Source organism: Burkholderia lata (assembly GCF_902499335.1).
GTDB lineage: Bacteria > Pseudomonadota > Gammaproteobacteria > Burkholderiales > Burkholderiaceae > Burkholderia > Burkholderia lata_B.
On record NZ_CABVQK010000002.1, the window covers coordinates 56999 to 170798 of the forward strand.

104 protein-coding genes and 3 tRNA genes (2 of these 107 cut by a window edge) are annotated in these 113800 nt (G+C 66.6%); 60 read left to right on the top strand and 47 right to left on the bottom strand.

The features are described 5' to 3' along the window. A protein-coding gene (gene rnhB / locus BCO18175_RS04495; protein ID WP_174979660.1) for a ribonuclease HII crosses the window boundary here: on the top strand, positions 1–549 show its 3' portion. The gene continues 96 nt to the left of window position 1, outside the view; the window shows 549 of its 645 coding nt (coding positions 97–645); its start codon lies beyond the left edge, outside the window; the stop codon is at positions 547–549. Continuing rightward, the gene (locus BCO18175_RS04500) at positions 546–1328 is read left to right on the top strand and encodes a TrmH family RNA methyltransferase (protein WP_174979661.1); all 783 of its coding nucleotides are present in this window, start codon (positions 546–548) and stop codon (positions 1326–1328) included. The genes rnhB and BCO18175_RS04500 overlap by 4 nt, the downstream gene beginning before the upstream one ends. A gap of 97 nt (positions 1329–1425) precedes the next feature. Here the strand turns inward: BCO18175_RS04500 and ppsR are convergent, their stop codons facing one another. Then, a complete protein-coding gene (gene ppsR / locus BCO18175_RS04505; protein ID WP_031399356.1) occupies positions 1426–2241 on the bottom strand; it encodes a posphoenolpyruvate synthetase regulatory kinase/phosphorylase PpsR in 816 nt (271 codons plus the stop codon). A gap of 376 nt (positions 2242–2617) precedes the next feature. Between ppsR and ppsA the strand changes: the two genes are divergently transcribed. The 3 genes from ppsA to BCO18175_RS04520 all read left to right on the top strand — a co-directional run bounded on the left by ppsA (position 2618) and on the right by BCO18175_RS04520 (position 6674). After that, the gene (gene ppsA, locus BCO18175_RS04510) at positions 2618–5017 is read left to right on the top strand and encodes a phosphoenolpyruvate synthase (protein ID WP_174979662.1); all 2400 of its coding nucleotides are present in this window, start codon (positions 2618–2620) and stop codon (positions 5015–5017) included. A gap of 253 nt (positions 5018–5270) precedes the next feature. Next, positions 5271–5705 (top strand): NfeD family protein, encoded by a 435-nt coding sequence (locus tag BCO18175_RS04515; RefSeq protein WP_174979664.1) that lies wholly within the window; start codon positions 5271–5273, stop codon positions 5703–5705. Between the two features lie 33 nt (positions 5706–5738). Beyond that, positions 5739–6674, top strand: a complete 936-nt coding sequence (locus BCO18175_RS04520; protein WP_174979665.1) for an SPFH domain-containing protein — start codon at positions 5739–5741, stop codon at positions 6672–6674. A 250-nt stretch (positions 6675–6924) separates the two neighbouring features. Here the strand turns inward: BCO18175_RS04520 and smpB are convergent, their stop codons facing one another. Continuing rightward, positions 6925–7371: an SsrA-binding protein SmpB gene (gene smpB, locus BCO18175_RS04525; protein WP_011352441.1), complete on the bottom strand. Its 447-nt coding sequence runs from the start codon at positions 7369–7371 to the stop codon at positions 6925–6927. Between the two features lie 98 nt (positions 7372–7469). On the opposite strand from smpB, the gene BCO18175_RS04530 reads away from it, so the two are divergent. After that, positions 7470–7907, top strand: a complete 438-nt coding sequence (locus BCO18175_RS04530; protein WP_085039369.1) for a type II toxin-antitoxin system RatA family toxin — start codon at positions 7470–7472, stop codon at positions 7905–7907. Between the two features lie 4 nt (positions 7908–7911). Further along, positions 7912–8235 carry an RnfH family protein gene (locus BCO18175_RS04535; RefSeq protein WP_039342764.1) on the top strand — a complete coding sequence of 108 codons (324 nt, stop codon included), beginning with the start codon at positions 7912–7914 and terminating at the stop codon, positions 8233–8235. A 54-nt stretch (positions 8236–8289) separates the two neighbouring features. Here the strand turns inward: BCO18175_RS04535 and BCO18175_RS04540 are convergent, their stop codons facing one another. The 3 genes from BCO18175_RS04540 to BCO18175_RS04550 form a co-directional block, all read right to left on the bottom strand. After that, positions 8290–9273 (bottom strand): DMT family transporter, encoded by a 984-nt coding sequence (locus tag BCO18175_RS04540; RefSeq protein WP_174979667.1) that lies wholly within the window; start codon positions 9271–9273, stop codon positions 8290–8292. 121 nt (positions 9274–9394) lie between these two features. Further along, complete coding sequence (locus tag BCO18175_RS04545) at positions 9395–10075, bottom strand: Vgb family protein (RefSeq protein WP_174967512.1); 681 nt, start codon at positions 10073–10075, stop codon at positions 9395–9397. 31 nt (positions 10076–10106) lie between these two features. After that, the gene (locus BCO18175_RS04550) at positions 10107–11327 is read right to left on the bottom strand and encodes a helix-turn-helix domain-containing protein (RefSeq protein ID WP_174979668.1); all 1221 of its coding nucleotides are present in this window, start codon (positions 11325–11327) and stop codon (positions 10107–10109) included. A gap of 114 nt (positions 11328–11441) precedes the next feature. Between BCO18175_RS04550 and BCO18175_RS04555 the strand changes: the two genes are divergently transcribed. From BCO18175_RS04555 to BCO18175_RS04580, 6 genes are all read left to right on the top strand, one after another. After that, positions 11442–12206 carry a DUF899 domain-containing protein gene (locus tag BCO18175_RS04555; protein WP_174979670.1) on the top strand — a complete coding sequence of 255 codons (765 nt, stop codon included), beginning with the start codon at positions 11442–11444 and terminating at the stop codon, positions 12204–12206. A 28-nt stretch (positions 12207–12234) separates the two neighbouring features. Continuing rightward, entirely contained in the window at positions 12235–13041 is an 807-nt protein-coding gene (locus BCO18175_RS04560; RefSeq protein WP_174980102.1) for a DUF2182 domain-containing protein, read from the top strand. A 278-nt stretch (positions 13042–13319) separates the two neighbouring features. Then, the gene (gene guaB / locus BCO18175_RS04565; RefSeq protein WP_174919073.1) at positions 13320–14780 is read left to right on the top strand and encodes an IMP dehydrogenase; all 1461 of its coding nucleotides are present in this window, start codon (positions 13320–13322) and stop codon (positions 14778–14780) included. Positions 14781–14786: 6 nt separating this feature from the next. Then, on the top strand, positions 14787–15392 hold the full coding sequence (locus BCO18175_RS04570; RefSeq protein WP_174979671.1) for a hypothetical protein: 606 nt from the start codon (positions 14787–14789) through the stop codon (positions 15390–15392). Between the two features lie 116 nt (positions 15393–15508). Next, positions 15509–17128: a glutamine-hydrolyzing GMP synthase gene (guaA, locus tag BCO18175_RS04575; protein ID WP_174979673.1), complete on the top strand. Its 1620-nt coding sequence runs from the start codon at positions 15509–15511 to the stop codon at positions 17126–17128. Between the two features lie 422 nt (positions 17129–17550). Then, positions 17551–17841 (top strand): hypothetical protein, encoded by a 291-nt coding sequence (locus BCO18175_RS04580; protein ID WP_174967376.1) that lies wholly within the window; start codon positions 17551–17553, stop codon positions 17839–17841. Between the two features lie 182 nt (positions 17842–18023). Here BCO18175_RS04580 and BCO18175_RS04585 read toward each other — a convergent pair whose 3' ends face one another. Continuing rightward, a complete protein-coding gene (locus BCO18175_RS04585; RefSeq protein WP_174980103.1) occupies positions 18024–18641 on the bottom strand; it encodes a 3'-5' exonuclease in 618 nt (205 codons plus the stop codon). A 234-nt stretch (positions 18642–18875) separates the two neighbouring features. Continuing rightward, complete coding sequence (locus tag BCO18175_RS04590; protein ID WP_174979675.1) at positions 18876–19541, bottom strand: DJ-1/PfpI family protein; 666 nt, start codon at positions 19539–19541, stop codon at positions 18876–18878. A gap of 96 nt (positions 19542–19637) precedes the next feature. Between BCO18175_RS04590 and BCO18175_RS04595 the strand changes: the two genes are divergently transcribed. Further along, on the top strand, positions 19638–20192 hold the full coding sequence (locus BCO18175_RS04595; RefSeq protein ID WP_174979677.1) for a TetR/AcrR family transcriptional regulator: 555 nt from the start codon (positions 19638–19640) through the stop codon (positions 20190–20192). Positions 20193–20307: 115 nt separating this feature from the next. Here the strand turns inward: BCO18175_RS04595 and BCO18175_RS04600 are convergent, their stop codons facing one another. From BCO18175_RS04600 to BCO18175_RS04635, 8 genes are all read right to left on the bottom strand, one after another. Continuing rightward, positions 20308–20772 carry an acetyltransferase gene (locus tag BCO18175_RS04600; protein ID WP_174979678.1) on the bottom strand — a complete coding sequence of 155 codons (465 nt, stop codon included), beginning with the start codon at positions 20770–20772 and terminating at the stop codon, positions 20308–20310. Between the two features lie 138 nt (positions 20773–20910). After that, entirely contained in the window at positions 20911–21402 is a 492-nt protein-coding gene (locus tag BCO18175_RS04605) for an NUDIX hydrolase (protein ID WP_174967380.1), read from the bottom strand. Between the two features lie 50 nt (positions 21403–21452). Then, a complete protein-coding gene (locus BCO18175_RS04610) occupies positions 21453–22337 on the bottom strand; it encodes an NAD(P)-dependent oxidoreductase (protein WP_174979680.1) in 885 nt (294 codons plus the stop codon). 97 nt (positions 22338–22434) lie between these two features. After that, positions 22435–22722 (bottom strand): gamma-butyrobetaine hydroxylase-like domain-containing protein, encoded by a 288-nt coding sequence (locus BCO18175_RS04615; RefSeq protein ID WP_174979681.1) that lies wholly within the window; start codon positions 22720–22722, stop codon positions 22435–22437. Continuing rightward, a complete protein-coding gene (locus tag BCO18175_RS04620) occupies positions 22719–23714 on the bottom strand; it encodes a HEAT repeat domain-containing protein (RefSeq protein WP_174979683.1) in 996 nt (331 codons plus the stop codon). The genes BCO18175_RS04615 and BCO18175_RS04620 overlap by 4 nt, the downstream gene beginning before the upstream one ends. 31 nt (positions 23715–23745) lie before the next feature. Further along, positions 23746–23991 carry a 4Fe-4S dicluster domain-containing protein gene (locus tag BCO18175_RS04625; RefSeq protein WP_047900978.1) on the bottom strand — a complete coding sequence of 82 codons (246 nt, stop codon included), beginning with the start codon at positions 23989–23991 and terminating at the stop codon, positions 23746–23748. A 10-nt stretch (positions 23992–24001) separates the two neighbouring features. After that, a complete protein-coding gene (locus BCO18175_RS04630) occupies positions 24002–25741 on the bottom strand; it encodes a fumarate reductase/succinate dehydrogenase flavoprotein subunit (protein WP_174979685.1) in 1740 nt (579 codons plus the stop codon). After that, positions 25738–26508, bottom strand: a complete 771-nt coding sequence (locus BCO18175_RS04635; protein ID WP_174979686.1) for a GntR family transcriptional regulator — start codon at positions 26506–26508, stop codon at positions 25738–25740. Before BCO18175_RS04635 ends, BCO18175_RS04630 begins: the two co-directional genes overlap by 4 nt. Before the next feature lie 323 nt (positions 26509–26831). On the opposite strand from BCO18175_RS04635, the gene BCO18175_RS04640 reads away from it, so the two are divergent. From BCO18175_RS04640 to BCO18175_RS04690, 11 genes are all read left to right on the top strand, one after another. After that, a complete protein-coding gene (locus BCO18175_RS04640; RefSeq protein WP_174979688.1) occupies positions 26832–28052 on the top strand; it encodes an MFS transporter in 1221 nt (406 codons plus the stop codon). Positions 28053–28329: 277 nt separating this feature from the next. Continuing rightward, on the top strand, positions 28330–28731 hold the full coding sequence (locus BCO18175_RS04645; protein ID WP_006478536.1) for a DnaJ family domain-containing protein: 402 nt from the start codon (positions 28330–28332) through the stop codon (positions 28729–28731). Next, the gene (tadA, locus tag BCO18175_RS04650; RefSeq protein WP_174979689.1) at positions 28728–29336 is read left to right on the top strand and encodes a tRNA adenosine(34) deaminase TadA; all 609 of its coding nucleotides are present in this window, start codon (positions 28728–28730) and stop codon (positions 29334–29336) included. Before BCO18175_RS04645 ends, tadA begins: the two co-directional genes overlap by 4 nt. Before the next feature lie 118 nt (positions 29337–29454). After that, positions 29455–30393 carry a muramoyltetrapeptide carboxypeptidase gene (gene ldcA, locus BCO18175_RS04655; protein WP_011352415.1) on the top strand — a complete coding sequence of 313 codons (939 nt, stop codon included), beginning with the start codon at positions 29455–29457 and terminating at the stop codon, positions 30391–30393. 307 nt (positions 30394–30700) lie between these two features. Continuing rightward, on the top strand, positions 30701–31405 hold the full coding sequence (locus tag BCO18175_RS04660; protein ID WP_174967387.1) for a GntR family transcriptional regulator: 705 nt from the start codon (positions 30701–30703) through the stop codon (positions 31403–31405). Between the two features lie 150 nt (positions 31406–31555). Beyond that, entirely contained in the window at positions 31556–33040 is a 1485-nt protein-coding gene (locus BCO18175_RS04665; protein ID WP_174979691.1) for an NCS1 family nucleobase:cation symporter-1, read from the top strand. 10 nt (positions 33041–33050) lie between these two features. Then, positions 33051–33842: an aspartate/glutamate racemase family protein gene (locus BCO18175_RS04670; RefSeq protein WP_174979692.1), complete on the top strand. Its 792-nt coding sequence runs from the start codon at positions 33051–33053 to the stop codon at positions 33840–33842. Between the two features lie 148 nt (positions 33843–33990). After that, positions 33991–34944, top strand: a complete 954-nt coding sequence (gene puuE, locus BCO18175_RS04675) for an allantoinase PuuE (RefSeq protein WP_174914577.1) — start codon at positions 33991–33993, stop codon at positions 34942–34944. Then, positions 34941–35462 (top strand): 2-oxo-4-hydroxy-4-carboxy-5-ureidoimidazoline decarboxylase, encoded by a 522-nt coding sequence (gene uraD / locus BCO18175_RS04680; protein ID WP_011352410.1) that lies wholly within the window; start codon positions 34941–34943, stop codon positions 35460–35462. Before puuE ends, uraD begins: the two co-directional genes overlap by 4 nt. Positions 35463–35524: 62 nt before the next feature. Continuing rightward, on the top strand, positions 35525–36538 hold the full coding sequence (gene alc, locus BCO18175_RS04685; protein ID WP_174979693.1) for an allantoicase: 1014 nt from the start codon (positions 35525–35527) through the stop codon (positions 36536–36538). Then, positions 36535–37047 carry an ureidoglycolate lyase gene (locus BCO18175_RS04690; protein ID WP_174967392.1) on the top strand — a complete coding sequence of 171 codons (513 nt, stop codon included), beginning with the start codon at positions 36535–36537 and terminating at the stop codon, positions 37045–37047. Before alc ends, BCO18175_RS04690 begins: the two co-directional genes overlap by 4 nt. An 81-nt stretch (positions 37048–37128) precedes the next feature. Here BCO18175_RS04690 and BCO18175_RS04695 read toward each other — a convergent pair whose 3' ends face one another. Next, entirely contained in the window at positions 37129–38094 is a 966-nt protein-coding gene (locus tag BCO18175_RS04695) for a LysR family transcriptional regulator (protein WP_174979695.1), read from the bottom strand. Positions 38095–38246: 152 nt separating this feature from the next. Here BCO18175_RS04695 and BCO18175_RS04700 point away from each other — a divergent pair, with 152 nt between their 5' ends. After that, positions 38247–38651 carry a RidA family protein gene (locus tag BCO18175_RS04700; RefSeq protein ID WP_174979696.1) on the top strand — a complete coding sequence of 135 codons (405 nt, stop codon included), beginning with the start codon at positions 38247–38249 and terminating at the stop codon, positions 38649–38651. A 31-nt stretch (positions 38652–38682) separates the two neighbouring features. Here the strand turns inward: BCO18175_RS04700 and BCO18175_RS04705 are convergent, their stop codons facing one another. Next, positions 38683–39498: an aminotransferase class IV family protein gene (locus BCO18175_RS04705; protein WP_174979698.1), complete on the bottom strand. Its 816-nt coding sequence runs from the start codon at positions 39496–39498 to the stop codon at positions 38683–38685. Between the two features lie 134 nt (positions 39499–39632). On the opposite strand from BCO18175_RS04705, the gene BCO18175_RS04710 reads away from it, so the two are divergent. Then, positions 39633–40553 carry a LysR substrate-binding domain-containing protein gene (locus BCO18175_RS04710; RefSeq protein ID WP_174979700.1) on the top strand — a complete coding sequence of 307 codons (921 nt, stop codon included), beginning with the start codon at positions 39633–39635 and terminating at the stop codon, positions 40551–40553. Between the two features lie 72 nt (positions 40554–40625). After that, positions 40626–41036, top strand: coding sequence for an ACT domain-containing protein (locus BCO18175_RS04715; RefSeq protein ID WP_174979701.1), 411 nt, complete (start codon positions 40626–40628; stop codon positions 41034–41036). A 99-nt stretch (positions 41037–41135) separates the two neighbouring features. Here the strand turns inward: BCO18175_RS04715 and BCO18175_RS04720 are convergent, their stop codons facing one another. Then, the gene (locus BCO18175_RS04720) at positions 41136–42329 is read right to left on the bottom strand and encodes a urate hydroxylase PuuD (RefSeq protein WP_174967398.1); all 1194 of its coding nucleotides are present in this window, start codon (positions 42327–42329) and stop codon (positions 41136–41138) included. Positions 42330–42380: 51 nt separating this feature from the next. Then, positions 42381–42734, bottom strand: coding sequence for a hydroxyisourate hydrolase (gene uraH, locus BCO18175_RS04725; protein ID WP_011352401.1), 354 nt, complete (start codon positions 42732–42734; stop codon positions 42381–42383). A 511-nt stretch (positions 42735–43245) separates the two neighbouring features. On the opposite strand from uraH, the gene BCO18175_RS04730 reads away from it, so the two are divergent. Continuing rightward, positions 43246–44658 (top strand): 8-oxoguanine deaminase, encoded by a 1413-nt coding sequence (locus BCO18175_RS04730; protein ID WP_174979703.1) that lies wholly within the window; start codon positions 43246–43248, stop codon positions 44656–44658. Positions 44659–44747: 89 nt separating this feature from the next. On the opposite strand, the gene BCO18175_RS04735 is transcribed toward BCO18175_RS04730, so the two are convergent. Both BCO18175_RS04735 and BCO18175_RS04740 read right to left on the bottom strand, forming a co-directional pair. Continuing rightward, positions 44748–45677 (bottom strand): LysR substrate-binding domain-containing protein, encoded by a 930-nt coding sequence (locus BCO18175_RS04735; protein WP_006762467.1) that lies wholly within the window; start codon positions 45675–45677, stop codon positions 44748–44750. Positions 45678–45899: 222 nt separating this feature from the next. Then, positions 45900–46109, bottom strand: a complete 210-nt coding sequence (locus BCO18175_RS04740; RefSeq protein WP_021160372.1) for a dodecin — start codon at positions 46107–46109, stop codon at positions 45900–45902. A gap of 135 nt (positions 46110–46244) precedes the next feature. On the opposite strand from BCO18175_RS04740, the gene BCO18175_RS04745 reads away from it, so the two are divergent. Beyond that, positions 46245–47138 carry an NAD(P)-dependent oxidoreductase gene (locus BCO18175_RS04745; RefSeq protein WP_174979705.1) on the top strand — a complete coding sequence of 298 codons (894 nt, stop codon included), beginning with the start codon at positions 46245–46247 and terminating at the stop codon, positions 47136–47138. Between the two features lie 66 nt (positions 47139–47204). Here the strand turns inward: BCO18175_RS04745 and BCO18175_RS04750 are convergent, their stop codons facing one another. The 4 genes from BCO18175_RS04750 to BCO18175_RS04765 form a co-directional block, all read right to left on the bottom strand. Further along, positions 47205–47651, bottom strand: a complete 447-nt coding sequence (locus tag BCO18175_RS04750) for a hypothetical protein (RefSeq protein ID WP_027784713.1) — start codon at positions 47649–47651, stop codon at positions 47205–47207. Positions 47652–47984: 333 nt separating this feature from the next. Further along, positions 47985–48416 (bottom strand): large conductance mechanosensitive channel protein MscL, encoded by a 432-nt coding sequence (gene mscL / locus BCO18175_RS04755; protein WP_174914599.1) that lies wholly within the window; start codon positions 48414–48416, stop codon positions 47985–47987. A gap of 232 nt (positions 48417–48648) precedes the next feature. Continuing rightward, the gene (locus tag BCO18175_RS04760) at positions 48649–49815 is read right to left on the bottom strand and encodes a tetratricopeptide repeat protein (RefSeq protein ID WP_174979706.1); all 1167 of its coding nucleotides are present in this window, start codon (positions 49813–49815) and stop codon (positions 48649–48651) included. A 90-nt stretch (positions 49816–49905) separates the two neighbouring features. Beyond that, the gene (locus BCO18175_RS04765) at positions 49906–50586 is read right to left on the bottom strand and encodes a PspA/IM30 family protein (RefSeq protein WP_011352396.1); all 681 of its coding nucleotides are present in this window, start codon (positions 50584–50586) and stop codon (positions 49906–49908) included. Positions 50587–51029: 443 nt separating this feature from the next. Here BCO18175_RS04765 and BCO18175_RS04770 point away from each other — a divergent pair, with 443 nt between their 5' ends. Continuing rightward, complete coding sequence (locus BCO18175_RS04770) at positions 51030–53546, top strand: penicillin-binding protein 1A (protein WP_174979708.1); 2517 nt, start codon at positions 51030–51032, stop codon at positions 53544–53546. A gap of 84 nt (positions 53547–53630) precedes the next feature. Here the strand turns inward: BCO18175_RS04770 and BCO18175_RS04775 are convergent, their stop codons facing one another. From BCO18175_RS04775 to mfd, 4 genes are all read right to left on the bottom strand, one after another. Then, a complete protein-coding gene (locus BCO18175_RS04775) occupies positions 53631–54101 on the bottom strand; it encodes a DUF3574 domain-containing protein (RefSeq protein WP_254607969.1) in 471 nt (156 codons plus the stop codon). Between the two features lie 145 nt (positions 54102–54246). Beyond that, positions 54247–55266 carry a threonine/serine dehydratase gene (locus BCO18175_RS04780; RefSeq protein WP_174914608.1) on the bottom strand — a complete coding sequence of 340 codons (1020 nt, stop codon included), beginning with the start codon at positions 55264–55266 and terminating at the stop codon, positions 54247–54249. 60 nt (positions 55267–55326) lie between these two features. Further along, positions 55327–56547: an acetylornithine deacetylase gene (argE, locus tag BCO18175_RS04785; RefSeq protein ID WP_174979710.1), complete on the bottom strand. Its 1221-nt coding sequence runs from the start codon at positions 56545–56547 to the stop codon at positions 55327–55329. 105 nt (positions 56548–56652) lie between these two features. After that, positions 56653–60123, bottom strand: a complete 3471-nt coding sequence (mfd, locus tag BCO18175_RS04790) for a transcription-repair coupling factor (RefSeq protein WP_174979711.1) — start codon at positions 60121–60123, stop codon at positions 56653–56655. A 107-nt stretch (positions 60124–60230) separates the two neighbouring features. Here mfd and ispD point away from each other — a divergent pair, with 107 nt between their 5' ends. Then, a complete protein-coding gene (gene ispD / locus BCO18175_RS04795) occupies positions 60231–60941 on the top strand; it encodes a 2-C-methyl-D-erythritol 4-phosphate cytidylyltransferase (protein ID WP_011352390.1) in 711 nt (236 codons plus the stop codon). 28 nt (positions 60942–60969) lie between these two features. After that, positions 60970–61455 carry a 2-C-methyl-D-erythritol 2,4-cyclodiphosphate synthase gene (ispF, locus tag BCO18175_RS04800; RefSeq protein ID WP_021160386.1) on the top strand — a complete coding sequence of 162 codons (486 nt, stop codon included), beginning with the start codon at positions 60970–60972 and terminating at the stop codon, positions 61453–61455. A gap of 130 nt (positions 61456–61585) precedes the next feature. Here the strand turns inward: ispF and BCO18175_RS04805 are convergent, their stop codons facing one another. The 4 genes from BCO18175_RS04805 to ompR all read right to left on the bottom strand — a co-directional run bounded on the left by BCO18175_RS04805 (position 61586) and on the right by ompR (position 65064). Then, on the bottom strand, positions 61586–62113 hold the full coding sequence (locus BCO18175_RS04805) for a carboxymuconolactone decarboxylase family protein (RefSeq protein ID WP_011352388.1): 528 nt from the start codon (positions 62111–62113) through the stop codon (positions 61586–61588). Positions 62114–62189: 76 nt separating this feature from the next. Beyond that, positions 62190–62738: a peroxiredoxin gene (locus BCO18175_RS04810; RefSeq protein ID WP_174979713.1), complete on the bottom strand. Its 549-nt coding sequence runs from the start codon at positions 62736–62738 to the stop codon at positions 62190–62192. Between the two features lie 189 nt (positions 62739–62927). After that, entirely contained in the window at positions 62928–64289 is a 1362-nt protein-coding gene (locus tag BCO18175_RS04815; RefSeq protein ID WP_174979715.1) for an ATP-binding protein, read from the bottom strand. A 40-nt stretch (positions 64290–64329) separates the two neighbouring features. After that, a complete protein-coding gene (gene ompR, locus BCO18175_RS04820) occupies positions 64330–65064 on the bottom strand; it encodes an osmolarity response regulator transcription factor OmpR (protein WP_006478565.1) in 735 nt (244 codons plus the stop codon). A 258-nt stretch (positions 65065–65322) separates the two neighbouring features. Here ompR and BCO18175_RS04825 point away from each other — a divergent pair, with 258 nt between their 5' ends. The 3 genes from BCO18175_RS04825 (at position 65323) to BCO18175_RS04835 (ending at position 68517) form a co-directional block, all read left to right on the top strand. Continuing rightward, positions 65323–65598: a hypothetical protein gene (locus BCO18175_RS04825; RefSeq protein ID WP_174979716.1), complete on the top strand. Its 276-nt coding sequence runs from the start codon at positions 65323–65325 to the stop codon at positions 65596–65598. A 134-nt stretch (positions 65599–65732) separates the two neighbouring features. Further along, positions 65733–67235 carry a DUF1800 domain-containing protein gene (locus BCO18175_RS04830; protein WP_174979718.1) on the top strand — a complete coding sequence of 501 codons (1503 nt, stop codon included), beginning with the start codon at positions 65733–65735 and terminating at the stop codon, positions 67233–67235. 67 nt (positions 67236–67302) lie between these two features. Then, a complete protein-coding gene (locus BCO18175_RS04835; RefSeq protein WP_174979719.1) occupies positions 67303–68517 on the top strand; it encodes a DUF1501 domain-containing protein in 1215 nt (404 codons plus the stop codon). A gap of 10 nt (positions 68518–68527) precedes the next feature. On the opposite strand, the gene hpnD is transcribed toward BCO18175_RS04835, so the two are convergent. Then, a complete protein-coding gene (gene hpnD / locus BCO18175_RS04840) occupies positions 68528–69361 on the bottom strand; it encodes a presqualene diphosphate synthase HpnD (protein ID WP_174979721.1) in 834 nt (277 codons plus the stop codon). Positions 69362–69597: 236 nt separating this feature from the next. Between hpnD and BCO18175_RS04845 the strand changes: the two genes are divergently transcribed. After that, positions 69598–69684: transfer RNA gene (locus BCO18175_RS04845), tRNA-Leu, on the top strand. A gap of 129 nt (positions 69685–69813) precedes the next feature. On the opposite strand, the gene BCO18175_RS04850 is transcribed toward BCO18175_RS04845, so the two are convergent. From BCO18175_RS04850 to BCO18175_RS04860, 3 genes are all read right to left on the bottom strand, one after another. After that, the gene (locus BCO18175_RS04850; RefSeq protein WP_174979723.1) at positions 69814–70467 is read right to left on the bottom strand and encodes a dimethylsulfonioproprionate lyase family protein; all 654 of its coding nucleotides are present in this window, start codon (positions 70465–70467) and stop codon (positions 69814–69816) included. A 135-nt stretch (positions 70468–70602) separates the two neighbouring features. Next, complete coding sequence (locus BCO18175_RS04855; RefSeq protein ID WP_254607970.1) at positions 70603–71790, bottom strand: M24 family metallopeptidase; 1188 nt, start codon at positions 71788–71790, stop codon at positions 70603–70605. 147 nt (positions 71791–71937) lie between these two features. After that, entirely contained in the window at positions 71938–73068 is a 1131-nt protein-coding gene (locus tag BCO18175_RS04860; RefSeq protein ID WP_174979726.1) for a hybrid-cluster NAD(P)-dependent oxidoreductase, read from the bottom strand. 686 nt (positions 73069–73754) lie between these two features. Between BCO18175_RS04860 and BCO18175_RS04865 the strand changes: the two genes are divergently transcribed. The 12 genes from BCO18175_RS04865 (at position 73755) to BCO18175_RS04920 (ending at position 87930) form a co-directional block, all read left to right on the top strand. Next, complete coding sequence (locus BCO18175_RS04865) at positions 73755–75044, top strand: quaternary amine ABC transporter ATP-binding protein (protein WP_174979727.1); 1290 nt, start codon at positions 73755–73757, stop codon at positions 75042–75044. Then, the gene (locus BCO18175_RS04870) at positions 75041–75925 is read left to right on the top strand and encodes an ABC transporter permease (RefSeq protein WP_174979728.1); all 885 of its coding nucleotides are present in this window, start codon (positions 75041–75043) and stop codon (positions 75923–75925) included. Before BCO18175_RS04865 ends, BCO18175_RS04870 begins: the two co-directional genes overlap by 4 nt. Positions 75926–76078: 153 nt before the next feature. Continuing rightward, entirely contained in the window at positions 76079–76954 is an 876-nt protein-coding gene (locus BCO18175_RS04875) for a glycine betaine ABC transporter substrate-binding protein (protein WP_174967415.1), read from the top strand. Positions 76955–77123: 169 nt separating this feature from the next. Continuing rightward, entirely contained in the window at positions 77124–78419 is a 1296-nt protein-coding gene (gene glyA, locus BCO18175_RS04880; RefSeq protein WP_174979730.1) for a serine hydroxymethyltransferase, read from the top strand. A gap of 161 nt (positions 78420–78580) precedes the next feature. Further along, the gene (locus BCO18175_RS04885) at positions 78581–79468 is read left to right on the top strand and encodes a dihydrodipicolinate synthase family protein (protein WP_174979732.1); all 888 of its coding nucleotides are present in this window, start codon (positions 78581–78583) and stop codon (positions 79466–79468) included. 6 nt (positions 79469–79474) lie between these two features. Beyond that, complete coding sequence (locus tag BCO18175_RS04890; RefSeq protein WP_174979733.1) at positions 79475–80806, top strand: NAD(P)/FAD-dependent oxidoreductase; 1332 nt, start codon at positions 79475–79477, stop codon at positions 80804–80806. Positions 80807–80822: 16 nt separating this feature from the next. Then, a complete protein-coding gene (locus tag BCO18175_RS04895) occupies positions 80823–82316 on the top strand; it encodes an aldehyde dehydrogenase (RefSeq protein ID WP_174979735.1) in 1494 nt (497 codons plus the stop codon). A gap of 395 nt (positions 82317–82711) precedes the next feature. Next, a complete protein-coding gene (locus tag BCO18175_RS04900) occupies positions 82712–83713 on the top strand; it encodes a LysR substrate-binding domain-containing protein (RefSeq protein WP_174979737.1) in 1002 nt (333 codons plus the stop codon). A 184-nt stretch (positions 83714–83897) separates the two neighbouring features. Then, complete coding sequence (locus BCO18175_RS04905) at positions 83898–85043, top strand: porin (protein WP_174979739.1); 1146 nt, start codon at positions 83898–83900, stop codon at positions 85041–85043. Positions 85044–85174: 131 nt separating this feature from the next. Next, positions 85175–86104 carry a LysR substrate-binding domain-containing protein gene (locus BCO18175_RS04910; RefSeq protein WP_174979740.1) on the top strand — a complete coding sequence of 310 codons (930 nt, stop codon included), beginning with the start codon at positions 85175–85177 and terminating at the stop codon, positions 86102–86104. A gap of 178 nt (positions 86105–86282) precedes the next feature. After that, positions 86283–87539, top strand: coding sequence for an aromatic ring-hydroxylating oxygenase subunit alpha (locus tag BCO18175_RS04915; protein ID WP_174979742.1), 1257 nt, complete (start codon positions 86283–86285; stop codon positions 87537–87539). Positions 87540–87630: 91 nt separating this feature from the next. Then, positions 87631–87930 carry a hypothetical protein gene (locus BCO18175_RS04920; RefSeq protein WP_174979744.1) on the top strand — a complete coding sequence of 100 codons (300 nt, stop codon included), beginning with the start codon at positions 87631–87633 and terminating at the stop codon, positions 87928–87930. A 104-nt stretch (positions 87931–88034) separates the two neighbouring features. Here the strand turns inward: BCO18175_RS04920 and BCO18175_RS04925 are convergent, their stop codons facing one another. The 4 genes from BCO18175_RS04925 to BCO18175_RS04940 all read right to left on the bottom strand — a co-directional run bounded on the left by BCO18175_RS04925 (position 88035) and on the right by BCO18175_RS04940 (position 91783). Further along, the gene (locus tag BCO18175_RS04925) at positions 88035–88265 is read right to left on the bottom strand and encodes a hypothetical protein (protein ID WP_174914652.1); all 231 of its coding nucleotides are present in this window, start codon (positions 88263–88265) and stop codon (positions 88035–88037) included. 115 nt (positions 88266–88380) lie between these two features. Then, positions 88381–89490 carry a class II histone deacetylase gene (locus BCO18175_RS04930; RefSeq protein ID WP_174979745.1) on the bottom strand — a complete coding sequence of 370 codons (1110 nt, stop codon included), beginning with the start codon at positions 89488–89490 and terminating at the stop codon, positions 88381–88383. Between the two features lie 16 nt (positions 89491–89506). Then, positions 89507–90715: an MFS transporter gene (locus BCO18175_RS04935; RefSeq protein WP_174979747.1), complete on the bottom strand. Its 1209-nt coding sequence runs from the start codon at positions 90713–90715 to the stop codon at positions 89507–89509. Positions 90716–90736: 21 nt separating this feature from the next. Beyond that, entirely contained in the window at positions 90737–91783 is a 1047-nt protein-coding gene (locus BCO18175_RS04940; protein WP_174979748.1) for a porin, read from the bottom strand. A 302-nt stretch (positions 91784–92085) separates the two neighbouring features. Here BCO18175_RS04940 and BCO18175_RS04945 point away from each other — a divergent pair, with 302 nt between their 5' ends. Beyond that, positions 92086–93231, top strand: a complete 1146-nt coding sequence (locus tag BCO18175_RS04945) for a helix-turn-helix transcriptional regulator (protein WP_174979750.1) — start codon at positions 92086–92088, stop codon at positions 93229–93231. 99 nt (positions 93232–93330) lie between these two features. Further along, positions 93331–94329: a 2-dehydropantoate 2-reductase gene (locus BCO18175_RS04950; protein WP_174979752.1), complete on the top strand. Its 999-nt coding sequence runs from the start codon at positions 93331–93333 to the stop codon at positions 94327–94329. A 170-nt stretch (positions 94330–94499) separates the two neighbouring features. Here the strand turns inward: BCO18175_RS04950 and BCO18175_RS04955 are convergent, their stop codons facing one another. Further along, on the bottom strand, positions 94500–94949 hold the full coding sequence (locus tag BCO18175_RS04955) for a MarR family winged helix-turn-helix transcriptional regulator (RefSeq protein WP_039367176.1): 450 nt from the start codon (positions 94947–94949) through the stop codon (positions 94500–94502). A 62-nt stretch (positions 94950–95011) separates the two neighbouring features. After that, a complete protein-coding gene (locus BCO18175_RS04960; RefSeq protein WP_174979753.1) occupies positions 95012–96157 on the bottom strand; it encodes a glycerate kinase in 1146 nt (381 codons plus the stop codon). A 388-nt stretch (positions 96158–96545) separates the two neighbouring features. On the opposite strand from BCO18175_RS04960, the gene tig reads away from it, so the two are divergent. The 7 genes from tig to BCO18175_RS04995 all read left to right on the top strand — a co-directional run bounded on the left by tig (position 96546) and on the right by BCO18175_RS04995 (position 105387). Further along, on the top strand, positions 96546–97892 hold the full coding sequence (gene tig / locus BCO18175_RS04965) for a trigger factor (RefSeq protein WP_174979755.1): 1347 nt from the start codon (positions 96546–96548) through the stop codon (positions 97890–97892). A 140-nt stretch (positions 97893–98032) separates the two neighbouring features. After that, a complete protein-coding gene (gene clpP / locus BCO18175_RS04970) occupies positions 98033–98686 on the top strand; it encodes an ATP-dependent Clp endopeptidase proteolytic subunit ClpP (protein ID WP_010092137.1) in 654 nt (217 codons plus the stop codon). Positions 98687–98850: 164 nt separating this feature from the next. Continuing rightward, positions 98851–100122 (top strand): ATP-dependent Clp protease ATP-binding subunit ClpX, encoded by a 1272-nt coding sequence (gene clpX, locus BCO18175_RS04975; protein WP_006489345.1) that lies wholly within the window; start codon positions 98851–98853, stop codon positions 100120–100122. A gap of 197 nt (positions 100123–100319) precedes the next feature. Next, on the top strand, positions 100320–102743 hold the full coding sequence (lon, locus tag BCO18175_RS04980; protein ID WP_174979757.1) for an endopeptidase La: 2424 nt from the start codon (positions 100320–100322) through the stop codon (positions 102741–102743). Between the two features lie 204 nt (positions 102744–102947). Then, positions 102948–103023 (top strand) — tRNA-Val (locus BCO18175_RS04985). Positions 103024–103046: 23 nt separating this feature from the next. Then, positions 103047–103123, top strand: a tRNA-Asp gene (locus tag BCO18175_RS04990). A gap of 329 nt (positions 103124–103452) precedes the next feature. Then, positions 103453–105387, top strand: a complete 1935-nt coding sequence (locus BCO18175_RS04995; protein WP_174979758.1) for a SurA N-terminal domain-containing protein — start codon at positions 103453–103455, stop codon at positions 105385–105387. Positions 105388–105457: 70 nt separating this feature from the next. Here BCO18175_RS04995 and BCO18175_RS05000 read toward each other — a convergent pair whose 3' ends face one another. Continuing rightward, positions 105458–106132, bottom strand: coding sequence for an arylesterase (locus BCO18175_RS05000; protein WP_174967429.1), 675 nt, complete (start codon positions 106130–106132; stop codon positions 105458–105460). Here BCO18175_RS05000 and BCO18175_RS05005 point away from each other — a divergent pair. Beyond that, positions 106131–106844 carry an ABC transporter ATP-binding protein gene (locus BCO18175_RS05005; protein WP_174979760.1) on the top strand — a complete coding sequence of 238 codons (714 nt, stop codon included), beginning with the start codon at positions 106131–106133 and terminating at the stop codon, positions 106842–106844. The genes BCO18175_RS05000 and BCO18175_RS05005 overlap by 2 nt on opposite strands. Positions 106845–106912: 68 nt before the next feature. Here the strand turns inward: BCO18175_RS05005 and pgi are convergent, their stop codons facing one another. The 3 genes from pgi to BCO18175_RS05020 all read right to left on the bottom strand — a co-directional run bounded on the left by pgi (position 106913) and on the right by BCO18175_RS05020 (position 111544). Further along, positions 106913–108535, bottom strand: coding sequence for a glucose-6-phosphate isomerase (gene pgi, locus BCO18175_RS05010; protein WP_174979761.1), 1623 nt, complete (start codon positions 108533–108535; stop codon positions 106913–106915). A 111-nt stretch (positions 108536–108646) separates the two neighbouring features. Continuing rightward, positions 108647–110191 carry an NAD(P)H-hydrate dehydratase gene (locus BCO18175_RS05015; RefSeq protein WP_174979763.1) on the bottom strand — a complete coding sequence of 515 codons (1545 nt, stop codon included), beginning with the start codon at positions 110189–110191 and terminating at the stop codon, positions 108647–108649. A gap of 51 nt (positions 110192–110242) precedes the next feature. Further along, entirely contained in the window at positions 110243–111544 is a 1302-nt protein-coding gene (locus BCO18175_RS05020) for an FAD-dependent oxidoreductase (protein WP_174914680.1), read from the bottom strand. A gap of 331 nt (positions 111545–111875) precedes the next feature. On the opposite strand from BCO18175_RS05020, the gene purL reads away from it, so the two are divergent. After that, positions 111876–113800 carry the 5' end (the start) of a phosphoribosylformylglycinamidine synthase gene (gene purL, locus BCO18175_RS05025; RefSeq protein WP_174979765.1) on the top strand. It continues 2140 nt past the right edge of the window, so only the first 1925 of its 4065 coding nucleotides appear in the window; it begins with the start codon at positions 111876–111878; its stop codon lies beyond the right edge, outside the window.

Below are 113800 nucleotides of genomic sequence, written 5' to 3' on the forward strand. Positions count from 1 at the left end.
GAAGCGGGCCGCGGCCCGCTCGCCGGGCCGGTGGTGGCCGCCGCGGTGATCCTCGATCCGGCGCAGCCGATCGACGGGCTCGACGATTCGAAGGCGCTGTCCGCGAAGAAGCGCGACGCGCTGTACGAGCTGATCGTTGCGCGCTCGCTGTCGTATTGCGTCGCGTCGGCGAGCGTCGACGAGATCGACACGCTGAACATCCTGCACGCGACGATGCTCGCGATGAAGCGGGCCGTCGAGGGCCTGTCGGTTCTGCCGACGCTCGCGCAGATCGACGGCAACCGTTGCCCGACACTGACGGTGCGTGCCGAGGCGATCGTCAGCGGCGACGCGCTCGTGCCGAGCATCTCGGCCGCGTCGATCCTCGCGAAGGTCACGCGTGACCGCATGCTCGTCGATCTGCACGAACGCTTCCCCGTGTACGGTTTCAACGTGCATGCGGGCTACGGCACCGCGAAACACCTTGCCGCACTGCGCGAGCACGGCCCGTGCGAAGCGCATCGGCGCTCGTTCGCGCCGGTCCGTGCGGCACTCGACCTGATTCGATGAAGAGCATTACTTCCCGCGACAACCCGCTGTACAAGCGCCTGAAGGCGCTCGCGGGTTCGACGTCCCATCAGCGCCGCGGCGGCCAGGCGCTGCTCGAAGGATTCCATCTCGCAAGCGCGTACCTCGATACGGGCGCCACGCCCGAGCTGTGCGTCGCGACCGAAGGCGCACTCGGCCACGCCGAGGCCCAGGCGATCGTCGAGCGCATCGATGCGCAACGGATCGTCACGCTGCCCGACGCACTGTTCGGACAGTTGTCGAACGTCGTCAACGGCGTCGGCTTCCTGCTGCTCGTCGACCGGCCGGCGCAGCCGCTACCGGCGCGCGTGACGCATACGTCGGTCGTGCTCGACGGCGTGCAGGACGCCGGCAACGTCGGGTCGATCCTGCGCAGCGCGGCGGCCGCAGGCGTGCGCCATGTATTCTGTGCGCCGGGTACCGCGTACGCATGGTCGTCGAAGGTGCTGCGCTCGGGGATGGGGGCGCACTTCCTGCTGTCGATCCACGAGGACGTCGAAGCTGGCGCGCTCGCCGAACGCCTCGATGTGCCGGTTGCGCTGACCGATTCGCACGGTGCGCAGGCGGTCTACGACTGCGACCTGTCGGGGCCTGTTGCATGGGTGTTCGGCAACGAGGGTGCCGGTGTGTCGGCGTTCTGGCGCGACGCGGCCACGCATCGCGTGACGATCCCGCAGCCGGGCGGGATGGAGTCGCTGAACGTTGCGGCGGCGGCAGCGGTTTGCCTGTTCGAGCAGGTGCGTCAGCAGCGGCGTGCGTGATGCCACCCGCGTGCTTGCTCCGCACCATTGAAAAAGGCCGCGTTCGACGCGGCCTTTTTGTTTCCGGCGGCGGCCAGGCGGCCGCCAGCGCTCAGTCTCAATACGACTGCCGGTCGAGGCGGATTTCCTGCAGGATCGTCGTCGCGATTTCCTCGATCGACTTGTGCGTCGACGACAGCCACTTGATCCCCTCGCGGCGCATCATCGCTTCCGCCTCGTTGATCTCGTAGCGGCAGTTCTCGGGCGCCGCGTACTTGCTGCCCGGGCGGCGCTCGTTACGGATCTCCGACAGGCGCTGCGGGTCGATCGACAGCCCGAACAGCTTCTCGCGGTGCGCGGCGAGTGCCGACGGCAGCTTGCCGCGCTCGAAATCTTCCGGAATCAGCGGATAGTTGGCCGCCTTCACGCCGTACTGCATCGCGAGATACAGGCTCGTCGGCGTCTTGCCGCTGCGCGACACGCCGACGAGGATCACGTCGGCTTCCGACAGGTTGCGGTTCGACTGGCCGTCGTCGTGCGCGAGCGAGAAGTTGATCGCCTCGATCCGCGTCTTGTATTCCTCGGTGTCCGCGTTCTGGTGGCCGCGGCCCATCGCGTGGCTCGACTTGAGCTCCAGTTCCTGCTCGAGCGGTTCGACGAAGCGCTGGAACATGTCGAGCACGAGTGCGTTCGAGCGCTTGACGATGTCGTTGGATTCGCTGTCGACGAGCGTCGTGAACACGATCGCGCGGCGGCCGTCGTGCACGGCGGCCTCGTTGATCTTCTCGACGGTCGCATAGGCCTTGTCGAGCGAGTCGACGAACGGCACGCGCACGAGGCGGAATTTCTGGTCGAACTGGGAGAGGATCGAGTGCGCGAAGGTTTCGGCAGTGATCCCGGTGCCGTCGGAGACGATGAATACGGTAGGCAGCATGAATCTGGGCGTCGAACGTGAAGGGCGGTTGCGCGGGCGGCTGGAGGTTCGCCTCCAGACGCAGTGACAAGGTCGCGCCACATCCGGCAGCCGGCACGGTAGAATAGCGGCAACCTGTTGGATAAGCAATTGCGGGGGCAGGGCGCGAACGGCGCCCCGGGCTTTGCCGCTTGATTCCAAAATTCCCGGCAAGTTTGGCGATTTGTCTGAAAATATCGCCCTTCTGCCGGGATTTTTGCAAATCGGGTCGGAAGATTTGCCGCCGCTGCGATTGTTTATCTAACAGGTTGCGCAAGACGCGCCGCGCCTTTTTGCAAGCGCCCGCGTCCGAGCCCACTTGCGCAATCGAGTATTTTTTTCACACTTAGGGGCTTGTATGACTAACGCAGCAAACGTCGCAAAGGACCAGGCGTATGTAATTCCGTTCGAGCAGTTGCGGATGACCGATGTGGAGATCGTCGGCGGCAAGAATGCGTCGCTTGGCGAAATGATCAGCCAGCTTTCCGAAGCAGGCGTTCGCGTACCCACCGGTTTCGCCACGACCGCGCTCGCGTTCCGTGATTTCCTCACGCACAACGACCTTACCGACCGCATCGCCAAGCGTCTCGAGTCGCTCGACATCGACGACGTGAAGGCGCTCGCCGAAGCCGGCGCCGAGATCCGCAAGTGGATCGTCGATGCGCCGATGCAGGCACGTCTCGAGCAGGAAATCCGCGAACAGTTCGAGATCCTGAAGAGCAGCTCGCCGGGCGAGCTGTCGTTCGCCGTGCGTTCGTCCGCGACCGCGGAAGACCTGCCCGACGCATCGTTCGCCGGCCAGCAGGAGTCGTACCTGAACGTCGTCGGTATCGAAGACGTGCTCGATCGCATGAAGCACGTGTTCGCGTCGCTGTACAACGACCGCGCGATCTCGTACCGCGTGCACAAGGGCTTCACGCACGCGGAAGTCGCCCTGTCGGCCGGCGTGCAGCGCATGGTCCGCTCGGACGTCGGCGCCGCCGGCGTGATGTTCACGATCGACACCGAATCGGGTTTCAAGGACGCCGTGTTCATCACGTCGAGCTACGGCCTGGGCGAAACCGTCGTGCAGGGTGCGGTGAACCCGGACGAGTTCTACGTGTTCAAGACGACGCTCGCACAGGACAAGTACCCGATCATCCGCCGCTCGATCGGCTCGAAGCTGATCAAGATGGAATTCACGCAGCCGGGCGAGCCGGGCCGCGTGAAGACGGTCGACGTGCCGCACGAGCAGCGCAACCGCTACTCGATCACCGACGAAGACGTGATCGAGCTGGCGAAGTACGCGGTCATCATCGAGAAGCACTACCAGCGTCCGATGGACATCGAGTGGGGCCGGGACGGCCGCGACGGCAAGATCTTCATCCTGCAGGCACGCCCGGAAACCGTGAAGAGCCAGGCAACCGGCAAGGCCGAGCAGCGCTTCAAGCTGAAGGGCCAGTCGCAGGTGCTCGCGACGGGCCGTGCGATCGGCCAGAAGATCGGTGCGGGCCCCGTGCGCGTGATCCAGGATCCGTCGGAAATGGAACGCGTGCAGCCGGGCGACGTGCTGGTGGCCGACATGACCGACCCGAACTGGGAGCCGGTGATGAAGCGTGCAGCCGCGATCGTCACGAACCGTGGCGGCCGGACCTGCCACGCGGCGATCATCGCGCGTGAACTCGGCGTGCCGGCAGTCGTCGGTTGCGGCGATGCGACCGACATCCTGAAGGACGGCGCGCTCGTCACCGTGTCGTGCGCGGAAGGCGACGAAGGCAAGATCTACGACGGCCTGCTCGAGACGGAAGTCACGGAAGTGCAGCGCGGCGAACTGCCGGAAATCCCGGTCAAGATCATGATGAACGTCGGTAACCCGCAGCTCGCGTTCGACTTCTCGCAACTGCCGAACGGCGGTGTGGGTCTCGCGCGTCTCGAGTTCATCATCAACAACAACATCGGCGTTCACCCGAAGGCGATCCTCGAGTACCCGAACATCGACCAGGACCTGAAGAAGGCTGTCGAGAGCGTCGCGCGCGGTCACGCATCGCCGCGTCAGTTCTACGTCGACAAGCTGACGGAAGGTGTCGCGACGATCGCGGCGGCGTTCTATCCGAAGCCCGTCATCGTGCGCCTGTCCGACTTCAAGTCGAACGAGTACAAGAAGCTGATCGGCGGTTCGCGCTACGAGCCGGACGAGGAAAACCCGATGCTGGGCTTCCGCGGCGCGTCGCGTTACATCGCTGAAGACTTCGCGCAGGCGTTCGAGATGGAGTGCCGTGCACTGAAGCGCGTGCGTGACGAGATGGGCCTGACCAACGTCGAGATCATGGTGCCGTTCGTGCGTACCGTGAAGCAGGCGGAGCGTGTCGTCGGCCTGCTCGAGAAGTTCGGCCTGAAGCGCGGCGAAAACGGCCTGCGCCTCGTGATGATGTGCGAAGTCCCGACCAACGCGATCCTCGCCGAAGACTTCCTGCAATTCTTCGACGGTTTCTCGATCGGCTCGAACGACCTCACGCAGCTCACGCTCGGCCTCGACCGCGATTCGGGCATGGAACTGCTGGCTGTCGACTTCGACGAACGCGACCCGGCCGTCAAGTTCCTGCTCAAGCGCGCGATCGATACCTGCCGCCGGATGGGCAAGTACGTCGGCATCTGCGGCCAGGGCCCGTCCGATCACCCGGACTTCGCGCAATGGCTGACGGACGAAGGCATCGTGTCGATCTCGCTGAACCCCGACACGATCATCGAGACGTGGCAGGCGCTGGCCAACCGGAAGTAACGGTCGGTAACGCACCTTTGACGAGAGCGCGGTGGCATCGCGCTTTCGTTGAAGGCAAAATGCAAGGTTCGTGCTATAAACACCCCGGTACACACCGGGGTGTTTTTTTTCGTCGGTACTCGCCGGGCGGCCCCGCGCGTGTCGATCGCTCGCTCGGGGGCCGCGAATATATCGATCCGGAACAGCGCTTCAGCGCGTATTCTGGTTGCATGAGACACAGGTGAGCGCGGGGGACGTTTTTCTGGAGACCACAATGATGTCGGGGCATCTGTTCTGGTGGGGCGCGGTGGGCGTGCTGGTCGTGGCCGAGTTGCTGACGGGCACGTTCTACCTGCTGATGATCGCGCTCGGCTTTCTCGCGGGCGGGCTGCTGCAACTGGCCGGTTTCGCGCCGCACGTGCAGTTCGGCGCGGCGGCCGTGGTCGCGATCGTCGCGATGGTCGCGCTGCGCCGTTCGGGGCTCGGCCGCAAGCAGAAGCGCGATACGTCGACCAATCCCGACGTCAATCTCGATATCGGCTCGACCGTCACGGTCGACGCGTGGCGTGACGGCCGCGCGCGCGTGCAGTATCGCGGCGCCGACTGGGATGTCGAGCTCGCGAACGGCGAGCGCGACGATGCGCATGTGTATCAGGTGAGTGCCGTGCGCGGCAATTGTCTCGTGGTCGTGGCGAAACCCGCGGGCTGATCGTCCGCCGATACAACAAGGAGGGAATACTTCATGGATTCGCTGATCATCTGGGTGGTCCTGCTCGTCATCGCGATCGTGATCGTGTCGAAAACGGTGAAGATCGTGCCGCAACAGCATGCGTGGGTGCTCGAGCGCTTCGGGCGCTATCACGCGACGCTGTCGCCCGGTCTCAATATCGTGCTGCCGTTCGTCGATCGCATCGCATACCGGCACGTGCTGAAGGAAATCCCGCTCGACGTGCCGAGCCAGGTCTGTATCACGCGCGACAACACGCAGCTGCAGGTCGACGGCGTGCTGTATTTCCAGGTGACCGATCCGATGAAGGCGTCGTACGGGTCGAGCAACTTCGTGCTCGCGATCACGCAGCTCGCGCAAACCACGTTGCGCTCGGTGGTCGGCAAGCTCGAACTCGACAAGACGTTCGAGGAGCGCGACTTCATCAACCACAACATCGTCTCGGCGCTCGATCAGGCCGCCGCGAACTGGGGGGTGAAGGTCCTGCGCTACGAGATCAAGGACCTGACGCCGCCGAAGGAAATCCTGCACGCGATGCAGGCGCAAATCACCGCGGAGCGTGAAAAGCGCGCGCTGATCGCCGCATCCGAAGGCCGCAAGCAGGAGCAGATCAACCTCGCGTCGGGCGCGCGCGAAGCGGCGATCCAGAAATCCGAAGGCGAACGGCAGGCCGCGATCAACCAGGCGCAGGGCCAAGCAGCCGCGATTCTGGCGGTGGCCGAGGCGAATGCACAGGCGATCCAGAAGATTGCGAACGCGATGCAATCGCAGGGCGGGATGGATGCGGTGAACCTGAAGGTTGCCGAGCAGTATGTCAGCGCATTCTCGAATCTCGCGAAGCAGGGCAACACGCTGATCGTGCCGGCGAACCTGTCGGATCTCGGCACGGCGATCTCGTCGGCGCTGACGATCGTCAAGAGCGCGGGGGCAGCGTCGGGCGGGAAGGCCTGAGTCGGACGCACGCGGTGCGCGGGCCGCCGCCGCGGGCGATCGGCGTGCGACGAATCGTCGCGTAGCCGGGGCGCGGATGATGCCCGTTCGGCGCCGTCGTCGGTGCCTTTCTTCAGTCGAAACGGGCGGAGTGGCGCGCCGAGTGCCGCCTCAGCCGCCGCCGGGCAGCCGGCATCCGCGATTCACCCAGCCCAAAGCAACACGGCCCGCTTCGAGCGGGCCGTGTCGTTTGCGAGGTGCGTCGCGCGCGTCAGGTGCCGGCGCGCATGATGCGTGCCTTTTCGCGTTCCCAGTCGCGCTTCTTCTCGGTTTCGCGCTTGTCGTGCAGCTTCTTGCCCTTCGCGAGCGCGATGTCGCACTTCACGCGACCGCCCTTGTAGTGGAAGTTCAGCGGCACGAGCGTGTAGCCACGCTGCTCGACCTTGCCGATCAGTTTCTTGATTTCCTCGCGGTGCAGCAGCAGCTTGCGCGTGCGGACCGGGTCGGGCGTGATGTGGGTCGAAGCCTCGGGCAGCGGGCTGATATGGGTACCGATCAGGAAGATCTCGTCGTGCTTGATCACGACGTAACCTTCCCTGATCTGGCCGCGCCCGGCGCGCAGCGCCTTGACTTCCCAGCCCTCGAGCACGAGCCCCGCCTCGTAGCGTTCCTCGATGTGATAATCGAAGTGCGCTTTCCTGTTGTCGATGATGCTCATGAAAGGATCGGGCCAACTCGTTTAAAATCACGATTTTAGCAAAGCGGGGCGGGAATCGCCCGGCTTGCGTTCTCACCTTAAGCGATGCCGCGCGATTTATGGCAGATGTCCAGAAAACCGTATTGATCCGTCATTCGGCGGAACAGATGTTCGACCTCGTCACCGACGTGGCCGACTACCCCAATTTCCTGCCCTGGTGCGGCGGCGTTGAGATTCGCCGTCAGGACGAGAGCGGGATGGAAGCGCGCATCGACATCAACTTCAAGGGCATCAAGCAGCATTTCGCGACGCGCAACACGCAGCAGCGCCCGGCGCGGATCGACATGGAGTTCACGGACGGCCCGTTCAAGAAGTTCACGGGCGCGTGGCGCTTCACGGCACTGCGTGCCGATGCGTGCAAGATCGAATTCGCGCTGCACTACGAATTCTCGAGCATCCTGCTCGAGAAGATCATCGGGCCCGTGTTCAGCCACATCGCGAACACGTTCGTCGATTCGTTCGTGAAGCGCGCCGACCAGCGCTACGGGAAGGGGTGACGCGATGTTGTCGATCGAAGTCTGCTACGCGCTGCCGGATCGCCAGACGCTGATTCCGCTGTCGCTGCCCGAAGGGGCGACCGTTCGTTCGGCGATCGATGCGAGCGGCGTGCTCGCGCTGCACCCGGAAATCGATCTCGCGAACGCGAAGACGGGCGTGTACGGCAAGCTTGCGCCGCTCGATGCGCCGCTCGCCGACCACGACCGCGTCGAGATCTACCGCCCGTTGATCGTCGATCCGAAGCTCGCGCGCCAGCGGCGCGTCGACAAGTCGCGCCGCGACGGCTCCATCGAGGGCCGCAAGTGGATGCACAAGGACGCGCGCTGACGCGGGCCGATCCGCGTTTTTCGTCTCTATTTGTCTGATTAAACGCCGTGGCGCTCAGTGGGCCGCGGCGTTCGCGTTTGCCGGTGCGCTTCCCGAGGTATCGCCGCCAGCGGGCGTGTTGCCGTGCTGCCGCACCGATCCGTAGACGCCAGCGAGCAGCAGCACCAGCGCGGCGATCTCGAGCGCATGCGGCATCCGCTGGTCGTACACGAACGCGTAAAGCATCGCGAACACGGTTTCGAACACGATCAGCTGGCCGGACAGCGTGAGCGGCAGCCGCTTCGACGCGGCATTCCACAGCCCGTTGCCGAGCCACGACGCGCCGATCGCGAGCACGAGGTTAAGCAGCCAGAACAGCTGCCAGCGCGACGCCGGAACCGCGGCCTGCACCGTGCCGGCCGGCAGCGCGAGGATCGCGATCCAGACGAGGCCGCCGATCAGGCCCGTCACGACACCCCACAGTACCGACCACTCGTTGCCGCCGAAATGATGATGGCGCTGCAGATAGCGTGCGTTCGCGACCGCATACCAGGTCCAGCTCGCGAGCGCGCCGGCCGCGCAGGCGATGCCGGCGAGCTTCTGGCCGAGCGTCGTCGCATGCGCGGCCTCGGACGTGAACAGGTCGACGTTGATGCAGACGATGCCCGCGATCACCAGCGCGAGCGGGATCGCGAGCCGCCGCAACGGCACGGCGCCGTGGTCGCCGAGGCCCGCGAGCGTGACCGTGACGGGCAGCACGCCGACGATCAGCGAACTGGGGGCGATGCCGATCAGGTGCACGGCGCCGGACAGCAGCATGTAGTACGCGACGTTGCCGACGACGGCGAGCCTGACCAGCGCGACGAGATCCTCGCGGGTCAGCCGCGCGAGCAGCGAGCGGGCGGCCGGTAGCGCGGCCGCGAGCGATACGAGGCCGTACATCGCGTAGCGGCCGGCGCTCAGCAGCAGCGGCGAGAAGTCGGTCAGCAGCCGAGGAACGAGAAACACCATGCCCCACAGGGCACCTGCCAGGACACCATAGACCACACCGCGCTGCATCGACCGCTCCGAACACATGACTGACGAGCGCGCATCTTAGCGACGCGGTCGCCGCGGCGTCTTGTTCATTCCTGCACTCGGCGCAGGGCGGGGCACTGGCGTGCCGCGTGCGGGCGGCGGGTCATTCGTCAACCGGATCGGGCGTTGCACCCGCGCTGTTGCCCGGTGCCCGCGCGGGCCGACGCACGGCGCGCAACGTGCCGCTGTTGCCGCCGCCGCAGTAGAAGCGGTCGTGGCCGTCGGATTCGAGCCCCGATACGCCGACGCCGGCCGGCATGTCGATCTGCTCGAGCACCTGGCCCGTGCGCGGATCGATGTGCCGCAGGTCCGCCTGGTCGGCTTCCCAGGTGCCGTGCCACAGCTCGCCGTCGACCCAGGTCACGCCGGTGACGAAGCGGTTCGATTCGATCGTGCGCAGCACGGCGCCCGATTTCGGATCCACCTGATGAATCTTGCGTTCGCGGTACTGGCCGACCCACAGCGTGCCTTCGGCCCATGCCAGCCCGGAATCGGCGCCGCCGCCGGGGGCGGGAATCGTCGCGAGCACGCGGCCCGATTCGGGATCGATCGTCTCGATGCGGTCCTCGACGATCTGGTACAGGTGGCGGCCGTCGAACGCCGTGCCCGCATGCGCGGCGACGTCGATCGAGCGGACGGTCGTGCCGCGTTCCGGGTCGAGCGCATTCAGCTTGTCGCCGGACGCGTACCACACGTACTGCCCGTCGAACGTGACGCCGTGTACGCCGTCGACGCCCGGAAACGGGCCGTATTCGCGAAGGATGTCTGCACTGGAGCGCTTCATGTTCGTCACCTCGTCGTTCGGTGAGGTCATCCTAATCGCCCGGCAGCGGGGCGGGGAGTAACAAGGTCGTCGCGAAACCGGGCAGCGGCGGCGTCATCCAGCGACGCGCGCGGCCTCGGCCGAGCGCCTGGACCTTGTCGGCTTCGGCGAGCGCGTCGAGCGCACGCTGCACGGTGCGCTGGCTGGCGCCGAGGGCCAGCGCCAGCGCGGAGCTCGACCACGCTTCGCCATCGGAGAGGAGCGCGAGCACGGCCGCGTGGCGATCGTCGACCGGGCGGGCCAGGACGACGGTTTCGCGTACGCCGAGCGGTTCGAGCGCAAAGCCGCACGGCGTTGCGATGACGTTCGCGAGCGGCCGCAGTACCGCGCGCAGCCGGCCGATCTCGACACGCAGGCGCGCGCGATGCGATTCGTCCGCGTGTTTCGCGCGGAACGCGGCCGCGACGAGCGCATTTCGGGACACGTCGGCCGGCCATGCCTCGCCGAGCGCACGGGCGAGCACGAACAGCACGGGCCGCCGCGCGAGCGACACGGTCGTGCGCGCGTCGCGCACCGTGTGGCGGCATGCATCGACGACGAGCGCGTTCGACGCGAACAGCGTCTCGACTTCGTCGAGCTGCACGAGCCGTGATGTACCGCGCGCGATGAGGCGGGCGGCCGGTGCGTCGAGCACGCGCGCCGCGGTGTCGACCTCGGCAGTCAGCGCGGCGATGCCGGCGTCGCGTGCCGCCGCGCGTGCGCGGGTGAGCGCAGCGCGGGCCGCGTGCGTGCGGATGCGGCGCATCGCGATGCCGGCCGCGATCAGCTCATGGGCGGCGCGCGATGCGGCCGGCAGCGGCGCGGGATCGAGATTCGCGAGCATCTGCTCGGCATCGTCGAGGTGCCCGATCAGCAGCAGCCGGCGCACGCCGAGATAGCGCGCATGCGCGGCGTTCGCGCGGTCGCCGTGCGCGTCGAGCGTCGCGCAGGCGGCGTCGAGCGCGCGCGTCGGCCAGCGCAGGTCGCGCGACGCGAGCGCGATCTCCGCTTCCGCGACGACGCAGCGCGCACGTGCCACGGCCTCCTTCGCGCCGAACGCACGGGCGGCGCCGCGCACGAGTGTGCGCGCGCGTTCGAAATCGCCGAGCTGCGCCATCGCGATCCCGCGCAGCGCGAGCGCCGGCGCATCGTCGAGCAGCGCGACGCGGTTCAGCGCGCCGAGCGCGTCACCGGCCGCGAGCGCGCGCGCGGCCGCCGTGATCAGCGAATCCATCCGAATCCCGACACACTTGTCACTCCCTCCGGCCCGATGCCCGCCACTAATCTAGCACCACGCACACGGCACCGGACGCCGTGCCCGGATACCCATCGGAAGGAGGAACCCGCCATGACGACTCATCTCACCGGAACGCGCGACGAATGGCTGGCCGCGCGCCGCGCACTGCTCGACGCGGAAAAGGCGCTGACGCGGCAAAGCGACGAACTCGCACGGCGGCGCCAGGCACTGCCCTGGGTGCGCGTCGACAAGACCTACCGGTTCGACACCGAAGACGGACAGGCGACGCTCGACGACCTGTTTCACGGCCGCTCGCAGTTGCTCGTCTATCACTTCATGTTCGGCCCCGACTACAAGGCCGGCTGCCCGTCGTGCTCGGCGCTCGCCGACGGTTTCGACGGTTTCGCCGTGCATCTGGCGAACCACGATGTGACGCTCGCCGCCGTGTCGCGCGCACCGCTCGCGAAACTGCTCGCTTACCGGCAGCGGATGGGGTGGAGCTTCCCGTGGGCGTCGTCGGTCGGCAGCGATTTCAACTTCGACTTCAATGTGTCGTTCACCGAAACGCAGCAGCGCGCGGGCGACGTCGAGTACAACTACGCGCGGGCGGGCCACGCGATGGACATGGATCCGCCTCCGGCACCCGTCGTGCAGTTCGCGGCGACGTGCGGCACCGACGCGGTCACGTATTCGCTCGACCGACCGGGGATGAGCGCATTCGTGCGCGAGGACGGCGCGGTTTATCACACGTACTCGACCTATGCGCGCGGGCTCGACGGGCTGTGGGGGATGTACCAGTGGCTCGATCGCGCGCCGCGCGGGCGCAACGAGACCGGCCCGTGGTGGCACCGTCATGACGAGTACGCACGCGGCTGAGCGCGCCGGCGACGGGCGGGGGCGGGCGATGACACGGCCGGCGGCCGGCGCTGCGGGCCCCGATCCGCGGGCGTTCGCGGTGGCGCTCGTGGCCGTGTTCGCCGTTGCCACGATCGCGACCGTGGCGCAGCACGCGTCGATGGCCGCGATGGGCGGCGAGCCGATGCCCGGCGGCTGGATGGCCTCGGCTGCATGGCTGCGACCGTGCGGCCGGGGCGCCGGCCGCGCATTCGCGGCGTTCGCCGGAATGTGGGGCGCGATGACGGCGACGATGATGCTGCCCGTGCTGGCGCCGGTGCTCTGGCGATACCGGCGGCGCGTCGGTCCGCTGACCGCGACCCGTGCGGCATGGCTTGTCGTCGTCGCGGGTGCCGGGTATTTCGCCGTGTGGATGGCGCTCGGGGTGCTCGTGTTTCCGGCTGGCGCGGCACTGACGGCCGCCGCTGCCCGGCTGCCGGCGCTCGCATGCGCGCTGCCGTTTGCGGCCGGTGCGGTCGTGTCGGCCGCGGGCGTGCTGCAATTTTCCGCGTGGAAGGCGCGGCGGCTGGCGTGCTGCCGGCACGCGGCAGGCGGTGCCCCACGGTTGCGGGCGGTTGCCGGCGCGGCATGGCGGCACGGCGTGCGGGTTGCCATGCATTGCAGTGCCTGTTGCGGGAACCTGATGGCGATCGCGCTCGCGGCCGGCATGATGGACCTGCGCGTGATGGCCGCCGTGACGATCGCGATCGCCGCCGAGCGCCTCGCGCCGTCCGGCGGGCGTGTTGCGCGGATCGTCGGTTGCGTGGCGGTCGGCGCAGGCATCACGATGATCGCGCGCGCGGCCGGGCTGCTATAACAGAGGGTAGGCAGGCCGATTCGACACGTTGCCGGGCCTTGCTTCACCGTGGCCGTTACCGTCGCGTGCCCCGTTCGCGACCGGCGGATCGGCCGCTTGGCCGCCGGTTGCGCGAATGGCTCGATGCGGCGGTGAAACGAAAGGCGATCGAAAACGAACCGAACTGCGAACCGAACGATTCGGCCCCCGAACGGAGGAAAGCGGCTAAGCCGTTGTTCGTGTTGTGAAAATTCGCAGCGCTTCGCGTATAATTCGCTTTTGCGCCCATAGGATTTGCCATGCGTCTGATCCAAAAAGCACTCACTTTCGATGACGTGCTCCTCGTTCCCGCCTTCTCCGACGTTCTCCCGCGCGACACCAGCCTCAAGACCAAGCTGACCCGCAACATCTCCCTGAACATGCCGCTCGTGTCCGCCGCGATGGACACGGTCACCGAAGGTCGCCTTGCGATCGCGATGGCACAGCAGGGTGGCGTCGGTATCGTCCACAAGAACCTGACGCCGGCCGAACAGGCTCGCGAAGTCGCGAAGGTCAAGCGTTTCGAATCGGGCGTCGTTCGCGATCCGATCACGGTGCCGCCGCAAATGAAGGTGCGCGACGTGATCGCGCTGTCGCGCCAGCATGGCATCTCGGGCTTCCCGGTCGTCGAAGGCCCGCAACTCGTCGGCATCGTCACGAACCGCGACCTGCGTTTCGAAACCCGCCTCGACGAGCCGGTCAAGTCGATCATGACGCCGCGCGAGCGCCTCGTCACGGTCAAGGAAGGCACGCCGCTCGCCGAAGCGAAGGCGCTGATGCACAGCCACCGCCTCGAGCGCGTGCTGGTCGTCAACGACGCGTTCGAACTGCGCGGCCTGATGACCGTCAAGGACATCACGAAGCAGACCGAGCACCCGGACGCGTGCAAGGACGAACACGGCAAGCTGCGCGCAGGCGCGGCAGTCGGCGTCGGTGCCGACAACGAAGAGCGCGTCGAGCTGCTGGTGCAGGCCGGTGTCGACGTGATCGTCGTCGATACCGCGCACGGCCACAGCAAGGGCGTGCTCGAGCGCGTTCGCTGGGTCAAGCAGAACTTCCCGCACGTCGAAGTGATCGGCGGCAACATCGCGACGGCCGCCGCCGCGAAGGCGCTCGTCGAATACGGCGCGGATGCAGTCAAGGTCGGTATCGGCCCGGGCTCGATCTGCACGACGCGGATCGTCGCCGGTGTCGGCGTACCGCAGATCAGCGCGATCGCGAACGTCGCGGAAGCGCTGAAGGGCACGGGCGTGCCGTGCATCGCCGACGGCGGCGTGCGTTTCTCGGGCGACGTGTCGAAGGCCCTCGCGGCCGGCGCGAACGCGGTGATGATGGGCAGCATGTTCGCGGGCACCGAAGAGGCGCCGGGCGACGTGTTCCTGTACCAGGGCCGCCAGTACAAGTCGTATCGCGGCATGGGTTCCGTCGGTGCGATGAAGGACGGCGCGGCAGACCGCTACTTCCAGGACAACTCGGCGAACATCGACAAGCTCGTGCCGGAAGGCATCGAAGGCCGTGTCGCGTACAAGGGTTCGGTCAACGCGATCCTGTTCCAGCTGGTCGGCGGTGTGCGCGCCAGCATGGGCTACTGCGGCTGCAAGACGATCGACGAGTTGCACGACAAGGCCGAATTCGTCCAGATCACCGCGGCGGGCATGCGCGAGTCGCACGTGCACGACGTGCAGATCACGAAGGAAGCGCCGAACTACCACGTGGACTGATCGCCGATGAAACCGCTGCTGCGAGCCGTGCTGATTATCGATGCCGTGCTGCTGCTGGCGTTCGGCGTGCTGTTCGTGCTGACGCCCTGGCAGTCGCTCTTCAACGCGCTGCAGCTCGCGAACGTCCAGCCGGCCATGCTCGGCCAGGCGTTCGGCATCGCGTTGCTCGGGCTCGCGTGGCTCGCGTTTCATGCAGCGTTCAACGGGGACCTCACGGCGCCCGTCGCGCGGTCGGTCGGCCATGTGTACTGGCTGACCGGCGCGCTGACGATCGTCTGGTCGATGGGCACCGGCAGCGGTCCCGCGCTCGCAGCCGCCGGCAGGGTGCTGTCGGTCGTGGCCGGTGTCGCGCTGATCGTGCTGGGCCTCGGCGGCGTGCGGCTCGCATCGGCCGTACGCCGGCGCGAAAAGACGCAGGCGCTCGAGGCGCGCGCGCCGGCGGAGCGTCCGGCCGAGCCGGCGATGGCGCCCGCGCCGTCGTCCGCACCGCAGCGTGTCGAACCCGCCGTCAGCCGTCCCGCAGCACCTGCTGCACCGTCACCGGCTTCATCCGGCTCCAGTCGATCGTCAGGCGGCGTCGCACTCGACGAGCGCCCGCCGATGCAGGATTGACCGGCCATGCGTCGCGCGTGCTGCCTTCCGCCCGACGCCGCTGTCCATGCTATTGACGCAGCGCATGATGCACATGATGCGCTGCTTTTCTTATTCTCTTCATCCCGTCCGCAGCCATGCACGACAAAATCCTGATTCTCGACTTCGGTTCGCAAGTCACCCAACTGATTGCGCGACGCGTGCGCGAAGCGCACGTCTACTGCGAAATCCATCCGAACGATGTGTCCGACGACTTCGTCCGCGAGTTCGCGCCGAAGGCGGTGATCCTGTCGGGTAGCCACGCGAGTACGTACGAAGACCATCAACTGCGCGCGCCGCAGGCCGTGTGGGACCTCGGCGTGCCGGTGCTCGGCATCTGCTACGGCATGCAGACGATGGCCGTGCAGCTCGGCGGCAAGGTCGAGTGGAGCGACCACCGCGAATTCGGCTATGCGGAAATGCGCGCCCACGGCCATACGCGCCTGCTCGACGGCATCGAGGATTTCAAGACGGACGAAGGCCACGGGATGCTGAAGGTCTGGATGAGCCACGGCGACAAGGTTGCCGAGCTGCCGCCGGGCTTCGCGCTGATGGCGTCGACGCCGAGCTGCCCGATCGCCGGCATGGCCGACGAGGCACGCGGCTACTACGCGGTGCAGTTCCACCCGGAAGTCACGCACACGGTGAAGGGCCGCCAGATCATCGAACGCTTCGTGCTGCAGATCGCCGGCGCGAAGCCCGACTGGATCATGAAAAACCACATCGAGGAAGCCGTCGCGAAGATCCGCGAGCAGGTCGGCGACGAGGAAGTGATTCTCGGCCTGTCGGGTGGTGTCGATTCGAGCGTCGCGGCCGCGCTGATCCATCGCGCGATCGGCGACCAGCTCACCTGCGTGTTCGTCGACCACGGCCTGCTGCGTCTGAACGAAGGCAAGATGGTGCTCGACATGTTCGAGGGCCGCCTGCATGCGAAGGTCGTGCATGTGGATGCCGCCGAGCAGTTCCTCGGCCACCTGGCCGGCGTGACCGATCCGGAAGCGAAGCGCAAGATCATCGGCCGCGAGTTCGTCGAGGTGTTCCAGGCCGAAGCGAAGAATCTGTCGAAGGCGAAGTGGCTCGCGCAGGGCACGATCTACCCGGACGTGGTCGAATCGGGCGGCACGAAGACGAAGAAGGCAACGACGATCAAGAGCCACCACAACGTCGGCGGCCTGCCGGAAACGCTCGGCCTGAAGCTGCTCGAGCCGCTGCGCGACCTGTTCAAGGACGAAGTGCGCGAGCTGGGCGTCGCGCTCGGCCTGCCGCCGGAGATGGTGTACCGCCATCCGTTCCCGGGCCCGGGCCTCGGCGTGCGGATTCTCGGCGAAGTGAAGCGCGAGTACGCGGACCTGCTGCGCCGCGCGGACGCGATCTTCATCGAGGAACTGCGCAACACGACCGCGACCGCGCACGATGCGGCTGCCGGCCTGTGCGGCGAAGCCGATGTCGGCAAGAGCTGGTACGACCTGACGAGCCAGGCGTTCGCGGTGTTCCTGCCGGTCAAGTCGGTGGGCGTGATGGGCGATGGCCGCACGTACGACTACGTGACGTCACTGCGCGCAGTGCAGACGACCGACTTCATGACCGCACACTGGGCGCACCTGCCGTACGCGCTGCTCGGCCGCGCGTCGAACCGGATCATCAACGAGGTGCGCGGGATCAACCGTGTGGTGTATGACATCTCGGGCAAGCCGCCGGCGACGATCGAGTGGGAGTAACTGGACGTCCGGCACGTGCCGGACGACCTGACAGCAGGACACATCAAAGCCCGCTTCACAGCGGGCTTTTTTGTTTTTGGCCCGATTGGCGCACCGCGCGGATTTCGTGTTTCGTCGACTAGAACACACCGAGAACATTCGTGTGCCATGACGCGTCGCGGATGCCCTTATTTCCGCTCTCGTTCAACCAGCGGCTCCGCTCATACCCCCCCGAGTTTCGCCGCGACTGTAATCGAGTGTAATTGATTGCCCCGCGCGCTCAGCCTAATTTCATCCCGGCAGGTGCGCTTCGCGGATGGCCGGCTCAAGCCACCACGAAGCTTGTGATGAGCGTTATCGATGCGTGACTCGCGCAAGCCAGATTCGGCCTATACGGCCCCCCCTGGTTCTCGGCTTTTCAACTCACAGCAGGAGAAATTGTCATGTCGAACGGAAATTTCAGCGAAATCCAGAAGTTCGCGGAGCAGGCGGATTTGAAGCGCGTAGACGTCGAGTCAATCCAGCTGGGCTATTGGGACAATCACGATACCGTTCCCTTTATGCTCAATAACGAGGGGGCGAATTCGTTTGAGGTGAATGCGACGAACACGGCGTTGCTGATCCAGATCGGAAGCGCAATTGCAGCGCTTGGACAGAAGCAGAAGGTTGTGGCCTATCTGGGAGACCTCAGCCACGGCGGTACCCTCAAAGTGCTCCTTGTCGGTGTCGCATAATACGAAAGCAAGGCGCCGCTCAGTCGATCAGTGTCGTGGGCGGCCGCAAAATGGCCGTCCTGCCGTTGCCTTGTATTCGGAATCAACCGGAAGACTGCTGCGACACGAAAACGGCCTGGCAGGTTGCCAGGCCGCTTTTCATTCACGGATTGCGCAAGTCGGCGCCGTCACGCGTCGGATGCTCACGCGTGCGAGCCCACGAGCGAACGCAGGTACGTCGGCACCTTCGCTTTCGCCGTGGCCTGCACACGTGTCATGAGCGCGTGATCGATGCGATTCAGTCCGTAAGTTCGCGAAATGTCGTGCTGCAACCGGCACCACAGGTGACCGGCCATCTCGGCATCGACCATCGCCCGGTGCGCACGGCCCGATTTGGGCAACCGCAGCATATCCACCAGGCTCGACAAGCGGTGACTCTGGGCATCCGGATAGATACGTCGTGCCACCAGCATCGTGCACGCAAAGGCATGCTCGGCCGACATGCCGAGAATCCCGAGCTCCGACTGCCAGAATCGTTTGTCGAAACCGGCGTTGTGGGCCACGACCGCATGCTTGCCGACGAACGCAGCGGCTTCCTTCATGACTGTCGACGCCGGGGGAGCCGATGCAATCATCTCGTTCGTGATGCCGGTCAGCGCGACGACATCCGACGGTATGCGTCTGCCTGCATTCATCAGGCTCTGGAAACGGTCGACGACTTGTCCGTCCCGGAGCAGGATGACGGCGATTTCGGTCGCTCGGTCGCCCATGTTCGGCGAAAGTCCGGTTGTTTCGAAGTCCAGTACCGCAACGGTTTGCATGGTCGAATCCTGTTGCTTCACGCTGTGTCGTTAGAGTGGCCGAGAGGTTAGCATCTCCAGGCCCGCGACAGGCTCGTTCAGCCCGGGAAAAGACCATTCGTGCGGCAAACGCCGACCCGATCGATGATCCGGACCGCCCGCGAATTCGCCCCGATCCACCTTTGACTCGGCAGGACGCACGACGATGCAACAGGGTGCCGGCCGCCGACTATCGGCAGCCCATCGACCCGTGGGTCACGCCGCCAGCCCGTTGTCGCCCTCAACCATCCGGATCGGGCCCGTGGTTTGTCCCGCACCCAGCCTGATGCTGAACCCGATCAGGTCTTCGTAAATCTCCCGTTGCCCGGCAGGCAGCACGGGCAGCAGCGTCTCGCGCCGCTTGTCCGCATCGAACAGCGATTCCACCAGCCACCCCGTCAGATAGAGCGACGCCAGGCACCCGCCCGCGGTCGCGACGTTGCCGTGGCACACCAGCGGCTGCTCCGGCACGTCCAGCCCGAGTGCCTGCAAACCCTTCCGTGCGTCGGGATGCGTCGTGGCGCGGCGCTCCGGCAGCAGCCCGAGTCGTTCGAGAATGAAGGCACCGCCGCAGATCGACCCGACCAGCTGGCGTTCGGGGTCGAGATTGAACGACGGCAGGAAATCCGGATGGGCGAGCGCGGCCGGCACGCCTTCCTTGCCGCTCGAAAACAGGACTGCGTCGGCGCGATTGGCGTCGGCGAGCGGGCCGTGCGTCGGGATGGCCAGGCCATGCGCGGACTGCAGCACCGGCTGCGCGCCCAGAATCCGCACGCGCCAGTCCCTGTTGTTGCGGCCGAGAATGTCCCACATCAGGAACAGGTCGATGTCCGTGAACCGGTCGAATGCGATGAGCGCGATGTCTTTCAAGGCGAACTCCATGAGTAATGGCGCGACGCCGGAAGCGGCGGCGGCCGTGATAGAGTTCGCAGCCTATCTGTCCATGCCGCACAATACACAGCCTGTATGGCGATGACGATGAGCACACTGACGCGTAACGACTGGATTGCAGCGGGCTTCGACGCCCTCGACGGGGAAGGGTATGCGGGCATTTCGGCCGAAAGCCTCGCGCGACGGCTGAACGTGACCCGCGGATCGTTCTATCACCACTTCCGCAATCGCGAGGACTTCGTCAGGACGCTGCTGACCGCATGGGAGGACGACTACACCGCGCGGATGCTGGCGTATGCGGCGGATGGCCGCGGTGCCGGCGACACGCTGGCGCGCTATCTGCGCATTGCCGCCGAGAAGCGGCCCGGGCGTGAAATCGCGATCCGCGCGTGGGCGCTGCACGATCCGCTGGTCGCGGAATTCCAGCAGCGCGTCGATGCGGCGCGACTCGCGTTTGCGATCGAGACGTCGCGCAGGCTGGTGCGCACGTCGGGCGAGGCCGAGATCGTCGGGCAGGCCGTGCACTTGTGCCTGATCGGCGGACAGCAGGCCGGGCTGCGGCGCGATGCCGACCGGTTCAACGGGTTCATGCAGCGCGCGGTTGCAATGGTCGAACGCGTGCTGCCGATGCGTCGTGCATGACGCGTCAGGTGGCCGTGTGTTGCACGCGTGGAGCGGACCCGGTGTCGGGCAGCCGTGTTCGCGTGCCTGGTGCGCATGACGTCGAGGGCGGCGCGATATTCCTCGCCCGCCACGGTTATGCGTGCTGCGGCGAGGACAGCGGTGCCGCGCGATAGCGCAGGTGAATCAGCGGATAGGCGCGCCCCTGTCCATCGAGCGCCGATCGCCCGGTGCGCTCGAAGCCGAGCCGTTCATAGAATCCCGCTGCCGCTTCGTTCTGCTCGTTGACGTCGGTCGACAGGTCGGGATGACGCTTGAGTGCATCTTCCACGAGCAGGCGCCCGACACCTGCGCCATGGTGAGCGGGATCGACGAACAGTGCTTCCATGTGACTGCCGTCGAGCAGCATGAAGCCGATCGCGCGGTCGGCATCGTCGACGGCGAGATCAAGCGGGGCACCGGGCAGGAACGCGATGACTTCGGATTCGATCGTGCGACGGTCGTCGTCGCTCAGGAAGTGATGCGTGGCGTCGACCGCATCGCGCCAGATATCCAGCACGCGTGCGCCGTCGGCTTGAGTGGACTTGCGAATTCGGATCATGGTTTGGCCCGTCTTTGATTTGTAATTTGAAGTTCGGCGGGTAGCCGATCCCGTCATGGCCCCGGTCGGGCCGCCTGAAAGGGCCGCGAGAAAGGCGGCGGTGTTTTCAGGTATTCAGGTATTCAGGTATTCAGGTATTCAGGTATTGGCCGGACGCTGCGCGTCGCCAAGAGCCGCCGCACGCTCGATTGCGCGTCGCGCAACGTCGCGTACGCCTGCGCTCATCGGCAAATCATCGCGGTCGAGTTCGGCGAGATCGAACCAGCGCGCGTCGAGTGCGTCGTCGCCGGCGGCAGGCGTGCCGCGCAACCATCTGCACAGCACCGCGACCATGACGAAGTGCTGACGCACTTCGCCGCCGGCATCGTAATCGAACGCATCCAGTGCGGTAAAGGTGTCGAGTGCGTCGACGTCGACGGTCGTCTCTTCGGCGATCTCGCGCACGATCGCGTTCGCAATCGATTCCCCCGTTTCGATCTTGCCGCCAGGAAAGCCCCAGCAGCCTGCATCCGGCGGGTTGGCGCGGCGTACCAGCAGCACGTCGCGTTCCCGCAGCACGATGCCGATCACGGCGGGAACAGGGCGGACGGAAGCGGTGACACCGGTCGAGGAGCGGGGTGAATCGGACATGAGTTTCTACGTGTAGAAGCGTTCGAGTATGTGTGGCGGCCGGCGACGATTCATCGTGCGTCGTCGGTGCGCTGCTCGATCGCGCGGATCACGGCGACCATGTCGTCCGCGCCATGTCCGGCCCGCTCGGTCTCGCCGTAAAGCGCATGGCAGATGTCGAGCAGCGGCGACGCGATGCCGATGCCGCGCGCGGATTCGGCGACGAGGCGCGCATTCTTCAGCACGTCGGTGATCGCGGCCTGCACCGAGAAATCCGCCGCGACGAGCTTGCCGAGCTTCACGCGCGACACGTCGCTCGCCATCGGGCCCGCGTTCAGCACGTCGGCGAAGCGGGCGAGATCGATGCCGTGGCGTTGCGCGAAATGCGTGGCTTCGGTCAGGCCGGTGACCATCGTGATCAGAAACAGGTTCACGGCGAGCTTCATCGTCAGCGCCGACGGTACGTCGCCGCACACGAAGCTGTCGCGGCACAGCGGCTTCACGAGCGCGCGGGCGGCGTCGACGTCGTCCGGTGCCCCGGCGAGCATCACGACGAGTTGCCCGGCTTCGGCCGGCTTGCGCGACCCCGACACCGGCGCTTCGACGTAGCGGCCCGATGCGGCAGCGATGTCGTCGGCCAGTGCGCGCGAATACTCGGGTGCGTTCGTGCCCATGTTCACGATGGCGTGCCCGCCGACACGGGCGGCGAAACCGGGCGTGCCGCGTGCGAGGACGGTGTCGATCGCCGCGTCGTTCGCGAGCATCAGGATCACGGTGCCGCAGGTCGCGAACACGTCGTCGATGTGCTCGGCGACGCGTGCGCCGGCGTCGCGCAGTACATCGTCGCTGCCGTGCGACCGGCTCCATACGACGAGCGGCGTGCCGGCCCGCGCGAGATTGAGCGCCATCGGCGTGCCCATCACGCCGAGACCGATGAATCCGACTGCGGTTTGCATGTTCTGGCTCCCACGGTGGGTGGAGACGATCGTGGGCGTCAGTATCGCAGCGTTTCCGCACGCCCGCTATTTCGTCCGCCCACCCGCGGAAGCCACGTCACGGTCGCGCCGTCATCTCCGCCAGATACGGCCACGGATAGATGCCGCGCGCATGACCGTCGCCGAACATTGCGCGGATGCCGTAGCCGGCTGCTTCGACGCTGTCCAGCGTCAGGTCGGGCCGCGCATCGACACGACCGCCGCCGAGCCGGATCCTTCGGCATTCCGCACACGGGCAATCGCCGCGCAGCTGTGCATAGCCGATGCGTTGCGTCCGACCGTCCGGCCAGCGGAGTGTCAACGTACGCGCCGGATGATCGAGCACGATTTCGGTCGGGGAGATCATTGCGACGCCTCGTCGATTTGCCGGATCGCGATCCGCACGGCCTTGCGGACCTCCGGATCGTGATCCTCCAGCGCGTGAGTCAGCGCGGGCAACGTCGCGCGGTCGCGCAATTCACCGAGCGCAAGCGCGGCTTCCTTGCGCAGGTTGCTGATCGCATGCGAGAGCAGCGCGACGACGGCCGGCGCCGCGGCCGCATCGCGCAGTTGCCCGAGCGCACGCGCGGCACGCAGGCGCACCTGCCAGTAGCCGTCGTCGAGCGCGGCGACGAGCAGCTCGCGCGCGGTCGCGACACGCAGCTTGCCGAGCGTCGTGGCCGCCTCCTCGCGCACCTGCCATTCGTGGTCGCGCAGCGCGGCGAACAGTGCGTGGATGGTGGACGCATCGTCGGGCGTCGCGAACCCGATCGCGCCAACCGCGCCGCGCCGCACGTCCGCTGCGGCATCGGTCGTCGCGATGCGCGCGAGCGGCGGCAGCGCACGCGGATCCTTGAGCCAGCCGAGTACCGCCACTGCCTCGGCGCGCACGGCAGCGTGTTCGGCATCGAGCGCGTGCAGTGCGGGGGCGAACGCGGCGGGATCGCGCAACTCGCGCAATCCGCGCAGCACGGCACGACGCACGAACGGCTCGGGCCGGGCGGCCCATCGACACAGCACGGCGCCCGATGCCGTGTCCTTCAGTTCGGACAGGCTCTGTGCCGCGGCGGCGCGCACGTCGTCGTCCGGATCGAGCAGTGCGCCGCACAGTGCGTCGACGACATCGGGCTGCTCCCACGCACCGAGCACCCGGGCGGCTTCGCCACGCACGTCGGCCGACGGATCGTCGCGCAGCGCGGCGATGAAAGCGGGCACGAACGCCGGTTCCTCGAGATCGGCGAGTTCGAACAATGCGACGCGGCGCACGGACGCATCGGGTGCGGCGAGGCGGGCGACGAGTGCGGCTTCGTCGGGGGCGTGTGCGCGGGGCAACGCGGCAGCGAAGGTGGAGTCGGTCATGAGCGGCGGGAAAGAGCGTTGAGGGGTACGGTCAGCGCAGCAGGTAAGGAATGTCGACCTTGACCGCGCCGGTCGGGCAGTCGCGCTCGCATGGCATGCAGTACCAGCATTCGTCGAACTGCATGTACGCCTTGCCCTTGGTCACGTCGATCGCGAGCAGGTCGAGCGGGCACACGTCGACGCAGACGGTGCAGCCTTTGTCGGCGATGCACAGGGCCTCGTCGATCGTCACGGGTGCGCTGCTGCGCTGGAAGATGTCGTGCGGGGTATGGGGCATGGCAGGTTCCTCAGAGGGCAGCCGCGAGCGCGGCCGGTTCGCGGATGCGCAGATTCGTATAGGCGGTGCGATCGTCGTCGGCAAGCGGCACGACGTACGGTTCGACCGGCCGCTTCTCGCTGCGCATCGCACCGTCGGCGTCCTTGCGCAGCCAGGTGTGGCAGAACCATTCGGCGTCGTTGCGATGCGGAAAGTCGACGCGATGGTGGTACAGCCCCCAGCGGCTCTCGGTGCGGAACAGCGACGCGCGCGCGGCCATTTCCGCGCAGTCGCGAATCGCGCGCACCTCGGCGGCGCGCATCAGTTCATGCGGATGGTTCGCCTTGATCTCTTCGATATCCTCAGTAATGGCGTCAAAGCGTTGCAGCCCGATTTCCATCTTGCGCGTCACCTTCGGCGGTTGCAGGTAGTCGTTCACCATGCGGCGCAGCTTGTATTCGACCTGCGCCGGCGCCAGGCCGCGCTCGCGCAGCAGCGGGGCAAGCACGCGCGTGCGTTCGGCGGCGACCTGTTCGTCGTCCACCGGCGCATGCTCGCGGCCGGCCACGTAGTCGGCCGCGTTCTGCCCGGCAAACCAGCCGTACGTAAAGGCGCCGAGCATGTAGTTGTGCGGAACGGCCGCCATGTCGCCGGCCGCGTAGAGCCCGGGCACGGTCGTCTCCGCGCGGGCGTTCACGTACACGCCGGATGCGCTGTGGCCGCTGCAGAAACCGATCTCGGAGATGTGCATCTCGACCATCTGGCTGCGGTAATCGGTGCCGCGCCCCGCATGGAAGCGGCCGCGGCTCGGCCGCTCGTTCGTATGCAGGATCTGCTCGATGGTCTGGATCGTTTCTTCAGCGAGATGGTCGAGCTTCAGGAACACGGGGCCATTGCCGCTTTGCAGTTCCTGGTAGAACTCCCACATCATCTGGCCGCTCCAGTAATCGCATTCGATGAAGCGTTCGCCGTTGCCGTTCGCGGTGAAACCGCCGAGCGGGCCCGTCACGTACGCACACGCGGGACCGTTGTAGTCCTTGATCAACGGATTGATCTGGAAACACTCGAGATTCGCGAGCGCGGCACCGGCGTGATAGGCCATCGCATAGCCGTCGCCTGCGTTGGTCGGGTTCTCGTACGTGCCCATCAGGTAGCCCGAGGCCGGCAGCCCGAGGCGGCCGGCCGCGCCGCAGCAGAGGATCACGGCCTTCGCGCGGATCACGTGGAACTCGGCGGTGCGGCAGTCGAAGCCGAGCACGCCGCTCGCGCGGCCCTGCGCGTCGGTCAGCACGCGCGTCGCGACGATCCGGTTCGTGATCGCGATACGCGCGCGCTTCAACTGCCGGTACAACACCTTCTTGATGTCGTGTCCTTCCGGCATCGGCAGCACGTACGAGCCCATGTGATGGACCTTCTTCACCGCGTAGTCGCCGGTGCCGTCCTTCTCGAACTTCACGCCCCAGCGGTCGAGCTGCTCGATCGTCGCGAAGCTGTGCGTCGCATACGCATACACGGCTTCCTGGTCGACGATCCCGTCATTGGCGATCGTGATCTCGCGCGTGTACTGCTCGGGCGTCGCATGCCCGGGGATCACCGCGTTGTTCAGGCCGTCCATCCCCATCGAGATCGCGCCGCTGCGCTTCACGTTGGCTTTTTCGAGCAGCAGCACGCGCAGGGACGGGTCGCGTTCCTTCGCCTTGATCGCCGCCATCGGGCCGGCCGTGCCGCCGCCGACCACGACGATGTCGTATTCGAGCACATGGGTAGTCATCGCTGTTTCCTTGCAGGTTTGCGCGGTTTCTGCCGGTCGACGCGCAGCCGGTACTGGAAGGCGTCGCCGCGGAAGTAGAGGTATTCGTAGTCGATCGGTGCGCCCGACGCGTCATGCGTGAGGCGCTCGATGCGCAGCACGGGGCTGCTTTCCTCGACATGGAGCGCATCGACGATCTCGTCGTCAGCGAGGATCGCGTCGATCGACACATCGGCATGGCCGAGCGGGATGCCGCAGTCGTTTTCCAGGACGAGGAAAATGTCGCGGGTCGCGAGATCGGTGCCCGCGAGGCGCTTGCCGAGTGCTTCGGGCACCCACGTCTGTTCGAGCGACACGGGTTCGCGATTCAGCAGCCGCACGCGATGAATCTCGATGAGCGGCGCGCCCTCGGGCACGTTCAGCTTCGTCGCGAGATGACGGTCGGCCTTGACGGTGCGGAAACTGCGCACCTGGTTGACGATCTCGTAGCCCATCGACGACATCGCCTCGGCGAAGCCCTGCAGCGACGTCACGTTCTGGAACGCCTTCGGCTTCGACACGAAGGTGCCCTTGCCGTGCAGCTTGAACAGCAGTCCTTCCTTCTGCAGATCGCCGAGCGCCTGGCGCACCGTGATGCGGCTGACGTCGAACATCGCGCAGAGTTCGTGCTCGGAAGGCATCCGGCTGTGGGGCGCATAGGTGCCGTCGAGAATGCGCGCGCGCAGCGTGTCCTTGATCTGCACGTAGAGCGGGGCCGCCGACAGCGGCACGACGTTGGGGGAGGTCATCGATCGACTTGTTATGACAAGATGAGCCGAGTGTAGCCAGCGCGATCGCACGGCCCAACCAACTATTTCTGATTTCGACTTTCCTATTCCGGAAAAGCGCGGCGGCAAGGGGCAGACCGAACGGGCGATCCGGGATGTGGTGTCGGTCCGCTCCGCCCGTTGCGGGCGGAGCGGATCGGCGGACAATGAAAAATACGGCGGCGCGTGTGCCATGCATGTCGATTTCCCGATGCGTCGCCCGTCGTATCCATGTCGACCGGGTATTGCGCCGAGCAGGTGGCGCCCGGTGCCCGAGGACCGCCGTCACGAAAAGGAGGCACCCCATGCCGGATTCCCGATACCGCTGGGTCATCGTCGCCGCGGGCGGCCTGATGGGCTGCATCGCGATCGGCGCGATGTTTTCGCTGCCGGTGTTCCTGCGCGCGATCGCGCGCGACACGGGCTGGTCGATGACCGGCATTTCCGGCGCGATGACGCTCGGCTTCATCGCAATGGCTTTCGCGAGCATGGGGTGGGGCAGCCTGTCGGATCGCATCGGCACGCGCCCGGTCGTCATCACGGGCGCCGTGCTGCTGTCGGCGAGCCTGGCACTGGCGAGCCGCGCGCCGTCGCTGCTCGCGTTCCAGCTCACTTTCGGCCTTGCCGTCGGCGCTGCGACGGCCGCGATATTCGCGCCGATGATGGCGTGCGTGACGGGCTGGTTCGACACGCACCGCAGCCTCGCGGTGTCGCTCGTGTCGGCCGGCATGGGGATGGCGCCGATGACGATGGCCCCGCTGGCCGCATGGCTCGTGTCGGTGCGCGACTGGCGCACGTCGATGCTGCTGATTGCGGCGCTGGCGGCGGCCGTGATGATTCCGGTGTCGCTGCTGGTGCGCCCGGCACCCGCGCTCGACGGCGCGCACGCGGCTCCAGCCGCGTCAGCGCCTGCCGGCGAACCTGCGGCGATGTCGGTCGCGGATGCGCTGCGTTCGCCGCAGTTCATCGTGCTGCTGCTGACCAACTTCTTCTGTTGCGCGACGCACTCGGGCCCGATCTTCCATACGGTCAGCTACGCGGTGACGTGCGGGATCCCGCTGATCGTCGCGGTGTCGATCTACAGCGTCGAAGGGCTCGCCGGCATGGGCGGCCGGATCGCATTCGGGATCCTGGGCGACCGCATCGGCGCGAAGCGCATGCTGGTGGCCGGGCTGCTCGCGCAGGCGCTCGGCGCGCTCGGGTACGACTTCGTGCGCACGCTCGACGGGTTCTACGCGGTCGCGACCTTGTTCGGCTTCATCTACGCGGGCGTGATGCCGCTGTATTCGGTGCTCGCGCGCGAGAACTTCCCGCTGCGGATGATGGGCACCGTGATCGGCGGCTGCGCGATGGCCGGCAGCCTCGGGATGGCCGCGGGCCCCGTGGCCGGCGGCCTGATCGTCGATACGTTCGGCAGCTACGGCTGGCTGTACGTCGGTTCGTTCGCGATCGGTGTCGGCGCGTTCCTGATGGCGATGATGTTCCGCCCGTTCGCGAAAGCGCGGCAGGAAACGGTGGCCGCGTGACCCGGCGACGGAGGCGGGACGGCTTCCGTTTCACCCAATCGGCCTGGCCCGGCCCGCGTCGCCGGAGAAAAAACAGGGCCCGACACCGGGTGCGTTCGAGCGTGCCCGGACGGCCCGCAGCCCGCTGCAGCGCAGCAGAGCGGCAAATGATGCCGATCCGCATGCATGCGCCACGATTCGGCCCCTAAAAAAGCAATATCGAGCATATATTCGAAGTGCCTGTCATACCCGCGTCACCCTGCTAGAATTCGGCCTGCCGCATTGTTCCGATTGACTGATGAGATTGCTTGACGCCCTGGTCGAACAACGTATTGCCGCCGCCGCCGCGCGGGGCGAGTTCGACGATTTGCCGGGTACCGGCGCGCCGCAGGCGCTGGATGACGACCTGCTCGTGCCCGAGGAGGTGCGGGTGGCCAACCGTATCCTGAAGAATGCGGGCTTCGTGCCGCCGGCCGTCGAGCAATTGCGCGCGCTGCGCAACCTGCATGACGAAGTGCAGGCGGTCAGCGACCGCGCCGCGCGATGCCGGCTGCAGGCGAAGATCCTCGCGCTCGACATGGCGCTCGAATCGCTGCGCGGCGGCCCGATGGTGATGCCGCGCGACTACTGCCGGCGCATCGCTGAGCGTCTGTGCGAGCGCGGGCTCGACGAAGCGTCCGCCGAAGCGGGGCCGATGTGACGTCCGACGCGCTGCACGACGCAGCCCGGTCGGCAGCCGCCCCGGCGGCCGAACCCGCCGCCGATTCTCCCGTTCCCGAAGCCATGCCCGAATCGGCGCCCGTATCGGCGCGCGACCTGCATTTCATGCGTCTGGCGCAGGCTGCAGCCGAAGAGGCGCGCGCAGCCGGCGAAGTGCCGGTCGGTGCGGTGCTCGTGCGTGGCGACGAAGTGATCGCGCGCGGCTTCAACCATCCGATCGGCGGGCACGACCCGTCCGCCCATGCGGAAATGGCCGCGCTGCGCATGGCCGCGCAGCATCTGCAGAATTACCGGATGCCCGGCTGCGAACTGTACGTGACGCTCGAGCCGTGCCTGATGTGCGCGGGTGCGATCATGCATGCGCGCATCGCGCGGGTCGTCTACGGCGCCGCCGATCCGAAGACCGGCGCGTGCGGCAGCGTGATCGACGCGTTCGCGAATCCGCAGCTCAATCACCACACCGAAGTGACCGGCGGCGTGCTCGCCGACGAGTGTGGCGCCGCGCTGAAGTCGTTCTTCGCCGAGCGCCGTCGCGCGTTGCGCGAAGCACGGCTGGCCCGCGACGCCGAATCCGGCGCGTCATAGGCGCGCCCGCCGCGCCCGTCGCCCGGTGCCCGGCGCGAGCCTGGCGTGCACGGCTCCGTGAACCGGAGACGGTCCGGACCCTCTAAGCAGGTTTGACGACCCGACACTTTTCTTCGCCATGTCCTTCCAGCCCGCCGCGTCCTACACCATCCGCCTGCTTGCGCCGTCCGGTTATCCGCACGACCCCGACGCGATCAATCGCGCGCTCGAGCGCCTCAGCACTGCGCAGCACCGCATCGAGAACATCGAGGCGACGCAGCGGCGCTTCCAGCGGTTCGGCGGCACCGACGGCGAGCGGGCGGGCGACCTGAATCGTCTTGCCGATCCCGAGCGGCCGCTGCCGGACATCGCGCTCGCGGTACGTGGCGGCTATGGCGCCGCGCGGATCCTGCACGGGCTCGACTATCGCGGGCTCGAACGCAGGCTGCGCGACCAGCCGGTCGCGCTCGTCGGCCACAGCGACTTCACGGCGCTCCAGCTCGCGCTGTACGCGAAGGCCCGCATCAAGACGTTCGGCGGCCCGATGCTGTCCGCCGACTTCGGCGCGGAAACGCCGAGCGATTTCACGATGCAGCACTTCTGGCAGACGCTGACGCAGCCGAGCACGACGATCATCGCCGAAGCGCCGCAGGTGCAGAGCGTGAACGTGACGGGCACGCTGTGGGGCGGCAACCTCGCGATCCTCACGTCGCTCGTCGGCACGCCGTACATGCCCGACATCGAAGGCGGCATCCTGTTCATCGAGGACGTGAACGAGCAGCCGTTCCGGATCGAACGGATGATCTATCAACTGCACCTGTCGGGGCTGCTCGCGCGCCAGCAGGCGCTCGTGCTCGGCCAGTTCACCGGCGCGCGGCCGTTCGAGTACGACAACGGCTACGACATGCAGGCGATGATCGACCAGGTGCGTGAGGTGGTGGGGATCCCGGTCGTCACGGGGCTCCAGTTCGGCCACGTTCCCGACCTGCTGACGCTCCCGTTCGGCGCGCAGGCGCAACTGGTCGCGAATGCGCACGGTTTCCGGCTCACGCTGTCCGACTATCCGCATCTTGGCTGAGGCGGGAGCGATCGATTGAAAGGCGGGTTTCCCGCCTTTTTCTTTATTTAAGTACGCAACTAACGGTCTATATTTTTCGTCGACGCCAACAGGGTCGGTGCCGTATCTTGCACCAGTTTTGTCAACAAAATGACCGCGAGGGTATACGACGAAAAGCGCCTCTGTCGTACATCTCAGCCTTGCTGTGCCTGGATTTGATGCATCGTGCACCGAATGGGATGGCATCGATGCACGCCGATTGTGCGCAATACCGGAAAAGAATTGTTGACAATCTTTATGTCCGCCCTAGGATGAGGATCATCACGCGATGCCGATCATGAACGAGCCCGAATCCCACCCGTCCGGTGCAGCCAGTCCCGAAGCGATCGCCGAGCGAATCCGCACGGCGATCCTCGAGCATCGGCTCGCGCCCGGCGCGAAGTTGACGGAGGCGCAGCTCTGCGACGTGTTCAACGTGAAGCGCGGGGCGATCCGTCAGGCGCTCGCGCAGCTCGCGACGGACAAGCTGGTCGATCTCGAGCCGAACCGCGGCGCGTTCGTCGCGAGCCCGACGTTGCAGGACGTGCACGAGGTGTTCGAGATGCGCCGGATCATCGAGCTCGCCGTGGTCGAGCGGCTCGCGACCGGGCCCGGCGCGAAGCGGCTGAAGGGAGTCGCCGCGCTGATCGAGAAGGAACGCAAGGCGTTCGAGCGGCACGACTTCGCGGCCTGGATCCGCCTGTCGGGCGAATTCCATACGACGCTCGCCACGCTGATGGGCAATGCGACGCTCAGCGAGTGCCTCGAAGGGCTCGTCGCACGCTCGACGCTGATGTCGGCGCTGTACGAATCGCACGGGCGCAGCCCGTGCTCGTGCGACGACCACGACGAGATCCTCGGCGCGCTGGAGGCAGGCGATCCGAAGCGGGCGGTGACGCTGATGGCGCACCACCTGCAGCATGTCGAACTGAAGATGCTGGACCGGCCCGCACAAGGGCAGGTCGATTTGCGCGAAGTGTTCGGCGGCGCCTGAGCGGCGACGCGAACCCGGCCGCGCGCCACAAGAACGAGCGAAATGCAGGCCTGCGGCGTTTGCCGCGGGCCGCTGGTCCGACTCCGGGCGTCGATCCGGAGCGATATCGATGACGGTGGAGCGGCCTTCCGGCCGCGTCAAGGAGAAGTCATGGCTCAGTTCAGTGTGGCGCACGACAGCGCCTATCCGGCAGAAGAAGGCGGCGAGGGCGGCGACCCGACGCTGCCGAATGGTTACAGCGAACGTCTGTACAACGAAGATTTGGCACCCCTGAAAAATCAGACATGGGGTTCATACAATATCTTCGCGTTCTGGATGTCGGACGTGCACAGCGTCGGCGGCTACGTGTTCGCGGGCAGCCTGTTCGCGCTCGGGCTGACGAGCTGGCAGGTGCTGATCGCGCTGATCGTCGGGATCGGCATCGTGAACGTGCTGTGCAACCTGATCGCGCGGCCGAGCCAGCAGGTCGGCGTGCCGTATCCGGTCGCGTGCCGCGCGACCTTCGGCGTGCTCGGCGCGAACGTGCCGGCCGTGATCCGCGGGCTGATCGCGATCGCGTGGTACGGCATCCAGACCTATCTCGCATCGAGCGCGCTCGTGATTGTCGTGCTGAAATTCTTCCCGCAATGGCTGCCTTACGCGGACGTGCATCGCTACGGCTTCCTCGGGCTCTCGGCGGTCGGCTGGGCCGGCTTCATGCTGCTGTGGGTGCTCCAGGCGTTGGTGTTCTGGAACGGGATGGAGACGATCAAGAAGTTCATCGACTTCGCGGGGCCGGCCGTCTACGTCGTGATGTTCATCCTCGCCGGCTACATGGTGTGGCGCGCGGGCTGGCGCAATATCGGCATCAACCTCGGCGGCGTGAAGTACCACGGCGCGGAAGTGATTCCGGTGATGATCACGGCCGTGTCGCTGGTCGTGTCGTACTTCTCGGGGCCGATGCTGAACTTCGGCGATTTCTCGCGCTACTGCCGTTCGTTCGGCGAAGTGAAGCGCGGCAATTTCTGGGGGCTGCCCGTCAACTTCCTCGCGTTCTCGCTCGTCACGGTGATCACGACGGCCGCGACGCTGCCGGTGTTCGGTGAACTGATCACCGACCCCGTCGAGACGGTCGGCCGCATCGACCATCCGACCGCGGTGATCCTCGGCGCGCTGACGTTCACGATCGCGACGATCGGCATCAACATCGTCGCGAACTTCGTGTCGCCCGCGTTCGACTTCTCGAACGTCGCGCCGCGCCTGATCAGCTGGCGCGCGGGCGGGATGCTAGCGGCCGTCGCGTCGATCTTCATCACGCCGTGGAACCTGTTCAACAACCCGGCCGTGATCCACTACACGCTCGACGTGCTCGGCGCGTTCATCGGCCCGCTGTACGGCGTGCTGATCGCCGACTTCTACCTCGTCAAGCGCGGCCGGCTCGTGCGCGACGATCTGTACACGATGTCGGAAAGCGGCACGTACTGGTACACGGGCGGCGTGAACCGCCGCGCGCTCGCAGCGCTCCTGCCGGCCGCGGTGATCGCGGTCGTCTGCGTGATGGTGCCGGGCTGGCAGGGCATCGCGAACTTCTCGTGGTTCATCGGTGCGGGGCTCGGCTTCGTGTTCTACCGGCTGCTCGTGAGCGCGAAGGCCTGAGGAGCGTGCGATGAAGATTCGACTGATCAATCCGAATACGACGCAGCGGATGACCGATGCGATGGGCCGCTGCGCGCGCGAGGTCGCCGCCGCCGGCACGGAAATCGTCGCGGTGAGCCCGCCGATGGGGCCGCCGTCGATCGAAGGGTATTACGACGAGGCGCTCGCGACACCGGGGCTGCTCGCCGAGATCGTGCAGGGCGAGCGCGACGGCTGCGACGCGTACGTGATTGCATGTTTCGGCGATCCGGGCCTCTACGCGGCGCGCGAGCTGGCGCGCGGGCCGGTGATCGGCATTGCCGAGGCGGCGATGCATGCGGCGAGCGTGCTCGCACCGGGCTTCTCGGTCGTCACGACGCTCGCGCGCACCTGCGGGATGGCGTGGCACCTGGCCGAGCGCTACGGGATGAAGCGGTTCTGCCGCAACGTGCGCGCGACCGACGTCGCGGTGCTCGAACTCGACCGGCCGGGCTCGGCCGCGCGCCGGATCATCGTCGACGAATGCCGGCGTGCGCTCGACGAGGACGGCGCCGACGCGATCGTGCTCGGTTGCGCGGGGATGGCCGAGTTCGCGCACGAGATCGAGCAGCAGATCGGCGCGCCGGTGGTCGAGGGCGTCACGGCGGCCGTCAAGTGGGCCGAGGCGCTCGTCGCGCTGCGCCTCGCGACCGCGAAGCGCGGCGACTACGCGCGGCCGCTGCCGAAGCGCTACGACGGCGCGTTCGCCCGCTTCAGCCCGCCGGACGGGGATCAGGCGGAACCGGCGCCGAATTTGCCGCAACCGCACATACACACCGTCTGACACGCACTATCTGCGCCGCTGTATGGGCGCGTATGGGCGTTTTCGCTACACTGGGCCGTCATCGCATCGGCTTGCGCAGCCGGCCTCCGGCACCCGCGCAGTCGATGCGAACCCATTATTTCAGCGAGCTTTCGCCGCACCTCGAACCATGTCACTCGATCCCAACTATCCTCGCGACCTGATCGGCTACGGCCGCCATCCCGTTCAGGCGAACTGGCCGGGGCGCGCCCGCGTTGCCGTGCAATTCGTGCTGAACTACGAGGAGGGCGGCGAGAACTGCGTGCTGCACGGCGATCCGGGCTCCGAGCAGTTCCTGTCCGAAATCGTCGGCGCGGCCGCGTATCCCGACCGCCACATGAGCATGGAGTCGATCTACGAATACGGTTCGCGGGCCGGCGTATGGCGCATCCTGCGCGAATTCGAGAAGCGCGGGATGCCGCTGACGGTATTCGGCGTCGGCATGGCGATCGAACGCCACCCGGAGCTTGCGCGCGCATTCGTCGAGCTGGGCCATGAAATCGCGTGCCACGGCTGGCGCTGGATCCACTACCAGAGCATGACGCCGGAACTCGAGGCCGAGCACATGCGCCTCGGGATGGAAGCGATCGAGCGCGTGACGGGCGAGCGCCCGCTCGGCTGGTACACCGGCCGCGATAGCCCCAATACGCACCGCCTGGTCGCGGAATACGGCGGCTTCCTGTACGACTCCGACAACTACGGCGACGACCTGCCGTTCTGGATGGACGTTGAAGTATCGGGCGGCAAGCAATCGCCGCAACTGATCGTGCCGTACACGCTCGACACGAACGACATGCGCTTCGCGACGCCGCAGGGCTTCAACACCGGCGATCACTTCTTCGACTACCTGCGTGATGCATTCGACGTGCTGTACGCGGAGGGCGACGAGGCGCCGAAGATGTTGTCGATCGGCATGCACTGCCGGTTGCTCGGCCGGCCGGGCCGGTTCCGCGGGCTGCAGCGTTTCCTCGATCACATCGAGAAGCACGATCGCGTATGGGTGACGCGCCGTGTCGATATCGCGCGTCACTGGCGTGAACATCATCCGTATCAGCCCAATCATCGAAACGAAGGGAAAGCATGAAGGCGATGCGCTACACGTTGGAACAACTGAATACGATGGCGCCGAGCGCATTTGTCGCGGCATTGTCGGGGATTTTCGAACATTCGCCGTGGGTGGCCGAAGTCGCCGCGGGCGAGCGGCCGTTCGCGAGCATCGACGCGCTGCACAAGACGATGTCGGGCGCGGTGGAAACGGGCGGCGAAGTGCGCCAGCTCGCGCTGATCAACGCTCACCCGGAGCTGGCAGGCAAGGCCGCCGTGCGCGGCGAGCTGACCGCCGAGTCGACGCGCGAGCAGAGCGGCGCGGGCCTCGACCAGTGCACGCAGGAAGAATTCGACAAGCTGCTGACGCTGAACCGCACGTATCGCGAGAAGTTCGGCTTCCCGTTCATCCTCGCGGTGCGCGGCTATGACCGGCACGGCATCATCGCGAACTTCGAGTCGCGCGTGAATCATTCGCGCACCGAGGAGCTGCGGGCGAGCCTCGACCAGATCTACCGGATCGCGCGCTTCCGCCTCGACGACCTGATCGACGCCTGACACCGCAACAGGGCCTGCTGCGTCGCAGCGGCCTGATCGCATCACTGAACCAAGGAAACATCATGGCTGTTCCGCTTCTCGATCCCAACGCTCCCGACTTCACGCGGCGCTACGTGAATCTTGCCGACCCGCGTCTCGGTGCGCAGGCGCTCGAAGCCAGCGACGATTTCTTCGCGCCGAAGGACCGGATGCTGAACCCCGAGCCGGCCGTCTTCATCCCCGGCAAGTACGACGACCACGGCAAGTGGATGGACGGCTGGGAAACGCGCCGCAAGCGCACGACGGGCTACGACTGGTGCATCGTCAAGCTCGCGCGCCCGGGCGTGATCAAGGGCTTCGACATCGACACGAGCCACTTCACCGGCAACTTCCCGCCGGCCGCGTCGATCGAGGCCGCGTTCGTGGCCGAAGGCGCGCCGACGCATGCGACCGAGTGGGTCGAGATCGTGCCGTCGACGACGCTGCAGGGCAACAGCCATCACTACGTCGAAGCGAGCGATGCGCGCGCGTTCACGCACCTGCGCGTGAACATCTACCCGGATGGCGGCATTGCACGCCTGCGCGTGTACGGCCAGCCGCAGCTCGACTGGGCCGGCGCGAGCGCGACCGAGCAGTTCGATCTCGCGGCGATGGAAAACGGCGGGTACGTGGTGGCCGCGAACAACCAGCACTTCGGCGTCGCGTCGAACCTGCTGCTGCCGGGCCGCGGCGTGAACATGGGCGACGGCTGGGAAACCCGCCGCCGCCGCGAACCGGGCAACGACTGGGCGATCATCGCGCTCGCGCAGCCGGGCGTGATCCGCAAGATCGAAGTCGATACCGCGTTCTTCAAGGGCAACTTCCCGGACCGCTGCTCGATCCAGGCCGCATACGTGTCGGGCGGCACGGACAGCTCGCTGATCACGCAGTCGATGTTCTGGCCGGTGCTGCTCGGCGAACAGAAGCTGCAGATGGACAAGCAGCACTACTTCGAAAAGGACATCGCGTCGCTCGGCCCGGTCACGCACGTGCGACTGAACATCATTCCGGACGGCGGCGTGTCGCGCCTGCGTCTGTGGGGGACGCTCGACAAATGAAGACGCTTGCCATCGAACCGCTGACCAAGGAAGCCTTCGCGCCGTTCGGCGACGTGATCGAAACGGAAGGGGCGAAGCAGATCCCGATCAACCTCGGCACGACGATCCGCTTTCACGATCTCGCGAAAGTCGACGTGACCGATGAAGACGGCCGCACGCTCGTCAACCTGTTCCGCGGCCAGCCGCGTACGCTGCCGTTCGAAGTGAAGATGCTGGAGCGGCACCCGCTCGGCAGCCAGGCCTTCGTGCCGTTGAACGACCAGCCGTATCTCGTGGTCGTGGCGCCCGCGGGCGATCTCGATCCGGCGCAGATCCGCGCGTTCGTGACGAGCGGGTGGCAGGGCGTCAACTATGCGAAGGGCGTGTGGCATCACCCGCTGATCGCGCTCGGCGGCGTCAGCGACTTCATCGTCGTCGATCGCGGCGGCGACGGCCTGAACCTGAACGAACAGGACCTGCAGGAATCGCTGTGGCTGACCGACGAGGCGCTGCACGCGCTGACGGCCTGAGTCGCCGGCGTTTTTGCCAACGTCTGACGAAACCCGCGCATGATGCGCGGGTTTTTTTATGCGCTGCCGGTTTTGCGCGATTCAGGATGCCGCGGTCTTGCGCGTGTCGCGCGAGCGGCCGGCGCCGCGACGCCGGTTCACGATCGGCGCATGCCGCGCCGTCAATTCGGCGACCCAGTCGATGAACACGCGCAGCTTCGCGCTGACGTGCCGGTTCGGCGGGAACGCGACGTACATCGGCATCGGTTCGAGCTGCCATTGTTCGAACAGCGGCACCAGTTCGCCACGGGCGCGATGCGCGCCGGCCATGTAGTCGGGCAGCCACAGAATGCCCAGCCCGGCGAGGCCGGCCTCGAGGTACGCATTGCCGTCGTCGACCGCGAGCACGTAGCGTCCGCGCACGGTGACCTGCTCGCCGTCGCGTGCCATCGCAAACGGTAATGGCTTGCCGGTGCGCGCCCACAGAAAGCCGACGATCCGGTGATGCGTGTCCTCCAGCTCGTCCGGGTGAGTCGGCGTGCCGGCGCGAGCGAGATAGGCCGGCGACGCGTACACGCCGAGCCGCAGGTCGCCGACGTGGCGCGCGACCAGCGCGCGGTCGGTCGGCTCGCCGCCGCGCACGACGCAGTCGACGTTCTCGCCGATCACGTCCACCACGCGGTCGCTCACGCCCATGTCGAGCTGGATGTCCGGATAGCGCGCATGAAACGCGGGCAGCGCGGGGATCAGGATCAGGCGCGCGAACGGGCTCGGCACGTCCACGCGCAGTCGCCCGCGGGGTGACGCGGAGGCGGTGGACAGGCTCGTTTCGGCATCGTCCATGTCGGCCAGCAGCCGCACGACGCGGTCGTAGTACGCGGCGCCGTCCGCGGTGACGACGACCTTGCGCGTCGTGCGGTTGAACAGCTTCACGCGCAGCCGCGCTTCGAGCTGCTGCACGAGTTGCGTGACGGTGGTGCGGCTCATGTGCAGCGTCTCGGCCGCCTTCGTGAAACTGCCGGCTTCCACTACGCGGGCGAACGCCTGCATTGCGTCGAATCGATCCATCGGGTCAGGGCTCCGCGTCGGTCGGAAATTGTTTGGTGCGTGCAAACAGTGTTGGACAGGGTTGCCGGTTTATCCGCGGCGCAACGGTCCTTAAAGTGCCTTCATCGTTGATGCAGGGGCGGCTTCGCCCCACAAACCGAAGGAGGTATGGGATGGTAAAGCGTAGCGTGGTTTTTCCGCCCGGTCGCCAGGCTCTGTACGACCGCAACCGCTATTCGCCGGCAGTGCGCTCGAACGGCTTCCTGTTCGTGTCCGGGCAGGTCGGCAGCCGCGAGGACGGCTCGCCCGAGCCGGAACTCGGTGCGCAGGTCCGCCGCGCGTTCGACAACCTGAATGCGGTGCTGCGCGCGGCCGGCTGCACGTTCGACGACGTCGTCGATGTGACGGTGTTCCTCGTCGATCCCGAAGCGACGTTCGAGCGGATCTGGGAGATCGTCCCCGAATACTGGGGCGATGCGCCGCATCCGGCGCTGACTGCCGTCGGCGTGACCTGGCTGTATGGGTTCCAGTTCGAGATCAAGGCGATCGCGCGGCTGCCGGAGACGGTCGGCGGGTGAGCAGGGCGCCCGCGGTTCGTGGCGGTGCGCGTCACGGCGCGGCGGGCGGCTCCTGTTCGTACGCGCGATGCAGCAGTGCGACGAACGACGATGCGTCGGGCAGAGTCGTCGTGCCGAACCGGCGCACGGCGATCCCGGGCGTCCACGAATTCATCACGACGGCGCCGGCCATCGACGGCAGGTCGGCCGTCGTCAGTTCGCGATCGTGCTGCGCGACGCCCAGGCGCGCCAGTTGCCGGCGCACGATGCGCATCGTGACGCCGCCGAGCATGCCGGCCACCGGCCACACGACCGCTTCGCCGGTCCAGAACGCGAGATTCCAGATCGATCCTTCACTGATGCGCCCGTGGCGATCGACGAAGGCCGCATCGTCGAAGCCCTGCGCGAGCGCGCGGCGCAGGAAGTGCGTCTTCGCGACTTCGCCGACGTGCTTGATGTCCGGCAGCACGCGCTCGTATTCGAACAGCGCGAGATCGAGCGGGCCCGCCGGCCCCGACGACGGCGCGGCGGTGCGAACCAGCACGTCGAGCGTTTCGTCGTCGCGCGGCGCGACGAATTCGCCCGTCGTCGCATGCACGGTGGCGGTTAGCGACAGCGCCGCCGGCGCGTGATCGAGCGCAGTGCGCAGGAGCGCGCGGATCCGGGCGTCGGGCAGTGCCTGGCCGAACAGCGTGTTCGACGCATCGCGCAGCCGCGCGAGATGCAGGTCGAGGCCGCGCACATGGCCGTCGCGCACCTGCATCGCGGTGAAATGCGCATGGCCCGCGAACGCGAGTACGGCGAGCGCGTCCGGGGTGGCGGCGACGCCGTTGAGCTGGGCGACGGACGGGAACGGGGCAACGGTCATCGGTGGATCTCCGGGTTCGGTCGCGAGCGCGGGGCGGCTCGCGGCATCTTCAAGAAAGCCTATTGTTTGCCGATTGATCGCGTCTTGAAAAACGAGTAGTTTTGGAACGGTCATCAAATCCGGTTTGAAGATCGATGGAACGCATGTGGCCCGGTACGCGCGCGCTGAGGACGTTCGATGCGGCGGCGCGGCACCTGAATTTCTCGCGGGCGGCCGACGAGGTCGGGCTGACGCCGGCGGCCGTCAGTCACCAGATCAAGGAAATCGAGGCGCAGCTCGGCATGGCGCTGTTCGTCCGCACGAGCCGCAGCATCCGGCTGACGCCGGCCGGTGTCGTGCTGGCGGCTGCGGCCGCCGATGCGCTGGCGGGCCTGCAGCGCGCGACTGCCCGGGCACGGCGCATCGCGCGGGAGCAGACGGAGCTGCGCGTGTCGGTCGGCGCGCGCTTCGCGACGCACTGGCTGCTGCCGCGCCTGCCGCGGTTCAGGGCAGCGCATCCGGCGTTCGAGCTGTCGTTCGATATCACCGACCGGTTGCGCGACTTCGATGACGACGACGTCGATGTCGCGATCCGCTTCGGTACAGGGCGTTATCGCGATGCATGCGCGCAGCGCCTGTTCGATACGTCGGTCGTCGCGATCTGCAGCCCGGCGCTGTTGTCGGTGGGGCCGCCGTTGCGCAAGCCGCGCGATCTGCTGCGCCACACGCTTTGCCACGCGGACTGCGAAGTCGACGGCGTGACCTGGCCGCGCTGGTCGGCGTGGATGGCCGCTGCCGGCGTCGACGGTTTCGACGACAGCCGGTGCGTAGCGTTTCCGGATTCGAGCCACGTCGTGCAGGCCGTGACGGATGGCACGGCGGTCGGTCTGGCGGAGCCGCACATGATCGCGCGCGATCTCGCGGAAGGGCACGTCGTGCAGCTGTTCGACGTGAGCGTCGAAGTGGCGCCCGGCCTCGCGTACTACGTCGTGTATCCGGAGCGCACGCAGGACGATCCGCGCATCGTCGCATTGCGTGCCTGGCTCGCGGACGAAGTCGCGACGATGTGCGCGTAGCGGTGGCGTCTGCGCGTGCTATCGTGCCCGCATCTCCACCGCACGATGCCCGATTCCGGGCGTGTTCCCTCGATGAGCCAACCTGAAAAAAACCTCGCGATCCTGCTGAGCACGATGCAACCCGAACTGCATCCGGGTGCGTTCGCCTTCGTATCGCTGCCGCTCGATGCAGTCGTATCGCTATCCGAAGCGATTGCAACGTTTCGCGAAGCGGAAGGGCTGACGGTCGTCGTCGGCGAGGAGGTGGCAGCGCGTCACGGCTGGCCCGTGCTGTTTCGTGCGGCCTGGATCACGCTGACCGTGCATTCCGACCTCGCGGCGGTCGGCCTCACGGCGGCGTTCGCGCGGGCGCTCGGCGCGGCAGGCATCAGCTGCAACGTGATGGCGGCCGCATACCACGATCACATTTTCGTGCCGTTCGACGACGGCCCGCGCGCGCTCGATGCGCTCGTGGCACTCCAGCGCGACGCGATGCGCGGCTGAAGCGCGCAGGGCATCCGTAACACGCAAAAAAAACGGGCCCGTAACGGGCCCGCGAACGGAAAGGATTGCGCCGGGAAACGACCCCGGGCGCGCGGCGGCTTACTTGTTCGCGCCACCCTCGAACCACGCGGCGAGCTTCGTCCGCTCGTCGTCGGTCATGTGCGTGACGTTGCCGATCGGCATCGCCTTCAGGCGCACGGCCTGTTCGTAGATACGCTGCGCGTTCTTCGACACTTCGTCCGGCGTGTCGAACATCACGCCTGCGGGGGCGCTGCCCATCAGCGTCGGCTTCGACGAGTGGCACTCCACACAGCGTTGTTGCAGGATCGGCATGATGTCGTTGATCACGACCTTCGGCGCGTTGGCGGCCTGCGCTTCCGGCGCGACCGGCTTCGGCGTCGTCCACACGAGTGCGCCTGCCAGCAGTGCGACGCCGCCGATCGGCAGGTACCACAGCTGCTTGCCGCGGTGGCGCATCACGAAGAACTGGCGGATCAGCGCGCCGGCCAGCATGATCAGCACGAGCACGACCCAGTTGAACTTGTTCGTGTAGGTCATCGCGTAGTGGTTCGACAGCATCGCGAACACGACCGGCAGCGTGAAGTACGTGTTGTGCACCGAGCGTTGCTTGCCGCGCTTGCCGTAGATCGGATTCGGCTCTTCGCCCTTGAGCATCTTGTCGACCATCTTGCGCTGGCCGGGGATGATCACGAAGAACACGTTCGCCGACATGATCGTCGCGAGCATCGCGCCGACGATCAGGTACGCGGCGCGACCCGCGAAGATATGGCACGCGAGGTAGGCGGCGGCGACCACGTAGATGCCGACGCAGATGCCGAGCACGCGATCGTTGGTGCCGAGGAGGCGGCACAGCGAGTCGTAGACGATCCAGCCGGCGGCGAGGAAGCCGAGTGCGGATGCGACGGCGACCACCGGGCCCATGTCGAGCACGCTCTTGTCGATCAGGTAGGTGTTCGGCGCGAGCAGGTACAGCACGAAGAACAGCGAGAAGCCCGACAGCCAGGTCGTGTACGACGGCCACTTCGACCAGTGCAGGTCATCCGGCATTTCCGGCGGAGCGACCGTGTACTTCTGCATGTTGTAGAAACCGCCGCCGTGGACGTGCCACAGCTCGCCGAACACACCGCGCTTGCGCTGGTTCGGGTCGGTCGGCGGTTTCAGGCTGTTGTCGAGCGCGACGAAATAGAACGACTCGCCGATCCACGCAATGGCGACGATGACGTGCAGCCATCGCAGCGCGAGGTTCAGCCAGTCGGTGATGAAGCCTTCCATGAAACTCCTCCAGACTCAGATTTTGTATTGATGCGGGCGCCGATGCGTATGTCAGCTGCCGCGATAGGTGCTGTACGACCACGGCGACACGAGCAGCGGCACGTGGTAGTGCGAGCCGGTGTCGGCGATGCCGAAGCGGAGCACGACGCGGTCGACGAAACGGGGTTCGGGCACCTTCACGCCGAGCGACGCGAAGTAGTCGCCGGCGTGGAACACGAGTTCGTATTCGCCGGCGGCGAGCGCGGCGCCTTCGAGCAGGGGTTCGTCGCAGCGGCCGTCGCTATTGGTCAGCACGGTCTTGATCGCGCGGCGCGATTCGCCGTCCAGCGCGTAGAGGTCCACCTTGATTGCAGCGCCGGGACGGCCGTGCGCCGTATCGAGTACGTGGGTAGTGAGCTTTCCCATTCGCAATTGTCCTTGTGTGAATGCGAGGTTCGGCGGCGACTCGATCCATTGACTGTGCGGCGGATCGAGGCTCCACGTCACGTGGCTACATACCCGTCGGCGAGATTGAAGCGAGCGCCGTGCAGGCATTGTAAAAAGGTTCCCTGCGCAAATACGGGCGCGATATCAAAGATAATGCGCCGCGCATGAGCAGCTGTCGACGGCACGCCGGACATGGCTTCCGGCGGGCGTTTCGGGCGCTCGGCGGGGCGCTGCGCGGCGTACCATATCGAATCCGTGAAACGCGGTATTCCGGATCGCGCATTGTGTGCGGCGCGCGCTTGGGCGATCCTCCCGCCGTGCGCGTCGGCCTGTGGCCCGCGCGTACCCCGAAGACGGCGAGCACGCCGGGTAACCGGGCCAGGGCGTTCGAACGGACGCAGGCACCGGAGCGTGCCGCGATTCAGCGTTCGAACGGCTGTGTGACCGTCCCCAGGATCCGCCCCTGGGGGCAGACCGACGCGGAGAACGCATGAACCTCGAGCAGCACGCTGGCGCACGCGCGCCGAACCCTTCCTCATCCCGCCCGAAAACCCTGCTGGTCAAGCACGCCGACGTGCTCGTGACCATGGACGACACGCGCCGCGAACTGCGCGACGCGGGGCTCTACATCGAAGACAACCGGATCGTCGCGGTCGGCCCGACCGCCGAGCTGTCCGACACGGCCGACGAAGTGCTCGACCTGCGCGGCCATCTCGTGATCCCGGGGCTCGTGAACACGCACCACCACATGTACCAGAGCCTGACGCGCGCGGTGCCTGCGGCGCAGAACGCCGAGCTGTTCGGCTGGCTCACGAACCTGTACAAGATCTGGGCGCACCTGACGCCCGAGATGATCGAGGTGTCGACGCTTACCGCGATGGCCGAGCTGCTGCAGTCGGGCTGCACGACGTCGAGCGATCATCTGTACATCTACCCGAACGGCAGCCGCCTCGACGACAGCATCGGCGCCGCGCAGCGCATCGGCATGCGTTTTCACGCGAGCCGCGGCGCGATGAGCGTCGGCCAGCGCGACGGCGGGCTGCCGCCCGATTCGGTCGTCGAGCGCGAGCCCGACATCCTGCGCGACACGCAGCGCCTGATCGAGACCTATCACGACGAAGGCCGTTACGCGATGCTGCGCGTGGTCGTCGCGCCGTGCTCGCCGTTCTCGGTGAGCCGCGACCTGATGCGCGACGCGGCCGTGCTCGCGCGCGAATACGGTGTGTCGCTGCACACGCACCTTGCGGAGAACGTCAACGACATCGCGTACAGCCGCGAGAAGTTCGGGATGACGCCCGCCGAATATGCGGAAGATCTCGGCTGGGTCGGCCACGACGTGTGGCATGCGCACTGCGTGCAGCTCGACGATGCGGGCATCGGCCTGTTCGCGCGCACCGGCACGGGCGTCGCGCACTGTCCGTGCTCGAACATGCGGCTCGCGTCGGGTATCGCGCCGGTGAAGAAGATGCGTCTCGCGGGCGTGCCGGTCGGCCTCGGCGTCGACGGCTCCGCATCGAACGACGGCGCGCAGATGGTCGCGGAAGTGCGGCAGGCGCTGCTGCTGCAGCGGGTCGGTTTCGGGCCCGATGCGATGACCGCGCGCGAAGCGCTCGAGATCGCGACGCTCGGCGGCGCGAAGGTGCTGAACCGCGACGATATCGGTGCGCTGAAGCCCGGCATGGCCGCGGACTTCGCCGCGTTCGACCTGCGCCAGCCGCTGTTCGCGGGTGCGCTGCACGATCCGGTCGCGGCGCTGGTGTTCTGCGCGCCGTCGCAGACGGCGTACACGGTGGTGAACGGGAAGGTGGTGGTGCGGGAAGGGCGTTTGGCGACGCTCGATCTGCCGCCCGTCATCGCGCGTCACAACGCGCTCGCACAGGCACTGGTCGAGGCATCGCGCTGAAGAAAGGCTGAGGCCAGCCGGCGGCTGCGTTGCCGCCGGGCGTGCCGCCAGCTGTCGCCGCGCCGGGACGGCGCGTGCGACGCGGGCCGTTACGCCTCGATCAGCGTGCGGGTGGCTTCGGCGACGAGGCTGCGCAGCCAGCGCACTTCGTCCGAGTAGTGGCAGCGCTCGTGCCACAGCTGGTAGTACTGCATCGGCGGGAAGTCGAGCGGTGCCGGCACGACCGACAGCGGCAGGAACTTCGCGTAGTGATCGGCGAACAGGCGCGTCGTCGTGAAGATCAGGTCGGACTTCACGAGCACATAAGGCGCGAGGTTGAAGTACGGCAGCGTGACGACCACGTGGCGCTTGAGCCGTTCGCGCGCGAGATGCACGTCGATCGCGCCGCGCTGGCCGACCGAGTACGGCGTCGGCGCGAGATGCGGCGCGTTCAGGTACTGGTCGAGCGTGAGCCCGCCGCGCTTCGCGAACGGGTGCGTGTTGCTCATCAGGCAGACGATTTCGTCGACGAACAGGTTCGACAGGTGCAGTTGCTCGGGCGGTTCGGGCCAGTTGCCGACGACGATGTCGAGCTTGCCGTCTTCCAGCGCGAGCTCGTAGTCGAACGCGGGGCCGAGCGAATGGAATTCGAGCGTCGCGTTCGGCGCCGCCTGGCGGAAGCGCTCGACGACGGTCGGTACGAACAGCACGTTCAGGTAGTCGGGGCAGCCGATCCGGTAGCAGCGGATCGACGTGGCCGGGTCGAAGTTGTGCTGCTGGAACTTGATGCGCTCGATTTCACGCAGCGCGTTCTGCACGGGCTCGAGCAGGCGCAGCCCGTACTCGGTCGGCACCATGCCGGATTTGCCGCGCACCAGCAGCGGATCGCCGGTGATGTCGCGCAGGCGCCGCAGCGCGGCGCTGATCGCCGGTTGCGACTGGTTCAGTTTGACGGCCGCGCGCGTGACGCTGCGCTCCATCAACAATGTGTGCAAGACGCGCAAGAGGTACGTGTCGATCGCCTCGCGTTGCTGACTCATGATATCTCCGGGTTATATGTCTGGGCTGATCGATGGGGTATTGGGGTATATCGTTTTTAATATGAAGCTGGGCCAGCGTCAAGAGATGGATACCCGCAGACACCCGCCGGCCGGGCCGCGACAAGGGGCCCGAACGGGGGGGCGATGTGAAGCGCGCGGTGCCGCGCGGACGCGCGTTGCGCGAGTCCGGATCGCGGCGCGACGGGTGATGCGGCGTGCGCGTCAGTCGTCGATGCGCATACCGACCTTCAGCGTGACCTGCCAGTGCACGACCTGGTCGCCTTCGATGTGGCCACGCGTTTCGGTCACCTGGAACCAGTGCAGGTTGTGCAGCGTCTTGCCGGCTTTCGAGATCGCGTTGCGGATGGCGTCGTCGCTCGATTGCTGCGACGAACCGGTCAGCTCGATCATCTTGTACACGTGGTCGCTCATGATGCGCTCCCTGGGATATCGGTATGGATGGCCGGTGCAAGCCGTGGTCCCGAAGCGGCGCCGCGCGTGCCCGGCTTCTTGAGTGATAGGTATGATGGGCGGCAAGTTCAACCCATATCGGAGACGAGGAACATCGTGGAAGTCGGATTTTGCGGACCGGGATTGATGGGCGCGCCGATGATTCGGCATTTGCTGGCGGCCGGGCATCGGGTCAGCGTGTGGAATCGCTCGCGCGACAAGGCCGAGGCGCTCGTGAAGGACGGCGCGCAGGTGGTCGGCACGCCGCGCGAACTGGCGGAGCGCGTCGATACGGTATTCGTGTGCGTGCTCGACGGCCGCGCGGTGGGCGACGTCGTGTTCGGCGAGCATGGGCTGCTCTCCGGCGACGCCGCTGCGCGTCGCCTGCAGCGCATCGTCGATCATTCGAGCATCCCGCCTGCCGCGACGCGTGAGTACGCGGCGCGCGCGGCCGCACTCGGTGTCGGCTGGGTCGATGCGCCCGTATCGGGCGGCGTGCCCGGCGCGCAGGCCGGCACGCTCGCGGTGATGGCCGGCGGCCGCACGGACGATCTCGATGCGGTGCGGCCGCTGATCGACACGTACGCGTCGCGCATCACGCACATGGGCGACGCGGGCGCGGGGCAGACGGCGAAGCTGTGCAACCAGGCAATCGTCACCGCGACGGTGACCGCGATCGCCGAGGCCGTCGGGCTGGCGCAGGCGAGCGGCATCGATGCCGCGCGGCTGGCCGAAGCGCTGGCCGGCGGCTGGGCCGATTCGGTGCTGCTGCAGACGTTCGTGCCGCGCATGACGTCGGGCGGGCACGTACCGATCGGCGCGCTCAGCACGTTTCAGAAGGACGTCGATGCGATCGCCGACGCGGCGCGCGACACGGGCGCGGTGATGCCCGTGTCGGCCACCGTGCAGCAGGTGTTGCGGCTTGGTGCCGCGCAAGGGCTCGCCGGCGCCGATTTCGCCGCGTTCATCGACATCGTGCGGCCCGGCAACGGGCGTCAGCAGGCGTCGTGACGGGCAAGCGGGGCGCGTGAATGGCAGATGGGCCGCCTGGAGGCGGCCCATCGAATGGCAGGCGGATCAGCCGAGGGAGCGTGGTGTCGTGTCGCCGGCGTTCTGGCGGCCGAGCCCGCCGCGCAGGCTCGCTTTCGTGCCTGCACCAAACTCGGGCAGGATGCGCGCACGCGCACGGCTGGCAAACACGAGGAAGCCGAAGCCGTTTGCTTCATACCAGTATCCGCCGTTCTCGAGGCCGTCCAGCGGCTGCTCGAGCGCGTTGGCGATCGATTCGATGCAGCGCTTGCGCAGCTCGGCGATAGCCGGATAAGGCGGCTGGGCGCCGCGCACGCTGCACAGGAGCACGTCGAGACCGGGCAGCACATGCGCGTACAGGACGGGTTCGTCCTGCGCACGGGCGCGGGCAATCTTGGTGTCGAGCTGGGCAAACGGTTTCGAGTGGCGCAATACCGCGAGGAATGACTCCTGGCCATCCTGCTGGGCACGCCGACGTTTTTTCGGGAAGGACATAAACACTCGCCTCAAAAACAATTGCAAGAAATGCGGCACTTTCATGCGACCCACTCCCGGCTATGTACGCCGCATGTCGATCCTTTATAGCACACGAAAATGCTGCCTTCGTGCAGTACGACGATCAATGTCTCCCGTCGACCTGCTCGCCATGATCGACACAGCCAGCGTCTTGGCGCCCGTACTGTCGTTTAGTCTCCATCATAGACCTGCTTTCCCCGCGCGTGCATTCGCCCGTCACAAAAAAGTGAGATAGGCAGCATGCGGCGGTGCATCGCGCGCGCAATAAAAAGGCCCGCACGGGGCGGGCCTGGCTGGCGGGGCGCTCGGCGATCAGCGTTGCTTCAGCGAATCGCGGATCTCACGCAGCAGCACGGTGTCTTCCGGCGTCGCGGCCGCCGCGGCTTCTTCCGGCTTGCGCAGCTTGTTGATGAATTTCACCATCAGGAAAATGATGAACGCGAGGATGACGAAATTGATCGCGACGGTGATGAACGAGCCGTAGCCGAACGCGGCGACACCCGCGGCCTGCAGGTCCTTGAACGAATCGGGATTACCCTTGAACGTCGGGGGGATGGTGCCGAGCAGAACGAACTTGTTCGAGAAATCCAGACCGCCGGTCAGCACGCCGATGACCGGCATGATGAGGTCTTTCACGATTGAATCGACGATCTTCGAGAACGCGCCGCCGATGATCACGCCGACGGCGAGATCCATGACGTTGCCCTTGACGGCGAACTCCTTGAATTCCTTGATGATGCTCATGAGCGGCTTTCTCCTGGTTGGGGCGAGGGGAGACGTGCCGCGACGCGCAAGGATGCAGAGCGTCGAATGAGGGTCGGTGGCACGCCGATGGCCGCATGATAGCGAACGCTCCCCATTGCCGGTAGCCCATCTTGAAATGATTGACAAATCCGCGCGGCGGCGCGGCCGGCCATGCAGGGGAGCGTGGCGTGCGAGGCAGCGCGTCGCGGGTGCGTCGACGCGCTGCGCAACTTCAGGTGTTGTCGTCGGTCCAGCCGTCGTCGTTGCTGCCGAGATCCATGCCGCCGCCGCCGCCGTTGCCGTCGCTCCAGTTCGACGCATCGCCGCGGCCGAGGTCGAAGCCCGGGTCGTTCTCCTGCCGGCGGCGCTCGCCGTCGACGATCACGTCGCGTTCGACCACGCGCTCGCGGCCGCCCGACATCGCCTCGCCGAGCAATACGCCGGTCAGCAGCCCGCCCATGCCGCCGCCGAAACCGCCGCCGCCTTGCTGGATCACCACGGGCGGTTGCTGTTGCGGGTACGGCTGCTGCGGATACGGCTGACCTTGCGCGCCCGTCATGCGATCGGCTTCCTGCGCGTACACGGAGCCGCTGCCGTTCGCCGGCGCAGCCGGTTGCGCGGCCGGGTCGGGGCGGCCTTCGACGCGTGCCTTCACGCTCGCATGACGCTGTTCGAGTTCATCGACGCGATACGGCGGCACCGGATTCTTGCCGTTCGCCAGCGTTTCGACGAGCGTGCGCGCGTCGGTCTCGATCGCTTCGAGTTCGCCCGTGAGCGCCGCGGCGCCGGGCGCCGTCGACAGCTTCGCGTCGAGTTTCAGCGGGCGGATGTCGTTCAGCACGTCGGTGGCGCGCTTGAGCTGCGTGCGGCGTTCGTCGTCGGCGCGGCTGTCGTCGGCCGTGCGCGCGCGCCGCAGCGTCCAGCGCAGCACCAGCGCAATTACCGCGACGATCAGCCCGAGGCCGATCCACATGCCGGTTGACGGGCCGTGTTTTTCGGCCGGCGCGACGGCGGGCGCGAGCGACGATTGCAGCGTGCCGGCCTGCGTGGCCGACGGCACGTTGCCGCTCACGCGCGCGGCGTCGGCGCGGATGCGCGACTCCGTCTGCGCGAAGCGCGACGCGTCGGTGAACTTCAGTTGCGGATCGAGCGACTTCGCGCGCTGCAGCTGCTCGAGTGCGTCGGACGCGCGGCCCTCGCGGTCCAGCACCTGCGCGTACAGGTAGCGCGCGTGCGCGTTGTTCGGATGGGCGCCGATGACTTGCGACAGCTGCGCGTCGGCTTGCTGCCAGTTGCGTTGCGCGATCGACTGCTCGACCTGCTGCAGCGACGGGACCGCAAACGCGGCGGACGACAGCAACATCAGCGAGAGGCCGAGTGCGGCGAGAGATTTCTTCATGGTCGAACCGGGCGCAGGCGCCCGTCTCCTGACGATCGGTTCGCGCCGCGCGCCCGGGGCGGGCGGCGGCGCGGTTGCCCGCAGTTGCCGTTACTGCGCGGGCGTGTCGAGCTGCTTCTTCAGTGCGGCGAGGCGATCCTCGACCGACGGGCCCTTGTTCAGCGCGGCGAGCTTGTCGTCGAGCGCCTTGCCGCTCGACGTGTCGGCCGAATTCAGACGTGCGTCCGAACGCGCATTCTGCAGCGCGACCTTGTCCTCGAGCTTCTGGAAGTCCTCGGACAGGTTCTTGCCGCCGATGCCGCCCAAGGCGCTTGCCGCGACGTCCTTCGCCTGCGCGATTTCCTGCTTGGCCTGCAGGATGTTCGAGCGTGCGTTCAGGTCATTGCGGCGCTGACGCATGTCGGCGATCTGCCCCTTCAGCTTGTCGACCGACGGCTCGAGCGTCGACAGCTCGGCCGCGAGCGCGTCACGCTCGGCTTCCGCGTTCGACTGCGCGCCGAGCGCCTCGCGAGCGAGTGCCTCGTCGCCGGACTGCAGCGCGCGCTTCGCGCCGTCCTCGTACTTCTTCACCTTGTCGTCGGCCGCATCGCGCTTGCTGCGCTGGGTCGCGACCTGTGCCTCGATCTCGATCAGCGAATTCTCGGCACGGCCGATGCTGTCGTCGAGCTCCCGCACGATCTGCCGTGCGTCGCGCGACGGATCCTGTACCGAATCGGCCGCATCGTTCAGCAGGCCTTTGATCGTGCGCGAAACAGAGTCGAAAAGCGACATGAAATCCTCCGTGGTTGAAAGGCGCCGCGTGAGAGCGGCAGTGCCCGTTGCGAGCCGGTTCCGACCCGCATGAGCCGGCGGATATTACACCACCGGTTCACTTAAATACGGCTTAAACGCGCGAGTTCAAGCGGCTTGCGCATCAGGATGTCGAACCTTTCGCGATTGAAAGAAAATCGGCCGTACACGCCATATTGCGTGTCCATGATAGGCAGAGGATGCCGACAATACGTTCCTTAAATCACGGCATTGCGGGAATTTTTACAAAAAATCGCGAAGGCACCCGGTCGATTTCATTAAAATGCGCTGTCACGTCGCGGGAACGGATCGCCGCGCGGCGGGGTCTGTCGACGTGACAGCCGCATCACGCTGTATCCGCTCTGATTCATTCGCCTGCATTTCCGCATGCGTCCGAGGGCGCCACGTACGCCCGCCATTCCGACATGCCAATTATCAAACGACCGCCTTCTTCTTCCGACAGGAACGAACCCCACTACACGCTGCGCCGTTCGCCGTCCGGAGCCTATTACCCCGATGACGACGATCGCGACGACGACCGCCGCACCCAGCGCAGCGGCGGCGGCGGGCACCGTCGCTCGTTCGGCTCGCGCGTCGTGCTGTGGTTCGCCGGCCTGTTCGTGACGCTGGCGATCGTCGGCGCGCTGATCGTCGGCTACGCGCTGGTCGTGATGGCGCCGCAACTGCCGTCGCTCGATGCGCTGACCAACTACCAGCCGAAGGTGCCGCTGCGCGTGTTCACGGCCGATCACGTGCTGATCGGCGAATTCGGTGAAGAGCGCCGCAGCCTCGTGCGCTTCCAGGACATTCCCGACGTGATGAAGAAGGCCGTACTCGCGATCGAGGACTACCGCTTCTACGAACACGGCGGCGTCGATTTCGTCGGCATCCTGCGCGCGGGCGTGGCCGACCTGATGCACGGCGGCGCGCGCCAGGGCGCGAGCACGATCACGATGCAGGTCGCGCGCAACTTCTTCCTGTCGAGCGAGAAGACCTACACGCGCAAGATCTACGAAATGCTGCTCGCGTACAAGATCGAGAAGGCCCTGACGAAGGACCAGATCCTCGAGCTGTACATGAACCAGATCTATCTCGGCCAGCGCTCGTACGGCTTCGCGGCCGCCGCGCGCGTGTACTTCGGCAAGGACCTGAAGGACATCACGGTCGCGGAAGCGGCGATGCTCGCGGGGCTGCCGAAGGCGCCGTCCGCGTATAACCCGGTGGTCAATCCGAAGCGCGCGAAGGTGCGCCAGGAATACATCCTGAAACGCATGCTCGAGGTCGGCTACATCACGCAGCCGCAGTACGACGAGGCCGTGAAGGAAGAGATCCACGTGCGCACGCCGGGCAACCAGTACGCGGTGCACGGCGAATACGTCGCCGAGATGGTGCGGCAGATGATGTACCAGCAGTACAAGGACGAAACCTATACGCGCGGGCTGACCGTCACGACGACGATCAACTCGTCCGACCAGGAAGCCGCGTACCAGGCCGTGCGTCGCGGCATTCTCGACTACGAGCGCCGCCACGGCTATCGCGGGCCGGAAGCGTCGATCAAGCTGCCCGCGGCCGGCGACGACCGCGACGAAGCGATCGACGATGCGCTCGCCGATCATCCGGACAATGGCGACCTGCAGTCGGCGGTCGTGCTGTCGGCGTCGCCGAACGCGGTCGAGGTGCAGTTCGTCGGTGGCGCGACCACGACGATCGGCCCGGCCGGGCTGCGCTTCGTCGCGGCCGCGCTCGGCCCCCGCGCGAACGACACGATGCGCATCAAGCCGGGCTCGGTCGTGCGCGTGTTGAAGGACGGCAAGACGGGCTGGCAGGTCGTGCAGCTGCCGCAGGTCGAAGGCGCGCTCGTCGCGATCGCGCCGCAGGATGGCGCGATCCGCTCGCTCGTCGGCGGCTTCGACTTCAACAAGAGCAAGTTCAACCACGTGACGCAGGCATGGCGGCAGCCGGGCTCGTCGTTCAAGCCGTTCATCTACTCGGCATCGCTCGACAAGGGCATGGGGCCGGCGACGATGATCAACGACGCGCCGCTGTACTTCCCGCCGAGCGTGCCGGGCGGCACCGCATGGGAGCCGAAGGACGACGACCAGCCGGACGGCCCGATGACGATGCGCACCGGCCTGCAGCGTTCGAAGAACCTCGTGTCGATCCGGATTCTCGCGTCGATCGGCACGCAGTACGCGCAGCAGTACGTGACGCAGCGCTTCGGCTTCGATCCCGCGAAGACGCCGCCTTACCTGCCGATGGCGCTCGGTGCGGGCCTCGTGACGCCGCTGCAGCTCGCGACCGGCTATGCGGTGTTCGCGAACGGCGGCTACAAGGTCGATCCGTACCTGATCGCCGAAGTCGACGACGCACGCGGCCAGCCGCTGCAGAAGTCGCAGCCGGTGCTCGCGGGCAGCACGGCGCCGCGCACGATCGAAGGCCGCAACGCGTACGTGATGAACAGCCTGCTGCATTCGGTCGCGACGGCCGGCACGGGCGCGGGCACCAACGCACTGGGCCGCGGCGACCTGCAGGGCAAGACGGGTACGACGAACGACGCGAAGGACGGCTGGTTCGCCGGCTACCAGCAGTCGCTCGTCGCGGTCGCATGGATGGGCTTCGATCAGCCGAAGAGCCTCGGCAGCCGCGAATTCGGCGCGCAGCTCGCGTTGCCGATCTGGGTGAACTACATGCGCACCGCGCTGAACGGCGTGCCCGAGCAGCAGATGCCGATGCCGGACGGCCTGACCTCGATCGACGGCGAGCTGTTCTACGCCGATCGCACGCCGGGCAACGGCTTCGTCGCGAACGTCGACATCAACCCGGCCGAGAACGCGATCAGCGCGAACGACGCACTCGGCTCGGCCGGTGCGGCGGGCCTTGCGCCGCCGCCTGTCACGGCGCAGGAGAAGCAGCAGATCATGGACATGTTCGAGAACAAGTAAGCGGCACGCCGCTGTTCCGGCATGCGACGGGCGCCTTCGGGCGCCCGTTTTTTTTGCGCGAATCGTCGGCGGAGAGAAGGGGAGTCAGAACGCCGCGCAGGCCGGCACGACCGTCATCCCGACCGATTGCTGGTGGAATCGCTGCATGTACGCTTGCCGGATCGCGGTGAGCCTGGCACGCGTGTCGGGCGTATCGTCGGCGATGATACGGATCACGAAGCTGTCTTCGCGGGTGATCCCGCCGCTTGCCCGGTCGCGCCACTGGCCGTGCGTGTCCCAGTAGGTGAGGCCGTCGGGGAACCGCGGCGTGACCGTGTCGGCGAGGAACGCCGCGCGTTCCGCATCGGTGACGGGGCCGCGCCCGGTCATGTCGCGCCCGAACAGCAGGTCGGCCTGCAGCATGCGGCTCTCGCCCGGCTGCGTGCAGGCCGACGGCGCGCCGACGACGGGCGAGGACGGTGCCGCGCAACCGGCGAGCAGCGCGATCGCGACGGCGCCGATCACGGGCGCCGCGCGGCGCTGCCAGGCCGTGGCGCACGCGGCTGGCGGCCGCATCTGCCCATTTCGTGACGATCGACCTCCGCGCGTGCAAAACGCTGCGCGCTCAACCACTTGCGTGCTTGTCCGGCGGGTTATCAACAGGGCTGTCAACATAATCTGGGGATAACCCTAGGTTTGTCCTCGTGTGCCCGATGCGGGGTCAGGGCTGCAATTTCGCGTGCGCGAGATGCATGCCGAGCGTGCCGGGATCCGTATTGGTGCCGGACAGCAGCACGCCGACGCGCTTGCCCTGCAGCGTTTCGCGCAGCGGGCCGAGCAGCGCGGCGAGCGCGGCCGCGCACGCCGGTTCGACCGACAGTTTCAGTTGCGAGAACAGGAACAGCATCGCGGCACGCAGCGCGTCGTCGGACACGGTGACGATGCGGTCGACGTGGCGCCGGCACAGCTGGTAGCTGTATTCCTCGGTATGCGGTGCCATCAGCGAATCGGCGATCGTCTGCATCGCGCTCATCTTGATCGTGTGATTCGCCGCGAAGCTGCGGCTCATCGCGTCCGCGCCTTCCGGCTCGACGCCGTACACGTGCACGCGCGGATTCGCGAGCCGCAGCGCGGTCGCCATGCCGGCCGCGAGCCCGCCGCCGCCGATCGGCACGATCACCGCGTCGAGGTCGGGAGTCTGCGTCGCCCATTCGTAGCCGAGCGTCGCGGTGCCGAGGATCGTGTGATAGCCGTTGAATGGATGGATGAAGAAGCGGCCTTCCTCGGCCTCGATCCGCCGGACCAGATCGAACGCCTGCGACGCACTGCCGGCCAGCACGACTTCCGCGCGGTACTGCTTGCACTGCGCGATGCGCGACGGGCTCGCGGTATGGAACATCACGACCTTGGCGCTGCTGCCGAGCCGCATTGCCGCATACGCGACGGCCGCCGCGTGATTGCCGGCCGACACGCAGGTGACGCCGGCATTCCTGCGCGCCTCGTCGAGCGCGAGCAGGTGGGTGAATGCGCCGCGCGCCTTGAAGCTGCCGCTGACCTGCAGCAACTCGAACTTGAAGTTGACGTGCGTGCCCTCGAGGGACGGCAGGTCGGCGCGTTCGAACACGGGCGTGCGCGCGACCCACGGCGACAACGCGAAATGCTGCGCGGCGATTTCGTCGAGCGTCGGGATCGGCTCGCCGTCGATCGTCGTATGGGCGGTGCCGTGTTGTTCAGTCGACATGACGTGGCGGGTGGCGGAGTGGGCCGGCCCGCACACGCGGGCCGGCGTGACGGGAGGCAGTCAGTGCGCGTCGACCGACATGCTGCGGATGAACTTGCGCAGGAACTGCTCGCAGCCGGCGAGCTGCGCGAGCTCGACATATTCGTTCGGCTTGTGCGCCTGCTCGATGTTGCCGGGCCCGCATACGACGCTCGGGATGCCCGCGCGCTCGAACAGGCCGGCCTCGGTGCCGTAGGCGACCTTGCGCTTGTCCTGGTCGGCCGTCAGCGCGCGCACGAGCTGCGTGATCGCGGCCTGTTCGGTGGCGTCGAGGCCGGGCGCCGCGGCGATCTTCGAGAATTCGATCGCGGCATTCGGATGCTCGCGAAGCATCTGCGGCAGCAGCGTGTCGCGTGCATACGCTTCGATGCGCGTGAAGATCTGCTCGGGGTCGAGCGTCGGCAGGTTGCGGAACTCGAAGTCGAACCGGCATTCGGCCGGCACCGTGTTGATTGCGTTGCCGCCCTGGATCGTGCTCGTCTGCGCGGTCGTGAACGGCACGTCGTACAGCGCGTCGAACGGGCCTTCGGCCCGGAAGCGGTCGGCGATGTCGCGAATGTGGCAGATGAGACGCGCCGCGTACTCGATCGCGTTCAGCCCCTTCGGCGTCAGCGACGAATGCGCCGCGTGGCCGCGCACGCAGCAGCGGTATGCGTTGATGCCCTTGTGCGCGATGATCGGACGCATGCTGGTCGGCTCGCCGACGATGCAGCCGGACGGTTGCACGCCGCGCTTGACGAGGTCGGCGATCATCAGCGGCGCGCCCGCGCAGCCGATTTCCTCGTCGTAGGACAGCGCGAAATGGATCGGCTTCGCGAGCTTGGTCGCCTGCATTTCGGGCAGCAGCGCGAGCGCCGCGCCGATGAAGCCCTTCATGTCGCAGGTGCCGCGGCCGTACAGGCGGCCGTCGCGGATTTCCGGCGCGAACGGATTGCTGTCCCATTGCTGGCCGTCGACCGGCACGACATCGGTATGCCCCGACAGCACGATGCCGCCGTTCGTCGAGCCGTCGTGAGCGGGCACGGTTGCAAACAGGTTCGCCCAGCCTTCGCGCGGATCGTGCGTGATCGTCGATGCAATGCCCTTCGCGGCGAGCGCGTCGCGCACCGTTTCGATCAGGCCGAGGTTCGGCACGCGGCTCGTCGTGTCCATCGACACCAGTTGCTTGATCCAGGGCAGGCTGATGAGCGACGCATCGCCTTGGTCGGCGGCGGACGGCGCCGTCGCGTCGAGAGTGGACATGGCAAAACTCCGTCTGATGAATGGGAAAATCATACTCAAAAACGCGTCGGCCCGCCTTCGCCCGACGCGATGCGGTGCAGCAACGCCGCACCCGTCAGTATCGCGTCAGCGCGCCGCGGCAGCCGCTCCCTGCTTGGGGCCGAGCGCGCGCAGCGTTTCCTTGATCGTCGACACGCGGATCGCGAGATCGGGCGAGCGCGTCTCGATGCGCAGCTTGTCCTGGCCCGCGAGCTTGATGTGCCGGTGCTTCTGCACCATCTCGATGATCCGCATCGGGTCGATCGGCGGATTGGGCTCGAACTGCAGCCCGATCGCCACCTCGCTCGCGTCGATCTTCACGATGCCGAGCGGCTTCGCGGCGATCCGCAGCCGGTGCGTCTCGACGAGCGCGTGCGCCTGCGGCGGCAGCTTGCCGAAGCGGTCGATCAGCTCTTCCTGGATGCCGTCGATCGCGTCGCCGTGTTCGCAGTTCGCGAGACGCTTGTACAGCGACAGCCGCTCCTGCACGTCCGCGCAGTAGTCGGCCGGCAGGATCGCCGGTGCATGCAGGTTGATTTCCGTCGTCGCGGCGAGCGGGGCGGTGAGGTCGGGCTCCTTGCCGTTCTTCAATGCCTTCACCGCGTCGTTCAGCATGTCCGTATAGAGCTGGAAGCCGATTTCGTGGATTTCGCCCGACTGCTTGTCGCCGAGCACTTCGCCGGTGCCGCGGATCTCGAGGTCGTGCATCGCGAGATAGAAGCCCGAACCGAGTTCTTCCATCTGCTGGATCGCTTCGAGCCGGCGCTGGGCCTGCTTGGTCAGCGCCTGCGGATCGTGGACCAGCAGGTACGCATACGCCTGGTGATGCGAACGGCCGACGCGGCCGCGCAGCTGGTGAAGCTGCGCGAGGCCGAACTTGTCCGAGCGATGCATGATGATCGTGTTCGCGCTCGGCACGTCGATCCCGGTCTCGATGATGGTCGTGCACAGCAGCACGTTCGCGCGCTGCGCGACGAAATCGCGCATCACCCGTTCGAGCTCGCGTTCGTGCATCTGGCCGTGCGCGATCACGATGCGTGCTTCCGGCACGAGCGCCTCGAGCATCGTCTTGCGGTTCTCGATCGTCTCGACCTCGTTGTGCAGGAAGTACACCTGGCCGCCGCGCTTCAGCTCGCGCAGCATCGCCTCGCGGATCACGCTTTCTTCCTCGCGGCGCACGAAGGTCTTGATCGCGAGCCGCTTCTGCGGCGCGGTTGCAATGACCGAGAAATCGCGCAGCCCTTCGAGCGCCATCCCGAGCGTACGCGGGATCGGCGTCGCGGTGAGCGTCAGCACGTCGACTTCCGCGCGCAGCGCCTTCAGCGCTTCCTTCTGGCGCACGCCGAAGCGGTGTTCCTCGTCGATGATCACGAGGCCGAGGCGCTTGAACTGCACGTCCGACGACAGCAGCTTGTGCGTGCCGATCACGATGTCGACGCTGCCTTCGTTGATCTGCGCGATCGCCGCGTTGACTTCCTTCGCGGTCTTGAAGCGCGACAGCTCGACGATCCGCACCGGCCAGTCGGCGAAGCGGTCGGCGAATGTTTGCGTGTGCTGCTCGGCGAGCAGCGTGGTCGGCGACAGCAGCGCGACCTGCTTGCCGCCCAGCACCGCGATGAACGCGGCGCGCAGCGCGACCTCGGTCTTGCCGAAGCCGACGTCGCCGCACACGAGGCGGTCCATCGGCTTGCCGCTCGTCATGTCGCCGATCACGGCCGCGATGGCGGCCGCCTGGTCGGGCGTTTCCTCGAAGCCGAAGCTTTCGGCGAACTTCACGTAGTCGCGCGGGTCGAGCGAGAACGCGTGGCCTTCACGGGCCGCGCGGCGCGCGTACAGGTTCAGCAGCTCGGCGGCCGTGTCGCGGATCTGCTGCGCGGCCTTGCGCTTCGCGCGCTCCCACTGGCCGGAGCCGAGCGCGTGCAGCGGCGCGCTGTCGGGATCGGCGCCGCTGTAGCGCGAGATCACGTGCAATTGCGCGACGGGCACGTAGAGCTTGCTGTCGCCCGAGTATTCGAGATGCAGGAATTCGGTTTCGCCTTCACCGAGATCCATCGACACGAGGCCCATGTAGCGGCCGATGCCGTGCTGCGCGTGGACGACCGGGTCGCCGACCTTCAGCTCCGACAGGTCGCGCACCATCGCGTCGACGTTGCTGGCCTGTTCCTGACGGCGGCGGCCCGCGCGGCGGCCGAGCGCGCCGTACAGCTCGGTCTCGGTGACGACCGCATAGCCTTCGCCCGGCACCGCGAAGCCGTTCGCGAGCGGCGCGACGCCGAGCGCGAAGCGTTCGTCGCTCTCGAGCCAGCCCGCGAAGTGGTCGTTCGACGCGGGGCGCAGATGGTGTTCGGCGAGCAGTTGCAGGATCGTCTCGCGCCGGCCGGCCGATTCGACGGTCAGCAGGACGCGCTTGCCTGACGATTCGACGAACGTGCGCAGCGACGCGAGCGGATCGTCGGCATGGCGATCGACGGTGAGCTCGGGCAGCGCCGTCGCCCAGCCGCCGGCCGGCTGCGCGGGCAGCACGACACGCGCGAACGGCTTCGCGAACGCGAAGAAATCCTCGTCGGACAGGAACAGGCGCTGCGGTTCGAGGATCGGCCGCTCGCGGTCGTGCGCGAGGAACGCATGGCGCTGCTTCGTATCGGCCGTGAAGCGCCGGATCGATGCCTCGAGATCGCCGGTGAACACGAGGTGCGCATCCTGCGGCAGGTAGTGGAACAGCGTGGCGGTTTCGTCGAAGAACAGCGGCAGGTAATACTCGATGCCGGCCGACGGCACGCCGTTGCCGATGTCCTTGTAGATCGGCGCGCGGCTCGGGTCGCCTTCGAAGGTCTCGCGCCAGCGGCTGCGGAAGGCCGTGCGCGCGGCTTCGTCGAACGGGAACTCGCGGCCGGGCAGGAGGCGCACGTCGCGCACCGGGTAGAGGCTGCGCTGCGTGTCGGGGTCGAACGCGCGGATCGAGTCGACCTGGTCGTCGAACAGGTCGATCCGGTACGGCAGCGGCGAGCCCATCGGGTACAGGTCGATCAGCGAGCCGCGCACGCAGTATTCGCCGGGCCGTACGACCTGGCTCACGTGCTCGTAGCCGGCCAGCGTGAGCTGCGCCTTCAGCTTCGCCTCGTCGAGCCGCTCGCCCTGGGCGAATGCGAACGTGTACGCGGCCATGAACGACGCGGGCGGCATCCGGTACAGCGCGGTGGTCGCGGGCACGAGCAGGATGTCGCAGCGGCCCTCGCCGAGGTCGTGCAGCGTCGCCAGACGCTCGGATACGAGGTCCTGGTGCGGCGAGAACGTGTCGTAAGGCAGCGTTTCCCAGTCCGGCAGCAGGCGCACGCGCGCGTCGGGCGAGAAGTAGCGGATTTCCTGCGAGAGCCGCTGCGCGTCGACCGCGTTCGCACAGATCACCGCGAGGAGCGGCACCTCCCCGCGGTTGTCGGCGAGATAACGGGCGATGGCGAGCGCGTCGGCGGAACCATGCGCGCCGTCGAAGGCGAAGCGCTGGCCGGGCTTGACGCGGGCAACGGGCGAGGCGGACGGGGTGGAAGCGTTATCTGGCATAGGGACGACAGGGGTGGCGTGCACGGGCGCATCGCGGTGCGCCGGTCGAGACGAAAGACCTATTATAAAATCCGCTTCTCGATTTCATCTTTCCGGCGTTCCATTTCGTGACTCCCCGACTTTTCGCCCTGATTCCCTGTGCCGGCACGGGCAGCCGCTCCGGTTCGGCCGTGCCGAAGCAATACCGCACGCTGGCCGGCCGCGCGCTGCTGCACTACACGCTCGCCGCGTTCGACGCGTGCAGCGAATTCGCGCAGACGCTCGTCGTCCTCGCGCCCGACGATTCCCATTTCGACGCGCGCCGCTTCGCGGGCCTGCGCTTCGCGGTGCGCCGCTGCGGCGGCGGCTCGCGCCAGGCGTCGGTGCTGAACGGCTTGCTCGAGCTGGCCGAATTCGGCGCGACCGACCACGACTGGGTGCTGGTGCACGACGCCGCGCGCCCGGGCATCACGCCGGAGCTGATCCGCACGCTGGTCGCGACGCTGAAGGACGATCCGGTCGGCGGCATCGTCGCGCTGCCGGTGGCCGATACGCTCAAGCGCGTGCCGGCCGGCGGCGACGCGATCGCGCGCACCGAGTCGCGCGACGCGCTGTGGCAGGCACAGACACCGCAGATGTTCCGCATCGGCATGCTGCGCGAGGCGATCCTGCGCGCGCAGCGCGAAGGGCACGACCTGACCGACGAAGCGAGCGCGATCGAATGGGCCGGCCATACGCCGCGCGTCGTGCAGGGCAGCCTGCGCAATTTCAAGGTCACGTACCCGGAAGATTTCGCGCTCGCGGAAGCGATTCTCGCGCGTTCCACGAACGCTTCCTGACTTTCACCCCCTCACAATCGGAATACGCATGGATTTCAGAATCGGACAAGGCTACGACGTGCACCAGCTCGTCGAGGGGCGCCCCCTCATCATCGGCGGCGTGACGATTCCGTACGAACGCGGCCTGCTCGGCCACTCGGACGCCGACGTGCTGCTGCACGCGATCACCGACGCGCTGTTCGGCGCGGCGGCGCTCGGCGACATCGGCCGCCATTTCTCCGACACGGACGCGGCATTCAAGGGCGCCGACAGCCGCGTGCTGCTGCGCGAGTGCGCCGCACGCATCAAGGCGGCCGGTTTCACGATCCAGAACGTCGACAGCACCGTGATCGCCCAGGCGCCGAAGCTGGCACCGCATATCGACGGGATGCGCGCGAACATCGCGGCCGATCTCGGGCTGCCGCTCGATCGCGTGAACGTGAAGGCGAAGACCAACGAGAAGCTCGGCTATCTCGGCCGCGGCGAGGGGATCGAGGCGCAGGCCGCCGCGCTGCTGGTGAAGCAGGGCGGCTGACGCCCGGCGGCGGCGCGCGGGTCGCCCGGCGCGCCGCGCCGCGGAAATGAAAAATGCCACGCAGATGCGTGGCATTTTCGTCTGGAGCGACCACTGGGCCGGCGCGGCGGCCGGCCGAGTGGCGTACCGCTTATTCGCCTTCTGCGGCGATGACTTGCGCGGCGGCGTTGATCACCGATGCAATGCGGCCGACGTCGCGCAGCTGCGTGACGGTCATCCCTTGCTCGTTCTTCAGCAGCGCATAGTGCGACTTCACGCAGAAGTGGCACTTGCCGACGATCGACGCGGCGAGCGCGTACATCTCGAACTTGCGCTTGTCGACGCCGCCGTGCGTCGCATACGCGCCCATCCGCAGCTCGGCGCGTTGCGTCTTCAGGTCGGCGTCGTCGGCCATCTCGACATACGGATACCAGGTGTTGTTCATCCCCATCAGCGCGGCCGCCGTCAGCACGGCGTTCGTCTCTTCGGGCGACAGGACGCCGGCTTCGCGGATCGTCTTGATGAGCACCGTGCTCTTCGCCGCGATCGCCGCCGCCAGCGCGACGCCGACCGCGTCGGTGCCTTCGAGCGACGAGCGCGAGATCGTGCCGTCGAGGTTCAGGCGAATGTCCTTCGCGTAGTCGGGAATACGTGCCTTAATCGAATCGATGAATTCCATTGATATCTCCTATGGGTTGGCCGTTAAAAAAGCCCGCAGGCAGGACATGCGCCGCGGGCTTCGTGCATCGATGCGCTTACAGCGTTGCGCCGCCGACTGCACGGTTGCACGGGCACAGTTCGTCCGTTTGCAGGCCGTCCAGAATGCGCAGGACTTCTGCCGGGCTGCGGCCGACGTTCAGGTTGTTCACCGAAATGTGCTGGATCGTGTTGTCCGGATCGACGATGAACGTTGCACGCAGGGCCACGCCGGCTTCCTTGTCGCGCACGCCGAGCTGGTCGATCAGCTCGCCCTTGACGTCGCCGAACGCGTAGTGGTTCAGCTTGTCGAGGTCCTTGTGCTCACGGCGCCATGCGAGCTTGACGAATTCGTTGTCCGAGCTGCCGCCCAGCAGGATGGCATCGCGCTCTTCGAACTGCTTCGTGAGCTTCGCGAATTCGACGATTTCCGTCGGGCACACGAACGTGAAATCCTTCGGATAGAAGTAGATGATCTTCCACTTGCCCGGGAACGACGCTTCGGTGACGGTCTCGAATGCCGACTGGCCGTTTTCCTCGTGATTGTTGAAGCCCGGCTTCGCGGCTACGACGGTGAAAGCTTCGAGTTTATCGCCCACGGTTTTCATGCGGATACTCCTGTATGAGTTGGGAAGAAGACTGAGTCAAGCTACCTCGGTGCTGCAACGATGATGTGACAGCATGGGCAAAACTATAACACTATTAGTAAAGTGCTTCAATAGATTTTGACTAACGATCTTCATAGTTTTTTTCAACCGGATCGATAGTGTGCAGTGCAAGAGGCGCGCGCGAGCGCGTCACGCAGTCGCACGCGCCTTGCCGGCGCCGGGGAATTCGAGCGTGACTTCGAGGCCCGCCTCGGGGTTGCGGTTGCGCAGGCGCAGTGCGCCGCGATAGCGGCCGACGAGGCGCAGCACGATCGCCATCCCGAGGCCCGTGCCGTCCGCCTTGGTGCGTGCGGTGTCGACGCGGTAGAACGGCCGCATCACGAGCGGCAGTTGATCCTCGGGGATGCCGGGGCCTTCGTCGCTCACCGACAGCTCGACGCGCGCGTGCGATACGCGCGTCTCGAGCGTGATGCGCGACACGCCGTCCTGCTTGCTCTGGCCATACTTCCGAGCGTTCTCGACGAGGTTGCCGATCACGCGGCGCATGTCGGTCTCGTCGGCTTCGATCACCGCGCTCGGCGCGAGCCGCGTGCGGATCTCGACACCATCCTCGCCCGACACGCGCGCGGCGACTTCCTGCGCGATCGACGACAGGTCGACGGGCTCCGGTTTGCGTTGCGACGGGCGCGCGTAGTCGATGAAGGCCGCGATGATGCGGTCCATCTGTTCGATGTCGTCGACCATCGCGTCCTTGGTCGCCTGGTCGGACGGGCTCATCTCGGTTTCGAGCCGCAGCCGCGCGAGCGGTGTGCGCAGGTCGTGCGAGATGCCCGCGAGCATCAGCGCGCGGTCGGCCTCGAGCTGTTCGAGGTCGCGCACCATCTGGTTGAAACTGCGGTTGGTATCGGCCGCGACACCCATCCCGCGCTCGGGCAGCAGTTCGGGTGTCTGGCCCGAGCCGATCTGCCGCGCGGCGAGCGCGAGCCGCGAGAACGGCCGGTTCACGAGGCTGGTGATGAACGCGGAGCCGAATAGCGACAACGCGAGCGCGAACAGCCCCCAGCCGGCCCACTGCAGGCCCGTGACGCTGTCGAGCTGGTCGCGGTCGAGCGCGACCCAGTAATCGTCGTCGTCGATCTTGAAGCTGATCCACACGCCGGGAATGTCGTTGACCGACTGCGCGATCACGGTATCGTCGCCGAGGCGGCTGCGGATGTCGTGTTCGATCAGGCGGTTCAGCGATTCATCGGGCTGCAGCTTGAACTTGTCGGTTTTCTCGCGCGGGTAAACGCGCACGCCCTCGTTGCTCTCGAGATCCTGCAGCAGCGCGCGCCGCAGATCGGGATCGGAATAGAGCAGGGCGGTGCGCGTGAGCTTCACGATCGCGACGAGCTGCAGCGCGACGCGCTGCGCACGCGGCTCGCGCTCGATCACGCGAAAGCTCTGGAACCACGCGGCGAGACTGACCGAGATCAGCAGCGCGATCAGCAGGAAGGTGCGCCAGAACAGCCCGCCGAACGCGAGCTGCAGGAGGCGCCGGTCGATACGCATGGGACGGGCCGTGGGCGGGCGAAACCGGAAAGGAAAAAGATCAGGCGGCGCCGTCCGGGATGAACACGTAGCCGAGGCCCCAGACGGTCTGGATGAAACGCGGGCTGCCCGGATCCGGTTCGATCAGCTTGCGCAGGCGCGAAATCTGCACGTCGAGGCTGCGGTCGAACACTTCGTATTCACGGCCGCGTGCGAGTTCCATCAGCTTCTCGCGCGACAGCGGCTGGCGCGGATGGCGCGCGAACACCTTCAGCACCGAGAATTCGCCGGTGGTGAGCGGAATTTCCTGGCCGGACTTCGTCAGCGTGCGCGTCGCGAGGTTCAGCGAGAACTCGCCGAACTCGAACACCTCGGTGGTTTCCGACGGCGCGCCCGGCAGTTCGGCCGGCGCCTGGCGGCGCAGCACCGCGTGAATGCGTGCCACGAGTTCGCGCGGGTTGAACGGCTTCGGCAGGTAATCGTCGGCGCCCATCTCGAGGCCGACGATGCGATCCACATCCTCGCCCTTCGCGGTGAGCATGATGATCGGCGTGCGGTCGTTGCTGCCGCGCAGGCGGCGGCAGATCGACAGGCCGTCCTCGCCCGGGAGCATCAGGTCGAGCACGAGCAGGTCGAAACGCTCGCGTACCCAGAGCTTGTTCATGGCGGTCGCGTTTTCGGCGACGTAGACATTGAAACCCTGCTCGCCGAGATAGCGGCGCAGCAGATCGCGCAGGCGCGGGTCGTCGTCGACGACGAGAATCTTGGAGGGGTTTTTCGTTTCCATGATCGGCATCTTATCGCGAATGGGAATTGACGCACGGCCGCGTATTTTCGTGCGTTACAGTCGGTTACAAAATTTACCCGTAGTGTCGCGCAGAGTAAAGGCAGGCTATAGAGATTCCTTTACTCGAAGCCGAAATTCGGTAGATACTCCCCTGCACTCCATCATTCATCTTTGCACACCCGAATTCCGCAGGGTTTTTCAAGTACCAGAGGTAGCCGGTTGCCGCGTGACGAAGGGAACAAATCGACCAAAGAAGCGAGGACGGTCATGCGATCTGCCCGGATTGCACTGATGCTGACGATCGCGCTTGCCGGTCCGTATGCGTCGAACTTCGCGTATGCACAGCGCCCCGAGCAGGGCGCACCGTCGCGCAAGCTGCCGCGCAGCAAGGCGCCGCCCGATCGTGCCGCCGAGATGCCGGTTCGTTCCGCCGTGCCTCCCGATCTCGAGCAGCACCGCCGCGACGGGCACATGACGCCCGAGGAGCGGCACCTGCTGCGCCAGCACATCGAAGACGCCGTTCGCGAGTTGTACAAGCGCTGACGCGCGCCGTCTTTCGCTCTGAGCGGAAATCTCCGCGCCGAAAAAATTCGTAGCACTTTTTCCGTCAACTTTCACCCGCCGATTGCCGTTGTACCGGCATCCGCACCGCCGGTGCGTTTCGGGAGTCCATGACGATGAAAGCGAACGCTGCCGCACCGGCGCCGTCGCCCGCGATGCAGTCGCCGCTCGATGCCGACGATGCACTGTTTTTCCTGAGCCGTACCGGGTTTTCTCCCGCGCCCGCCGATGTTGCACGCATCGTCGGCATGACGCGCGCGCAGGTCGTGGCCGACACACTCGGCAATGTTCGTCGCGACCCCGTCACGACGTGGCCCGACTGGATCGCCGAGCTGCCGCCAACGCGCGCGCAGCGCCAGGCGCTGACCCCCGACATGCGGCGCGACGAGCAGCGCGAGCGCAACGTCCGGTACGATGCGCTGCGCGCGGCGTGGGTCAACGAGATGATCGTCACGCCGTCGCCGCTCACCGAGCGCATGACGCTGTTCTGGCACGGGCACTTCACGTCGGGGCAGGACAAGGTGCCTTACCCGCAGACGATGGCCGCGCAGAACGCGCTGTTTCGCCGCGAGGCACTCGGCAACTTCGGCGTGCTGCTGCACGCGGTCGCGAAGGATCCGGCGATGCTGCAGTACCTCGACGGGGCGAGCAATCGCAAGGGGCGCCCGAACGAGAATTTCGCGCGCGAGGTGATGGAGCTGTTCACGCTCGGCGAAGGGCATTACACGCAAAACGACGTGACCGAAGCTGCGCGCGCGATGACGGGCTGGACGGTCGATCCCGATACTTATCGCTTCGAGGTTCGGCCGGATTTGCACGACGCGGGCGACAAGACGATCCTCGGCGAAACGGGGCCGTTCGATGGCGACGGCTTTCTCGACATCCTGCTGAAGCGGCCCGGCACCGCGCGCTTCATCGCGGGCAAGCTGTGGCGCGAGTTCGTGTCGGATACGCCCGATCCCGGTGCGCTCGATGCGGTGGCCGAGCGGTTTCGTTCGAGCGGCTACGACATCCGCGCGGCGCTCGCCGCGCTGTGGTCGACCGACGCCTTCTGGGATCCGCGCAACCGCGGCGTGCTCGTCAAGTCGCCGGCGGAATTCGTCGTCGGGTCGGTGCGGCTGTTCGACGTTTCATACGGCGATCCGCAGATGCTTGCGAACACCGTGCGCACGCTCGGGCAGAACCTGTTCTACCCGCCGAACGTGAAGGGCTGGCCGGGCGGTGGGCTGTGGATCAACAGCACGACGCTGCTCGCGCGCAAGCAGTTCGTCGAGCAACTGTTCCGCGCGACGGAGACGGCCGGCATGCATCCGCCGGCGCATGCCATGGCGCCGCCGCCGAATGGCCGCGCGCACGCGATGCCGGTGGCCGATACGGCGTCCGCTGCCGGCATGCGCGGCACGCCCGCCAAGCCCGCGCGCGCCGGCCTGCGTTTCGACCTCGAACGCTGGCTTGCGCAATATCGCGCGCGGCCGCAGGCGATCGCGGGGCTGTCGACCGAGCTTCAGTTGCAGCACGCGGTGCTGCAACTTTCGCCGGTCGCGGCGATCGACACGGATTCGACCGGCAGCGCGTATCTCGAGGCGCTGCTGATGGATCCGGCCTATCAACTGAAATGATTCGAACGACGATGCCGCGGGGAGCCGGCGCGGCAAAGATACCGGGCGGCGAACCAAAGGATGCACGATGAACCGACGTGATTTTCTGACGCTGACGGGCGCTGCGGCCGCGGCTGGCGTGTCGATGTGGCAGGCGCCCGCGATGGCCGCGGCCGCGACGGGACGGCAGCCGGCGGCCGGGTATGCGAACGTGCTGATCCTCGTCGAGCTGAAGGGCGGCAACGACGGCCTCAACACGGTGGTGCCGTATGCGGATCCGCTGTACTACCAGTTCCGGCGCAGCATCGGCATCAAGCGCGAGCAGGTGCTGCAACTCGACGCGCACACGGGGCTGCATCCGTCGCTCGCGCCGCTGATGCCGCTGTGGCGCGACGGACAGGTCGCGGTCGTGCAGGGCGTCGGCTATCCGCAGCCGAACCTGTCGCATTTCCGCTCGATCGAGATCTGGGATACCGCATCGCGCTCGGACCAGTACCTGCACGAAGGCTGGCTTACGCGCACATTCGCGCAGGCGCCCGTGCCGCCCGGTTTCGCGGCGGACGGCGTCGTGCTCGGCAGTGCCGAGATGGGGCCGCTCTCGAACGGTGCGCGCGCGATCGCGCTCGTCAATCCCGCGCAGTTCATCCGTGCGGCCCGGCTCGCCGAGCCGTCGTCGCTGCGCGAACAGAATCCCGCGCTCGCACACATCATCGACGTCGAGAACGACATCGTGAAGGCGGCCGACCGGCTGCGCCCGCGCGGCGGGATGCGTGAATTCAGGACGGCCTTTCCGGCCGGCGCGTTCGGCACGTCGGTCAAGACCGCGATGCAGGTGCTGGCCGCGTGCGAAGCGTCCGGGCCCGGTGCGCAGGACGGTGTCGCGGTGCTGCGCCTGACGCTCAACGGCTTCGATACGCACCAGAACCAGCCGGGGCAGCAAGCCGCGCTGCTCAAGCAGTTCGCGGAAGGGATGAGCGCGATGCGCGGCGCGTTGATCGAGCTTGGTCGCTGGAACCAGACGCTCGTGATGACGTATGCGGAATTCGGGCGGCGCGTGCGCGAGAACCAGAGCAACGGCACCGATCACGGCACGGCCGCGCCGCATTTCGTGATCGGCGGCCGTGTGGCTGGCGGGCTGTACGGTGCGCCGCCGGCGCTCGGGCGGCTCGACGGCAACGGCAACCTGCCGGTCGCGGTCGATTTCCGCCAGCTTTACGCGACCGTGCTCGGGCCGTGGTGGGGGCTCGACGCGACACGCGTGCTGCAGCAGCGCTTCGATACGCTGCCGTTGTTGAAGGCGTGATGCGCGAGGGTCAGCGCCGGCGCGCGGTGCGCCACGCGATCCACAGCTTGCGGATCGGCGTCAGCGCGACGCGCTGGTGTAGCACCTGGTAGCCGTCGCGCTCGATTTCGTCGAGCAGTGCGCCGGCCAGTGCGATCTGCGCGCGCAGCGTGCGCTGGGCGCGGCGTTCGGATGCGGGGATCGCCGCTTCGGCGGCCACGAGCGCTTCGCGCGCGCGGGTCGTCTGGAACTGCAGCAGTTCGGTGAAGGCCGGGCTGTAGCGGCGGTTCAGCAGATCGGCCGCGGTCACGTTGTAGCGCTGCAGTTCGTCGATCGGCAGGTAGATGCGGCCGTGGCGCGCGTCGTTACCGAGTTCCTGCACGAATTGCGCGAGCGTCAATGCGCGGCCGGCATCCGCGGCCCACGGTTGCGGGTCGGCCGGGTTCGCGGCGCTGGCGCGTGCGACCAGCGACGCGAAGGTGCCGCCGACCTGCGCGATATAGCGCTGCAGGTTCGCGAGATCGAGGTAGCGCGCCTGTTCGAGATCCATCCCGTAACCGTTGACGAGCGTGCGCAACGCATCGGCCTCGGCGGCGATCGCCGGATGATGCTGCGCGAGCGCTTTCGTGACCGGGTGCGACGGCTGTCCGTCGGCCAGCGCCGCGAGTTCCTTGTGCCACCACGCGAGCTTCGTGTGTCCGACGGTCGGGTCGCTGGTTTCCTTGACGGTTTCCTCGAGTTCGCGACGCAGCGCGAACAGCGCGGTCAGGCGCGGTTGCGTGGCGAGCGGCGCCTGACGCAGCGCATAGTAGACGCTGGAGCCCGCAGGGGCGGCCTTTTGCTGACAGTAGTCGTCGAAGTTCACGGGCGGAATCGGGTGGGGGCGGGTTCGGGGGACGCGTGGCGGCGCGGTGCCGAAACGTCGAGCGCGGCATTCTAGCATCGCAGCACGACGGGTGTCGGCAGGGGCGAGACAAGGTCGCGCGGATCGGGTAGAATCGCGGGCTCGCTTGATCGGGCGTGCCGGTTTTCGGGCCGGCGAGATGTCCCGGGCGCATGGTACGTATCTTGTGGCCCGCGCGGTCAGGCGACGGAAAAGGCGCGTGAGTGGCGAAATTGGTAGACGCACCAGGTTTAGGTCCTGACGCCCGCAAGGGTGTGCCGGTTCGAGTCCGGCCTCACGCACCAACTCCCGTTCCGGTTTGTTCCGGAGAAATTTTGAAACCCGCGATAGCGTAAGGCTTCGCGGGTTTTTTCATTCTGCGATGGTCCGAACGTTACCGGGCGAAGCTCGGGCAAGTCGATTGGAGTACCGCGTCAAGATCGCTGCGTGACCCGCTGGGCGCCACGAACTCTGTCCGGCCTCGGAAAATCGTCGGATCTATTCAGCAGACACCATATCGCGAGAAACGGCGTGGTGCCGGAGCGCATTGCATGCAGCGTGCCCGGCGCGTTGTGGATACCGCCGCCGATTCCGGGATCGAACCACGCGCCGTTTTGCTGCCGGAATTCACCGGCGGTCATGAGCACGTAGGCTTCCTCCGGCGCATGACCATGATCCGGATATCTGACGCCGGGCATCATCAACGAGAAGCCTAGCTGGACGTCGTCGCGGCTTTCCGCACCGCCGGGCCCGCAGATCATCCCGTTCACGTGCCCGTCGATGTAGTTCGGGCTGCCGTCCTTTCCGGACGTGCGACGCGACCATCCGACCACGGGCTCGAGCGACTTGATCAACTGCGCGACGGTGGCGAACGTCGGGTTGACGCGCGCGACCGACTCAAGCGCCCGGTCGAGCCATGCGCATGCGGGGTATCGCACCGCGAGCCGTGCCCCGTCATCCGACGGGTTCCGCAGTCGTGCGAATACCTGCGGCGCGAACGTGCGCGCCGCGGCGGGAAGCTGGTCCGACTGGAACAGATCGCCGGCGATCCGGACGAAATCCGCGATGTCCTTCGGGCGTTCTCTCATCCTGGTCTCTGCTCCCATGGTCACTCGGCTTGATGAGTCTATGCGGAAACGCGCAGGTCCGGACGGCGAAACAGGGCGGCCGATTTGTCCGCAGCCGCCATGCATCCGCTGGAACGCGGCGCCTTCCGTGAAGCGTTACAGCCAGTCGGTTTCGAAACCGCAATCGGTCAGCGACACGCAGCCGTGCTCGGTCAGCACGACCTGCTGTTCGAGCTTGACGCCCTCGCGGCCGCCTTCCTCACCGATGTAGCTTTCGACGCAGACCGTCATGCCGACCTCGAACCGGCCGTCGTAACCCGCACTGTCCCAGTCGACCTGGTGCGCGACCGACGGATACTCGTCGACCATCCCGATGCCGTGCGCGAGGCAGCAATAGCGGTTCTTCACGAACGGGGCGGGGATCTTCCATGCCTGTTCCGAGAACTCTCGGAACGTCATGCCGGGCCGCAGCAGATCCATGTTGAAATGAACCTGCGCGTACGCATGCGCGTAGAGCCTGCGCTGCTCGTCCGACGGGCGGCCGTCGCCGACGAGCCAGGTGCGGGAGATGTCCGAGCAGTAACCGTTCGGCCCGACCATGTCGGTATCGAACGCAAGCAGGTCGCCTGCTTCGATCACCCGCGACGAACACTCGTGCATCCACGGATTCGTCCGGTCGCCGGAGGCGAGCAGGCGCGTTTCGATCCATTCGCCGCCATTGCGGATGTTCTCGTCATGCAGGTTCGCCCAGATGTCGTTCTCGGTCAGGCCCGGGCGCAATTCGCGCCGCATCCGCTCGATCCCTTTCTCCGCGGTGCGCAGCGATTCGCCGATCAGCACGAGTTCGCCCGGCGACTTGATGAGCCGGGCGGTTTCCATCAGTGCCTGGCCGTCCGTCAGCGCGAGTCCGTGCTTCTCCAGATACGCGGTGCCGAACGGGTCGAGGCGATCGACGGCCAGGAAGCGCTCGCCCGGCGCATGCTTGCGGAACACGTCGACGATCTCGGCGCCCCACGTCGCGGCGCGCTGCTCCGCATCGGGGCCCGCGTTGAAGTAGGTCCAGCTGACCGCACTGCGCAATTCCACATCGAGATCCAGGCCGTCCCACACGTGCTCGCTGCTGTGGAATTCCCACGCGACGATGCGCCCCGTGGCGAACACCATCACGTAGCGCGCAGGATTGCGTCCGGCCCACACCTGCATGTTCGATGTATCGGTTGCGTAGCGAATGTTGACCGGGTCATACAGCAGGATCGCCGGAACGTTGCGCGCGAGCAGCTGTTCCTGAACCCGGGCCAACCGGTATTCACGTACGCCGCGCAACACGGCCCCCTTGCCGTTCATGTCATTAGGATCACTTAGATATAGGTACTGGCCCATCGCCATACCTGCCTCCTTAAATTGTTCCGATAGTGTGTTTCTCGGGGATGGGTTGCGAGCACGACAAGTTCGGGCTTTCGTGGCGCGCCCCGTGACCGTGCTGCGCGCGGACTAGCACTCCAGCACGAGGTCCGACGTCGGGCGGCTGCAGCACAGCAGCCGGAAACCCTTCTGGACTTCCCGGTCGCGAATCCCGCCGTTGTGCTGCATGTTCACCGTGCCTTCGAGTACCCGCGTCTTGCAGGTGCCGCAGATGCCCTGGCTGCAGGACGACGGAATCGCGACGCCGGCCTTTTTTGCCGCCGACAGCACGGTGTCGGTGGCGTTCATCGTGAACGTTTTCGACGAGCGCGACAGTTTGATCGTGAATGTCTCCGACGACGCATCGGCAGCGGGGGCGGCGGGGGGCGGCGCGACGGCGGCATTGATGTCGAAGCTTTCCTGGTGATAGCGCGCGGGATCGTGTCCGCCGCTGCGCAGCACGTCGCGTACCGCAGTCATGTAGCCGGCCGGGCCGCAGGTGAACGCTTCGCGGTCGGCGTAGTCGGGCACTTGCTCGGCGAGCAGTTGCAGACCGAGCCGGCCGATCGATCCCGGCCACTGTGCGTCGTCGCCGGCGCCTTCACAGACGAAGAACGTGCGAAGGCGCGGCGACAGCGCCTCGAGCCGCTGCAGTTCCTGACGGAACACGATGTCGGCGGGCGTTCTTGCGCTGTGGACGAATACGATGTCCAGGTCCAGCCCGAGGTCGATGCTTGCGCGCGTCATCGACATCAGCGGCGTCACGCCCGAGCCGGCGGAAAGGTACAGCAGTTTGGCAGCGGGCGCGGCGGTCGGCGTGAAGCTGCCCGACGGGCCGTATGCCGGCAACTTGCCGCCCGGCCTCATGTTGTCGTGCAGCCAGTTCGACATGACGCCGCCGGGGACCCGCTTGACCGTGATCGACAGTAGATAGGGGCGTGTCGGCGGCGACGAGATCGTGTAGCAGCGCTCGACCGTCCGGCCGTGGACGTTCGCCGACACCGTCATGAACTGGCCAGGTTCGAAGCGAACGGGCGAGCCGTCGCCCACGCGGAACTCGAAGCTCCTGACGTCGTGGGTTTCGTCGACGACGCGGCAACACGTCAGTACCTGCCGTTCGCCGCTCGCCCAGGTTCTTCCGGTGCTGTCCCACGTGCCGGGACTGGAGAATCGGTCGTGTGCTTCGGGTGCGGGATCGAACATGCTGTCTACGGAGTTCATGGCATCGCTTCCTTGGGGCGCGTTGCACGTTCTACGTGCACGCTGTCATTCGCGAAAGCCGGGCTTCGATCACCGACCGGGCGGGTGCTCCGTTTCGATGTCTCGCTCCGTGTCCGGATGCCTTCGCTGTGTGCCGAGTATTGGCATGCACTGGAACAGCGTCAACGCGCTATATTTTCCGCGCGCCATTACTTCAGGTTATGCGTGACGCGCGTCCCCGCGGGGAACGGCTCGGCTTGACGACAGGGAGGTCGTCGCGGTGCATATAGCCTTCTTCCATATCCTCAGTACTGTCGAATGCCGGATTTCTCCGCTGCGTCTCGGTACTTTCCCTTAAATCGACGCGTCGGGATTTTCCCCTAGCACGCCATTGCGTCGATCGCGCGCGCCACATTGCCGAAACCCCGTCGAACGCCCGCTCAGCCGCGCCGTTACAGGCTCGGGCGTTTTTCGTACTTTTCAGTGCACGTCACCCGTTAATGCACGTATTCGATGCATTACCAAAGGTATGGAAAAGCGCACAGAAAATGTATCTGGAACGTCGGAATTGGATTGATACGCTGCAATCAATGAATCAGCGCCGTCAACCACGCGAGAACGGCATCGGGCCTCGGCAGCAAGCGGGCAATTGATGACGACACGTGCGAAGTTCTCGGTTTCCGTTACCAGATAGTCGGGATGACAGAATGGCCCCAAATTTGACGTTTGCGCCGGGCGAAGTACTTCCCCCCGGAGCAATCCATGCCGACGGTGCGCCGTCGATCGCCCGGTCGAGTATCGCGACCGGAACCGACATCCTGACCGTCAAGCACCTGTCGAAGATTTTCGGTCCGAAACCCGAGCGTGCGATCGAACTGATGAAGCGCGGCGTCGGACGCAACGAGATCTTCGCTGAAACCGGCAACATGGTGGCGGTCGACGACGTGAGCCTGAGCGTCCGGGCCGGCGAAATCTTCGTGATCATGGGGCTGTCGGGTTCCGGGAAATCGACGCTGGTTCGCCTGCTCAACCGGTTGATCGAGCCGACGTCCGGGCAGGTCGTGCTCGAAGGCCGCGACATCGCCCCGATGTCGACGCCGGAACTGCGCGCCGTTCGGCGCCAGAAGATGGCGATGGTGTTCCAGTCTTTCGCCTTGCTGCCCAACCGGACCGTGCTCGACAACATCGCCTACGGTCTGGAGGTCGCGGGGATCAAGAAGGCGCAGCGCTATGAGGTCGCGCGTGCCGCGCTGGAGCGTGTCGGCCTCGGGTCGTACGAGAGGCTGCTGCCGAGCGAGTTGTCCGGCGGGATGCAGCAGCGCGTGGGTCTCGCCCGGGCGCTGGCGGTGAATCCGTCGGTCCTGCTGATGGACGAGGCGTTCTCCGCGCTCGATCCGCTGATCCGGTTCGAAATGCAGAACGAGCTGTTGCGCCTGCAGAAGGAGGAGCAGCGGACGATCGTGTTCATTTCCCACGATATCGAGGAAGCCGTGAAGATCGGCGGCCGCATCGGCATCATGAAGGACGGCTGCCTGATCCAGGTCGGCACGCCGGCCGAATTGATCCAGACTCCGGCGGATGCCTACGTGCAGGACTTTTTCCGCAACGTCGACGTATCGCGCTTCCTGAAGGCATCCAGCCTGATGACGAAGGTCGAGCGCGGGCTGCTTCGATGCGATGCGGGGGCGCCGTCCAGCCGCTACCTGAACCAGCTGATCGACAGCGGCGCGGAATGCGGTTACGTGTGCGACGACGCTGGCCGTTACCTGGGGTGCGTCACGGCCGCCACGCTTCATCGATCCGGCGCGCGGCCGATTCGCGAGGCATTCCTGCCCGACTTCAACACGGTTTCGATCGATACGGATCTGCATCGGCTCGCGTCGATCGCGCTGACACAGCAGCACGACGTACCGGTGACGGATGCAGCGGGACAACTCGCCGGTGTCGTGTCCTGCCGGACGATACTCAAGCAGATGATGCAACGGAGGGCAGCATGAATTCGTCGGTGATCGGGAAGTTCGCGGAAGACTTCGTCAACTTTCTGTTTCTGCATTTCCGCGGGGGCTTCGACACCTTTTCGGCGGGGCTCGGCACGGTCGTGAAGCTGCTCGAGGACGGCCTTGCCGCCGTGCCGTTCATCGCAATGGTCGTGATCATGGTGGGGCTGGCGCTGTGGCGCCGCGGCATCGTGTTCTCGATTTTCGTCGGCTTCGCGCTGCTCGTCATCCATTACATGGGCCTGTGGGCACAGACGGTATCGACCCTCGCGCTCGTCACCGCTGCGACTTTCTTCAGCCTGGTGATCGGTGTCCCGCTGGGTATCTGGGGGGCGCGCAACAACCGGATCGGCATGATCCTGCGCTCGTTGCTCGATTTCATGCAGACGATGCCCGCGTTCGTGTACCTGATTCCGGCCGTGATCCTGTTCGGGCTTGGACGCGTGCCGGCGGTGATCGCGACGATCGTGTTCGCGATGCCGCCCGTGGTCCGGCTGACGACACTCGGCATCCGGCAGGTCCGCGAGGAACTGATCGAAGCTGGCCGCTCGTTCGGCAGTACCGACTGGCAACTCCTGTGGAAGATCCAGTTGCCGAATGCGCTGCCGTCGATCATGGCCGGCGTGAACCAGACGATCATGATGGCGCTGTCGATGGTGGTGGTCGCATCGATGATCGGCGCGGGCGGCCTCGGCGAATACGTGCTGAGCGGCATCCAGCGTCTCGACATCGGGATCGGCTTCGAAGGCGGCTTGGGCGTCGTGCTGCTCGCGATCGTGCTGGATCGCCTGACGGAAAGTTTCGGCGTGAAGGCGAAGAAGAAGGCGAGGCCGGCGGCGCGTGCGGGCAAGGCCGGCCCGCGTGGCGCGGCACGCACCTGACGGATACGGCAAGCGAAGGCAGTTGACGGACGATGCAGAGCCGCGGCAACGGTGCCGCGGCTGAACCGGTGTGGCAGTGCATGGAGACCAGAAACGCCGACCAAAGGCGTTCCTCATCCTTGAAAGACTCGCGTGATTAAAAAGGAGTACTAGATGAATACCCATACGTTCAAATCGCTTCTGGCGAAACTTGCGGTGTCGACGGTGGTTGCCTGCAGCGCAGGTGCGGGCGTGGCGGCGGAGCCGGTCAAGATCGCGGTGACCAACTGGGCGGACGTGCTGGCGGTGGCCAACGTCGCGAAGTATGTGCTGGAGACGCAACTCAAGCAACCGGTGCAATTCGTGCAGGCCGATATCGGCATCCAGTACCAGGGTGTCGCGCGCGGGGATCTCGACATCATGGTCGGTGGCTGGCTGCCGGTCACGCACGGGATGTACTACGCGAAGTACAAGAACGACCTGGACGACGTCGGCATCATCTACACCGGTGGCAAGAACGGCTGGGCGGTACCGGCCTACATCCCGGAATCCGAGCTGTCGTCGATCGCCGACCTGAACAAGCCTGAAGTCAAGAGCAAGCTGAACGGCACGATCCAGGGCATCGAGCCGGGCGGCGGCCTGATGCAGGCCTCCGAAAAGACCATCAAGGCCTACACCCTGGACGGCTACAACCTCCAGGCGTCGAGCGAGGCCGGCATGCTGGCGAGCGTGTCGCGCGCGTACCAGTCGAAGCAGTGGATCGTCGCGACGGTCTGGAGCCCGCACTGGCTTTTCCAGAAGTGGCAGATGCGCTACCTGAAGGATCCGAAGGGCACGCTGGGTGGCGAGGAGCAGATCCACGCGTTCGCGTCGAAGAAGTTCGCGGGCAAGTTCCCGCGCGCCGACGTGTTCTTCAAGCACCTGAAGCTGACGCTGGCCGACGTCGAGGCAATCGAGTTCGAGGGCAACAGCACGAACGATTACGCGACGGCCGCGAAAAAATTCGTCGATGCACATCCCGACAAGCTGAAGGCCTGGTTGCAACAGTAACGCCGTGCCCCGGCAGCGAGGGCGGCGCGATCTGCGTCGACCTCGCGGTCCGGCCGGCGTATCGCCCTGATGGCGATGGGGCCGGGGCGGCGACGTTGGCGCCGGCCTGGCAGGGTGCGGTACATGCAGTCCACGCAGCACGTCACGAATCGCGTCGCGGAGTCAACAAGTGAACGAGAACGCCCGCTTTTTTTCCGAAACGCTCCAGAGCCGGGATCCGGTGATCGCATCGGAGATCGCACTGGAGCTGCGCCGCCAGCAGAGCCAGGTCGAACTGATCGCGTCGGAGAACATCGCGTCGGCGGCGGTGCTGGAAGCACAGGGCACCGTGCTGACGAACAAGTACGCGGAAGGCTATCCGTCCCGGCGGTACTACGGCGGTTGCGATCATGTCGACCGGATCGAGGCGCTCGCGATCGACCGCGCTTGCGCACTGTTCGACGCCGCCCATGCAAACGTCCAGCCGCACTCGGGCGCACAGGCCAACGGCGCGGTGATGCTCGCGCTCGTCAAGCCCGGCGACACGGTGATGGGCATGTCCCTCGATGCGGGTGGCCATCTCACGCACGGCGCACGGCCCGCGCTGTCGGGGAAGTGGTTCAACGCGGTGCAGTACGGCGTGAGCCCGGACACGTTGCGCATCGACTACGACGACGTGCGCCGGCTCGCCGAGCGGCATCGCCCGAAGCTGATCATCGCCGGCTTCTCCGCGTATCCGCGTGCGCTCGATTTCGGCGCGTTCCGCGAGATCGCGGACAGCGTCGATGCGAAGCTGATGGTCGACATGGCGCACATCGCCGGCATTGTCGCAGCGGGCCGGCATCAGAACCCGGTGCCGTTTGCCGACGTGGTGACGTCCACCACGCACAAGACGCTGCGCGGGCCGCGCGGCGGCTTCATCCTGACGAACCATGCCGAGGTCGCGAAGCAGATCGATTCGGCGGTATTTCCGGGGCTGCAGGGCGGCCCGCTGATGCATGTCGTCGCGGGCAAGGCGGTGGCCTTCGCGGAAGCGCTTCGTCCCGAGTTCACCCGCTATATCGACCAGATGTTGCGCAACGCGCAGACGCTCGCCGGCGTCCTGACCGCCGGCGGCCTCTCGCTCGTCACGGGCGGCACGGACAACCACCTGCTGCTGGTCGACCTGCGTTCGCGACGCATTACCGGCACGCAGGCGGAGAAGGCGCTGGAGCGCGCCGGCATCACCTGCAACAAGAACGGGATTCCGTTCGATACGGAAAACCCGACCGTCACGTCCGGCATCCGGCTCGGCACGCCGGCCGGCACCACGCGCGGTTTCGGAACCGCGCAGTTCGAGCAGATCGGCGAAATGATCGTCGACGTGCTGGCCGCACTCGAGCGCGATCCGAACGGCGACGAAGCGGTCGAGCGGTCGGTACGGACCCGCGTGCGCGACCTGTGCAGCCAGTTCCCCATCTACGCGCATGCGGAGGCGTTCGCCTGATTCCCGAATCGGGCAGGCGCCGGAGCATCGTCCGGATAACGTAGTGAATCGATCGGCGTGGCTGCGCAGGCGCAGCGACGTACCGACGACGTTTTGTCGAATGGCCGGTTTCCTGCATGACGGCAGGAACCCGGCGCAACCACTTGATTGAGGAATCGAAAATGAGCTTCGAGGGCGTACACACACCGCTGGTCACCCCGTTCGACGCGGACGGCGAAATCAACCACGAACTGCTGGGCCGGCATGCGGCCGATCTCGCCGGCCGCGTGTCGGGGCTGGGCATCGGCGGCACGACAGGTGAATACTATGCATTGAGCTTCGACGAGCGCGTGCGCACGTTCGACACGGTTGCCGCAGCAGCCGGCGGCAAGACGTTCCTGACCGCGGGCATCAACGCGACGACGACGAAGGAGGTGCTGCGCCTCGGCCGCGAAGCGAAACGCGCGGGGCTGAATGCGCTGCTGGTTGCCGCGCCGTACTATGCGCAGCCGACCCAGCAGGAACTGCTCGCACACCTGCTCGCGGTCGACGACGCACTCGACATGCCGATCATGCTGTACAACTTCCCGGCCCGCACGGGCACCGAAATCGGCGACGACATTCTCGAGACACTGCTCGAGCGCAAGAATTTCGTCGCGATGAAGGAAAGCACCGGCGACATCGCGCATCTGCATCATCTGTCGACGCATTTCAGCGGCCGGCTCGTGGTCAGTTGCGGGATGGATGACCAGGCGCTCGAATTCTTCGCATGGGGCGCGCGCAGCTGGGTCGGCGGCGCGTCGAACTTCCTGCCGGAAGCGCACACCGACCTGTTCGACGCCTGCGTGAAGCGCGGCGATTTCGCAACCGGCCGCAAGCTGATGGCACAACTGCTGCCGGTGCTCGAACTGCTCGAGCGCAGCGGCAAGTTCATTCAATACGTGCGCTACGGCTGCGAGCTGGCCGGCCTGCCGGTCGGCGTCGCCCGCGCACCGCTCGGCGCGCTGTCGGGCGACGAGCGCGACGCATTTGCAAAGCTCGTGAAGCCGCTGCTGCGCGACGCTCGGTAAGCCATCATGACCTCGAATCTGGAATTCGCGCGGTTTCCGGCGCCGGACGGGATGAACGGGTGGTGGGAGAGCCTGCCGCCGGCGCGGGAAGCGAAGACCGTCGCGTCAGACAGCCGGTTCGACTGGGTAGTCGTGGGCGGCGGCATCACCGGCCTTTGCGCGGCGCGCCGGCTCGCGGAGCTGGCGCCCGGCGCATCGATCGCGCTCGTGGAGGCCGACCGGATCGGCCGCACGACGGCCGGGCGCAATTCCGGATTCTTCGTCGACCTGCCGCACGACATCAGCAGCGAAAGCTACTCGCGCAGCATCGAGGAAGATCGCGCCGATGTGCGGTTTCAGCGGCACGGCATCGACTACGTGCGTGACATCGTGCGGCGCTTCGGCATCGATTGCGACTGGCGCGACGACGGCAAATTCCACGCGTCGGTCAACAAGAAGGGCGCAGCCGCGCTCGAGCATTTTGCCGACGGTCTGACCCGCATCGGTGAAGCGTTCGAGTGGCTCGACCACGCCGGGATCGAGGCCGTGACCGGCACGGACTTCTATACGGGCGCACTGTTCACGCCGGGCTGCAGCACGGTGCAGCCGGCCGCGCTGATGCGCGGCCTGGCCGCGACGCAACCGGACAACGTGACGGTGTTCGAGCTCAGCCCGGTGACGCGGATCGAGAATCGCGGCGACACACGCGTGCTGCATTTCGCCGGCGGCACGATCGTCGCGAAGCAGGTGATCCTGTGCACGAATGCGTACGCGGCGACCTTCGGCATGCATTCGAACGGCTTGCTGCCGGTCTATACGTTCGCATCGCTCACGCGTCCGATGAGCGCCGACGAAGTGGCGAAACTCGGCGGCATGCGTTCGTGGTCGCTGATTCCGGCCGACCCGATGGGCACGACGGTGCGGCGCCTGATCACCGATCGCATTTGCGTGCGTAACCATTTCGCGTTCAGGCCGGACGTGAAGGTGTCGTACGCGGATCTCGCGAAGTCGCGGCAGATGCATCAGCGCTCGTTCGAGCGCCGCTTCCCGATGCTCGGCGGCGTCGAGCTGGAATATACGTGGGGCGGGCCACTGTGCCTGTCCGCCAACAACGGTGCGCTGTTCGGCAGGCGCGACGACGGCCTCTACGAGGCGATCGGCTGCAACGGCCTCGGCCTGAGCCGCGGGTCGTCCTCCGGCAAGCTGATCGCCGAATACGCGCTCGGCGAATCGAACAGCCTCGTGCAGCAGTTGCTGAAGCAGCCGCATCCGCGCCCGCTGCCGGTTCGGCCGATTGTCGACCTGGCCGTGTCGGCGACGATCTGGGCCAAGGAGTTCTCGGCCGGTGCCGAGCTTTGATGATTGAGGAAACGACATGACGACCCATCAGGATTGGAAACAGAAGGCGAATGCGTTGTCGCTCGACGGCCGCGCGTTCATCGCGGGGCAACGCAGCGCGGCGGCGTCGGGCGAGACGTTCGGCACGCTCAACCCCGCATCCGGCAAGGTGCTCGCCGAGGTGGCGCGATGCAACGGACGGGACGTCGACCGGGCGGTTGCCGCCGCGCGCGACGCGTTCGAATCGGGTGTCTGGTCGAAGGCCACGCCCGCGCACCGCAAGGCGGTGCTGTTGCGCGTCGCGCAGTTGATCGACGCGCATGCGGAGGAACTCGCGCTGCTCGAGGCGCTGGAAGCCGGCAAGCCGATCGGCGAATGCATGGGGCTCGATATTCCCGAGTCGGCCGCGTGCATTCGCTGGCACGCCGAGGTGACCGACAAGCGCTACGACGCGTTGTCGCCGTCGGGTGCGGGCGTCGTCAGCATGATCACGCGCGAGCCGATCGGCGTGGTCGGTGCCGTGCTGCCGTGGAATTTTCCGGCGTTGATGCTGGCATGGAAAATCGGCCCTGCGCTGTCGGTCGGCAACAGCGTGGTCGTGAAGCCGGCCGAGCAGACATCGCTGTCGACGCTGCGGATCGCGGATCTCGCGCTCGAGGCCGGCGTGCCGCCGGGTGTGTTCAGCGTGGTCACCGGGTTCGGCGGCGAGGCCGGCGAGGCGATCGGCCGCCATCCGGACGTCGATCTCGTCGCGTTCACCGGCTCGACCGCGACCGGCAAACGGTTCCTGCATTACTCGGCCGATACCAACCTGAAGCGCGTCGTGCTCGAGTGCGGCGGCAAGAATCCACAGGTCATCCTGCCGGACGTCGCGAACCTCGACGCGGTGGCCGAACAGGCGGTCGCGGCCGCGTTCTGGAACATGGGCGAGAACTGCAGCGCCGGCTCGCGGATCCTCGTGCCGGCGAGCCGCAAGGCGGAACTGCTGGAGAAGGTCCAGGCGGTGCTCGCCGGCTGGACGACCGGCGATCCGCTCGACCCGGACGTGAAGCTCGGTGCGCTGATCGAGCGGAAGCACTACGAGAAGGTGCTCGGCCATATCGAGAAGGCGAAGGCGGAGGGCGCGCGTGTGGTATGCGGCGGGCACGCGATCCTTGCTGAGACGGGCGGCTGGTTCGTCGAACCGACGATCTTCGATCAGGTGACGCCGGAGATGAGCATCGCGCGCGACGAGGTATTCGGGCCGGTCGTGTGCTTCATCGAATACGACGACGTCGACGACGCGGTGCGGATTGCGAACGATACGTGCTACGGGCTGGCCGCGTCGCTATGGACCGACAATGTAAACAGCGCCCACAAGGTCGCAGCGCGGATTCGCGCGGGCACGGTCACGGTGAACTGCTTCGGCGAAGGCGACCTGTCGACGCCGTTCGGCGGCTTCAAGCAGTCGGGCTTCGGCGGGCGCGACAAGTCCGTCTACGCGCACGATCAGTATTGCGAGCTGAAGACCACCTGGCTGAAGCTCGACTGAGTGCGCGCGCAACGGCGAGGCGCTTGCGCGGAACGGCTTCGGCCGCCCGCGCAAGCTGCGCGGGAACCGACGATACGCGCCTCGTCTGGTGCGCTGCGCCAATGCGCGACGCGGCGGGCAGGCGCGGCCGGCGGCATGCCGATCCGACGTGCGCCTTGCGGTCCCCATCATCGCTTCCGATAATAGCGATGCAGTGCACAAACGGTCGAGAATGGCGTCATCGTGATGCCGTTTCGGCGGTGTGGCCCTTGCCGGCCGCCGCCCGGCCGACTCGCAAGCCGCATTATTCAGATAATTGAAAGGTTTGCGATGAGCCTGCGCGCAGGCAGCCGGCAGGACCGTCGTCGACGGGTTCGTCGGCGCCGCGTCCGACCTCCGTTTTGAGAGTGAAAGCCATGTTGAAGAAGCAATTGTTTGCAGACCGGCTCCTCGCGCAGATGCCGTCGCTTCGGGCGCTGCGGTGCTTCGTGACGGCGGCGCGCTACGAGAGCTTCACTCAGGCAGCCGAGGTGCTGTGCGTGACACAGGCTGCGATCAGCCGGCAGATCAAGGAGCTCGAGGATTCGCTCGACGTCGCGCTGTTCGAGCGGACCGGCCGGCATATCGCGCTGACGGATGCGGGACGCATCCTCTACAACGCGTCGTACCTGTCGATCATGAACATCGCCGAGGCGGCGGAGGCGGTACGTCGGACCGACAAGCACGCGCTGATGGTGTGCGTGTCGCACACGTTCTCGGCGCTGTGGCTGTCGTCGCGGTTGCCCGCGTTTCGCGAGCAGTTTCCGGACATCCGGCTGCACGTGATCGTCACCGAGCACTTCATGGAACTCGACGGGCTCATCGAGCCCGACGTCATCATCACGAAGAACCCGCCGCGCGAGCCCGAGTTCGAAGTCGAGCCGCTGTTTCACGACATCGTGTATCCGGTTTGCAGCCCGTCGTTTCACGAACGTCATTTTCATGGCCGGTCGCTGAAGCCGCTGGACCTGCTGTCGCGTCCCACCTTGAACCTGTCGATGCTGGGCCGCGCGCAGGTGTGCGAGCACGTCGACTGGCGCGTGTGGCGCAACTGGTTCCAGCAAGGCGACGGCACCGACACGCTGACCGAGAACAAGTATCTGGAAAGCAACGACTACCGGCTGCTCGTCGCACAGGCCGAGGCCGGCGAGGGGACGCTGCTCGGCTGGCATCACCTCGTGCACCGGCAGATCGAGCAAGGCACCCTGGTTCGGCCGGTACAGGACGTGCTGGTGTTTCGTGATCGCCATCACTATCTGATTACGCATCGGAATGCGCAACCGCGCCCGGAGTACGCGCTGTTCCGTCAATGGCTGAGCGACGAGGTCGGTGTGATGATGCGCGGCTGGCTCGATGCCGGAGTCGAAATCGGGCGATAGCGCACCGTGTCGTGGCCGGCCGGCGCCCGCCCGGCATACCGGCACCTGCATAACCAAAAGTATCGTATAAGCCGCAGGAAATGTATCTGGCGGGCACAATTTGGATTGGTACGCTCCGAACTGCTTCAGCAGTGGTTTGCCAGGTTGGATAACAATCATCGCAACATTAGGTTCGGAGACCTGAATGAAAAGGAAGATTCTCGCTTGCATGATCCTGTCGGCGATTGCCGCGCCGGCGATGGCGCAAAGTACCGTGACGCTGTATGGCCTGATCGACGAAGGGTTCAACTATACGAACAACGTATCGGGCAAGAAAGTCTATGAACTCCAGAGCGGCTTCGTCCAGGGGAGCCGCTGGGGCCTGAAGGGCGCCGAGGATCTCGGCGCCGGCGTGAAGGCCGTGTTCCAGCTGGAGAACGGCTTCGACGTCAACAGCGGCCGCCTCGGCCAGGGCGGGCTGATGTTCGGCCGCCAGGCCTACGTCGGCATTGCGTCGGATCGGCTCGGCACCGTGACGCTGGGCCGCCAGTACGACTCGGTCGTCGACTATCTCGCGCAGACGACCGCGAACGGCAACTGGGGCGGTTACCTGTTCTCGCATCCGTACGACAACGACAACACGGACAACTCGTTCCGCGTGAACAATACGGTCAAGTACACGAGCCCGGTGATCGCGGGGCTGCAGTTCGGCGGCACGTACAGCTTCAGCAATGGAACGAGCTTCGCGAACAACCGGCAGTTCAGCGCGGGCGTCCAGTACGGCATCGGCGATCTCCTGCTCGCCGCCGCGTACCTGCAGGCCGACCATCCGTCGTCGACGGCGGCTGGCGCGATCACCAACGCGGGCGACGAGAACTTCCTCGCCGACCGGCTGCGGATCTTCGGCGCGGGGGCGAGCTATACCTTCGGCAAGGCCAACATCGGTATTGCGTACACGAACACCTACATCGCGAACCCGCTCAGCTCGGGGTATGTCGGCGCGATCACCCCGTCGTCGGGGACGCTGTCGAGCCTGCGGTTCCAGAACTTCGAAATCAACGGCAAATACCAGTTCACGCCTGCATTCTTCGTCGGCGCGATGTACGCCTATACGCGGGCCGATTACAACGCGACGAGCGGCAAGCAGCATCCGGACTACCAGAGCGCGGGGCTGATGGCGGACTACTTCCTGTCGAAGCGGACCGACGTGTACGTGCAGGGCGCGTATCAGCACGTCGGCGGCGATCGCACCGGTACCGTGCTGGATGTCGCGTACGTACCGGGCGCGGACGGCGTTTCGTCCAGTCGCAATCAGGTCGTCGCGCGCGTTGCGCTGCGGCACAAGTTCTGATTGCGGCCGATCGTCTTTCTCCGGAGCGGCCGGCACGAAGGCCGCTCCCCATGAGGAGACTGCAACGGACGATCGATGACGGATTCGCCGCTTGATAGAATTCGACCAACCTCGAACGACCGGTCCGTCAGATGAAACCTGCGTCGGCAACCCCCAAAGGCTATCGTCGGCTCATTCCGTCCGTGACGGCGCTCGTCGAGTTCGAGGCGGTTGCCCGCCTCGGCAGCTTCACGCTGGCCGCGCACGAGCTCGGTGTCACGCAGGCTGCGGTGAGCCGGCAGATCAAGTTCCTCGAGGAGCTGCTCGGTACCCGCCTGTTCCATCGGCTCCATCGCTCGATCGCGTTGACCGACGAGGGCGAGGCGCTGTACCGGGTGGTCGCCGAGTCGATGCAGAAGATCGCCGGCGTGTTCGACCGGCTGGCGAGCGGCCCGGTCCGGCAGGAACTCGTCCTCGCGGCGACCTCCGCGTTCTCGCATTTCCGGCTACTGTCACGGCTCGCCGCGCTGAAGGCCACGCAGCCCGAGTTGCAGCTTCGTCTCGCGACGCTGATGTTCACCGCCGATCTTCGACACAACGAAATCGATGTCGCGGTGCGCTACGGGAATGGCCGCTGGACTGACGGTACGGCGATCCATCTGTTCGACGAAGAAGTCTTTCCCGTCTGCTCGCCGGCCTGGCTGCAGCAGCACGGTACCCCGGAATCGCTGGCGGAACTTGCCGCTGTCGCGCTGGTGGAGTCCGATTCGACGTCGGAGGGCTGGATGGGGTGGGAGGCGTGGTTCCACGCCGCCGGTTTTCGGCCCGACCGGCTGAATTACGCGCTGCGGTGCAGCCTGTACACCGACGCGATCGATGCCGCGCGCTACGGCCACGGCGTCGCGCTCGGCTGGGGGCGGCTCGTCCATGACCTGCTCGACGCCGGGGAACTGGTGCGGTTGCCGGTTGCGTCCCTGCAGATGACGGACGCCTACTACATCGTGGTGCCGCACGGAAAGACGATCACGCCGGCGATCGACGGCCTCGTCGAATGGCTGCGTGCGGACGTCCCGAAGGGTTGATGCGGGCATGGCGGCCGATTGTCCCGTCGATTCACGCTCGCTGCGATTCGCATAATTCCACGTAATGCCAGAACGAAAATAAAGCACGTTGACGCTCCTTTTCGTCAATCCAATACTGAAATCTACGCGGAACATTCGAAGCCGCGAGATTCCATCAACGCTGGATTGGAGAAAGACGATGTCTGAAGTGCATGTCAAGACGCATGGCGACCTGATCCGCGGTCGTCAACCGGGCCACGGGATGCCCGGCGAGCTGTTCGGCCGTCAGGACGTCTTCGAAACGGATATCGAAATCTTCTTCCAGAAGCACTGGATCCTCGTCGGCGTGACCGCTGACGTTCCGGAGCCTGGCGACGTGTCGACCGTCGACATCGGCAAGTCGTCGATCCTCATCGTGCGCGACGACGACGAAAACGTCCGGATCTACCGGAACGTGTGCCGTCACCGTGGCGCGCGCCTGAAGGAGGCCGGGAGGTCGACGGTCGGGATGCTCGTGTGTCCTTATCATCAATGGACCTACGACCTCGATGGGGCGCTACGCCATGCGACGCACATGGGCAGGGATTTCGACACGACCTGCCGCAGCCTGATACCGGTGAAGACGCGCATCATCGGCACGCACATTTTCGCGTGCCTCGACGACCATGCACCCGAAGACATCTCCAGACTGGAGGAGACGATGGCGCCGCGCTTCGCACCGTACGACCTGCAGAATACGAAGATCGCGTTCGAGCAGGAGATCGTCGAGAACGGCAACTGGAAACTGGTGATCGAGAACAATCGCGAGTGCTACCACTGCGCGGGTACCCATCCCGAGCTGACCGCATCGTTCCTGCCGGAGGATTTCGGCTTCTGTCCGGAAAACCTCACGGAGGAACAGCTTCAGGCGTTCGAGGAATACAAGGTGCGCAATGCGAGCTGCCAGGCAAACTGGGAGCGCGAAGGCTTCGTCGGTTCGACCGTCGAATGGCTCGACGAGGATGTCGTCACGCAATTCAGGACGCAGCAGCTCGTGATCGCCGGCGACGGAGAATCGCAAACGATGAGCACGAAGGTGGCGAGCACGAAACTGTTCGGCAACTTGCGGCGGCGCGATCTCGGCGATACGCATCTGTGGACGCACAACTCGTGGACCCACGTGATGAGCGACCACGCGGTGGTGTCGTACGTGATCCCGCTCGCACCCGACAGGACGCTCGTACGCACGAAATGGCTCGTCCACGCGGATGCGGTCGAGGGCGTCGATTACCAGCTGTCCGATCTGACCGCGGTGTGGGTCGCGACGAATACGCAGGACAAGCACCTCGTCGAGATCACGCACGCGGGCACGCAGGATCCGGCCTATTCACCGAGCACCTTCTCGCCGTTCACCGAGGCATACGTGGACCAGTTCTCGCGCTGGTATGCGGCGCGGCTGATTGCGCACGGCATCTGATGCGGGCAGTCGACGCACACGAAAATCCGTGCCGCGTGTAGTATCGTGTTCACCTTTCATATAAGAAACACAATTACGCCGAGGGCCGCTGATGAAAAACACCATACGCATGTCGACTTCCGTTTTGGCGCTGATGCTGGCCGTGCCGGCATTTGCGTCGACACCTGCCGACAACATTGCATGGAGCGCCAGACCCGTGCAGACGGTCGCATCGGCGTCGCCGACGGCGTGCTCTGCCTACTCGGGGCGGGTGATGTCGAGCAGCGAGTCGTTCTCCACGGAAAACGTGTTGAAAGCGCTCGGCACGTCGCTGGCCGGCGCCGCACTGGGTGCCGCCACGGGCGGATATCAGGGCGCAGCCCCCAATCCGTGCGCGCGCCCGGGCCTGTAACCGGCCCGCAAGCGAACCGCGGGATTCCCGCCTCATCTGAAGCAGGCCCGACACCCAGCGCCGCGCGTCGTCCGACCCGCGGCGCTTCGTCATTTCAGGCTTGCCTATTCCCAGAAACTCCGGATCGCGACTGCCACGATCACCGGCACCGAGAACACCAGCGGGATCGCGAAATACTGCGCTTCGCGATCGACGACCCAGCTATAGATCACCCACGCCGCGCCGATCGCGAACGTGATGAGGCCGACCGTCACGGCGGCGATGTTCAGGACCAGCTTCGAAGGCTGGCGGCGCGTCTTGGGATCGTCATTGTCATCGCGCGGAGACGATTTCATCGGAAGAGTGCGGCTTCGGGCCGAGACAGGGATAAAACCACAGGAAACCCCATCCGCTCCGATCGCGCAAGAGGGCCGGCGCGGGCCGGCCCCCCGTCGCGTCGGCCAGCACGCGCTACAACCCGAACGACGCCGCCAGTTCGTCGAGCAGTTCGCGCTGGAACGCGACGAACCGCTCGCCCGGCTGCTGGTCGATCGCGAGGTCGAGCATCGGATCGGCGACGTCGGTGCGAACACCGGCCAGTTCCTCGACGATCGCGAGCCCGCAGAACGGCACGTACGCCTCCGAATAGCCGCCTTCGTGAACGATCACGAGCCGCCCGCCGCAATGGCGTTGCGCGGCATCCTTCACCGCCCGCGTCATGAACCGGTAGCTGTCGGTATGCAGCTGCATGCGTGCGAGCGGATCGACCGCGCTCGCGTCGAGGCCGCTCGCGACGACGATCAGCTCGGGCCGGAAACGCTCCAGCGCCGGCAGCACGATCCGCTCGAATGCGTAGCGATACGCGTCGTCGCCGCTGCCCGCGAGCAGCGGCACGTTCAGGTTCGCGCCCACGCCGGCACCTTCGCCGCGATCGTCCGCGCCGCTGTAGCCGGGCGGGAAGCAGCGGTCCTGGTGCAGCGAGATCGTCAGCGTGTCCGGGTCGTCGTAGTAGATCGACTGCGTGCCGTTACCGTGATGCACGTCCCAGTCGATCACCGCGACGCGCTCGATGCCGTGTTTCGCGCGGGCGGCCTCGATCGCGATCGGGATGTTCGCCAGCAGGCAGAAGCCCATCGGGCGGTCGCGCAGGCAGTGGTGGCCGGGCGGCCGCGACAGCGAGAACGCGTTTGTCGCGTGCTCGCCGAGGACCGTATCGACGGCCGCGATCGCGAGGCCGGCCGACAGCGCGGCGATCTCGTAGCTGCCCTTGCCGAACGGCGCGAGATCGCCGAGGTCGCCGCCGTTCGCGTCGCTGAGCGCACGGAACGCGTCGAGATAGTGCGCGGGATGAATGCGCAGCAGGTCGGTGGTCGAGGCCGGCTCGGCGCCGCGCAGGTCGAGCTGCGCGGCCAGGCCCGAGGCCTGCACGAGCGACAGGAAACGGCGCTTCGAATCGGGCGATTCCGCGTAGCCCGCGCTCGACGGCGGCTGGACCCAGCCGCCGACCGGGAAGAACAGCGCATGCGTGCCGCCGGTATGCCAGAAAGTGCGTTCGTCGGTGAAGAAGGCAGTGCGATTCATGGATGTGCGTGACCTGTCACGGTTGGGAGGAAACGGAAGGGCGCGTGCGGCGATCGATGTGGCGCAGCGCGGCGAAAGACACGATTGCAACGGCCGTCGCGGCTGTGAACAGCACGCGCATCGTGCCGCCGGCATCGAGCATCAGCCCGGCGAGCAGCGGGCCGGCCGCGAGGCCGGCGCCGATCACGAAATTGAGCGTGGCGACGAGGCGGCCCGACGTGTCGATCTGCGCGACGGTCGCGAGGATGAACGGCAGTACGAACGTCCACGCGAACTTGAACGCGAAGATCGCCGCGCTGTAGCCGCCGGCGTGCCGCGTCACGGCGAGCGCGACGAGCGAGACCGCGAGCAGCGCGTAACCGGCGGCCAGCATCGCGCGTCGCGTGAGCCGGCCGCCCGCGCACGACGCGAGCGCCGCGCCGGCGATGCCCATCACGCTTGCGATCGCGAGTACGTTGCCGGTCGACTGCGGATCGAGTCCGGCCTCGGTCGCGGCACGGCTCGCGAACGTCCACACGCTGCCGATCGCGAGATAGAACGTCAGCACCGCGCCGATCGCGAGCATGACGAAGCTCTGCGGCGTCTGAGTCGCGGTGCCGCGCGCGTGTTGCGCGGATGCGGTTCGCATGCCCAGCGATGACGGAAAGCCGCGCGACAGCGGCGCCGCGAGCAGCGCGAGCGCGGCAAGCGCGACATACAGCGCGCGCAGCCCGAACGCCGCGAACACATGCGGCAGCACGAACAGGCCGATCGCGCCCGCGATCAACTGGCCGACGACCCACAGGCCGTACACGCGGTCGCTGTTCTCGCTCGTCGCGGCGCTCGTCATGCAGAGCACCATCAGCGAGCCGCCGCCGAGCGCGGTGACCGCGCGCAGCGCGAGCAGCGCGACGAAGCCCGGCATCCACAGCGCGGTCAGCAGGTTGCCCGCGCCGAACAGCGCGATGGCGAACGCGGCGACGCGGCGCGCGTCGACCCGGCCGAGCCACAGGTACGACGGCACGGTCGCGAGGCTGAACGCGCCGAGTTCGACGAAGAAGTAGGTGCCGATCTGCGACGCGGACAGCCCGAGCTGCGTCGCGAGTTGCCCGGCGACGGCGGGCGCGACGAGCAGCAGCAGCGGCGTGATGGCGGCGAACACGACGAGCGCGACGAGCGTCGAGCGCGCGAAGGCCGACGCGCGACCGTCTGGCGGGAGTGCGGCATCCGGAGAAAGGGTTTTCATGGCGGGATCTCGTTGGGGGAATCAGAACAGGTGGTACATGCCGACCATCGCGCCGAACTGCGATGCACCGACGAGCGGCGTCGGGTCGTACTCGTAGACGGTCTGCGAACTCTGGCCGCTGTTGCGCGCATAGCCGAGGTTCACGTAGGCGACGGTGCGTTTCGACAGCGCATACGTGGTGCTCGCGATGAACAGCGTCGGGTGGCCGATCGCCGGCGTGCGCGAGTCGGTGTGATAGACGCCCGCGTTCAGGCCGATCTCGCTCGACATCTGGTAGCGCGCACCGCCCCAGACGATCGTGCGCGCCGCGTCGAGGTCGCCGGTCAGGCGTTCGACACCTGCGTAGACGGTGAGCGGCAACGTGGCGAACGCATAGCGCGCAGCGAGCGTGCCGAGTTCGCGGCGGCGTGACGACGTGTCGTCGGCCGCCGAAACATCGCCGTGCGCCTGATGCAGCACCGCGCTGACCGACAGGCCGTTGCTCGTGTACTGGCCGCCGAGTTCGAGCACGCGTCCGGCGCGCGTATTGCCGGCGACGCCGGACGTCGCGGCGAGCGCCTCGACGTCGAAGCCGGCGAATGTCGGTGACTGGTACTTGACCGAGTGGTCGATGAAGTTCGCATTCATCGGCACGATGACACCCTGGCCGCTATACGACGCATACCAGAGCGGGTCGTAGAACAGCGTCTTGTCGAACAGCACGCTGAACTGCCGGCCGAGCGTGACGGTGCCGGCGGGCCCCGCGATGCCGACGTACGCGCCGCGGAAGAACGCATAGCCGGGCACGGTCGCGGTGCCGTCGTTGAGGTTGAGGCCCTGTTCGAGCTTGAACAGCGCACGCCAGCCGCCGCCGAGATCCTCGTGGCCTTTCAGCCCGATCTGCGAAGGCAGGATGCCGTAGTTCTGCAGTTGCACGGCCGAGCGGCGCCCGTCGGCATGCGTCAGGTATTGCACGCCGGCGTCGAGCGCGCCGTACAGCGTGAGACTCGACTGCGCATGCGCGGCGGCGCTGCACGCGGCAAGTGTCGCGACGGCCGCGGCCGTGCGGATGAAGCGGGGTTTCGTCACGTGGGGTTCTCCATACCGTCCTGCATCGGTGTGTCGTTGGTGTTGTCGCGACGCAGTGTCCGCAGCGGGAAAACCTTCGAACAGTCGTACAGATGAACGGTGCGGAAAACCCGCGGTGCGCGGCATGCACGCGGCGCGCTGCCGTGGCGCGGCGTGCTGCGGAGCAGCAACGGGCCGCGCACCGTTCAAATGGATGGGGCTGACGCCCGTTCCGGCACCGTGGCCCGTCAAAAAAGCCGATCGCTATAATCGGCCGGTGTCGTTGTGCACATCAGCAGCCCGATCGGGCAGGGGAGCGGAAGGTGAGGATCACGACGGATATCGGGCAGGATCTCGATGCGCTGCGCGACGTGCCGGCCGCCATCGTGCTCGACGACTTCGCCTGGCCGCCGCTGCCGTCCCGGCGCGCCGATTTCGACGGCGTCACGCGCGGCGACGCATCGCAGCGCGAACTCGGGCTGATGCTGCTCGACCTGTACGCGGTTGCCGCACGGTCCGGCATCGGCGAATTCGAATACCGCTTCTTTTCGCTGCTGCAGGCGCTCATTCCGTTCGACGCCGCATGGACGGGCGTCGCGACCCATGTGCCGACCGGCCCGGTGATGCACAACAGCTTCCTGTACCGTTTGCCGCACGCGTTCTTCAGCGACTGGAAGCGCGTGCGCGATTGCGACCCGCTCGCGCACCGCACGCTGCGCGGCGCGCACGGCCACGCGGTGCGGCTGTCGGTCGTCGAACCGGGGCTCGATGCCCGGTTTCGCGACTGGTGCGTGAAGTACGGGCTCGCGCAGCTGATGTGCGTGTGCACGCTCGATCGCCGTTTCGGGCTGACGACGTTCATGTCGATCTACCGCCAGGGCCTGAATCGCCCGTTCAGCGACGACGATGCACGCCGGTTCGAGGAAGTGATTCCGCATCTCGCGGCCGCGCTGACGATCAATCGCGCCGCACAGCTCACGCGGGAGCGCGGCGATACGGTTGCACCGGCGGCGCGCGCACTGTGCGACAACTTCGGCGTGCTCCACCATGCCGATCACGGTTTCGACGATGTGCTGCGCACTGAATGGCCCGCATGGGCCGGTGCCCGCGTGCCGGAGCCGCTCGTCGCGCACTTGCGGCGCCAGCCGGGCCAGCCGTTCGTCGGCGATGCGTTGCGGATCCAGTGCGTGCCGGTTGCGGGGCTGTTCCAGATCGAGGCGCGGCCGCGCTCGCTGCTCGACCGCCTGAGCCCGCGCGAGCTTGCGGCGATCCGTTATTACGGCGCCGGGCGCTCGCACAAGGAAGTCGCGCAGCAGATGGCGATTTCGCCGACGACCGTGCGCCACTACCTGCGCTGCGCGTACCGCAAGCTCGGCATGCACGACAAGAGCCAGATCGCCGGCGTGCTCGGCGCGACGGGCGGCGCGGCCGACGACGAGCCGGTGGAAGCCGGCGGCGAGCCGCGCTGAATCGCACGAACGCCGCGTGTTGCACGCGGTCGCGTGAATGGTTGTGCCCGCAACCATTGAGCGTTATGCTCGTCAGCTCCCAGGAGACGGATTTCCATCATGAACGACACGAATTCAGGGTCGGTGCGCGCGGCGGTGGTCGGGGTTGGCGCGATCGGCGGGTTGCTTGCGGCTGCGCTGTCGCGAGCCGGCATGACCGTGAGCGCGTACGCGCGCGGCGCGACGCTCGACGCGCTGAGTGCGCACGGCGTGCGCGTGATCGACGAGGCGGGTGCGACATCGTCGGTTCCGGTGCGGGCGAGCGACGATGCGGCCGCGCTCGGCGTGCAGGACTACGTGGTGATCGCGCTGAAGGCGCAGGCGCTGCCGGCGCTGGCCGCGCGCATTGCGCCGCTGGTCGGGCCGGATACGGTGATCGTAGCGGCGATGAACGGGCTGCCGTGGTGGTTCACGCACGGGCTCGAAGGCGCGCTCGACGGCGTGCCGCTCGATGCGGTCGATCCGGCGGGTGCGGTGTCGGCGGCGTTGCCGCCCGCGCAGGCGATCGGTTGCGTCGTGCACCTGTCGTCGAGTACCGACGCGCCGGGCGTCGTGCGCCGCGGGCGCGGCAACCGGCTGATCGTCGGTGCGCCCGATGCACGGCTCGACACGGCCACCGCCCGGTTCGCCGCGGCGCTCGCGGCGGGCGGTTTCGACGTCGAGTCGACGCCCGCGATCCGGACCGAGATCTGGACGAAGCTGTGGGGCAACATGAACATGAATCCGCTGAGCGCGCTGACGGGGTCGACGGCCGAGCAGTTGCTCGACGATCCGTTCACGCAGAATCTCGCGCTGCGGATGATGGAGGAGGCGGCCGCGATTGGTGCGAAGCTCGGCCTGTCGACGGGGATGAGCGGGCCCGAGCGGATCGCGGTCACGCGCAAGCTCGGCGCGTTCAAGACGTCGATGCTGCAGGATTTCGAAGCGGGGCGCGCGCTCGAGATCGGGCCGATCCTCGGCGTGTTTCCGGAACTCGGGCGCAAGCTCGGTGTGCCGACCCCGTATTGCGACGCGGTGCTCGGGCTGCTGCGTCAGCGCGCGACGAACAGCGGGCTGTAGCGCGGGCGGTGCCGCTGCATGCGCGATGCCGGTGAGGCGACGCGTTGCAATCCGCTTGCAGTGCGCAACGCATGACGCAAAGCGGGCCGCCCGCGTCGCCGGCGAGGCGACCGGGGCGGCCCGTCGAATTCATCGGATCAATACTGCGGGCGCCGTGCCCGCGATGCCGCTCAGTCGTCCCGCTCGGTCGCGTGCGCGACGACCTTGTCGAGCAGCCGCTCGAACGTCTGGCGTTCGCTGTCGGACAGGCACGCAAGCAAGCCGTCGTTCCATTTGCGCACGATCGGCATGATCTTGCGATGCAGCGCGCGGCCGTCGGCGGTCAGCGCGATCAGCACGATCCGGCCATCCTCCTCGCTCGCACTGCGTTCGAGCAGCCCCTGGCGCAGCAGCGCCTCGGCCGCCCGGCTCGCCTGGCTCTTGTCGAGATTGGTGTGGCGCGCGAGATCCATGATCGAGAACGGGCCGAAGGCGCCGACGGCCGCGATCACGCGCGCCTCGGGCAGCGAGATGTCGAGCTTGTGCCGGTACACCTCGCCGATCCCGCGGTCGGATCGCTTCGTGAGCGCGTGGAGGCGATAGGTCAGAAACTGATCGAGCCCGGCTTGACGGCCTTTCATGTCGAATCCTGAAGAAAAAGGGCGGGCCCGATTGTTCCTGTATCGCGCGCTCGGGTCAACGGTCAGTGTGCGCCGTACTTCAGGCGTGTCAATTGCTCCGCTTCGTTCGCGAGCAGATTGGCCGCGTCGCGGATCGCGACGTCGAGCGTGATCGGCCCGGGAGCAGGCGAGAAGCAGCCGGAAAAATGTTCGGACAGGCGCGGCAGCGCGGCCGGGTCGACCGCGCCGGACAGCAGCGACGCGGGCACGCCCGCGGCCTGCGCGTGGCGGCATGCGATGAACGGCGCCTTGCCGTGCAGCGTCTGCACGTCGGAGCGGCCTTCGCCGGTGATCAGCCAGTCTGCGCCGGCGAGCGCGGCATCGAGCCCGACTTGCCGCGCAACCACTTCGGCGCCTGCTTCGAACTGTGCGCCGAGCATGTGCAGCGCGAAACCGAGGCCGCCCGCGGCGCCGGCGCCAGGCAGGTCGCGGCTGCGGCGGTCGAGCGCGGTTTCGAGCAGGTCGGCGAAGCGGGCAAGGGCAGCGTCGAGGGTCGCGACCTGCTCGGGCGTCACGCCCTTTTGCGGGCCGAACACGGCGGTCGCGCCGTGCGCGCCCGTCAGCGGGTTGTCGACGTCGGACATGCCGATGAATTCGGTTTCCTTCAGGCGCGGGTCGAGCCCCGCCGCGTCGATGCGTGCGATGTCGGCGAGCCGCGACGGCACCGGTTCGACCGGTTGGCCGCCCGCGTCGAAGCACTGCAGGCCGAGGCCCGCGAGCAGCCCGGCGCCCGCATCGTTGGTGCTGCTGCCGCCGAGCGCGACGAAGAAGCGGCGTACGCCCTCGTCGAGCAGCGTGCGGATCGCCTCGCCCATCCCGCGGGTGCTGCGCGCGTCGACCGGCACGCTCATGCCGACCGGATCCGTAATGCCGACGATCTCGGCCGTCTCGACGATCGCGGTGCGCGCGTCGATCACGCCGACCGCCGCGTCGCGTGCCGCGAGCGACGCGCCGGCCACCCGCAGCGTGCGCCGCGTGCCGCCGCCTGCCAGCATCGCATCGAGCGTGCCTTCGCCGCCGTCGGCCATCGGGCAGCAACGCACGACGGCGTCGGGCCGGGCGCGGCGGATGCCGGTGGCGATCGCATCCGCGACCTGCTCGGCGGAAAGCGAGCCTTTGAACGAATCGGGCGCGATGACGACGACAGGCGCGGACGGGTGTTGCGGCATGGTGTCTCCGGAAGGCGTGATTTGGTGTGAAGAATGCTGGGGCGCGACGACGGCGCATCCTCAATCGGAGCTTACAGGATGGCGGGCCCGTGGTGGATACGGCGTGCGGCATAGCGGCGATCCGCGCGCATTGCCGTGCAAAGGGCTGTCGAGGCGGCGAAGACGCACGCGCGTCGCGCCGATCTGGCGGTGTGAGGAAAATTGTTTGCTAGAATAGTCGATTCTTCCGGCCAAAGCCGTGCTCCGAGCCGCTTGCGCTAGCCATCCGGCACGTGCAGGGATGGCGTGGCGCTCCGGCGCGGCGAGTGGATGTGACGCACATCACGCCGCAGGCAGGCACGGCAAGGAAAACCCGATTCGCTCGAATAATTTTAGGACGATTGAAGCCATGGCTAACGTTGTTGAGAACCTCGGCAAGCTTGAACGCCGCGTGACGATTTCCCTGCCGAAAGACACCGTGCAGAAGGAAATCGACGCCCGTATCCAGAAACTCGCGAAGACCGTGCGCATGCCGGGTTTCCGCCCGGGCAAGGTGCCGGTGAAGATGGTCGCGCAACAGTATGCGGGTCAGGTCGAAGCAGAAGTGCTGAGCGACAAGATCGGCCAGGAATTCTTCACGATCAGCCGCGCGGAAAACCTGCGCGTCGCCGGCCAGCCGAGCTTCGAGCCGAAGCAGGAGCAGGCTGAAGGTGCATACGCGTTCGACGCGACGTTCGAGGTGTACCCGGAAGTGAAGATCGGCGATCTGGCGACGGCTGAAGTCGAGCGCTCGACGACGTCGATCGGCGACGCCGAAATCGACCGCACGCTGGACATCCTGCGCAAGCAGCGCGTGCACTTCCACGCACGTGGCGAAGCCGGCGAGCACGGCGACGGCGGCGCGGATACCGAAGCGAAGAACGGCGACCGCGTGACGGTCGACTTCGTCGGCAAGATCGACGACGTCGCGTTCCAGGGCGGCACGGCTGAAGATTTCCCGTTCGTGCTCGGCGAAGGCCGCATGCTGCCGGAATTCGAAACGGCAGCGCTGGGCCTGAAGGCCGGCGAATCGCGCACGTTCGACCTGGCGTTCCCGGAGGACTACCACGGCAAGGACGTCGCGGGTAAGACGGCACAATTCACGGTCACGATGAAGAAGATCGAGTGGCCGCACCTGCCGGAAATCGACGGTGAATTCGCGAAGTCGCTCGGCATCGAAGACGGCGATCTCACGAAGATGCGCGGCGAGATCAAGGAAAACCTCGAGCGTGAAGCGAAGCGCCGCACGCAGTCGATCGTCAAGAACCAGGTGATGGACGCGCTGCTGAAGATTTCCGAGCTCGACGTGCCGAAGGCGCTGATCGAGCAGGATCAGCAACGCCTCGTCGAAATGGCTCGCCAGGATCTGGCGCAGCGCGGCGTGCCGAACGCGAAGGACGCACCGATCCCGGCTGAAATGTTCACCGAGCAGGCAGAACGCCGCGTGAAGCTGGGCCTCGTGCTGGCCGAGCTCGTGAAGTCGAACGGCCTCGAAGCGAAGCCGGAACAGATCCGCGCGGAAGTCGACGAGTTCGCGAAGAGCTACGAAGACCCGAAGGAAGTGGTCCGCTGGTATTATTCGAACCAGCAGCGCCTCGCCGAGATGGAAGCGTTCGTCGTTGAAAGCAACGTCGTCGATTTCGTGCTGGGCAAGGCGAAGGTGACGGACAAGGAAGTGAGCTTCGAAGCACTCGCGAGCGCATCGGCGCAAGCGTAAGTGTTGCTCTAGCGGCGTGCCGGCTGTCGGAGCGACGGCCCGCACGCCGTTTTTACGTCAAGCGCACGGTTGCCATTAATATGGCGATTGAGCGGGCGGCTTCCTTCCGTTCAATTTTCCATTCGAACAAGGTTCATTGAATGATCACTCGCGCTGAATTGCTGGACATGCTTGCTTCGAACGCGCCGCAGGGTTTCGAGGCGCAAGCGCTGGGGCTGGTGCCGATCGTCGTCGAAACGAGCGGCCGCGGCGAGCGTTCGTACGATATCTACTCGCGTCTCCTGAAGGAGCGCCTGGTGTTCATGGTCGGCGAAGTGAACGACCAGACCGCCAACCTCGTGGTCGCGCAGCTGCTGTTCCTCGAGAGCGAGAATCCCGACAAGGACATCAGCCTGTACATCAACAGCCCGGGCGGGTCGGTGTCGGCCGGCATGGCGATCTACGACACGATGCAGTTCATCAAGCCGGACGTATCGACGCTGTGCATGGGCCTCGCGGCCAGCATGGGGGCGTTCCTGCTCGCGTCGGGTGCGAAGGGCAAGCGCTTCGCGCTGCCGAACTCGCGCGTGATGATTCACCAGCCGCTCGGCGGCGCGCGCGGCCAGGCATCCGACATCGAGATCCAGGCACGCGAAATCCTCTACCTGAAGGAGCGGCTGAACCAGTTGCTCGCGCAGCACACGGGCCAGGACGTCGAGCGCATCGCGCGCGACACCGACCGTGATAACTTCATGTCGAGCGAGGATGCGAAGGCGTACGGGCTGATCGATCAGGTGCTGCTGAAGCGCCCGTGAGCTTAAGTGGGGTGCCGCCCCGATTCGTGCGGCGCCCCTGAGACGTCCCGAACGCCCTGAGCATCTGCGGCAAGCGCATCCAGCCAGCTCCGGTCGCGCCCTAGGCGCGGCGCTCGGAGCATTCGGCGTATCATGTCATTTACCTGTCCGGAGGCTCTACATTCATGGCGGACAAAAAAGGTTCGAACAGCGAGAAGCTGTTGTATTGCTCGTTTTGCGGAAAGAGCCAGCATGAGGTGAAAAAACTCATTGCGGGCCCGTCGGTGTTCATCTGCGATGAATGCATCGACCTCTGCAACGAAATCATTCGCGACGAGGCGGCTGCCGCCGGCGTCGAGGCCAGCCTGTCCCGGTCGGATCTGCCGAGCCCGCAGGAAATTCGCGACATCCTCGATCAGTACGTGATCGGCCAGGAGCGCGCGAAGAAAATCCTCGCGGTGGCCGTGTACAACCACTACAAGCGCCTGAAGCATCTCGACAAGAAGGACGACGTCGAGCTGTCGAAGAGCAACATCCTGCTGATCGGCCCGACGGGCTCCGGCAAGACGCTGCTCGCGCAGACGCTCGCGCGGTTGCTCAACGTGCCGTTCGTGATCGCCGATGCGACGACGCTGACCGAAGCCGGCTACGTCGGCGAGGACGTCGAGAACATCATCCAGAAGCTGTTGCAGAACTGCAACTACGAGGTCGACAAGGCCCAGCGCGGGATCGTCTACATCGACGAAATCGACAAGATCAGCCGCAAGTCGGACAACCCGTCGATCACGCGCGACGTGTCGGGCGAGGGCGTCCAGCAGGCACTGCTGAAGCTCGTCGAGGGCACGATGGCGTCGGTGCCGCCGCAGGGCGGCCGCAAGCACCCGAACCAGGATTTCATCCAGGTCGACACGACCAACATCCTGTTCATCTGCGGCGGTGCATTCGACGGCCTCGAAAAGGTGATTACCGACCGTACCGAGAAAACCGGTATCGGTTTCGGTGCGACGGTCAAGAGCAAGCAGGAACGCGACGCGGGCGAAGTGCTGCGCGAAACGGAGCCGGAAGACCTGATCAAATTCGGTCTGATCCCCGAATTGATCGGCCGCCTGCCGGTGGTCGCGACGCTCGGCAAGCTCGATGAAGCCGCGCTGATGAAGATCCTGGTCGAGCCGAAGAACGCGCTCGTCAAGCAGTATCACAAGCTGTTCGCGATGGAGCGCGTCGAGCTGGAGATCCGGCCGGGCGCACTGCAGGCAGTCGCCCGCAAGGCGATCCGCCGCAAGACCGGCGCGCGCGGTTTGCGTTCGATCATCGAACAGGCGTTGCTCGATGTGATGTACGAGCTGCCGACGATGAAAGGGGTCAGCAAAGTCATCATCGACGAGAACGTCATCGATGGCGACGGCAAGCCTTTGCTGATCTACGAGGACACGCCGAAGGTGGCGGGTTCGAACTGACCGGCTTGCCGACGATGTTCTGCGAAAAAGGCCGTTCATGAGACCGTGGGCGGCTTTTTTTCGTTTATCTTGTGGGTAACTCTGACTCGAAACGCGGTGGTTACTTTCTTACCGAATATTTCCCGCACTTGAAGGCTTGCAATTCGTTGTGGCGGCCTCAATTACCGAACAATTGATTCCACTCATGGGGAAATGAAATGTCAGGCACCCAACTTCTCCCGCCGGAACGCATCACGCTCCCGCTGCTGCCGCTGCGGGACGTCGTCGTTTTCCCGCACATGGTAATTCCGCTCTTCGTGGGCCGGCCGAAATCGATCAAGGCCCTCGAAGCAGCGATGGAAGGCGGCAAGCACATCATGCTCGTCGCCCAGAAAACCGCGGCCAAGGACGAACCGACCGAAAAGGACATGTACGAGGTCGGTTGTATCGCCAACATCCTGCAGATGCTGAAGCTGCCGGACGGCACCGTGAAGGTGCTCGTCGAGGGCCTGCAGCGCGCGAAGGCGTTGTCGATCGAAGAGCAGGAAACGCAATTTTCCTGCGAAGTGTTGCCGCTCGAACCCGATCACGCCGACAGCGCTGAAACGGAAGCGCTGCGCCGCGCGATCGTGTCGCAGTTCGACCAGTACGTGAAGCTGAACAAGAAGATCCCGCCGGAGATCCTCACGTCGCTGTCGGGCATCGACGAAGCAGGCCGCCTCGCCGACATGATCGCCGAGCGCCTGCCGCTGAAACTCGACCAGAAGCAGCACATCCTCGAGATGTTCCCGGTCATCGAGCGCCTCGAGCATCTGCTCGCGCAGCTCGAAGCCGAGATCGACATCCTGCAGGTCGAAAAGCGCATCCGCGGGCGCGTGAAGCGCCAGATGGAAAAGAGCCAGCGCGAGTACTACCTGAACGAACAGGTCAAGGCGATCCAGAAGGAACTGGGCGAAGGCGAAGAGGGTGCCGATCTCGAGGAACTCGAGAAGCGCATCAACGCCGCGCGCATGCCGAAGGAAGCGAAGAAGAAGGCCGACGCCGAGCTGAAGAAGCTGAAGCTGATGTCGCCGATGTCGGCGGAAGCGACCGTCGTGCGCAACTACATCGACACGCTGATCGGCCTGCCGTGGCGCAAGAAGAGCAAGGTCAACAACGACCTGTCGAACGCCGAGCAGGTGCTCGACGAGGATCACTTCGGCCTCGAGAAGGTGAAGGAACGCATCCTCGAGTATCTCGCGGTGCAACAGCGCGTCGACAAGGTCAAGGCGCCGATCCTGTGTCTCGTCGGGCCCCCGGGCGTCGGCAAGACCTCGCTCGGCCAGTCGATCGCCCGCGCGACGAACCGCAAGTTCGTCCGGATGGCGCTCGGCGGCGTGCGTGACGAGGCCGAGATTCGCGGCCACCGCCGTACGTACATCGGTTCGATGCCGGGCAAGATCCTGCAGAGCCTCACGAAGGTCGGCGTGCGCAATCCGCTCTTCCTGCTCGACGAAGTCGACAAGATGGGCATGGATTTCCGCGGCGATCCGTCGTCGGCGCTGCTCGAAGTGCTCGATCCGGAACAGAACCACACGTTCGCCGACCACTACATCGAAGTCGACTTCGACCTGTCGGACGTGATGTTCGTCGCGACGTCGAACTCGCTGAACATCCCGCCGCCGCTGCTCGACCGGATGGAAGTGATCCGTCTGTCGGGTTACACGGAAGACGAGAAGGTCAGCATCGCCCAGCGTTACCTGCTGCCGAAGCAGAAGAAGAACAACGGGCTGAAGGAAGGCGAGATCGAGGTCGCCGAGCAGGCGATCCGCGACATCATCCGCTATTACACGCGCGAAGCCGGTGTGCGTTCGCTCGAGCGGGAAGTGTCGAAGATCTGCCGCAAGGTCGTGAAGATGCTGCTGCTGAAGAAGGCATCGGGCGCGATCAAGGTCGACGGCGAAAACCTCGACACGTTCCTCGGCGTGCGCAAGTACGACTTCGGTCTCGCGGCGAAGGAAAACCAGGTCGGTCAGGTGACGGGCCTCGCGTGGACGGAAGTCGGTGGCGATCTGCTGACGATCGAAGCCGCGGTGATGCCGGGCAAGGGCAACGTGATCCGTACGGGTTCGCTCGGCGACGTGATGAAGGAGTCGGTCGAGGCGGCACGTTCGGTCGTGCGCTCGCGTTCGCGTCGTCTCGGTATCAAGGACGAAGCGTTCGAGAAGCAGGACATCCACATTCACGTGCCGGAAGGCGCGACGCCGAAGGACGGTCCGTCCGCCGGCGGTGCGATGACGACCGCGCTGGTATCGGTGCTGACGGGTATCCCGGTGCGTGCCGATGTCGCGATGACGGGCGAAATCACGCTGCGTGGTGAAGTCCTGCCGATCGGCGGCCTGAAGGAGAAGCTGCTCGCAGCGCATCGCGGCGGCATCAAGCTCGTGCTGATCCCGGAAGAGAACGTGAAGGATCTCGCCGAGATTCCGGACAACGTGAAGAACGCGATCGAGATCGTGCCGGTCCGCTGGATCGACAAGGTGCTGGAACTCGCGCTCGAGCGTTCGCCGACCCCGCTGCCGCCGGAAGAAGAGGCGAAGGCGGCGGCACCGGTCGCTGATGCAACGAAGGATGCCGGCTCGACGGAATTCGTCAAGCACTGAGCATCGGGGCACCGTCCTTCCTGACGGTTGTTCACGAAACCCGCGGCGTTGCCGCGGGTTTTTTTATGCGTAGCCGAATCGTGTGCGCGAACGTTTAAAAAATTCGCGTCAGGGCTTTGCAAAATGATCGGGGATGAATTAAACTTGCGGGCTCGCTGGTTGTTGATGCCGAAACGCAGATCGCAGCCAGAACGAATCGGAAACGGGTGCTTAGCTCAGCTGGTAGAGCGGCGCCCTTACAAGGCGTAGGTCGGGGGTTCGAACCCCTCAGCACCCACCAGTTTCACGATTCAGCCAGACCAAGGAGCGGTAGTTCAGTCGGTTAGAATACCGGCCTGTCACGCCGGGGGTCGCGGGTTCGAGTCCCGTCCGCTCCGCCAGAAAATGAAGAAGCCCGCCTTGTGCGGGCTTTTTCATTTGTGTTTCCGGTTGCGCCCGCTGGCAGGGGCGAGTCTGCAAAGTGGGGGAAGCCGCCTGCGTGGTTTCCGGCGGCACGCGAAGGGCTGCGTGTGCAAGCGCAACCGTGGCCTGCAGGATGTAGGCGAGTCCGTTCGCTTCGCCAAACAAACGAAAGTGCCCGCTCTGTGTGGGCATTTTCGTTTTGCGCACGCGGTTGTCTCGTCGCACTCGCCAGCAACACGTCTGCTTTTCTCCCGTCCCACCCCGTATGTTGTAATATCGGTCGTTTTGTCCAATTTTCCCGTCACGCATGCTCGATTTCTTCCGTAATCACCAGCGCCTGATGATGGCGCTCCTGCTCCTGATCGTGTTGCCGGGGCTGGGTTTCGTCGGGATCCAAGGCTTCCGCGGCTTCTTCGACGATAGCGCGAACGTCGCGGCAATCAACGGGCACAAGATCACGCGGGTCGAATTCGACGGCGCGTTCCGCCAGCAGATCGACCAGGCGCGTCAGGCGCTCGGCGGGCAGTTCGACATCAAGATGTTCGATACGCCCGAGCACCGCAAGCAGGTGCTCGACGGCCTGATCCAGCAACGCGTGCTGGCAGACGAAACCCAGCGTCTGCACCTGACCGCATCCGACAACGCCGTGCGCGACGCGCTGATGAGCGACCCGATGATCGCGTCGCTGAAGAAGCCCGACGGTACGATCGACGTCGAGCGCTATGCGCAGCTGCTGTCGTTCCAGGGGATGACGCCCGAGCAGTACCAGGAGCGCGTGCGCTACAGCCTGTCGCTGCAGCAGATTCCGGCCAGCATCGTGTCGAGCGCGTTCACGCCGAAGAGCCTCGCGCAACGCCTGTCCGAACTCGCCGCGCAGCAGCGCGAAGTGCAGGCGCTCGTGCTGAAGACGAGCGACTTCGCAGCGAAGATCCAGCCGACCGACGCGCAGCTCGCCGCGTACTACGACGCGCACAAGCAGAGCTTCGCGACGCCGGAGACCGCGACGATCCAGTACCTCGTCTATTCGCCGGCCGCAGCGGCCGCGAGCGCGCAGCCGACCGATGCGGACATCAAGAAGTTCTACGACGACAACCCGACGCACTTCCGCACCGAAGCACAGGTGCGCGTGAGCCACATCTTCATCGCAGCGGCGGGCAGCGCAAGCGCAGCCGACAAGGCTGCAGCGAAGACGAAGGCCGAGCAGGTACTGGCCGACGTGAAGGCGCATCCGGACCAGTTCGCGCAGGTCGCGGCGAAGGACTCGCAGGACGCACCGTCGGCCGCGAAGGGCGGCGACCTCGGCTTCATCACGCGCGGCTCGACGGCGGGCGGCAAGGCGTTCGACGATGCCGCGTTCGCGCTCAAGCAGGGCGACGTGAGTGGTGTCGTGCAGTCGGATCTGGGCTTCCACATCCTGAAGGCGACCGAAGTGAAGCCGGCGGCCGTGAAGCCGTTCGCGGAAGTGAAGGACCAGATCGCGGTCGACCTGAAGCAGCAGTACGCATCGAAGGCGTTCACGGACAACGCGGAAGGCTTCACGTCGACCGTGTACGAAAAGGCAAAGACGCTGCAGCCGGCCGCGGACAAGTACAAGCTGACGATCCAGACGGCCACCGTCACGCCGACGCCGAATCCGCAACTGCCGCCGACGAGCCCGCTGAACAATCCGAAGTTCCTGGCCGCCGTGTTCGCGAACGACTCGGTGAAGAACCAGAACAACACGCAGGCGATCGACATCGGCAACAACACGCTGATCTCGGCGCGCGTGACCGACTACAAGCCGGCTGCCGTGCCTGCGCTCGACGCGATCAAGGACGTCGTGCGTCAGAAGGTCGTCGCCGAGCAGGCCGCGGAACTCGCGAAGAAGGACGGCGCGGCGAAGCTTGCCGAGCTGCAGAAGTCGAAGTCGGCTGACGGGTTCTCGGCTGCGCAGAAGGTGTCGCGCACGCAATCGCAAGGCCTGACGCCGGCTGCGCTGAGCGCCGTCTACAAGGTCGACGCGAAGACGCTGCCGGCCTACGTCGGTGTCGATCTCGGCGCGGACGGCTATGCGATCTACCGCGTGAATGCGGTGATCCCGGGTTCGGCGGTCGATCCGCAGCAACTGGCGGCCGCGCAGCAGCAGATGGCACAGGTCGACGCACAGAGCGAAGGCGAGGCGTATCTCACCGCGCTGCGCGATCGCTCGAAGGTGAAGCTGTACGGCACGACGGCCAGCCAGTCGCAGGACGGCAGCAACTGATCGTCGTTTCGCACGCAACAAAAAGCCCCGCTTCATGCGGGGCTTTTTGTTTTGGGACGAGGCGGCGCCGTTAGCCGCGCGGCTTGCCGAGCAGCGGTTTCAGCGCCGGCCAGACGTTGTCGAGCAGAACGCCCTGCGCCTGCCGCGCAGGATGCATCTGGTCCGCCTGGAACATCTCGGGCTTGTTCTCGATGCCGGCCAGCAGGAACGGCACGAGCGGCACGCCGAGATCCTTCGACAGGCGCGTATAGACGGCGTGGAACTTCTGCGTGTAATCGGGGCCGTAATTGGGCGGCACATACATGCCGACCAGCACGACCTTCGCCCGCGCCTGCCGTGCGCCGGCGATGATGTCGCGCAGGTTCTGCTCGGTCGTCGCGAGCGGCACGCCGCGCAGCGCATCGTTCGAACCGAGCTCGACGACGACGATCGACGGCTTGAGCCGCTGCAGCACCGCGGGCAGCCGCGCGCGGCCGCCGCTCGTGGTGTCGCCGCTGACGCTGGCGTTCGCGACGCTATAATCGATTCGCTCGGTCGTGAGCCGTTGCCGCAGCAATGCCACCCAGCCGGTGTCGCGCGGCAGCCCGTATTCGGCCGACAGGCTGTCGCCGAGCACGACGATCACGGGCTGGCCCGATGTCGCGGCCGGTGTCGTTGCGGCGCGTGCCGGCACGGTGGCGGCCAGCAGGGTGCCCAGCAGCGCGGCGAGCGCCGCGCGTCTTTTCCAGCGAAATGTCGTGTCCATGTTCAAGATTACCGATCCGATCATCGAAGTCCATGACGTGTGCAAGCGGGTCGCCGACGCAACGGGCGAGCTGACGATTCTCGACGGCATCACGCTCGCCGTGCAGCCGGGCAGCAGCCTCGCGATCGTCGGCGCGTCAGGGTCGGGTAAGTCGACGCTGCTCGGCCTGCTTGCGGGGTTGGACAGCGCGACGAGCGGCACGGTTCGCCTGCTCGGTCGCGCACTCGACCAGCTCGACGAGGATGCGCGCGCGGCGCTGCGCAACGGCGCAGTCGGGTTCGTGTTCCAGTCGTTCCAGTTGATGCCGCACCTGACGGCGCTCGAGAACGTGATGTTGCCGCTCGAGCTGCAGGGTGGCATCAGCGCACGCGACGCAGCCGATCGTGCGCGGGCGCTGCTCGTGCAGGTCGGTCTCGGCGAACGCACCGCGCATTATCCGAAGCTGTTGTCGGGGGGCGAGCAGCAGCGTGTCGCGCTTGCACGCGCATTCGTCACGCGCCCGGGGATCCTGTTTGCCGACGAGCCGACCGGCAGCCTCGATGCGGCCACGGGTCATGCGGTCATCGACCTGATGTTCGAACTGAACCGCACGCACGGTGCCACGCTCGTGCTCGTCACGCATGATGTCGAACTCGCACGCCGCTGCGCGACGACGGTGACGATCGACGCCGGGCGCATCGTCGAGCCGCACGCGGCGCAGCGCAACGGCTGAATTTCTTTGCCGGCCGCGCAGCGTGCGCCGAGCGGCCGGCTTCGGCATGACGCCGTTGCGTCAGCGCTTCAACGCTTCAGCGCCGCGCGGGCGCGCTCGATCAGCGCGGTGGTCGACGAGTCGTGCTTCGCCGGATCGGCCGACTCCGCCGACAGGTCGGCTTCCACCACCTTGCCGAGAATCTTGCCGAGCTCGACGCCCCACTGGTCGAACGGATTGATGTCCCATACCGTTGCCTGCACGAGCACCTTGTGTTCGTACAGCGCGATCAGTGCGCCGAGCGTGCGCGGCGTCAGCGCATCGACGAGCAGCGTCGTCGTCGGGCGGTTGCCCGGGAATGTCAGGTGCGGCGCGAGCGCTTCGTTGCCCGGACCCGCGACCTTGCGCGCTTCGTCGAGCGTGCGGCCGAGCATCAGTGCCTCGCTCTGCGCGAAGCAGTTCGCCAGAAGCTTCGGATGATGGCTCGCGAGCGGATGCTCGGGCGTCAGCACCGCGATGAAGTCGATCGGCACGATCGTCGGCCCCTGGTGCAGCATCTGGAAGAACGCATGCTGGCCGTTGGTGCCCGGCTCGCCCCACGTGACGGCGGAAGTCGGGTAATCGACGAAGGTGCCGTCCAGGCGCGCGGATTTGCCGTTGCTCTCCATTTCGAGCTGCTGCAGGTACGACGGCAGGTAATGCAGCGCTTCCGAATACGGCGCGACGAGATAGCTCTGCGAGCCGAAGAAATTCCGGTACCAGATACCGATCAGGCCGAGCAGCACGGGCAGGTTGCGCTCGAGCGGCGCTTCGCGGAAATGACGGTCCATGTCGTTCGCGCCGGCCAGCAGCTCGTCGAACTGCTCGGGGCCGATCGCGATCATGATCGACAGGCCGACTGCCGACCACAGCGAATAGCGGCCGCCGACCCAGTCCCACATTTCGAACACGTTTTCCGCGGCGATGCCGAATTTCACGACTTCGGCCGGGTTCGCCGATACGCCGACGAAGTGCTTCGCAAGCGCGCCCTCGGGGCAGCCGCGCGCGACGAACCAGTCGCGCAGCGAGCGTGCGTTCGTCATCGTCTCGAGCGTCGTGAAGGTCTTCGACACGATGATCGCGAGCGTTTCCTCCGGGTCGACCTGTTCGAGCACGCGCGCGAGATCGGCGCCGTCGACGTTCGACACGAAGTGCGTGGAGATTTCAGGCGTCGCGACGTGGTGCAGCGCATGCACGACCATCTTCGGCCCGAGATCGGAGCCGCCGATGCCCATGTTGATCACGTGACGGATGCGCTTGCCGGTGTAGCCCGTCCACGTGCCGCTGCGCACGGCACGCGCGAAGGTCGCCATCTTCGCGCGCTCGGCGCTGACCTGTGCGTGGAACGGCGCGTGCGGATCGGTCGCGCGCAGTGCCGTGTGCAGCGCGGCACGACCTTCGGTCGGGTTGACGATCTCGCCCGCGAACATCGCGTCGCGGCGCGCTTCGACACCCGCGTCGCGCGCGAGCTGCACGAGCAGGCGCAGCGTGTCGTCGTTGATGCGGTTCTTCGAGAAATCGGCCGCGAGGCCGCCGCCCGGAATCGTGAAGCGTTCGGCACGGGTCGGCGCGCGGTCGTTTTCCGGCGCGAACCAGTCGCGCAGCCGCGCGTGGCGGATCTGTTCGAAGTGGGATTGAAGGGCAGTCCAGGCGGGGAGCGAATTCAGCGTCATGGCGGTTCGAGTGAAGCGTGAATCGGGAGGAATGCCGCGCCGGCTCATCGTGATCGGAAGGCCGGCGGACGAGAGGGCCCGCCGTGCGGCGGGGCAGTCAGTATAGCGGCGTTATGTGCCGGCGCGCGGCGACGCGTAAAAAAGGCGATTGATCAGCGTGCGCACCGTCGGCGCGAGTTCGCCGGCCGTGAGTCCGGCCGGGCCCGTGCCCTGCGCGGTCAGCGTGTCGGCCGCGAGGCCGTGCAGGTAAACGCCCGCGAGCGCCGCCTCGTACGGCGCGACGCGCTGCGTGAGCAACGCGCCGATCAGGCCGCCGAGCACGTCGCCGGTGCCGCCGGTGGCGAGCGCCGCATTGCCGGTCGGGTTGATCGTCACGCGGCCGTCGGGTGCCGCAATCACCGTGCCCGAGCCTTTCAGCACGACGATGGCCGAGTGGCGCGCGGCGAGCGCCTGCGCGGCCGCGATGCGGTCGCGCTGGACCGTCGCCGTGTCGCTGCCGAGCAGCCGCGCGGCCTCGAGCGGGTGCGGCGTCAGCACGCACGGATTGCCGCGCGCACCGCGCGTGGCGACGGCGGCTGCGAGATCCGCATGTGTCGCGACGAGGTTCAGCGCGTCTGCGTCGAGCAGCGTTGCGACGTCGTGCGCAAGCACGTCGCGCACGAGTGTCGCCGCGGCCTCGCGCGTGCCCAGCCCGCAGCCGGCCGCGATCGCGGTCATCGCGCCGAGATCGAGGCCGTCGGCCGGATGCAGCATCAATTCGGGAAACGGCGGGTCGTACGGCGGCGCGCCAGCGCCGAGGAAGCCGACGTGTACCTTGCCGGCACCCGCGAACAGCGCCGCGCGTGCTGCCAGGATCGGCGCCCCGCACATGCCCGTGTCGCCGCCGAGCACCGCGAGACTGCCGAATGTGCCCTTGTGGGATGCGAATGCACGCGCCGGCAGGGCGGCGGCGAACCGCGCGGGATCGTTCAGCACGATGGCCGGTGCGGTGGGCGGTGCGACGTCGAGCGAGGCGACATCGACCTCGCCCGCGAGATCGCGGCCTTCGCCCATGTAGAGGCCCGGCTTCGCGCCGATGAAGGTGAGCGTGTGCGTGGCGGCGACTGCGACGCCCGCGCCGACGATCTGGCCCGTATCGCTGTCGAGCCCGCTCGGCACATCAAGCGCGAGCACGCGGCCGCCGCTGCGCGTATGCGCGGCGATGCGCGCGGCCTGCTCGGCGAATACGCCGTCGAGCGCACGGCCCAGACCGATGCCGAACAGCCCGTCGACGATCCATACATAGTCGTCCAGCGAAGCGGGCGGCGTGGCCGACAGCGGCACGCCGGCTGCGCGCGCGAGGCCGAGCGCCCATTGCGCATCGTCCGGTTTCACCGGCGCCGGCATCCACGCCTGCGTCGCGACGCCGAGTTGCTGCAGGTGTGCGGCGGCAACCAGCGCATCGCCGCCATTGTTGCCTGGGCCGACCGCGAACCAGACGGGGCGGTCGTCGCCGGCCATGCGCTCGGACAGCCAGTGCGCGGCGGCGGCGCCGGCGCGGCCCATCAGCGTATGCGGCGGCAGCGCCGCCGCGGCGGCGGCTTCGGCCGCGCGCAGGTCGACAACGCGCAGCAGCGCGATCGGATCGGAATCGGGGAGCGGGCGGGTGACGGTCATCGCGGGGTCGTGGCGGCTGGCAAGGAGGCCGCCGGGGCGAGCCCGCGGCGGTCAGGTCGTGAAGCGCCCGGCGCGCAGGGCGGCGAGCGTGTCGGCGGGCCAGTGCTGCACGTCGCCGCCGAGGTAATCGGTCACCACTTTAGCAGAGCCGCATGCGAGCCCCCAGCCGGCCGGGCCGTGCCCGAAATTGACGAACACGCGCGGATGCGGGGTCGGACCGACGACCGGCAGGCCGTCCGGCGACAACAGCTGCGTGCCTTGCCACGACAACGCGGCCGAGATCTTCGCGGCACCGGGCACCCAGTCGTGGACAGCCTGGCCGAGCAGCGCGAGCGCGGCCTCGGACAGCGGCGCGGCGAGCGGTTTCGCGGTGTCGGGCAGGCTCTGCAGCACGGCGCCGCCGCCGACGCGCAGCCGCTGGTGGGTGCGCGTGATCGAGATCCGCTTGATCGAATCGATGACGTTCAGGTGCGGTGCGTGTTCTTCGTAGGCGACCGGCGCGGTGAGGGTGTGGACGCGCACCGGGTGCAGCGGCAGGCGCCAGCCGAGCCGGTCGAGCAGCGGCAGGCTGCCGGCGCCGGCGGCGACCACGATCGCGTCGGCGGAAATCACGTCGACCTCGCGTGCGTTCGACGCGCGCCGGTCGCCGGGCGGGACGAGCTCGACCGCGGCGCGGCCGGTGTCGACGCGGATCGCGGCGACTTCCGCGCCGAAGCGGAACTGCACGCCGTGCTCGTCGAGGGTCTGCTTGACCAGTTTCGCGAACAGCGGGCAATTCCCGGTGCGCTCGGTCTCGAGCAGCACGCCACCGGCGAAGCCGGGCTCGGCCGGCACCGACGGCTCGAGCGCCGCGCATTCGTCGGCGGAAAGCAGGCGGTAAGGCTGGTCGAGCGTGCGCAGCAGGTCGAGCGCGGGCTGCATCGCGTCCCAGTCGCGCGGATCGCGCACGACGTGCAGGATGCCGGGCTTCTGCTCGAATTCGAGTTCAAGGCGCGTCTCGATGTCGGCGAGCGTGTCGCGCGACGCGTCGATCAGCGGGCGCAGCCGCGCGTACTGGGCGGCGAACGCGTCGGGTTCGCGCAGCGTGCCGAGCTGCTTGACGAAGCGGCGCACGCCGCCGTTGAAGCCCGGCTTGTAGACGATGCCGCTGTCGCGCGGCTGGCGCTGGCGCATGAAGGTCGGGCCGAACCAGACATCGAGCGGGCTCGGCAGCAGTGCGCCGCCGTCGCCGTAGGTTGCACCCTGCGCGACGGTCGCGTGGCGTTCGACCACGCATACGCGATGGCCGGCCGCGCGCAACTGGTAGGCGGTGGCGACGCCGCTGATTCCGCCGCCGATGACGATGACATCCATGGATTGCTTCGATGACGGGCGGCGCGCAGGCGCCGCCCGGTGAGAATTCGCTGAGGGCCCCGGCCCGGTGAACCCGGAATGATAGCGCCAAAATCACGGGAACCGGCGCCGGGCGAGCACCGACCGTGCGGCCGCGCCACGGCCGCCGGCTGCGGCGCCCGCGCGGGGCGGCCCGGCGGGCGTGCCGTACGCGTCGCACCCCGCGGCACCGTTGCGGTGCATGCATGCTACCGACAGGCCGGTCTTGGGCGACCGACTTCCGGGTATAATTACGGCCTTCCTTTCGCCCCACGTCGCCACCTCGCGCGACTCATCGACGTCAGTCCAGCCCATGGCTCACTTCTCGTGTTTTCCCGGCGCTTCGGCCCTCTCCGATTTCCGTCAAACCCGTCTGCTCGACACGCTCAGGCAAATCGACGCCAACATCGTCGCGGTGCGCGGGCAGTTCCTGCACTTCGTCAATGCGGCCGAGCCGCTGTCGGCCGACGACAGCGCCCGCATCGACGCGCTGATGCACTACGGCGCGCCGTTCGAGCCGGCGGCCGAGAAGGGCACGGCCGAGACCTTCGTCGTGCTGCCGCGCTTCGGCACGGTCTCGCCGTGGGCGAGCAAGGCGACCGACATCGCGCAGCATTGCGGCCTCACGCAGGTGCGCCGCATCGAGCGCGGCGTCGAGTTCACGGTCACGCTGAAGTCGGGCCTGCTCGGCGGCAAGAAGGCGCTGTCGGACGACGCGCGCGCTGCCGTGGCGGCCGCGCTGCATGACCGGATGACCGAAAGCGTGGTCGCGGCACGCGACGACGCGAAGCACCTGTTCGACGAACTGCCGGCCAAGCCGCTCGCGAGCGTCGACGTGCTGGGTGTCGGCCGCGGCGCGCTCGAACGCGCGAACGTCGAGCTGGGCCTCGCGCTCGCCGACGACGAGATCGACTACCTGGTCGACGCGTTCCGCAAGCTCGAACGCAACCCGACCGACGTGGAACTGATGATGTTCGCGCAGGCGAACAGCGAGCACTGCCGCCACAAGATCTTCAACGCGCAGTGGACGATCGACGGCGAAGCGCAGGACATGTCGCTGTTCGCGATGATCCGCAACACCGAGAAGCTGAACCCGCAAGGCACGATCGTCGCGTATTCGGACAACTCGTCGATCATGGTCGGCGCCGAAGCCGAGCGCTGGTTCCCGCGCAATGCCGGCGCGGCCGGCGAGCCGGGCGAGCGCTACGGCCGCCACACCGAGCTCACGCACACGCTGATGAAGGTCGAGACGCACAACCACCCGACGGCGATTTCGCCGTTCCCGGGTGCGGCGACCGGCGCGGGCGGCGAGATCCGCGACGAAGGCGCGACGGGCCGCGGTGCGCGCCCGAAGGCCGGCCTCACGGGCTTCACCGTATCGAACCTCGATCTGCCCGACGCACGCCAGTCGTGGGAAAACGCGCGCGACGCGGCCCAGCCGGTCGGCGAGCGCAACCCGAACGATGCGCACGGCCCGTACGGCCGTCCGGACCGGATCGCGTCGCCGCTGCAGATCATGATCGACGGCCCGCTCGGCGGCGCCGCGTTCAACAACGAATTCGGCCGTCCGAACCTCGGCGGCTATTTCCGCGTGTACGAGCAGAACGTCGGCGGGAAGGTGCACGGCTATCACAAGCCGATCATGATCGCGGGCGGTCTCGGCAACATCGCCGACCAGCATACGCACAAGCACGACGTGCCGGCAGGCTCGCTGCTGATCCAGATCGGCGGCCCCGGCATGCGGATCGGGATGGGCGGCGGCGCCGCGAGCTCGATGGCGACCGGCGCGAACACGGCCGAACTCGACTTCGACTCGGTGCAGCGCGGCAACCCCGAAATCGAGCGTCGCGCCCAGGAAGTGATCAACGGCTGCTGGCAGCTCGGCGCGGAAAACCCGATCCTGAGCATCCACGACGTCGGCGCGGGCGGCCTGTCGAACGCGTTCCCCGAGATCGTCGACGGTGCGGGCAAGGGCGCGCGCTTCGAGCTGCGCAAGGTCGCGCTCGAGGAATCCGGCCTGTCGCCGCGCGAAATCTGGTCGAACGAAGCGCAGGAGCGCTACGTGCTGGCGATCGCGCCGGCCGACCTGCCGCGCTTCGAGGCGATCTGTGCACGTGAGCGCTGCCCGTTCGCGGTGGTCGGTGTCGCGACCGACGAACGCCAGCTGAAGCTCGTCGACGACGAAGCGACGGGCGCCGACGAATACCCGGTCGACATGCCGATGGAAGTGCTGCTCGG

Bases quoted from the DNA above. Each gene is read 5' to 3' on its own strand.
- BCO18175_RS04500 (WP_174979661.1), top strand. From the start codon at position 546: ATGAAGAGCATTACTTCCCGCGACAACCCGCTGTACAAGCGCCTGAAG.
- ppsR (WP_031399356.1), bottom strand. From the start codon at position 2,241: ATGCTGCCTACCGTATTCATCGTCTCCGACGGCACCGGGATCACTGCC.
- ppsA (WP_174979662.1), top strand. From the start codon at position 2,618: ATGACTAACGCAGCAAACGTCGCAAAGGACCAGGCGTATGTAATTCCG.
- BCO18175_RS04515 (WP_174979664.1), top strand. From the start codon at position 5,271: ATGATGTCGGGGCATCTGTTCTGGTGGGGCGCGGTGGGCGTGCTGGTC.
- BCO18175_RS04520 (WP_174979665.1), top strand. From the start codon at position 5,739: ATGGATTCGCTGATCATCTGGGTGGTCCTGCTCGTCATCGCGATCGTG.
- smpB (WP_011352441.1), bottom strand. From the start codon at position 7,371: ATGAGCATCATCGACAACAGGAAAGCGCACTTCGATTATCACATCGAG.
- BCO18175_RS04530 (WP_085039369.1), top strand. From the start codon at position 7,470: ATGGCAGATGTCCAGAAAACCGTATTGATCCGTCATTCGGCGGAACAG.
- BCO18175_RS04535 (WP_039342764.1), top strand. From the start codon at position 7,912: ATGTTGTCGATCGAAGTCTGCTACGCGCTGCCGGATCGCCAGACGCTG.
- BCO18175_RS04540 (WP_174979667.1), bottom strand. From the start codon at position 9,273: ATGCAGCGCGGTGTGGTCTATGGTGTCCTGGCAGGTGCCCTGTGGGGC.
- BCO18175_RS04545 (WP_174967512.1), bottom strand. From the start codon at position 10,075: ATGAAGCGCTCCAGTGCAGACATCCTTCGCGAATACGGCCCGTTTCCG.
- BCO18175_RS04550 (WP_174979668.1), bottom strand. From the start codon at position 11,327: ATGGATTCGCTGATCACGGCGGCCGCGCGCGCGCTCGCGGCCGGTGAC.
- BCO18175_RS04555 (WP_174979670.1), top strand. From the start codon at position 11,442: ATGACGACTCATCTCACCGGAACGCGCGACGAATGGCTGGCCGCGCGC.
- BCO18175_RS04560 (WP_174980102.1), top strand. From the start codon at position 12,235: ATGACACGGCCGGCGGCCGGCGCTGCGGGCCCCGATCCGCGGGCGTTC.
- guaB (WP_174919073.1), top strand. From the start codon at position 13,320: ATGCGTCTGATCCAAAAAGCACTCACTTTCGATGACGTGCTCCTCGTT.
- BCO18175_RS04570 (WP_174979671.1), top strand. From the start codon at position 14,787: ATGAAACCGCTGCTGCGAGCCGTGCTGATTATCGATGCCGTGCTGCTG.
- guaA (WP_174979673.1), top strand. From the start codon at position 15,509: ATGCACGACAAAATCCTGATTCTCGACTTCGGTTCGCAAGTCACCCAA.
- BCO18175_RS04580 (WP_174967376.1), top strand. From the start codon at position 17,551: ATGTCGAACGGAAATTTCAGCGAAATCCAGAAGTTCGCGGAGCAGGCG.
- BCO18175_RS04585 (WP_174980103.1), bottom strand. From the start codon at position 18,641: ATGCAAACCGTTGCGGTACTGGACTTCGAAACAACCGGACTTTCGCCG.
- BCO18175_RS04590 (WP_174979675.1), bottom strand. From the start codon at position 19,541: ATGGAGTTCGCCTTGAAAGACATCGCGCTCATCGCATTCGACCGGTTC.
- BCO18175_RS04595 (WP_174979677.1), top strand. From the start codon at position 19,638: ATGAGCACACTGACGCGTAACGACTGGATTGCAGCGGGCTTCGACGCC.
- BCO18175_RS04600 (WP_174979678.1), bottom strand. From the start codon at position 20,772: ATGATCCGAATTCGCAAGTCCACTCAAGCCGACGGCGCACGCGTGCTG.
- BCO18175_RS04605 (WP_174967380.1), bottom strand. From the start codon at position 21,402: ATGTCCGATTCACCCCGCTCCTCGACCGGTGTCACCGCTTCCGTCCGC.
- BCO18175_RS04610 (WP_174979680.1), bottom strand. From the start codon at position 22,337: ATGCAAACCGCAGTCGGATTCATCGGTCTCGGCGTGATGGGCACGCCG.
- BCO18175_RS04615 (WP_174979681.1), bottom strand. From the start codon at position 22,722: ATGATCTCCCCGACCGAAATCGTGCTCGATCATCCGGCGCGTACGTTG.
- BCO18175_RS04620 (WP_174979683.1), bottom strand. From the start codon at position 23,714: ATGACCGACTCCACCTTCGCTGCCGCGTTGCCCCGCGCACACGCCCCC.
- BCO18175_RS04625 (WP_047900978.1), bottom strand. From the start codon at position 23,991: ATGCCCCATACCCCGCACGACATCTTCCAGCGCAGCAGCGCACCCGTG.
- BCO18175_RS04630 (WP_174979685.1), bottom strand. From the start codon at position 25,741: ATGACTACCCATGTGCTCGAATACGACATCGTCGTGGTCGGCGGCGGC.
- BCO18175_RS04635 (WP_174979686.1), bottom strand. From the start codon at position 26,508: ATGACCTCCCCCAACGTCGTGCCGCTGTCGGCGGCCCCGCTCTACGTG.
- BCO18175_RS04640 (WP_174979688.1), top strand. From the start codon at position 26,832: ATGCCGGATTCCCGATACCGCTGGGTCATCGTCGCCGCGGGCGGCCTG.
- BCO18175_RS04645 (WP_006478536.1), top strand. From the start codon at position 28,330: ATGAGATTGCTTGACGCCCTGGTCGAACAACGTATTGCCGCCGCCGCC.
- ldcA (WP_011352415.1), top strand. From the start codon at position 29,455: ATGTCCTTCCAGCCCGCCGCGTCCTACACCATCCGCCTGCTTGCGCCG.
- BCO18175_RS04660 (WP_174967387.1), top strand. From the start codon at position 30,701: ATGCCGATCATGAACGAGCCCGAATCCCACCCGTCCGGTGCAGCCAGT.
- BCO18175_RS04665 (WP_174979691.1), top strand. From the start codon at position 31,556: ATGGCTCAGTTCAGTGTGGCGCACGACAGCGCCTATCCGGCAGAAGAA.
- BCO18175_RS04670 (WP_174979692.1), top strand. From the start codon at position 33,051: ATGAAGATTCGACTGATCAATCCGAATACGACGCAGCGGATGACCGAT.
- puuE (WP_174914577.1), top strand. From the start codon at position 33,991: ATGTCACTCGATCCCAACTATCCTCGCGACCTGATCGGCTACGGCCGC.
- uraD (WP_011352410.1), top strand. From the start codon at position 34,941: ATGAAGGCGATGCGCTACACGTTGGAACAACTGAATACGATGGCGCCG.
- alc (WP_174979693.1), top strand. From the start codon at position 35,525: ATGGCTGTTCCGCTTCTCGATCCCAACGCTCCCGACTTCACGCGGCGC.
- BCO18175_RS04690 (WP_174967392.1), top strand. From the start codon at position 36,535: ATGAAGACGCTTGCCATCGAACCGCTGACCAAGGAAGCCTTCGCGCCG.
- BCO18175_RS04695 (WP_174979695.1), bottom strand. From the start codon at position 38,094: ATGGATCGATTCGACGCAATGCAGGCGTTCGCCCGCGTAGTGGAAGCC.
- BCO18175_RS04700 (WP_174979696.1), top strand. From the start codon at position 38,247: ATGGTAAAGCGTAGCGTGGTTTTTCCGCCCGGTCGCCAGGCTCTGTAC.
- BCO18175_RS04705 (WP_174979698.1), bottom strand. From the start codon at position 39,498: ATGACCGTTGCCCCGTTCCCGTCCGTCGCCCAGCTCAACGGCGTCGCC.
- BCO18175_RS04710 (WP_174979700.1), top strand. From the start codon at position 39,633: ATGGAACGCATGTGGCCCGGTACGCGCGCGCTGAGGACGTTCGATGCG.
- BCO18175_RS04715 (WP_174979701.1), top strand. From the start codon at position 40,626: ATGAGCCAACCTGAAAAAAACCTCGCGATCCTGCTGAGCACGATGCAA.
- BCO18175_RS04720 (WP_174967398.1), bottom strand. From the start codon at position 42,329: ATGGAAGGCTTCATCACCGACTGGCTGAACCTCGCGCTGCGATGGCTG.
- uraH (WP_011352401.1), bottom strand. From the start codon at position 42,734: ATGGGAAAGCTCACTACCCACGTACTCGATACGGCGCACGGCCGTCCC.
- BCO18175_RS04730 (WP_174979703.1), top strand. From the start codon at position 43,246: ATGAACCTCGAGCAGCACGCTGGCGCACGCGCGCCGAACCCTTCCTCA.
- BCO18175_RS04735 (WP_006762467.1), bottom strand. From the start codon at position 45,677: ATGAGTCAGCAACGCGAGGCGATCGACACGTACCTCTTGCGCGTCTTG.
- BCO18175_RS04740 (WP_021160372.1), bottom strand. From the start codon at position 46,109: ATGAGCGACCACGTGTACAAGATGATCGAGCTGACCGGTTCGTCGCAG.
- BCO18175_RS04750 (WP_027784713.1), bottom strand. From the start codon at position 47,651: ATGTCCTTCCCGAAAAAACGTCGGCGTGCCCAGCAGGATGGCCAGGAG.
- mscL (WP_174914599.1), bottom strand. From the start codon at position 48,416: ATGAGCATCATCAAGGAATTCAAGGAGTTCGCCGTCAAGGGCAACGTC.
- BCO18175_RS04760 (WP_174979706.1), bottom strand. From the start codon at position 49,815: ATGAAGAAATCTCTCGCCGCACTCGGCCTCTCGCTGATGTTGCTGTCG.
- BCO18175_RS04765 (WP_011352396.1), bottom strand. From the start codon at position 50,586: ATGTCGCTTTTCGACTCTGTTTCGCGCACGATCAAAGGCCTGCTGAAC.
- BCO18175_RS04770 (WP_174979708.1), top strand. From the start codon at position 51,030: ATGCCAATTATCAAACGACCGCCTTCTTCTTCCGACAGGAACGAACCC.
- BCO18175_RS04775 (WP_254607969.1), bottom strand. From the start codon at position 54,101: ATGCGGCCGCCAGCCGCGTGCGCCACGGCCTGGCAGCGCCGCGCGGCG.
- BCO18175_RS04780 (WP_174914608.1), bottom strand. From the start codon at position 55,266: ATGTCGACTGAACAACACGGCACCGCCCATACGACGATCGACGGCGAG.
- argE (WP_174979710.1), bottom strand. From the start codon at position 56,547: ATGTCCACTCTCGACGCGACGGCGCCGTCCGCCGCCGACCAAGGCGAT.
- mfd (WP_174979711.1), bottom strand. From the start codon at position 60,123: ATGCCAGATAACGCTTCCACCCCGTCCGCCTCGCCCGTTGCCCGCGTC.
- ispF (WP_021160386.1), top strand. From the start codon at position 60,970: ATGGATTTCAGAATCGGACAAGGCTACGACGTGCACCAGCTCGTCGAG.
- BCO18175_RS04805 (WP_011352388.1), bottom strand. From the start codon at position 62,113: ATGGAATTCATCGATTCGATTAAGGCACGTATTCCCGACTACGCGAAG.
- BCO18175_RS04810 (WP_174979713.1), bottom strand. From the start codon at position 62,738: ATGAAAACCGTGGGCGATAAACTCGAAGCTTTCACCGTCGTAGCCGCG.
- BCO18175_RS04815 (WP_174979715.1), bottom strand. From the start codon at position 64,289: ATGCGTATCGACCGGCGCCTCCTGCAGCTCGCGTTCGGCGGGCTGTTC.
- ompR (WP_006478565.1), bottom strand. From the start codon at position 65,064: ATGCCGATCATGGAAACGAAAAACCCCTCCAAGATTCTCGTCGTCGAC.
- BCO18175_RS04825 (WP_174979716.1), top strand. From the start codon at position 65,323: ATGCGATCTGCCCGGATTGCACTGATGCTGACGATCGCGCTTGCCGGT.
- BCO18175_RS04830 (WP_174979718.1), top strand. From the start codon at position 65,733: ATGAAAGCGAACGCTGCCGCACCGGCGCCGTCGCCCGCGATGCAGTCG.
- BCO18175_RS04835 (WP_174979719.1), top strand. From the start codon at position 67,303: ATGAACCGACGTGATTTTCTGACGCTGACGGGCGCTGCGGCCGCGGCT.
- BCO18175_RS04850 (WP_174979723.1), bottom strand. From the start codon at position 70,467: ATGAGAGAACGCCCGAAGGACATCGCGGATTTCGTCCGGATCGCCGGC.
- BCO18175_RS04855 (WP_254607970.1), bottom strand. From the start codon at position 71,790: ATGAACGGCAAGGGGGCCGTGTTGCGCGGCGTACGTGAATACCGGTTG.
- BCO18175_RS04860 (WP_174979726.1), bottom strand. From the start codon at position 73,068: ATGAACTCCGTAGACAGCATGTTCGATCCCGCACCCGAAGCACACGAC.
- BCO18175_RS04865 (WP_174979727.1), top strand. From the start codon at position 73,755: ATGGCCCCAAATTTGACGTTTGCGCCGGGCGAAGTACTTCCCCCCGGA.
- BCO18175_RS04870 (WP_174979728.1), top strand. From the start codon at position 75,041: ATGAATTCGTCGGTGATCGGGAAGTTCGCGGAAGACTTCGTCAACTTT.
- BCO18175_RS04875 (WP_174967415.1), top strand. From the start codon at position 76,079: ATGAATACCCATACGTTCAAATCGCTTCTGGCGAAACTTGCGGTGTCG.
- BCO18175_RS04885 (WP_174979732.1), top strand. From the start codon at position 78,581: ATGAGCTTCGAGGGCGTACACACACCGCTGGTCACCCCGTTCGACGCG.
- BCO18175_RS04890 (WP_174979733.1), top strand. From the start codon at position 79,475: ATGACCTCGAATCTGGAATTCGCGCGGTTTCCGGCGCCGGACGGGATG.
- BCO18175_RS04895 (WP_174979735.1), top strand. From the start codon at position 80,823: ATGACGACCCATCAGGATTGGAAACAGAAGGCGAATGCGTTGTCGCTC.
- BCO18175_RS04900 (WP_174979737.1), top strand. From the start codon at position 82,712: ATGTTGAAGAAGCAATTGTTTGCAGACCGGCTCCTCGCGCAGATGCCG.
- BCO18175_RS04905 (WP_174979739.1), top strand. From the start codon at position 83,898: ATGAAAAGGAAGATTCTCGCTTGCATGATCCTGTCGGCGATTGCCGCG.
- BCO18175_RS04910 (WP_174979740.1), top strand. From the start codon at position 85,175: ATGAAACCTGCGTCGGCAACCCCCAAAGGCTATCGTCGGCTCATTCCG.
- BCO18175_RS04915 (WP_174979742.1), top strand. From the start codon at position 86,283: ATGTCTGAAGTGCATGTCAAGACGCATGGCGACCTGATCCGCGGTCGT.
- BCO18175_RS04920 (WP_174979744.1), top strand. From the start codon at position 87,631: ATGAAAAACACCATACGCATGTCGACTTCCGTTTTGGCGCTGATGCTG.
- BCO18175_RS04925 (WP_174914652.1), bottom strand. From the start codon at position 88,265: ATGAAATCGTCTCCGCGCGATGACAATGACGATCCCAAGACGCGCCGC.
- BCO18175_RS04930 (WP_174979745.1), bottom strand. From the start codon at position 89,490: ATGAATCGCACTGCCTTCTTCACCGACGAACGCACTTTCTGGCATACC.
- BCO18175_RS04935 (WP_174979747.1), bottom strand. From the start codon at position 90,715: ATGAAAACCCTTTCTCCGGATGCCGCACTCCCGCCAGACGGTCGCGCG.
- BCO18175_RS04950 (WP_174979752.1), top strand. From the start codon at position 93,331: ATGAACGACACGAATTCAGGGTCGGTGCGCGCGGCGGTGGTCGGGGTT.
- BCO18175_RS04955 (WP_039367176.1), bottom strand. From the start codon at position 94,949: ATGAAAGGCCGTCAAGCCGGGCTCGATCAGTTTCTGACCTATCGCCTC.
- BCO18175_RS04960 (WP_174979753.1), bottom strand. From the start codon at position 96,157: ATGCCGCAACACCCGTCCGCGCCTGTCGTCGTCATCGCGCCCGATTCG.
- tig (WP_174979755.1), top strand. From the start codon at position 96,546: ATGGCTAACGTTGTTGAGAACCTCGGCAAGCTTGAACGCCGCGTGACG.
- clpP (WP_010092137.1), top strand. From the start codon at position 98,033: ATGATCACTCGCGCTGAATTGCTGGACATGCTTGCTTCGAACGCGCCG.
- clpX (WP_006489345.1), top strand. From the start codon at position 98,851: ATGGCGGACAAAAAAGGTTCGAACAGCGAGAAGCTGTTGTATTGCTCG.
- lon (WP_174979757.1), top strand. From the start codon at position 100,320: ATGTCAGGCACCCAACTTCTCCCGCCGGAACGCATCACGCTCCCGCTG.
- BCO18175_RS04995 (WP_174979758.1), top strand. From the start codon at position 103,453: ATGCTCGATTTCTTCCGTAATCACCAGCGCCTGATGATGGCGCTCCTG.
- BCO18175_RS05005 (WP_174979760.1), top strand. From the start codon at position 106,131: ATGTTCAAGATTACCGATCCGATCATCGAAGTCCATGACGTGTGCAAG.
- BCO18175_RS05000 (WP_174967429.1), bottom strand. From the start codon at position 106,132: ATGGACACGACATTTCGCTGGAAAAGACGCGCGGCGCTCGCCGCGCTG.
- pgi (WP_174979761.1), bottom strand. From the start codon at position 108,535: ATGACGCTGAATTCGCTCCCCGCCTGGACTGCCCTTCAATCCCACTTC.
- BCO18175_RS05015 (WP_174979763.1), bottom strand. From the start codon at position 110,191: ATGACCGTCACCCGCCCGCTCCCCGATTCCGATCCGATCGCGCTGCTG.
- BCO18175_RS05020 (WP_174914680.1), bottom strand. From the start codon at position 111,544: ATGGATGTCATCGTCATCGGCGGCGGAATCAGCGGCGTCGCCACCGCC.